Genomic DNA, 114,236 nt, shown 5'->3' with positions numbered 1-114,236 from the left:
CCCAGGTCCCAGCCCAGCGAGGTCGCCGCACAGTAGGCGAGGAAGCGCACCAGGTTCTCGTGCAGCGGGTCGCCCGCGACGAACGAGATCCCCGAACCCAGCCCGGCGATGAGCGGCCAGCCCTGCAGATTCATCACCGTGCCGTACGCGGACGCCGCCACGCAGCCGTACGCCGCCAGCATCGCCGACTCGGCCCGCCCGCGCAGCCGGTCCGCCCCCGGCAGCAGCCCCGCGCCCATGGCGAACCAGCCCATCGACAGCATCTGGAACGGCATCCAGGGCCCGACCCCGCCGGTCAGCAGCGCCGAGGCGAACATGGTCACCGAACCGAGCACGAACCCGAACCCGGGCCCCAGCACCCGGCCGCTCAGCACCATCAGGAAGAACATCGGCTCCAGCCCTGCCGTGCCGGCCCCGAGCGGGCGCAACGCCGCGCCCACCGCGGCCAGCACGCCGAGCATCGCGACGGCCTTCGCGTCCATCCCGGACTCGGAGATCGTCGCCACGACCACCGCGACCAGCAGCGGCAGCAGCGCCGCGAACAGCCAGGGCGCGTCCTTCGCGTGCGCCAGCCCGGACCCGGCGTCCGCCAGCAGCGGCCACCCGAAGGCGACCACGCCGACGGCCCCGGTCAGCAGCAGCACGGCCACCGACTTCGGCCCGAGCCGCACGGGCCGGGGAGCCCGCTCCCGTATCTCCGTCGCCGTCCCCTTCACGCTCCCGCCTCCAGCGCCGCGCGTACCTGGGACACGGTCAGCCACTCCTGCGGGGCCAGGATCTTCGCCGTCTGCGGGGCGAACGCGGGGGAGGAGACCACCACCCGCCCGGTCGGGCCGTCCGCGACGACCTCCCCGTCGGCGAGGATCACCACCCGGTGCGCCAGTTCGGCCGCCAGCTCCACGTCGTGCGTCGCCAGGACGATCGCGTGCCCCTCGGCCGCCAGACCGCGCAGCACGCCGACGAGCCGGGCCTTCGCCGCGTAGTCCAGACCACGCGTCGGCTCGTCCAGCAGCAACAGCGGTGGCCGGCCCGTCAGTACCAGTGCCAGTGCCAGGGCGAGCCGCTGGCCCTCGGAGAGGTCCCGGGGGTGGGTGTCGTCCCCGACGCCCGGCAGCAGCTCCGACACCAGCGCCCGGCAGGTGCCCTCCGCCGCGCCCGCGTCCCGGTCGGCGGCGGCGCACTCGGCGGCCACCGTGTCCGCGTACAGCAGATCGCGCGGCTCCTGCGGTACGAGGCCGACCCGGCGCACCATCGCCCGGGGGTCCGTCCGGGCCGGGGCCAGGCCGCCGACGCGCACGGTGCCCGAGGTGGGCTCGATCATGCCGACGAGCGCGCCGAGCAGCGTGGACTTGCCGGCACCGTTGCGGCCCATCAGGGCCACCGTCTCACCCGGGGCCACGGTGAGCGTCACCCGCCGCAGCGCCTCGACCCGGCCGCGCCGCACCCCGAGCCCGTCGACCCGGGTGACCGGATCGGCGACCGGGGCGGCCGGGGCGCCGGCCCCGCGCCCCAGGAGCCGGGCGAACCGGCCGGTCCGTTGCCGCTCGGCAGCGACCGGAACGGCCGCCCCCGGCATCCCCGGCTTCCCAGGCTCCCCCGGCGCCTCCGGGGGCGCGGGCGGCTCCGGGACCGACGCGGTCTCCGGCGGCGACGCGTCCGCCAGCCGCTCCCGCAGCCCGCCCGCCCCGCGCCGGGCGTCCCGCACCGACAGGGGCAGCGGGTCCCAGCCCGCGAGCAGTCCCAGCTCGGCCACCGGCGGCCGAACCGGCGACACCTTCATGATCTCGGCGGGCGGCCCCATCACGGGGGCGGCGCCCGGGGCGGGCAGCAGGACGACCTGGTCCGCGTACTGCACCACGCGCTCCAGCCGGTGCTCGGCCATCAGCACGGTCGTGCCCAGGTCGTGCACCAGCCGCTGGAGCACCGCGAGGACCTCCTCGGCAGCCGCCGGGTCCAGCGCGGAGGTCGGCTCGTCCAGCACCAGCACCCTCGGGTGCGGGGTGAGCACCGAACCGATCGCCACCCGCTGCTGCTGGCCGCCCGACAGGGTCGCGATCGGCCGGTCGCGCAGCTCGGCCAGCCCCAGCAGATCGAGCGTCTCCTCGACCCGGCGGCGCATCACGTCGGGGGCGAGACCCAGCGACTCCATGCCGTACGCCAGCTCGTCCTCGACGGTGTCCGTGACGAAGTGCGCCAACGGGTCCTGGCCCACCGTGCCGACCAGATCGGCCAGTTCGCGGGGCTTGTGCGTACGGGTGTCGCGGCCGCCCACCGTGACCCGGCCCGAGAGCAGCCCGCCCGTGAAGTGCGGGACGAGCCCGGAGACCGTACCCAGCAGAGTCGACTTGCCGACACCGGAGGGGCCGACGAGCAGGACGAGTTCGCCCTCGGGGACCGTGAGATCGACACCGGACAGCGTGGGGCGCTCCGTGCCCTCGTACCGCACGGAGACCCGCTCGAACCTGATCACGCCTGCTCCTTGCCGATACGAGCCTGTTTCCCGGTCCCGTGCGCGGACGGCTTCCCGGCTCCGTACGAGGACGGCTTCCCGGTCCCGTACGAGGACGGCGGTACGGGGGCGACCAGCGCGGGCAGCAGCCCGACCAGCACCGCAGCGGCGGGCCACAGCGGCAGCACCGGCGCGGTCAGCGGTACGACACCGGGGCGCATCGCGTCCGGATCCACCGCGCCCGCCCAGATCATCGCCGCCGCGACCACCGCACCCGAGCACGCCACCAGCCAGGCCCGCACACCCCACCGGTCGGGCCGGTACCGGGTGCGCACCGAGCGCCGCCCGCCGAGCCGCAGCCCGGCCATTGCCGTGACCAGACCGGCCAGCAGCAACGGCAGCCCGTACACCGCCCCCTGCGCGGCCAGCAGCCCGTACGTGCCGGCGCACACCCCGAGCAGCCCGCCCAGGGTGAGGACGTTCGTGGTGTGCCGGACGGCGGCCGGGACCTGCGCCGTACGCCCGTACCCGCGCGCGTCCATCGATGCGGCCACCGCCACCGACCGCTCCAGCGCACCCTCCAGCACCGGCAGCCCGATCTGCGCCACGGCCCGCACACCGCCGGTCGGCCGCCCCCGCAGCCGGCGCGCGGTGCGCAGCCGGACCACGTCGGCCACCATGTTCGGCGCGAACGTCATCGCGACCACGACGGCGACCCCCGCCTCGTACAGCGCACCCGGCAGCGACTTCAGCAGCCGTGCCGGGTTGGCCAGCGCGTTCGCCGCGCCGACGCAGATCAGCAGAGCGGCCAGCTTCATCCCCTCGTACAGCGAGAAGACCAGTTGCTCGGCGGTGACCCGGCCACCGATCCGCACGCCCTGCGCCCAGTCGGGCAGCGGCAGTTCGGGGAGGACGAACACCGTGTGGGAGCCGGGGATCGACGAACCGAGAAAGACGGAGAACAGCAGCCGCAGCGCCACGACGAACAGCCCGAGTTTGACGAACGCACCGTACGAACGGGCCCACGGCGCGTCCGTCCGCCGCGCCGCCACCACGTACCCCGCCACCCCGACCAACAGCCCGAGCAGCAGTGGGTTCGTCGTCCGGGACGCGGCGGTGGCCAGACCCAGCGCCCACAGCCACCACGCCCCGGCGGGCAGCGCGTTGCCGCGGTCCGCCTCGGGGGCGTGCAGGGCACGGCGCAGCAGCCGGGCCGACGCCGGGGCGGGGGAGGCGGTCACCGGCGGCGGCGGGCCTGGACCACGGCGGCGACACCCAGCAGAAGGACGGCGCCGATACCGACGAGGAGCCCGACGGACGGACCGCCGCCACCGTCTCCACTGTCGTCGTCGGCCTCGTCCGCAGTCCTGCCCGATGCGGTGGTGGAGGGTGTCGGCTTCGCGCTGCCGTCCTCGCCGGACACCTGCTCGCCGCAGCCCGACTTCGGGTAGCCCGAGATCGCGCAGAGCATGGCGCTGCTGTCGTACCGCAGCGGCTTCGCCACCGCCGCGAGCGCCTCCGCGCTGCTGGCGTCCGGCGCGACCTGCGCGCACGCCGTGCGCGGCGCGGGCGGCTTCTCCCCGTCAGGGGCGTCCGCCGCCGTACCGGGGTCGATCACCAGCGCCACCCGCTTCTGCCCGTCCTTCGCCGGGGTGTCCGCGCAGATCGCCCCGAAGTCGGGGGCGCGGCGCGGCTGGGCGGCATCGCCCGAGTCCTCGCTCACGGCGAACCGGAAACCCTGGACCGCACCGTCGTCCGGGCGCAGCAGCGACGGCCCCTGGGTGGCGTACTCCCAGTTCTTGCCGTTGCCGTCCCAGAAGGACCAGTAGCGGTATCCGGCGGCCTCCGCGCTGCCCGCGCCGAGCAGGACGGCCGAGGCGGCGACGAGGGCGGCCAGCAGCGCGACAACGGGATTCCGCAGTCGCGCCGGGACCGGCGTACGGCTCACGGCTGCTGCTTCTTCCGGCGCATGCTGAGCAGGAAGCCGATGCCCGCCCCGGCGGCGAGACCGATGCCGATCAGCCACCCCAGGCTCAGCCCGCTGTCGTCGCTGTCGGTGCCGCTGGAGGGCTGCGGACCGGTCGGCGTGGGCGAGGGGAGGGCGGTGGCGGCCGGGGAGGGTCCCATCGTGTTGAGCTGCTTGACGAGGTCGACCCCGCCGAAGCTGCGGGCGTCCGCGCCGGTGGCGTGTGCCGCGAGGATCAGCTGCGCGGTGGCGGCCGGACCGCCCTGCTTCGCCCAGCCCGTGGCGTTCTTCTGCAGCCAGGCGACGGAGGCCTCGGCCTTGTCCGTGTGCCCGGAGGCGGCGAGCGCGACGACCGCGTCCGCGGTGTTGCCGTAGTCGGGCTGCGGCTCGGTGTCCTCGGCGCCCGGCATCGGTGCCTGCTCCAGGTACGGCGACTTCTTCAGGGTGTCCGCGAGGAAGAAGGAGCCGTTCTGGGCGGTCTGCTCCGGGCTGAGGTCGTCGCCCTTCGTGCAGGAGGGGTCCTTGACCGCGTTGGACGTGCCGGAGGCGATGCCCTTGCCCATCAGGCCGAGCACCGAGGCCGCGGTGGCGTCCAGGTTGGCGGTCAGCTCGCCCTTCTTGCCCGGCTGGTAGGCGAACGCGCCGCCGTCCTCGTCCCCGCAGGGGATGGCCAGGGACTGGAGGGCGGTGTACGGGGTGCTGCCGTCGGCGGTGGTGAGCTCGTTGACCGGGACACCGGTCCGGGCGAGCGCGCCGATGACGATGGACGTGGAGTTCGCGTCGCTCGGGCTGCCGGGGTTGTAGCCCCAGCCGCCGTCCTCGTTCTGCACGGACTTCAGCCAGTCGGCCCCGTTGTTGGCGTCGTCGCGGCGCTGGTTGATCTCGACGAGGGCCTGGACGGCGACGGCGGTGGCGTTGGTGTCCATCACCGTGGACGCGTCGCAGGGCTTGGAGGCGTCGGCCCGGTACGAGGTGAACGCCCCGCTGTCGCACTGCTGGCCCGCCAGCCACTCCACCGCCTGCGTCGACGGCGTGACGTACTCGATCTTCTGCGCGAGGAAGGCCAGCGACTGCCGCCACACCCCGTCGTACGTGGGGTCCGTGGTGCCGTAGAGCCCGGCCGGCAGCTCCGCCGACGGGGAGGGACTCGGCGCGGCGACCGCTACAGGTGCGGCCGCGCCCAGGAGCACGGCGGTGGTCGCGAGCGCGGCTGCGCTGCGGCGTACGGTCATGGCTGGCTGGGCCTCTCCTGCGAGGGCCGGACTCCCCGGGGCGCACGAGAGCCCCGGGCTCCGGCCCCGTATGCCTCGACGGTGCCGGCCACCGGGGTTCCGGTGGCCCGAGCCGGTCACGCTCCGCGGAGGGCGGTCCGGCTGCCGTCGGGCGGACGGTTCACGGCTGGGGCGCTGCGCCGGATTCGCACCGGCTTCCCCCTGTACGGGCATGATGACGACCTGCCCACTCTACCGGTCCGTAGGAGAGGGGCCGGGAGCTGCACGTCGCCAGGTACGTCACTGGGGGCGCGGGCCACGACGGGGCCGGACGTCAGACCGCGATGTACGTCACCGGGGGCCCGCCCGGCACGGCCTCCGCGCGGCCGAGCTTCACGAGCCGCCGCAGATGGGACTCGGCCTCGGAGACGGCGATGGACCGCGAGCCGTGCGGGATCTGCTCCCAGGGCCGGTTCCACTCCATCCGCTCCGCGAGCTGCCACGGGGTGAGGGGCGTGGCGAGCAGCGCGAGGAGCCCGGTCAGCCGCTCCTCGTGGTGGTCCAGCAGCTCCCGCACCCGTCCGCCCGCATCGGTGAACGCGTGCTGGTGGGCGGGCAGTACCTCGGCGACCCCGAGCCGGCCGATCCGCTCCAGCGAGGCGAGGTAGTCGCCGAGGGGATCGGTGACCGTCGTGTCGTCGGGGTCCTCGTACAGCCCGATGTGCGGACTGATCCCCGGCAGCAGATGGTCCCCGGAGAACAGCCGCCCGTACCCCGCCAGGCCCGCCGGGTGCCGCTCCTCCAGGTGGAGGCAGACATGCCCCGGGGTGTGCCCGGGGGTCCAGACGGCCCGCAGCCGTCGCCCGGCGAGGTCGAGCAGCTCGCCGGGGACGATCTCCCGGTCGGGCAGGGCGGCGCGCAGACCCGGCAGGGTCCGCAGCCGGCCTCCGCTGCGGGCGGCGCGCAACGGGGCGAGGTGGTCCTCCGGCGCGCCGACGGCGGCGAGCTTGCGGGTGAGGTAGTCGAGCCAGGTGCCGGGCTCGGACTCCCGGGTGCGCCGGACGATCGCGGTGTCGGCCTCGTGCATCGCGATCCAGGCCCCGGACGCCTCGCGGACCTGGCCGGAGAGCCCGTGGTGGTCGGGGTGGTGGTGGGTGATGACGACGCCGTGGATGTCGGCGACGGCGGTGCCGAGTGCGGTCAGCCCGGCGACCAGGGTGTCCCAGGAGGCCGGGTCGTCCCAGCCGGTGTCGATGAGGACGGGCCCCCGGTCGGTGTCGACAAGGTGGACCAGGGTGTGGCCGAGCGGGTTGTCGGGGATGGGGACCTTGATGCTGTGGACGCCTCCGCCGTGGTCGGTCACCTGCGTCACCTGCGTCATGGGCTCCCCCTCTGCAGTTCGGCCTCCACTGTAACGAGAACTCGTTCCAGTGGTAGCCCAGGTCTACTACATATTCGCGCACCGGGAGCCGTCCACGCCGTGGACTCCTGCAACAGGAACTGGTATCAGTTCTGACGAACAGTCAGTTTCGGGTGCGCGGGTACACGGGTTCGCGGGAGGCAACAGCCATGACGGAACGTACGGAGCTTGTGGAGCACGGACAACTGTTCATCGGCGGGGAGTTCACCGATCCGCTGGGAACCGAGGTCATCGAGGTGATCTCCCCGCACACCGAACAGGTCATCGGCCGCGTGCCGCACGCCTCCGAGGGCGATGTGGACCGGGCGGTCGCCGCCGCCCGCCGCGCCTTCGACGAGGGCCCCTGGCCGAGGATGGGCCTGGACGAGCGGATCGCGGTGATCACCCGGATCAAGGACGCCTTCGCCGTACGCCACGAGGAGTTCGCGCGCCTCATCAGCGCCCAGAACGGCACTCCGTACAGTTCGAGCGTCATGGTGCAGGCGCTCGCCGCGATGATGGTCTGGGACTCGGCGATCACGGTGGCGCGCGACTTCCCGTACGAGGAACGACGCGACGGCGTCCTCGGCCCCCTCCTGGTCCGCCGCGAACCGGTCGGCGTGGTCGCCGCGGTCGTCCCGTGGAACGTCCCGCAGTTCACGGCCGCCGCCAAGCTGGCCCCGGCGCTGCTCGCGGGCTGCACGGCGGTCCTGAAGGTCTCACCGGAAACCCCCCTGGACGCCTACGTACTGGCGGAGATCGCGGAGGAGGCCGGCCTGCCGCCCGGAGTCCTCTCCATCCTCCCGGCCGACCGTGAGGTCAGCGAATACCTGGTGGGCCACCGGGACGTGGACAAGGTCTCCTTCACCGGCTCGGTGGCGGCCGGCCGCCGCGTGATGGAGGTGGCCTCCCGCAACCTGACCCGCGTCACCCTGGAGTTGGGCGGCAAGTCGGCGGCGATCATCCTCCCCGACGCCGACCTGGAGGCGGCGGTGGCGGGCATCGTCCCCTTCGCCTGGATGATCAACGGCCAGGCCTGCGTGGCGCAGACGCGCATCCTGGCCCCGAACTCCCGCTACGACGAGATGGCGGAAGCCTTCGCGGCGGCGGCCGGCGCCCTGCGCGTAGGAGACCCCCTGGACCCCACCACCGAACTGGGCCCCTTGGTGGCCCGACGCCAGCAACAACGCTCCCTGGACTACATAAAATTGGGCCAGGAGGAGGGCGCCAAGATCCTCACCGGCGGCAACCGCCCCCCTTCCCAGGAGCGGGGCTGGTACGTCGAACCCACCCTCTTCGGCTCGGTGGACAACTCCATGCGCATCGCCCGCGAGGAGATCTTCGGCCCGGTGATCTGCCTGATCCCGTACGAGGACGAGGCCGAGGCCGTCCGGATCGCCGACGACTCCCCGTACGGCCTCAGCGGCAGCGTCTGGACGGCCGACACGGAACGCGGCATCGACGTGGCCCGCCGCGTCCGCACGGGCACGTACAGCGTGAACACCTTCAGCCTCGACATGCTCGGCCCCTTCGGCGGCTACAAGAACTCCGGCCTGGGCCGCGAGTTCGGCCCCGAGGGCTACGGCGAGTTCTTCGAGCACAAGATGATCCACCTGCCCGCCGGCTACCGGGAGGCGTGATGGGCGACCGCTGGCACGTGGAGGTCGACCGCTCGGTCTGCATCGGCTCCGGCATGTGCGTCAACCACGCCCCGGACGGCTTCCGCCTGGACTCGGCCCGCCAGTCCCACCCGACGGACGAGGACCACGACGCGAACGAACACCTCCTCGCGGCGGCGGAGGGCTGCCCGGTGGAGGCGATCACGCTGACGCTGGCGGGGTCGGGGGAGATGGTGTTTCCGCCGGAGGAGTGAGGGGCGCCGTCCGGGGCCTTTCGGGCATGCGCCGGCCTTGGAGCCCCGGGCGGAGGTGCGGCGGACGCGGTGGATCCGAGTGCGCCGTACCCCGGAGGAAAGAGTCAGACCGCCGGTTCCCCCTCCACCTTCCGGAGCAGCCCCTCCGGCGCCCGTCGCAGCGCGCGGATCGCCGGGACGCTGAGCATCACGGCCAGCAGGACGAACGACATGACCGACGAGAAGATCAGCACCTCGTTCGCGCCGAACGCGTCCGCCGCCGGGCCCGCCAGGGCGCGGCCGAGCGGGATGACCATGATGGAGCCGGCGACGTCGTACGCGGAGACGCGGCTCAGGACCGTCAGCGGGATGTGCGACTGGACGCTGGTCGCCCACATCACCCCCCAGAACGCGAAGCCGTAGCCCGCGATGACGTGGGCGATCGCCGTGGCCGCGAAGGACCATTCCAGGGCCGGTGCCAGGGGGTTGAGTGCGAAGCAGAGCATGGCCAGGGCGCCCGCCACCAGCGGGCGCCTCGGGCGGACCCGCATGCCGATCAGGCCGCCGATGATCGTGCCCGCGCCGTCCGCCGAGGCGATCCAGCCGTAGCCGCTCGCCCCGTGCTGCTCGATCATCAGCGCCGCGCCCAGCGGCAGCGCGGGGCCGAACACGAACAGGCCGTAGACCGACCAGACCGCGATGACGCCCCACAGCCACTGGCGGGACCGGAACTCCTGCCAGCCCGTCGCCAGCCTGCGCCACATCGGGGCGTCGCCCTCGTCGCGTTCCGTGTGCAGCTTCCGCAGGGGGAGCAGGACCAGCGCGCTGAGCGCGTACGCCGCCGCGATGACCAGGTACGAGCCCGACACCTGCCAGTACGCGACCAGGATGCCCGCCAGGCCGGGGCCCAGCAGGGTGCTCAGGGCCTCGGATATGCGCAGCAGCGCGTTGGCCTTCTGGATGTCCTCGGCGACCCGGGGGACCATGCTCGCCATGCCGGGCTGGAACATCGCCGTCGCGGCCCCGCTGAGCGCCATCAGCCCCATGATCTGCCACAGCGGGACGCTGTCGGAGGAGAAGAGCAGAGCGGCCAGCGTCAGCATGGCCAGCATCCGCACCACGTCGGCGCAGATCATCATCAGCTGCGGGGTGAACCGGTCGGCCAGCACCCCGCCGAACAGCACCAGCAGGACGATCGGGGTCATCCACGCGGCCAGCGCGTAGCCGACGCCGGTCGCCCCGTGGCCCGCTCCCAGTACGGCCGTGGTGAGGGAGACCATCAGCATGCCGTCGGCCAGCAGCGACGCGCTGCGGGCCGTGAAGAACAGCCGGAACCGGCCCGACCGCCAGGGGCTGGGCAGTGATTCCCGCTTCTGCGGGAGGGTCGTGTCGTCAATGCTCATGTCGTACCTGCCGGCTTCTGCCGGTCCCTTCCTCGATGATCTGCAGTCCACGCCATGCGGCACTCCGGTCCGCTTCGGCCGGCGGGCTCTCCACGAGCACGTAGCGGCGGGGGGCGATGACGCCGGTACCGCCGTGGGCGGGGACCTCGGCCATCAGCGCCTCGTGGGCCCCGTCCGGGGTCAGTGAGGTGTCGCCGCCCCGCGCCATGTACGCCGTGAGGCCCGCTTCCCGGTCCGTGTCGATGTGCACCGGCAGGCCGCCCAACGCCCCGGACAGCGCCTCCCGTACGGCCGACGGTGAGACCCAACAGCCGTCCACACGCACCCAGTCGGGGCCGCGCTCGGCCGGCCGGACACCCGTCACCCCGGACAGCGAGTCCAGGGCCACGTCCCCGGCGGCGGCAGCCTCCAGCAGCCGCACCAGACCGGTCAGGAAGCCCTCCGCCTCGCCCGGGGTGAACAGGGCGGGGTCGGCCCACAGCGAGATGTGGAGCTGGGGCGTCGTCTCGTACGTGAAGGCCAGCATGCGGGTCGGCAGCGCCTGCAACGGGCCCCAGGTCAGATCCAGTTCGGCGCCCACGTGTTCCTGCGGAACGGTGGAGAGCAGCGTCGCGGGCAGCACGCTGACGTCGTTGAAGACCACGTCCCGCGCGAAGTGGCTGCCGCGTTCCCCGGTGACTCCGTCGATCATCTCCCACAGACGCACGGAGTCGAACTGGCTGTGCTTGTAGGCGTTGAGCGCCGCGCCCCAGGTCTTGCGGACCAGGGTGTCGAAGGACGGGACCCGGACATCGAGGCAGAGCAGCGCGTCCTGGGACAGGGTGTTCACCGAGCGGGCACTCCGGGCGTGGAACCGGTTGGAGGTCGGCACGGCGGTGACGCAGGAGTCCTGGCCCGCCCGGTGGGCCACCAGCGCGCACCAGGCCGCCAGCAGCACCGTGGCCTCCGGGTTCCCGGTGCGCCCGGCCGCTGCGGCCAGGGCCCGCGCGCCCCGCCCGGAGCGGAGCGTGAGCTGCCGGGCCCGGCCGTCCGCGCCCGCCGCGCGCGGCTCGGCGAACATCTCCTGCGGTTCGGTGCGGATGATCCGCTCCCAGTACCGCAGCGACGCCTCCGACTTCCGCTTCCCGGTGGGGGAGGCCTCCTCGGCGGCCAGGTCGAGCGGGGCGAAGGAGGCCGGTGCGGGCAGTTCCTCCCCTGCCAGCAGAGCGAGGAACTCCTCCCGCAGGACGGCCAGCGCGCTGCCGTCCGTCACCGCGTGGCTGGACGCCAGGGCGGCGTGGACGGGTACGCCCCGAAGGGTGAGCAGGGAGATCCGCAGGGGGAACTCCCGGTCCAGGGCGAAGCGGCCGGCGCGGGCCGCCCGCGCCACCGACTCGGCGTACCGCGCGGGCTCCTCGGGGAACTCCGTGTGGTCGAGGACCGTCACCGTGAACGTGCCCTCCGCCGCCACGACCTGCTCGACGGGCGCGGACCCGGGGGCGTGCGGAAACGTGGTGCGCAGTCCTTCGTGGCGCAGGGCCAGGGCGCGCAGGGCGTCCACGACGTCGTCCGGGCCGACGCCCGGGGGGATGGCCCACACGTCGTGGTTGTTGATGTGCTCGGGGTCGTCCCGCAGGATGCAGCGGACCATGTTGGCCTGGCCCATGGTCAGGGGGCCTCGGCGCTCGTCACCGCCCGCGTAGGCGACGGTGACCGTGGTCGTGGTGGTGTGCGGGAGGTTCGGGCGCATGGTGTCCTTGCCGGCTGCGGAGTTCATCGGGTCCCGGCCAGGCCTGTTTCGGCGCTCGCACGAGTCAACGCCTCCCAGCGGTCGATCAGGAGCGCGAAGTCGGCCATGTCGTCGCGGGCCTCGTCCAAAAGCCGGGAGCGGCGTTCGACGAGGATGTCGGCGACCGTCTTGTAGCGGTCGCCGAGCCGCCGGTAGGCGTCGTCGAGGACGTCCAGGCGGTGGACGCCCGACGCCCGGTCGAGGCCGGTGCTGTCCCGGACGAATCCGGCGATCTCGCCCGCCCGGATGTGGCCTTCGGCGTCGAGCAGCGCGTCACCCGCCGCCGCCGTCCTCGCGTACACGGCGTTGAGATACGCCTTGGACAGCAGGAACTTCACGAAGCGCAGCTGGTAGGCGACGAACCCGTCGTCCGTACGCCGTTCCGCCGTGTGGAAGTTGACGATGTGCCGGTTGTGCTGGACGCCGGGCATCCTGGCGTCGTGGAGGAGGTGGATCAGGAAGTAGTCGCTGCCGATGGTGTCGGTGGCGGGCGGCAGCGGGACCCGGCGGTAGACCTCGTGGTCGAGCGCGATGTTGCACATGTCCACGCGCATCGGGCTGACGGGGGCGAGCGTGGTGCGGTCGCCGTCGAACGCGGTGTCCCCGGCGCCCCGGAAGGACTCGTCGATCAGATGTCCGCGCCAGATCTCCGGGTATCCGTCGGGTATCGACAGGCCGATCAGTTCGCGGTACGTGTCCGGGTCGAGGTCACGGATCTCCGCGACGTCCACCGACATCTCCCCCACGAAGGAGCCGCCGGCCATCGTCACCCGACGTTCCCCGGCCCCCGGCGGCAGCTTGCTCCGGGTCGCCGACTCGCGTACGGCATCGGCGCGTCGGCCGAGGTAGGTGAGCTCCTGGTGGAGGGGGAAGACCGGTTCGCCGTCGAGGTGCTGGTAGCGGCTGTCGGAGTCCCGGCGGTGGACGGACGTGCAGCCGAGGGCCTGGGCGATGAGGAACGCCCGGTTGGTGCAGGCGCCGTAGGAGACGCGGGACGGCAGCATCAGTTCCAGCAGCCGGTCCGGCGGAGCGCCGCCGGACCGGCCGATCACCTCGTGCAGGAAGGCGCGTTGCTCGTCCTCGTCGAGATGGTGGACGGTCACGCCGGGGGACGGGGGCAGCGCGGCCACCGCTCTCCGGTGCTCGGCGAGCACCGGAGCGGGGGAGGAGTCCAGGATCAGGAGGTGCACCTCGACGCCGAACTGCCGTGCTCCGTACGCCGCTTCCTCGCCGGTCGCCGCGATGGTGCCGGTGCAGGCCCGGTGGGTGGGCAGGGTCAGACAGACGCGGCGCACGAGGGCTCCCCGCTCTGCGCGGCGGGTGCGGTGTCCTCGACCGGGTCCTGCCACGAGGCGAGCCCCAGCAGCCGGCTGCCCAGCGGGTTCAGCTCGGCCGTGGCGTAGCGCTGGGACTCGGGCCGTACCGGGTCGCCGACGAGGGTGCGGTTCCAGCGCGGGGTGCGCAGGTGGCGCCAGGACTCCACGCGGGATTTGCGCAGCCGCTCGTGCTCCTCCAGCGCGGGCATCATCGACAGGTACTGCACGGCCCGCACCCCGCTCTCGGAGAGGTTGCGCGCCACTCCGTGGGCGAGCAGACCGTTCCAGATGAGCAGGTCGCCGGGGCGCAGATCCGGTCGTACGACGGGGAGTTCGTCCCGGTCGATGGTGGGACGCAGGGGGTCCCGGTCCCCGGGCTGGCCGGTCTTCCAGGTGTCGAACTGCCGGAACAGCTCCGGGCAGCACTGGAAGCCGCCCGTCTCCGGCCGGGTGTCGTTGAGGGCGATGATGCCCTGCACCCGCTGCGGCGGGACGGCGAGCGTGGTGTCGATGTCCCAGTGGAGCTCGATGTCGAAGCCCCGGTCCGTCGGCTCGATCAGGGCGCGGTCACGGTTGCCCCGGTTGGGCGGGTTGAGGTTGAGCCGGTCGAGGGTGACCCACAGCTCCTCGCAGTCCCATACGTCGACGAAGGCGTCGTACACCCGCTGCGACTGCCGGTTGTCCCAGAGGAGCTGGTGGTGGTACGCCTCCACGAAGCCGTAGATGTGCAGTTGCTGGTCCAGCTCGGAGCGCAGTGGCCGCTCCTCGTACCAGCTCTCCGGCCGTTCGGGGTCCAGGCCCTGGAAGTCCCAGGTGAAGTCCAGCAGTCGACGTGCCACCGGGGCCGGGACAGCTTCCCGGACGATGACGTAGCCGTACGTCTGCCAGTGGGCGAAGTCCTCCTCGGACAGGACGCGCAGCGGACGCGACTTGTCGAGCTCCCGCAGGGCGGTCTGCGCGAGGTAGGCCTCGCCGTCCGCGCTGAAGTACGGGATGTCCGACGCCGCGCGGTGCAGGCGGGGCCGACGGCGAGGGGCGGGTGTCGTCATGAGGTTGATGGCAGGTCCTTCTCCTCGGCCGGCCGTGCGGCGACCCCGGGGGAGCGGGGTCGCCGCGGACGGCGGGACGGATGGCAGTGCCGTGGCGGGAGGAGCCGTGACCACGTCGGTCAGCAGGATTGGTCCAGACCGCCCGGGCTGTCAAGTGTCTGCCACATATGGGGATATGGGATGCCGTCCTGTACTCGGCGGCCACGGAATCGATACCTGCCGTTCGGTATTTTTGGTCTAGACAACAGGTGAGCGACGGGCCTAGTGTCCAAGGGCGCGGTCGGGTTCGTGACGGGGCGTCATCCCGTTTGCCTACCCGTACTCCGGTCGGTCACGGGCCTGTTCGGGCCCGCCGACGCCACGGCGATGTGGTCCGTACGCCCGAGGGGCGTCCCGTTTGCCGGCCCACACCGAGAAGGACGCGGTTTCATGAACACATCCAGCATCACGGCCCTGCCGGGTATCACGCTGAAGAGCCCCGGTGCCGGGCTGATCACGCTGGACCCGGTCCGCACCGCCCTGCTGCGGGGCCTGGACGAACTGCTGACCGGCCTCGCCGCGCGGCTCGCCGCCCCCGAGGTCGTGGGACCGCCCCTGCTGTCCGTCGACGGGCTGGCGCGACTCGACTTCTTCCGCAACTTCCCCCATATCGGCGTCTCCGCAGGGCGGTTCGGCCCGGAGACGCTCGACGGTCTGGCCTCCGGCGGCTCGCCCCGGGACCTGCCGCTGCAGCCGACCGGCCATGTGCTGCCGTCCGCGACCTGCTACGGGCTGCTGCTCTCCCTGGAGGGCGAGGACGTCGGCGAGGACGGACTGCGGCTCTCCGCGGTCGGCCGCTGCTTCCGCAACGAGACCCACTACGACGGCCTGCGCCGCCTCTGGGGGTTCCACATGCGTGAGGTGGTCTATCTCGGCACCAAGGACGGAGCCGCCGAACACCAGGAACGCGGCGGGGAGTTCATCCAGGAGGTGGCCGGACGGCTCGGCCTGACCCTGACCCGGGCCGCGGCCGACGACCCGTTCTACGACAACGGGGGGTCGCGGGCCCGCCTGATGGCGCTGGACCCGGTGAAGTACGAGTACAGCGCCCCCGACGGCACGGCCATCGCCTCCGTCAACCGGCACCGCAACTTCTTCGGCGAGCGGCTCGGCATCCGGGCCGGGTCCCACGGCCCCGCGTACAGCTCCTGCGTCGCCTTCGGGATGGAGCGCTGGGTGCACGCGATGATCCTCGCGCACGGCACCGCCGAGCAGGCCCTGGAGCGGCTCCGCTCCGCCGGTTCCTGAGCGGCCGCGCGCCGCCGGTTCCTGACCCGATCTTCACTCCTGGCCGACCGGCCGACCTGCCGTCATCCGAACGGCAACAGCCGGCCGGCCGCCATCCGAACAGAGACAAGAGGAGCGATTTCTCCCATGGAACGTGTCGTAGCGTGGCTCAACGAGAAGAATCCCGGCCTCGACGGCCCGATCGGCGTCGAGGAGGACCTCATCGAGGCCCGCCTCATCGACTCGATGGACTTCCTGGAGTTCATCGACCTGTTGGAGGAGATCTCGGGCAGCAGCATCGATCTGCAGGAGGTCACCATCGACGACTTCCGCACCCTCGCCCGCGTCAAGGAGCGCTTCCTCGCCTCCGCCGACCTGGCGGAGGCGCCGGCCGGGTGAGCCCTGGCCGGTGACCCCTCTCCCGCCGGCCCCCGGGCAGGGCCCGGCCACCGTGGCGCTGGTGGCCACCACCGCTGAGGTGCTGGCGCACCCGGAGCTCGACGAGCGCCTGCTCGCCCCGTGGGAGCGGCGGCGGCTCGCGGGGATCCGGGTGCCGGGCCGGCGTGACGACGTGGTGGCGGCCCGGCTGCTGCTGCGGCTGTGCGCCTCCCGGGTCACCGGGCTGCCGCCGGACGCGGTGGAGCCGGCCCAGCGCTGCCCCGGATGCGGGCGGGACGGGCACGGCCGGCCGTATCTCCCGGACCACCCCGAGCTGGGCGTCAGCTACAGCCACGCCGACGGCCTCGCCGCGGCGGCGGTCGGGCCGGGCCCGGTCGGTATCGACGTGGAGCCCCTGACGCGCCGGCCCGGTCCCCTGGCCGTGCTGCGGCGGGTGCTGCCGGAGGACGAGGTGGACGCCGCCCGCGCCGGGCCGGACCCCGGCCCGGCGCTGCTGCGGTTGTGGGTCCGGCGGGAGGCGCTGTTCAAGGCCGGGTTCGAGGCCGGGCGGGACGACGTCCGGCTGACCGCGTGGACGGACCACCGCCGTGCGGCCGTGGTGGCACTCGCCGGAGCCGACGGCGCCCCCGCGCCGCTCCTCAGTTCCGGCCCGGCTCCGCCGTCAGGTCGATGAGACGGCAGACCGTCTCGATGTCTATCTTCACCTGGGCGATCGAAGCCCGGCCCGACAGCCAGGTGATCAGTGCCGAGTGCCAGGTGTGCTCGATGACCCGGACCGCGGAGAGCTGCTCCGGGGTCGGGTGTTCCAGGCCCATCGCGTCCAGGATGATCGCCGTGGTGAGCCGGGAGACGGTGTCCACCTCGGGGCTCACGCTGCGGTCCGCGAAGGTGAGGGCGCGGACCATGGCGTCCGCGAGGTGCGGTTCGCGCTGCAGGGCGCGGAAGGCGCGCATCAGCGTCTCGGCCACCCGCTGGGCCGCGTCGTCGCCGGCCGGCGGGCGTTTGCGGAGCGTCGTGTGCATGTGCTGCAGCTGGTCCTGCATGGTCGCGACCAGCAGATGGATCTTGGACGGGAAGTAGCGGTACAGGGTGCCCAGTGCGACCCCGGCGGCCTCGGCCACCTCCCGCATCTGCACCGCCTCGAACCCGCCCCGGCTGGCCAGCTGGGCGCTGGCGTGCAGGATGCGGCGGCGACGGGCCTCCTGGCGTTCGGTCAGCGGAGGCGCTGCCGGTCTGGCGTCCGCGGTCATGCTGTCCCCGATCCACGATCCGTGATCCATGGCTTGATTCCGCACCCGGACGGACGAAGCGGCCCGGCCGGGCGCGCACAGCATGCCAGGGCGTCCGTCGTGGCGCGAATCACCTGTTCCGGCCGTCACGCCGACGCTACCTGCCGGTAGATTCGATGCACGTCGAACGATCAAGTATGAAACTTGTTCTAGCAAGTCTGAAACTTGTTCTAGATTAGCGCGACCGGTTACGCTCCGGCGAACACGCAGTCAGAAGGGGGCCGAGTGTGACCGCTGAGGCCATAGAGACAGGCCCCCGCACGGGCGACGGCACCTCCGCCGGGACCGGCGACCGGCCGTTGCGCATCGCACTCCTCACGTACAAGGGCAATCCGTTCTGCGGCGGCCAGGGCGTGTACGTCCGCCACCTCGGCCGGGAGCTGGCCCGCCTCGGCCACCGCGTCGAGGTGATCGGCGCGCAGCCCTACCCGGTGCTCGACGAGGGCGTTCCGCTCACCGAGCTGCCCAGCCTCGACCTCTACCGCCAGCCCGACCCCTTCCGCACCCCGAAGCGCGGCGAGTACCGCGACTGGATCGACCTGGCCGAGGTCGCCACCATGTGGACCGGCGGATTCCCGGAACCGCTCACCTTCAGCCTGCGCGCCCGCCGCCATCTGCTGGCCCGGCGCGGCGAGTTCGACGTCGTCCACGACAACCAGACCCTCGGATACGGGCTCCTCGGCGACCTCGGGGCCCCGCTCGTGACGACGATCCACCACCCCATCACCGTGGACCGCAGGCTCGACCTGGAGGCCGCCGCCAACCGCCGCCGCCGCGCCTCCGTACGCCGCTGGTACGCCTTCACCCGGATGCAGAAGCGGGTCGCCCGCAAGCTCGACACCGTCCTCACCGTCTCCGGCTCCTCCCGCGACGAGATCGTCGAGGACCTCGGAGTGAACGCGGACCGGATCAGCGTCGTCCACATCGGCGCCGACACCGACCTGTGGTCCCCCGACCCCTCGGTCCCCGAGGTGCCCGGCCGCATCGTCACCACCTCCAGCGCCGACGTCCCGCTCAAGGGCCTCGTCCACCTCGTCGACGCCCTCGCCAAGCTCCGCACCGAGAACCCGGCCGCCCACCTCGTCGTCGTCGGCAAGCGCGCCGAGAACGGCCCGGTCGCCCGCGCGATCGAGCGGCACGGGCTCGCGGACGCCGTCGAGTTCGTCAAGGGCATAAGCGACGCCGAGCTGGTCGACCTCGTGCGCAGCGCCCAGGTCTCCTGCGTGCCCTCGCTGTACGAGGGGTTCTCGCTGCCCGCCGCCGAGGCCATGGCCACCGGCACCCCGCTGGTCGCGACCACCGGCGGCGCGATCCCCGAGGTCTCCGGCCGCGACGGGGAGACCTGCCTCGCCGTGCCGCCCGGCGACGCGGACGCGCTGGCCGGGGCGCTGGCCCGGCTGCTGGACAGCCCCGAGCTGCGCGCCCGGCTCGGCGCGGCAGGCCGCGAGCGGGTGCTGGCCAATTTCACCTGGGCCAGGGCGGCAGCCGGAACGGCCGAGCTGTACCGTCAGGCGATCATCGCCCGCGGAGTCCGCAGGTGACCGCGCGCCCCCGGGCGACCGCGGACCCGATCGTCGCAACCCGTACCTCCGACCTCGAAGGCAGGCCCTCGTGCTGACCGTCGACTTCACCCGCTTCCCGCTCGCCGCCGGCGACCGAGTGCTCGACCTGGGCTGCGGTGCCGGCCGGCATGCCTTCGAGTGCTACCGGCGCGGCGCACAGGTCGTCGCGCTCGACCGGAACGGCGAGGAGATCCGCGAGGTCGCCAAGTGGTTCGCCGCGATGAAGGAGGCCGGGGAGGCCCCCGAGGGCGCCACCGCCACCGCGATGGAGGGCGACGCCCTCAACCTGCCCTTCCCCGACGACTCCTTCGACGTCGTGATCATCTCCGAGGTCATGGAGCACATCCCGGACGACAAGGGCGTCCTCGCCGAGATGGTCCGGGTGCTCAGGCCGGGCGGCCGGATAGCCATCACCGTTCCGCGTTACGGCCCCGAGAAGGTCTGCTGGACCCTCTCCGACGCCTATCACGAGGTCGAGGGCGGTCACATCCGCATCTACAAGGCCGACCAGCTCCTCGCCCGGATCCGCGAGGCCGGCCTCAAGCCGTACGGCACCCACCACGCGCATGCCCTGCACTCGCCGTACTGGTGGCTCAAGTGCGCCTTCGGCGTGGACAACGACAAGGCGCTGCCGGTGCGGGCGTACCACAAGCTGCTGGTCTGGGACATCATGAAGAAGCCCCTCGCCACCCGGGTCGCCGAGCAGCTCCTCAACCCGGTCGTCGGCAAGAGCTTCGTCGCCTACGCCACCAAGCCGCACCTTCCGAAGGCCGAGGCGTGAGCACCCCCGAACGGACCGAACACCTTGTCCTGCCGGGCGTCCTGACGGCGGCTCAGGCCACCGAGACGGTCGCCGCGCTCGCCGCCGTACAGCGGGAGGACGGGGCGCTGCCCTGGTTCCGGGGCCATCACCTCGACCCGTGGGACCACACCGAGGCCGCGATGGCCCTGGACGCGGCCGGCGAGCACGAGGCGGCGGCCCGCGCCTACGACTGGCTCGCCCGCAACCAGAACGGCGACGGCTCCTGGTACGCCGCCTACCACGACGGCGATCCGCAGCAGCCGACCGACCTGGGTCTGGAGAGCAACTTCTGCGCGTACGTGGCCGTCGGCGTCTGGCACCACTACCTGGCCACCGGCGACGACGCGTTCGTCGACCGGATGTGGCCCACGGTCTTCGCGGCCGTCGAATTCGTCCTCGGGCTCCAGCAGCCCGGCGGGCAGATCGGCTGGAAGCGGGAGCCCGACGGGACGCCCGTGAACGACGCGCTGCTGACCGGATCCTCCTCGATCCACCAGGCGCTGCGCTGTGCGCTGGCCATCGCCGAACGCCGTGAGGAGCCGCAGCCCGACTGGGAGTTGGCGACCGGGGCGCTGGCCCACGCGATCCGCAGCCACCCCGAGCGCTTCCTCGACAAGAACCGCTACTCGATGGACTGGTACTACCCGGTCCTCGGCGGCGCGGTCACCGGGGCCGAGGCCACCGCCCGCATCCAGGAGGGCTGGGACCGCTTCGTCGTCCCCGGCCTCGGGGTGCGCTGCGTACTGCCCAACCCCTGGGTGACCGGCGGCGAGAGCTGCGAACTCGCCCTGGCCCTCTGGGTGACGGGGGAGTCGGACCGGGCGCTGGAGATCCTCCAGTCCGTCCAGCACCTGCGCACCGAGGGCGGGCTGTACTGGACGGGCTACGTCTTCGAGGGCAACCGGGCCTTCTGGCCCGAGGAGCTCACCACCTGGACGGCGGGCTCCCTGCTGCTCGCGGTGGCCGCGCTCGGAGGGGACGAGGCGACCACCGCTGTCTTCGGCGGCGAGCGGCTGCCGGTCGGCCTGGAGCCGGACTGCTGCCGCTGAACGCGCCCTGGGGCGGGCCCTGTTCAGCCGCGGCGGAGCCGGCCCGCCACCGCGTGCCCGATGAAGAGGTAGACCACGGCCGCGAGGCCGTATCCGGTGACGACGTTCGCCCACGCCTTGTCGAACGTGAACAGGTCGTACGACCAGCCCGCCAGCCAGCGGGCCGAGTCGTGCACCCACTGCACGAAGTCGTTGCCGCGGTTGGCGTCCAGCAGGTACATCAGAATCCAGAGGATGATGACGAAGGCCAGAATGTCGGCCACGACGGCTATGACACGAGCCGCTGAACTGCTTCCTGAACGGGTTCTGGGAGACATGGAACTCTGGTTGCCGCTTTACGCAGGGTGAAACCCGTACGGCCCGCACCGGGTGGCGGCCGTCGGGGGAGCGGGCGAGGCTGAGGGGGAGTGCCGAGATGCGTCACTCGCTGTGACATGCCCGGATGGTCCGGCCCGGTTCGGCCGGTCCGGCCGGTCCGGTCAGGAGGCCCCGCCGTGCCCCGTTCCGTACCGCTCCGCCGAACCCTGGCGGCGCTGCTGCTGTCCTGCGCCCTGCTGGCGGGCACGACGGCGTGCGGCGACTCCGGCGACGCCGCCAGCGGCAACACGACGAGCGCGTCGCCCGCGGCGGACCGCTCGGCGGCCTCCCCTTCGGCCTCCGCCGAGAGGCAGCGGCTCGCCAAGGCCCGGTTCGTCGCCAACGCGGGGCTCGCGGCGGGGGCGACGTACCAGTGGATCGTGAAGCCGTACCGCGCAGGGACGTTCAAGAAGGGCGCGGAGGGGCGGCGCTTCGCCCTCGTCAAGGCGGGTCTGGCGGGCGGGTTCGCCTACAACCGGCTCAAGGCCGCGGCGGAGAACGCCAAGGGCGACCCGCTGCTGTCGAAGGCCGTCGCCCCGCTCACCGCCGGGATCGCATCGCTCAAGGGGCTGGGGACGAAGCTCCGCGAGGGCGAGGCGGGGGAGGGCGAGGTGGGCGCGTTCGAGAGCGTCATCGACAGCATCAAGAACGCCGGCAAGGACGCGGGCGCCGAGGTGAAGGACAAGGTTCCCTCCACCTCCCAGCTGACCGGATAGGCGACCGGATGGGCGACCGGGAAAGGGCCGCCGCCCCACGTGGGACGGCGGCCCCTTCGCGCGTCGTGCGGGGTCAGAGCAGGTCTTCACCCGTGTCGTCGTAGTCCGCCTGCTCGCCCTCGGGGTTCAGAGGGTCCGCGCCGGTCAGGGCGAGGACCAGGTAGGCGCCGTAGGGCGAGCCGTCCTGCTCGTCCTTGACGTCCAGCGCTCCGCCGAGGCCGTCCTCGTCCACCTCGAACGCCGCCGGGTCCAGGCCCAGCCGCCGGGCGAGCCCGCCCACCGGGGTGAGCAGCCGGTCGCGCGCGGTCCCGGCCACCGCGGTCCCGTCCTCCGCGGTCCCGCCCTCCTGCGGAGGGAACACCACGAGGAGATCGGCGAGGTAGCCCCGGCGCAGTCCGTCGGGACCGGCCTCCTCGAACTGCGCCGAGACCGGCCGGAGCTCGGAGACCAGCGGCAGCCAGGCACGCAGCGCCTCCTCCGCGGTGCGCACCCACCCCAGGTTCAGTGCGACGCGGCAGACCACGTCGTCGGGGGAGAACCGCATCAGTGGGTCACGTATCCCTTCTTGGAGATGTTGGCGTGGGAGTAGTCCTTCCCCTGATTCTTGCTGCCCGCGAACGTCTCGAAGCCCTTGCCCTTCGGGATCTGGACGTCCCACTCGTCCTTGCCGTCCTTGGCCCGGGTCCAGATGTTGCCGTACTTGTCCGGGAAACCACCGCCCCGCACCTGGGGCCGCTTGGGATCCCAGCCCTTCGGCGGGACGTACGGGATCGGGCCGTCGGTGGGCAGGTCGTACTTCTTGGCGGTGGCGAGCCAGTTCTTGTTCTTGTAGGCCTTGCCCGAGTCGCCGGCCAGCTTGTTCATCTTCGCGAGCGCCTCGCCGTACTGACTGGGCGAGAGGTGCTTCACGCTCTTGATCGCGTTGCCGACCCAGTCCAGGTCGTCGACGTACTTGGCGAGGTGCTCGAACTCGTCGAGGTACTTCGCGAACTTCGCCGGCTTGGCGAGCGCGTCGCCCACGTAGGGGATGAACGCGGCCAGCGAGAGGCCCGCACCGGCGAAGTCGCCCTGGAAGAGGCTGATCAGCCCGGACGACCCGTCGCTGACGGGTGTCGGGTCGAACATGCCGGTGATGTCGAGGACCAGCTTGGCCTTGTCGGCGGCCGACAGACCGCCCTCGCCCTCCAGATCCTCGTCCGGCGCCGGATAGTCCTTCTGGCCGTCGCCCTCGACGGGGCTCGGCTCCTCGCCCTGCTCCTTCAGCTCCTCGATGAGCTTGTCCAGGGCGGACTTCAGGGCCTCGCCCGCCGCCTTGGCGGCCTCGGCCGCGCTCTTGCCCGCCGCGACCGCCGAGGCCGCGGCTGCGGCGGCCTGACCGTAGGCGTAGTCGGCGGAAGCCGCGGCGCGGGACGCCGAGGCGGCGGCCTGGTGTGCGGACTCGCCCGCCGCTGCCGCCGCCTGGTTCGCGGTCGCCGCGGCGGACTTGGCCCGGTCGGCGGAGGCGCGGGCCCGCTGGGCCGAGGCCTCCGCGTCGTCGGCCGACTTGGCGGCGTCCGAGGCGAAACCGGCGGCCTTGGCGGCGGAGTCCTTGGCGTCCTGGGCGTGACCGGCGGCTTCGACGGCCGCGTTACGGGCCTTGGCCGCGGCCTCGGCCGCCCTGGAGGCGTCCTGGTTGGCGAGGGCCGCCGCCCGGGCGCCCTCGGCGATCAGCTTGCGCACCCCGGCCACGTGGGCGGCCTGCTCGGAGTCCTGCTGCGCCGTCCGGTACTGGACGGCGCCCACGAAGTCGCGCAGCATCCGGGCCGGACCGGCGAGGGCCACCTGAGCGGCCGCCCTGGTCTGCGGTCCGCCGGTCTGGAGGATCTTCAGGGCCTCCACCCGGTCGTCCTCCTCCCGGGCGGTGTACTGGCCCTTCTCCAGGAACGCCAGCAGGGCGGCGGTGGTGCCCGCGTCGATGGCGTCGCCGGCGGCCCGCTTGACCCCGGTGCCGCCGGTCCTGGACATCTCCAGGACCTTGACCCGGTAGTCGTCGGCCTGGACGGTGTGCTGCCCCGTCTCCAGGAACGCCACGACCTCGGCGTGCGTCCCGGCCAGCGCCTGTTCGGCAGCGGCCTTGAGCGCGGCCGAGCCGTTCTCCTTCAGGTGCTGGACCCGGGCCCGGTCGTCCTGTTCGACGGCGGTGGCGTATCCGGTGCGGATCCACTCCTGGACGTCGGCGTCGGTGCCGGTCAGCGCCGCCTCGGCGGCCTGCTGGGACCAGGGGCCCCCGTCGGTCACGATGTGGAACGCGGCGACCCGGCCCTTGGCCGCGACGACCGCGGGCTCGGCGCCCTCGGCTCCGGCGGCGGCGAGCAGTTCCTTGGTCTCGGTGGTGCGGCGGTCGGCCTCGGCCACCGCGTCCGATTCCTTGGCCGCGGCGGCGTCCTCGCGCTTCTTGATCTCCCCGGCGACCTGGACGGAGTTGTCGAGGTCGTTCCGCAGCCGGACGGCCTCCGCCTCGCGGGCGGTCTCTTCCACCGTGCGGGCCTTGGCGACCGCGTCGGTGGCCACCTTGGCGGCGGCGATCGCCGCGTTCGCGTGCTTGGTGGACTGGTTGGCGTAATCCTTCGACTGGCCCGCGTACTTCACGGCCTCGTCGGCCGCCTTGGCCGCCGCGTCCGCGTGGGCGGCCGCGTCATTGGCAGCCGTACGGGACTCGCGCGCGGCGGCGGCAGCCTTGTTGGCCAGGGCTTCCGCGTTGTTGGCCGCGCTCGTCGAGATCGCCGCCGCCCGCCGGGCGCGGGCCGCGGCGTCGGCCGCGCGCCGGGACTCGGCCGCCGCGACGTTCGACTGGGCCCCGGCCTCGGCGGCCGCGGTGGCCGCGGCCGCGGCGTTCCGTCCGGCGCTGGCGGCGGCCTGCGCGGAGTTGATCGACTCGACCACGGCGGTCAGCGCCTGGAGCACGGCGTCGGCGGCGGTACGGGCGTCGGCCGCCGCGTTGCGGGCGGTCTTGGCCGCGGCGCTCGCGGCCGCCGCCTGCCCGGCGTCCTTGGACGCGGCTGTGGCGGAGTGGTAGGCGTTCGCGGCGGCCCGGCCGGCTGCCGCTGCCGCCGCGGCAGCGGCGGACGCGGCGTTGGAGGCGGTGCGGGCGGCACTGGTGGCCTCGTTGGAGGCGCGGATCGCGGTGCTCGCCGCCGATGCCGCGGCGTCGGCGGCGTCGGCGGCACGGCCGGCGGCCTTGGACGCGCGGGCGGCGTCCGCCTGAGCGGCGGCCGTCTCCCTGGCGGCCTTCTCGGCCGCTTCCTTGGCGTGCGCGGCGGCGGCGACGGCCTTCGCCGAGGTCTCCTTGGCCTTCGCCGTCTCCGCCCTGGATTTCTGACCGGCACGCTTGGCCAGTTCGGCCAGCGCCTTGACGGTCATCGTCTCCTGGTCGCGGGCGCGGGCGGTGTGCTGGCCGTTCTCGATGAACTCGTGGACATCGAGGGCCGATCCGTTCATCGCGCTCTGGCCGGCGGCCTTCACCTGCGGTCCGCCGAGCTGTACGACGGTGAGGAGCTGGACCCGCTCGTCCTCTTCCCGGGCGGTGTACCGGCCCTCGGTGAGGAAATCGGTCAGGGCCTGTTCGGTATCGGCGTTGAGCGCGTTCTGGCCGGCGGTTCGGACCGCGCGGTCACCTTCGTTCATCACCCGCAGTACTTCGACGCGCTGATCGTCCGTATAGGGCGCTTTCCAGCCATTGGCAAGAAACATGCTGAGATCGTCGGGCGTTCCGGACAGCGCCTGCTGCGCCGCTCCACGGACTCCCGGGCCGGCATTCCCGAGCATTTTGAGAACGGCGACCCGGCCGTCCTCTTCGACCAAGGGACCCAGTTCGGATGTGAGGAAGGTGTGGATCTGCGCGTCCGTGCCGATGAGCGCCTTCGCCGCGGCTTCCTTGGTCGAATCGCCGCCCGACTTCCAGGCGTTCAGTACCTGGACGCGTTCGTTCCGCGCAGCCTCCGCACTGCGCGGAGCGACGCCCGCGGCGGCCGCGGCGGTGCCGAAGGCGCCGGCCACCAGGGCCAGGGCGGTGGCGCCCACCACCGCGGCCCGCGTGATCGGACCGTCGGGGGACAGGGCCCGTCTCGCCCGGCCCGCCCATGTGTCCACATACATGTCGTCTCCTGATCGCATGGCCGGGCATTTCGCCGGCGTAGGGGTGCGGTGCGTCCTGAGTTTGTGCGAGAACGGATGGAAACAACACATCCGCCATCTCGCACCGGATGTGACGCCCCGCCTCGAACCGGGCCTTCTGTCCTGCCTTCGGGCGGGATGGGGTAATAGCCCGATGATTCACGGGTGCTGTCACTCGGTCTCGGTTCGTGGAAGTCGGCCACCTCTTGAGCGGTGGTGTCGGACGCCATACGTCCGAAGATCAATCGGCCCGGTAAAGACCCGCGGCCTTGAGCGTGGGGATGATATGAATATTCGGCTCGACATGTGAAGTTGACGTGCCGAGTGGACGCTGCGTACCGAGGGGGGCCTCGATTCAGTCGAGCGGTGCACCAACGCTCCTTCTCGTACGTGCCGTGTCTGTGGTCCGACTACGAGAGGCTGATGAAACAGTGCGAGCCCGTTCTTTCCTTTCCTGCGCACTTGCGGCGAGCGCCGTCACCGGGGTCTTCCTGATGGGCGCTCCGTCCGCCGGGGCCGAGCCCGTCGCTCAGGTCGTCCCGGCCGCCGCGGCCGACGAGTTGCCGCCCGTGGCCGTGGAGGACTTCGCCTACCCGAACGCGGACAAGATCTTCGCCGAGCAGGGCATCCGCCTCAAGCGCGGCGATGGGCACATCGTGCTCGCGGACTGCGCGTCCGCCACCGGACTGGTCGAGGTCTGGTCCCGTGACAAGGGCAAGTTCTGCTTCAAGGTCACCGGCGCCAGCGGCTTCCTGTCGCTCGAACTCCCGCAGGTCTACGGGGTCAAGGGCAACGACTACACGCTCCGCGTCGACATGGAGGTCGCGGGCACGGGCACGGAGGCGTCCTTCGACGTCGCCAAGAACGCCTGGACCCCGGTCGGTGAGAGCGCCGACCCCGAGAACCGCGACCACACGCTTCTTGAGCTCCACGCCACCAAGTAGCAGTCGGCCCGACTCATCCGGAACGAGCAAGGGATCCTTGTGTCTTTGAGATCTTCCCGCCGTGTGCGGGGTACGGCACTGTTCGCGGTGGTCGCCGCGGCCGGTGCGCTGACGGTCACCTCCCCGGCGCAGGCCGTGGTCGGTGACGCGGTCGCCGACGGTTCGTACGCCTTCACCGCGAAGCTCGACATCGGTGAGGGTGAAGCCAAGCGTGCCTGCACCGGTTCGCTGGTCGACGCCCAGTGGATCCTCACCGCGAGCAGTTGCTTCGCGGCGGCGGGACAGCCGGCCTTCCCGCTTCCCGCCGGGGCCCCGGCGCTGAAGACCACGGCGACGATCGGGCGCACGGACCTGACCGGGACCGGCGGGAAGGTCGTCGAGGTGACCGAGCTGGTCTCCCGCACCGACCGCGATCTGGTGATGGCCAAGTTGGCCCAGCCGGTCACGGACATCGCCCCGCTGCTGCTCGCGGACTCCGCCCCGGTGGCGGGCGAGAGCCTGCGGGCGCTCGGCTACGGGCGTACCGCGACGTCCTGGGTGCCCGACCGGCTGCACGCCGGCACGGTCGCCGTGACCGCGTCCGATGCGACCACGGTGGCCGTCACCCGGGACGGCGGTGCGATCTGCAAGGGCGACGCGGGCGGTCCCGCGCTGCGCGAGCAGGACGGCAAGGTCCTGCTCGCCGCCGTCCACAGCGCCTCCTGGCAGGCCGGCTGCTTCGGCTCCGACGAGACCCGTCCCGGTGCGGTGGAGACCCGCACCGACGACCTCGTCGACTGGGTCACCCAGGTCCGCGGACTGCCCGGGGAGTCCCAGGCCGCCTCCGGCGACTTCAACGGCGACGGCAAGGAGGACATCGCCGCGTTCTACGACAACGGCCCCTCCACGACGGGCAGTAACAGGTCCTCGCTCTTCGCCTTCTACAGCAACGGCACCGGCTTCGCCGAGCCCAAGAGGGTCTGGAGCACCCCGGGCGGCTTCACCTGGAGCAAGAGCCAGCTGACCGCCGGCGACTTCACCGGCGACGGCAAGGACGACCTCGCGGTCCTCTACGACTCCGGCGCCTCCGAAACCGGCGCCATCACCTCGCTGTACACCTTCACCAGCACCGGCACCGGCTTCAGCTCGCCCAAGCAGACCTGGACCACCCCCGGTGGCTTCACCTGGAGCAAGAGCAAGGTCACCTCGGGCGACTACAACGGGGACGGCAAGGACGACGTCGCCGTCTTCTACGACTCCGGCTCCTCCGACACGGGCCAGGTGTCCTCCCTCTACACGTTCAACAGCACCGGGACCGGCTTCGCCAACCCGCGCAAGACCTGGACCACCACCGGAGGCTTCACCTGGTCGGCCGGCCAGGTGACCTCGGGCGACTACGACAAGGACGGCAAGGACGACATCGCCGTCTTCTACAACGGCGGCAAGTCCGCCGACGGCAAGTTCGTCTCGTCGCTGTACACCTTCAGCAGCAACGGAACGGCCTTCGACAACCCGCGCAAGACCTGGACCAGCAGCGGCTCCTTCAACTGGAACGCCTCCAAGCTGACTTCCGGGGACTACAGCGGCGACGGCCGGGACGACATCGCCGTCCTCTACAACCGCGGCACCACGGAGGCGGGCGTGCACCAGTCCGCGCTCTTCACTTTCGCGAGCACCGGCACGGACTTCGCCGCACCCCGCGAGGTATGGGCCAGCACGGGATCCTTCTCCTGGGCCGCGAGCCAGCCCGTGTCCGGTGACTTCAACAACGACGGCAAGGCCGACGTCGGTGTCCTCTACCGGTCCGGGACGTCCGCCGACGGCCGGCGCATCGACAGCCTGTTCTCGTTCACGAGCACCGGAACCGGCGTCAAGGCCCCGGTCAAGAACTGGACCGGCAGCGTCGTCTGACCCTCTGGATCGGCCGGTGGGCGAGACGGCCGGCCGATCCTCCTCGCACCGACCACGACCGGCGGATATCCGGGTGATCAACCCGGGTTCCGCCGGTTAGGGTGCGCCGCATGACCCTTCTCTCCCACGACCGTTACTGCGACGAGATCCTGGCCCAGACCGACGCCCTGCGCGCGGTGCTGACCGGCGCGGACCTCACCGCGACCGTCCCCACCTGCCCCGACTGGACCCTGCGCGAACTCGCCGTCCACGTCGGCGGCGCGCACCGCTGGGTCGGCGAGATCGTTCGCACCCGCGCCGCCGAGGAGGTCCCGGAGGACAAGGTGCCCGGCTTCGAAGGCCCGGTCGGCGACGACCCGGCCGCGCTGGACGCCTGGCTCGCCGAAGGTGCGGCCGCCACCGTCGAGGCCCTGCGGGAAGCCGGGCCGGACGCCGAGGTGTGGACCTGGGTGACGGAGCAGCGAACGGCCTTCTGGGCGCGGCGCATGACGCACGAGACAGCGGTGCACCGGGCCGACGCGGCACTCGCCGCCCGCGCCCCGTACGAGGTCGACGCCGAGGTGGCCGCCGACACCATCGAGGAATGGCTGCGCATCGTCTCCCTGGCCCAGGAAGAGGGCGATCCGGAGGCGGCGGAACTGCGGGGCGGCGGGCGCTCGTTGCACCTGCACGCCACCGATGTTCCCGGTGCGGAGTGGCTGATCGAGTTCGGCGACGACCGCTTCACCTGGCGGCACGCGCACGAGAAGGCCACCGTCGCGCTGCGCGGAACGCTCACCGATCTGATGCTCGTCTTCAACCGCCGCCTGGAGCCGACGAGTCCGCGGGTCGAGGTGCTCGGTGACGCCGCGCTGCTGGACTTCTGGCTGGACCGGTCGTCGTTCGGCTGAGCCGCCGGGAAGCGCGGGACGTCCCCTAGCCGTTCAGCTCCGCCAGGACCCGCAGCGTGTGCGGGTCCGGGGCGGTGACCAGCAGATCCGTCACCGGGCCCGTGCGCCACAGCTCCAGCCGCTCCGCGATGCGGGCGCGCGGCCCGATCAGGGAGATCTCGTCGGCGAACGCGTCGGGCACCGCCCGTACCGCCTCCTCCTTGCGGCCCTGGAGGAACAGCTCCTGGATCCGCCGGGCCTCCTCCTCGAACCCCATACGGGCCATCAGATCGGCGTGGAAGTTGCGGGCCGCGTGCCCCATCCCGCCGATGTAGAAGCCGAGCATCGCCTTCACCGGCCACAGGCCCTCGGCCACGTCGTCGCAGACGTGCGCGCGGGCCATCGGCGCGATCATGAAGCCGTCCCGGAGCCCGGCGAGCGAGGCCCCGTAGACGTCCGTGCGCAGCGGCGACCAGTACAGCGGCAGCCAGCCGTCCGCGATCTCCACCGTCTGCGCGATGTTCTTCGGGCCCTCCGCGCCCAGCAGGACGGGGAGCGAGGCCCGCAGTGGATGCGTGATCGGCTTCAGCGGCTTGCCGAGCCCGGTGGCGTCCGGGCCGTCGTACGGATGGGAGTGGAAGCGGCCCGCCAGCTCGACCGGAGCCTGCCGCGCCAGCACCTGCCGGATCACCTCGACGTACTCGCGGGTCGCGGTCAGCGGGCTCCTGGGGAACGGCCGCCCGTACCACCCCTCCACCACCTGCGGTCCGGACAGGCCGAGTCCGAGCAGCATCCGGCCGCCGGAGAGATGATCCAGGGTCAGCGCGTGCATGGCCGTCGCGGTGGGTGTGCGGGCCGCCATCTGGACGATGCCGGTGCCCAGCCGGATCCGTGAGGTGTGGGCGGCGATCCAGGTCAGCGGCGTGAAGGCGTCCGACCCCCAGGCCTCGGCCGTCCACACCGAGTCGTAGCCGAGCCGCTCGGCCTCCTGGACCAGGGCGAGTTGGCCGGGGTCCGGGCCGCGGCCCCAGTATCCGAGCGCGAGTCCGAGCCGCATTCCGCTCCCTCCCAACGTAACTGACGAAGTGTCAGACCGAGGTGACCGGGTTGGACTGTACGACAACGGCCCCCCGCCCGGAAGGGCGAGGGGCCGTGACGTGTGCTGTGGCGTACGGATCAGCCGCGCTGGATGCCCGTGGTGTCCTGGAGGACGCCACGACGGCCGTCCTGCGTCTGGGCGATGAGGCTCTGGCCGCGCTGCTCCACCGCGAGGTACCAGGTGCCCGGCGCCAGCTCGGCGATCGGGTTCGGCGAACCGTCCTCGCCGTACAGCGGACGGGCCACCGGAACGGCGAACCAGAACGCGGTGAACTCGCCCGCCGGGGCCGCGCCGCCCTGCGCGGGCTGCTGGGCCTGGGCCTGCTGCGCCTGCGCCGGGTCGCCCTGGGCGGGCTGACCCTGCTGGGGGGCTCCGGGGTAGCCGTAACCCTGGCTCGGCTGGGCGCCGTACGGCTGCTGCTGGCCGGCCGGGAAGCCGTAGCCCTGGCCGGGGCCGGCGCCGTACGGGGCCTGCCCGGCCCCGACGCCCTGCGCCGGGGAGGCCGGGCTGAGGAGCGGGGCCTTGAACGCGGGGATCAGCGGACCGGCGACCGTGCCGGCGACGAGCACGATGGCGGCCAGCAGGCCCAGGATCAGCCCGGCGCCCGCGTTGTTGACGTCGAGGATCGTCCAGAAGGCGGTCCACAGCGCGAAGACGGTGAGTGCGGTCCCGAACTGGCCGAGGTCGAGCCCGACGACCTTGCGGCCCGGCATGGCCCGGCTGACGATGACCAGCGCCGCGCCGATGACCCCGGCGAGGAAGACGCTCATCAGGAGCCCGAGCGAGTCCCAGGCGTTCGGGCTGTCGTACCGGGAGCAGTCGACGCCCTGCGGGCAGTCGTAGCTGGAGAAGTCGAGGAAAGAGGCGATGAACAGCACGACCGCTGCTCCGATCACCACGCCGTCGCCTCGAGTGAGGGATCGGATATTCACGTGAAGGTCCTTAGTCGGTCGTCTCGTCGGGGCGGTCGTCGCTGCCGCCGGTGCGGCTCGAAGCTCGGGAGCGGCTCCCCATCGTACGGATGAATCTATCGTCTGCCCGGGCGGGTTGCGTCCGTGCCCGGATCATGAGCGGCTATCCCCCCAATATCACCGCAGAACTACCCCTTCAGGTAGCTGGTAATGCCGTCGGCCAGTCCCTGGGCCGCCTTCTGCCGCCAACTCGCGCTGGTGAGCAGGGCCGCGTCCTTCGGGTCACGCATATTGCCGCATTCGACGAACACCTTGGGCACGGTCGACAGATTCAGTCCGCCGAGATCATTACGCGTGTCCAGACCGGTATTTCCGCCGACGTAATTGGAAGGCGCGCTTCCGGTCGTACGGACGAAGTGTCCGGCGATCCTCGCGCCGAGATCGGCCGAACTCTTCACGATCTTCGAGGTGTCGGCCCCGCCGCCCTTCACCCCGGCGGGCAGGATCACGTGGAAGCCCCGGTTGCCCACGGCGGATCCGTCGGCGTGCACCGAGACCACCGCGTCGGCCTTCGCCTCGTTCCCGATCCGGGCCCGCTCGTCGATGCACGGCCCGAACGGCCGGTCCGCGTCGTGCGTCAGCCGGACCCGGGCGCCCTCGGCCTCCAGCAGCGTGCGCAGCCGGTGGGACACGTCGAGGGTGAACCGGGCCTCCGCGTAGCCGTCATCGGTGGACGTACCGGTGGTGTCGCACTCCTTGCGGCCGGTGCCGATGTCGACCTTCTCGTTGATCTCCCGGGTGTGGTCGCGGTTGCGCGGATTGTGTCCCGGGTCGATCACCACGGTCCGGCCGGTCAGCGGGCCCTTCGGCAGCGGCTTCGCGGACCCGGACCCGGAGTCGGAGGGGGAAGCCGTTCCGGACGGCTCCGGCTGCTGCCCGGTCGGCGTCGGAGCCGTCGAGGAGGCGGCGTCCGCGCCGGGCCTGGGCGAGGCCGCACCGGCCCCGTCGGCTTCCGGACCGCCACCGCATCCGGCGGCGGTCAGGCATACGGCGGCCAGCGCGGCGGCCACGGAGAGGGGCCGGGCGCGGCGGGTGGGGGGAGGGCTGTCGTCGTACGGCACGCGGCGATGCTACCCACCCGTGCCGTCCGGGCGGCTCAGATCCCGGCCCCCGTGCGGCGCAGCACCCGCAGCGAGTCCGTCGCCGACACCTCGGTGAACGCCCCGGAGGCCAGCGCCCGGAGGTAGATCCGGTAGGGGGCCTGCCCGCCGTCGGCCGGGTCGGGGAACACGTCGTGGATCACCAGCAGCCCGTCCATGACGATGTGCGGGGCCCAGCCCTCGTAGTCGGCGTTCGCGTGCTCGTCGGTGTGCCCGCCGTCGATGAAGACGAGCCCGAGCGGTCCGGCCCACACGGCGGCGACCTGCGGGGAGCGCCCGACGAGCGCCACCACGTGGTCCTCCAGGCCGGCCCGGCGCAGGGTGCGGCGGAACGTCGGCAGGGTGTCCATCAGCCCGACCTCCGGGTCCACCACGCTCGGGTCGTGGTACTCCCAGCCGGGCTGCTGCTCCTCGCTGCCCCGGTGGTGGTCGACGGTGAGCGCGCTCACCCCGGCGCCCCGCGCCGCGTCCGCGAGCAGGATGGCGGACCGTCCGCAGTACGTGCCCACTTCCAGCAGCGGCAGCCCGAGCGCACCGGCCCCGGTGGCGGCGGCGTACAGGGCGAGGCCCTCGTGGACCGGCATGAAGCCCTTGGCGGCCTCGAACGCGGCGAGGATCTCCGGCTCGGGCCCTGCTGCGGACGCGACGGTCACGGGGTTCCTCCAGGTGGGGCGGGGTGAGTGCGGAACGGCGCCCCATCGTGCCGTACGCCCCCGCCGAAGGGATCGGCGGGGGCGTACGTGGGGTGAGCCCGGGTCGGGCGGCCCCCGGCGGAACCGTGCGCTCGTGTCAGCAGCTCTGCCAGAGTCGGGTCATGACGCGGACGCCGAAGCGCAGGCCCTCCAGCGGGACGCGCTCGTCCACACCGTGGAAGAGGCGGCCGTAGTCCAGGTCGTGCGGGAGCTTCAGGCCCTTGAAGCCGAAGCAGCGGATGCCCAGGTGGGTGAAGGCCTTGGCGTCGGTGCCACCCGGGTTGCAGTACGGGACGGGGTGGCCGTCCGGGTCCTCGGCGCGGACGGCGTCGCACATCGCGTCGACGAGCGGGCCGTCGAACGTCGTCTCCATCGCGATGTCGTGGTTGACCCACTCACGGCTGACGGAGGGGAGCAGGAGCCGGTCGATCGTGTCGATCAGTTCCTGCTCGTGCCCGGGGAGGAAACGTCCGTCGACGCGGGCGGTGGCCTTCCCGGGGATGACGTTGGTCTGGTAGCCGGCGGTGAACATGGTGGGGTTCGCCGAGTTGCGGAGCACCACCTGCATGAAGTCCGCGACCGGGCCGAGACGGGCGAGGCTCGACTCGATGTCGTTCTCGTCGAATTCGACGCCGTAGAGCCGGGCGGCCTCCTCCAGCAGGGCGCGGACCGGTTCGATCAGCCGGATCGGGAAGGTCTCGCGGCCGATCCGGGTGAGGGACTCGGCGAGGTCGGTGACCGCGTTCTCGTCGTTGGGCGACGAGCCGTGGCCGGCCCGGCCGTTCGCGGTGAGCTCCATCCAGGCCATGCCGCGCTGGGCGTTCTCGATCGGGTACAGCCGGCGCGTGTCGTCGAGGGCGAAGGAGAAGCCGCCGCCCTCGCCGATCGCCTCGGTGACCCCGGAGAAGAGGTCCGGCCGGTGCTCGACCAGCCAGTGGGCGCCGAACTTGCCGCCCGCCTCCTCGTCGGCGAGGAAGGCGAGCACCACGTCGCGGGCCGGCTTCGTGCCGGTGCGGGCGAAGTGCCGGGCGGTGGCGAGCATGACCGCCACCGTGTCCTTCATGTCGATCGCGCCCCGGCCCCAGAGGTAGCCGTCGCGGATCTCGCCCGAGAACGGCGGCACCTGCCACTCGGCGGCGTCGGCGGGTACGACGTCCAGGTGGCCGTGGACCAGCAGGGCGCCGCGCTCGGTGTCGTCCCCGGCGATCCGGGCGATGACGCTGGCCCGGCCCGGGGCGGACTCGACCAGTTCGGAGGCGATGCCCACCTCGGCGAGGCGGTCCACCACCCAGTCGGCGGCGGCGCGCTCGTCGCTGGTCGGGTTGGAGGTGTCGAACCGGATCAGCTCGGCGCAGAGGTCCACGACCTCGGTCTGGGCCTGCTCGGAGGCGGCGGTGAGGGTCATGCTGCTCCTGCCGGAGTGGTCGCGCGGGCGGCGGGGGCGGGGCTGCTGCCGTCCTCGTCGTCCAGGGTGGAGGTGCCGTACGGCTTGACCCAGCCCAGCAGGCCGAGGGCGCAGTACAGCAGGAAGGCGGTGGCCAGTGAGTTGAGGGCCGGGATGCCGCCGTCGTAGAACTTGCCGACGCAGAACGCCACGACCCAGATGACCAGGGACATCGGCACCCAGGTGGGCGAGGTCAGCGGCAGGGTCTCCGCCTCCCGGGTGTCGTCCAGCGGCTTGCGCATCTTCTTCACGACCCAGTACTCGGCGACGATGATGCCGCCGATCGGCGGGATCATCACGCCCAGCAGGGAGAGGAACTCCGTGAAGTGGGTCATGATGCCGACCGCGGACAGGAGCGTGCCGGCGATGCCGAGGACGACGGTGACCACACCGCGGTGCAGCCGCTTGCGGAAGACGACCTGGAAGAAGTTGACGACGCCGAGCGAGGAGCCGTACAGGTTCCAGTCGTTGATCTTCGCGGTGGACATCAGGACCACCATCACACCGAACGCGCCCGAGGTGGAGAGCACGATGTGGGAGACGTCGCTCGACTTCACCAGGTGGCCGAGCAGTACGCCGACCATGCCGACGATGTACTCGGAGAGGATCATCGAGGAGGCGCTCTGCACGAAGACGTGCGAGCCCTTCTTGTTGTAGCGGGTCATCTCCGGGGAGACGATCGCGCCGGTCATGTAACCGCCCGCGATGGCGGTGGCGGCGACGGCCAGCGGGATCGCCTCGCCGGGCGGCGGCGAGCTGATCAGCTCACTGATCGAGTGGTCGTTGAGCGTCGTGATGATCGACCAGGCGACCATGCCGAAGAACAGCGGGGTGACGATCTTGGCGAACAGGGCCATGTACTTGAAGCCGAAGATCACCAGGCCCGTGATGGCGATGCCCGCGATCACGCACCACATCCAGGACGGTCCGCCGACCAGCGCCGAGACGCTGTTGCCGAAGATCGTGTTCTGGACGCCGAACCAGCCGACCAGGCTGACCGCGATGACGAAGCTGACCAGTGCCGAACCGTTGCGGCCGAAGCCCGTCCAGCGGGTGAGCATCGGGGTCGCCAGACCCTCGCGCATACCGGCCAGACCGATCGCGAAGATCACGATCTCCAGGATCACCGCACCGAGCGTGAAGGCGAGGAAGGCGTCCCCGAAGGTCATGCCGACGCCGATGGTGGCGCCCAGCGTGAACTGGGAGATCGAGCCGGACTGGGCCAGCCACTGCAGGAGCATGGACCAGAAGCCGAAGCGCTTGTCGCGCGGGACCCGCGAGAGCGAGTAGTCGTCGCTGCCGATGCTCTTGGCTTCGGGGGCCGTGGCGTCGGCCTGGGGGGCGGATGCCATCAGGACTCCTGGGTGGTGCGGCCGAGGGTCTGCAGGTGAGCCAGCGACCCGTAGCGGTTGACGAGGTTGTCGAACTCCACCGCGTCGTGGAAGTCCAGGTTCCCGGCGCCGAAGGCCTTGGCGACCTCCACGGCGTAGCGGGCGGCGGACGCGATGTCGCTCTCGTGGCTCGCGCCCGTCTGGCAGCCCGGTACCGCGGCGGCCGAGGTGACCGCGAGACCGACGACCGGAGCGGCGGTCGCGGTGGCGGGCTGGAGGATCGAATTGATGTGGTGTGCACCGTTACCGTACGGCGTGATGTCCTGGGTGGTCACCGGGTATGTGACCAACGGCTCACCGGTCACCACGGCCAGCAGCTCGCCGAGCTGTTCGCCGACCCGGAGCACCCAGCCCTCCTTGACGGTGGGCGACAGGGCCAGGCCCTTGTGGTTGATGATCCGGTTGCCCTTGGTGGTGTCGATGGAGAGCACGGCCTCCATGTCGGCGGTCACCTCGTGCCGGTTCATCGTGGCGATGTCCACGGGCGAGCCCATGAACGGCACCGGGTCGTGCGGCTCGGTCGGCGCGTTCGGGCAGATGTGCGTGGCGACGACGACGTCACCGGGCAGCACATCGCCGCGACGGTGCATGTCGAGCAGCTTGGCCGCCGTGGCGATGGCGGCGGCCGCGCCGTCGGCGTCGGAGACCAGACCGGTCACCTCGGGCCGGGCGCCGATACCGCCGAGCCGGCCCACCACACCGAGGGTGCGGGCGCTGCCGCCCGACGTCCGGCCGCGGGATCCGGGGATGCGGACGAGCACGAAGTCCGTCGAGCCCTGATCACCCGTGACGGTGGTGACCTGCGCGGACGAGCCCTCGGCCCCCGCTGCGGCGTCGAGGTACTCGACGACCGTCTTGCCATTGACCTGGGGATCGTCCAGAAGCTCGACGATGTCCAGTACGTACTTCAACATGGGGGCTTTTCTCCTGATCCTGACACCCGCCCGGCGCTCGACGGGGAGAGCGCGGGGCGGGGTGCTGAGGCAACATTCGGGATCGGATAGCGTTGAGCGCAACTGTTTCCCGCTATTAGCAATTCTGGTCTGAATGGTGAGATGACGATGGCCGAGTTCGATCTGGACCGACGTACGCCCGCCGGGGCGCTGCAGACCGTCGACCGGGCACTCCTGGTGCTGCTCGCCTTCGAGCGCACCCGGCCCGACTGGGGCGTCACCGAGGTCGCCGAGGAGTTCGGCTGGGACACCTCCGTCGCCCAGCGGCTGCTCGCCACCCTGGCCGGCCGGGGCTTCCTGGTCTCCGACCCGGCCACCCGCCGCTACCGCATCGGCCCCGCCGTGCTGCGCCTCGGCCGGCTCTGGGAGCGCTCGGGCTCACTGGAGCTGCTGGCCGGTCCGGTCCTGGAGGAGCTGCGCCGGACCACCGGCGACACGGTCCTGTTCTGCCTTCCGGACAGCTTCCACATGCGCTGCGTGGCCGCCGAGGAGGGCGAGACCGGACCGCTGCGCTACTACCCGCTGGTCGGTGAGCTCTACCCGGCGCACGCGGGCGCGACCAGTAAGTCGTACTACGCCTATCTGCCCGACGAGCAGCGCCACCGGCTCTTCCGGGGCCGCCCCATGGCGCGCTTCACGGATCGCACCGTCACCGAACCGGACCTGCTGGAACAGGAGTTCATGAAGATCCGGGCCCAGGGCTACGCCTGGACGGTCGGCGAGTACGACACCGGGATCGCCACCGTCGCCGTACCGGTGTTCCTGGGGCGCGAGCCGTACGGAAGTCTCAGCCTCGGTGGCGGGGAGGACCGGTTCCAGGGGGCGCCCGAGGACCGGCTCGACGCGCTGCGCCACGCGGCCCAGTTGCTGGAGCAGCGCCTCACCCACCCGCCGCAGCGGCCGAAGTCCCGCGCCCGGCGGCCCCGCACCACTTGACCGACCCGATCCGCCCGACGTACCCGAGGAACCCCGTGAATCTGCTTCTTCTCTCCAACTCCACCCAGTACGGATGCGGTTACCTGGAACACGCCCTGGACATCGTCACCGCGTTCCTCCCCACGAACGCCCGACTGGCCTTCGTCCCGTACGCGCTCGCCGATCACACCGCGTACACCGCCCGGGTCCGCGAGGCCCTGGAGCCGTCCGGCGTCACCGTGCGCGGCGTCCACGAGAACGCCGACCCGGTCGCCGAACTCGCCGCGTCCGACGCCGTGTTCATCGGCGGCGGCAACTCCTTCCGGCTGCTCGACGCCCTCTACAGCACCGGTCTGCGCGAGGCCGTGCGCGACGCGGTACGGGGCGGGCTGCCCTACATGGGGGCGAGCGCGGGGACCAACATGGCCGCCCCGACCCTGCGCACGTCCAACGACATGCCCATCGTGCAGCCGCCGTCCTTCGAGACGCTGGGCCTCGTCCCGTTCCAGATCAACCCGCACTATCTGGACCCGGACCCGGCCAGCACCCACAAGGGCGAGACCCGCGAGGAGCGGCTCACCGAGTTCCTGGAGGAGAACGACGTACCGGTGCTCGGGCTGCGCGAAGGCTCCTGGCTCCGTGTCGACGGGGACCGGGCCCATGTCCAGGGCGCCCGCCCCGCCCGGCTGTTCTCCCGCGCGGCCGGGCCTCAGGAGCTCCTGCCGGGGTCCGACGTGTCCCGGCTGCTCACGACCGTGCCCCGGTTCGACGCTCCGGTGCGCTGACCGCGCTCAGCCGCCCGCACCGGTGACGTGCACCGGGGCCGGGCCGGGAGTCGGGGCCGGCCCGGGGGCCGGAGCCTGTCCGGCTCCCGCTCCGGCCCGGGCGGCCCGCGCGTCGTCCGCGCTGCTCGCCAGGAGCACCGGGTGCGCGGAGGGCCGCCGGGAGGGCAGGAACGCCGCCAGCACCAGGCCGACCAGCACCGCGCCCATGGCGATCAGGAACGAGATCCGGAAGCCCTCCATGGACGGCACCTGGGCCGAGCCCGTCGTCACGGAGGTGTTGGCCAGCACCATGCCGATGACGGCGCTCGACACCGAGGTGCCGATGGACCGCATCAGGGTGTTGAGGCCGTTGGCCGCGCCGGTCTCCGACGGGTCGACGGCCCCGATGATCAGGGCGGGCAGCGAGGAGTAGGCGAGGCCGATCCCGGCGCCGAGCACCACCGCGATCAGCACGGTCTGCCAGGCGGCGCTGAGCAGCCCGAGCCCGGCCCCGTAACCGATCGCGATGACCAGCATGCCGAGCATCAGCGTGACCTTGGGGCCTCGGCGGGCCGAGATCCGGGCGTAGAGCGGGGCGACGAACATCATCGTCACGCCGAGCGGGGCCACGCAGAGCCCGGCGACCACCATGGACTGCCCGAGGCCGTAGCCGGTGGACGTGGGCAGCTGGAGCAGTTGCGGCAGGACCAGGGAGACCGCGTAGAAGGCGACCCCGACCATGATCGAGGCGAGGTTGGTGAGCAGCACCTCGCGGCGGGCGGTGGTGCGCAGATCGACGAGCGGCGCCGGGGTGCGCAGTTCGAACAGGCCCCACAGCACCAGGGTGGCGACGGACGCGGCGAGCAGCCCGAGGGTCGGGGCCGAGGTCCAGCCCCAGTCGCTGCCCTTGGTGACCGGCAGCAGAAGAAGGACCAGGCCGAGCGAGAGTCCGAGGGCGCCGACGACGTCGAAGGTGCCGGGCGCGCGCAGCGGCGGCTCGGGGACGAGTGCGTACGTGAGCGCCATCGCGAGCAGTCCGAGCCCGGCCGAGCCGAGGAACAGCGCGTGCCAGTCGGCGTGCTGGGCGACCAGTGCGGCGGCGGGCAGCGCGAGACCGCCGCCCACCCCGATCGACGAGCTCATCAGGGCCATCGCCGAGCCGAGCTTCTCGCGCGGCAGCTCGTCGCGCATGATGCCGATGCCGAGCGGGATGGCGCCCATGGCGAAGCCCTGGAGCGCGCGGCCGGTGATCATCACGACCAGGTCGTCGGTGGACGCGCAGATCAGCGAGCCGACCACCATGACGGCGAGGGAGAGGAGCAGCATCCGCCGCTTGCCGTACAGGTCGCCGAGCCGCCCCATGATCGGGGTCGAGACGGCGCCCGCGAGCAGGGTGGCGGTCATCACCCAGGTGGCGTTGGCCGGGTCGGTGCTCAGCAGGACCGGCAGGTCCTTGATGACCGGGACGAGCAGGGTCTGCATGACCGCGACGGTGATGCCCGCGAAGGCGAGGACGGGCACGATGGGGCCGGAGCGCGCTTGTCGCGGCTCGGAGAGCTCCCCGGTGTGCCGTATCTGTTTCGTCCGTCGCATACGTGGGGCCTCCGGGCAGCGTCGATCACCCGGGCTCCCCCCAAGTGCGTGCATGGTGAACGCTTCCCGGCGGCGCTCTATTCCGGTCCGGATCCGACAGCCCCCTGACCTTCCGTCAGATTGAAACGTGTTCTACTCTTGCGCCGTTCCAGTGGCCCCGACCGGCGAGGACTCGCATGGGCATCGGCACAGGTATCGGTACCGGCATCGGGATCACCGAGGAGCACCGCGCGCTGGCGCACTCCGTACGGGCCTGGCTGGCCCGCGCCGTACCCCCCGGCGACGTGCGCAAGCTCCTCGACGCGGAGAGCCCGGCCGTCCCCGGCGTACGCCCGGCCCATTGGGAGGCGCTCGCGGCGCAGGGGCTCACCGGCATCCATCTGCCCGAGGCGTACGGCGGTGGCGGCGGGGGCCTCCTCGACCTCGCCGTCGTCCTGGAGGAGGCCGCTTACGCCTCGCTCCCCGGCCCCTACCTCGCGACCGCGCTCACCTCCGCCGTGCTGCGCCACGCGGCGGCCGCCGGGGCCGGGGCGCTGGGCGGCCCGCTCCGGGAGCTCGCCGGGGGAGAGCGCACCGCCGCCCTCGCCCTCGCGCCCGGCACCCTCACCGCGACCCCGGCCGATGGCGGTCACCGGCTCGACGGCACTGCCCCGCCCGCCCTGACCGCCGGGGCGGCCGACCTGCTCCTGCTGCCCGCCGCCACGGCCGACGGCGAGCGCTGGTTCCTCGTGGACGCCGGGGCCGAGGGGATCGCCGTGCGCCCGCACCGCAGCGTCGACCCGACCCGGCCCACCGCCGAGGTGCGCGCCGACGCCGTCCACGTACCGGCACACCGGGTGCTGCCCCTGGACTCCGCGCTCGTCGCCGACCTGGCCGCCGTCCTCCTCGCCGCCGACGCCTGCGGGAGCGCCGCCCGGAGCCTGGACACCGCCGTCGAACACGCCACCGTCCGCGAGCAGTTCGGGCGGCCCATCGGGGCATTCCAGGCCGTCAAGCACCTCTGCGCCGACATGCTCGTCCGCCTCGAACAGGCCCGCGCCCTCACCTGGGACGCGGCGCGCGCCGCCGACGAGGCCGCCCGCGCCGCCGACGAGGCCGGGGCTGCGGGTTCCGGCGGCGGACCCGCCCGGCCCGACGTCGCGGGACCCGGCGTGCGCGGGCTCGCCGCCGCGCTCGCCGCCGCCACCGCACCCGAGGCCGCGTACACCTGCGCCAAGGACGCCATCCAGATCCTCGGCGGCATCGGCTTCACCTGGGAGCACGACGCCCACCTCCAGCTGCGCCGGGCCGTCCTCGCCCGCCAGCTCCTCGGCACCGCCGACACGCACCGGCTGCGCGCCGCCCGCCTGGCCGAGGCCGGAGCCCGCCGCGAACTCGCCCTGGAACTCCCCGCCGAGGCCGCCGGCCACCGCGCCGAAGCCCGCCCCCACCTCGCCGCCGCCCGGGGCCTCACACCGGCCGGGGCCCGCCGCGCCCTCGCCGGCACCGGCTACGCGGCCCCGCACCTCCCCGCCCCGTACGGCCTGGACGCCGGGCCCGTACGACAACTGGCGATCCAGCAGGAGTCGCGGGAACAGGGCATCCGCCTCAGCGACCTGTCCATCGCCACCTGGGTGGTGCCGTCCCTCATCGCGTACGGAACCGAGGAGCAGCGGGAGCGCTATCTGCCGGCCACCCTGCGCGGCGACCTCCAGTGGTGCCAGCTCTTCTCGGAACCCGACGCCGGATCCGACCTCGCCGCGCTGCGCACCCGCGCGGTACGGACCGACGAGGGGTGGCGGATCACCGGGCAGAAGGTCTGGACGAGCGCCGCCCGCACCGCCGACCACGGCATCCTGCTGGCCCGCACCGACCCGGACGCCCCCAAGCACCGCGGACTCACCTACTTCCTGGTCGACATGAAGAACACCGAAGGCATCGACATCCGCCCGCTCAAGGAGATCACCGGCGAGGCCCTCTTCAACGAGGTGTACTTCGACGACGTCCTGCTCCCCGCCGACGCCGTCGTCGGCGAGGTCGGCGGCGGCTGGCGGGTCGCCCGCAACACCCTGGGCAACGAACGCGTCCACATGGCCGACCAGATGACCTTCGACAGCGGGCTCGAAGCCCTGATCGCCCGTTCGGCCGGGCTGGACGAGGCGACCCGCACCCGGATCGGCGCGCTCGCCGCCGAGGCCCACGCGCTCGCCTGCGTCGGACTGCGCACCACCCTCCAGCAGGTCTCCGGCCGTGAACCGGGCGCCGGGGCCTCGGTCCGCAAACTCGTCCAGACCCTCCACCAGCAGAAGGTCGCCGAACTCACCCTCGAACTCCTCGGCCCCGACGGCGCGGTGGACGAACCGGCGGCGGGTCAGCGGGCCCTCCACGGCTTCCTGATGTCCCGCTGCCTGACCATCGCGGGCGGCACCACCCAGATCCAGCTCAACGTCGTCGCCGAACGGATCCTCGGCCTCCCCAGGGACTGACCGCACCGGACAAGAAGGAGTCGCACCATGAAGGCCTACATCGTCGGCGTCGGCATGACGAAGTTCGAGAAGCCCGAGACCCGCGACTGGCAGTACTGGGACATGGTCCGCGAGGCGGGCGCCGCCGCCCTGGAGGACGCGGGCGTCCGCTACGACCAGGTCGAACAGGTCCCCGTCGGCTACTGCTTCCAGGCCTCCACCGCCGGACAACGGGCCGTCTACGAACTGGGGCTGACCGGTGTCCCCGTCTACAACGTCAACAACAACTGCGCCACCGGCTCCACCGCCCTGATGCTGGCCCGGCAGTTCGTCGAGGGCGGCGGCAGCGAGTGCGTCCTCGCCGTCGGCTTCGAGAAGATGGCCCGCGGCTCGCTGGGCAGCGGCGCGGACGGCGGCGGCGACTTCGCGACCTCGCCCGTCGCCCGGCACTACGGGATCATGGTAGCCGCCCACGGCTTCGAGATGTCCCCGCCCACCGCCCAGATCTTCGGCAACGCGGCCCGCGAACACATGGAGCGGTACGGGACGACGCCCGCACAGCTCGCCGCGGTCGGGGCCAAGAACCACCGGCACTCGGTGAACAACCCCTACGCCCAGTTCCAGGACCCGTACACGGTCGAGGAGATCCTCGCCGCCCGCACCGTCCACCGGCCCCTCACCAAACTCCAGTGCTCGCCCACCTCCGACGGGGCGGCGGCGGCCGTCGTCGTCTCCGAGCGCTTCGTCGAGCGGCACGACCTGGGGGAGCGGGCGGTGGAGATCGCCGCCCAGGCCATGACCACCGACACCGAGGCCTCCTTCGCCTCCGGCAGCTGCATCGACGCGGTCGGGGCCCCGATGTCCCGGGCCGCCGCCCAGCAGGTCTACACGGCCACCGGCCTGGGCCCGGACGATCTCGACGTCATCGAGCTGCACGACTGCTTCTCCGTCAACGAACTCCTCACCTACGAGGCGCTGGGCCTGTGCGGCGAGGGGGAGTCCGGCAAGCTCGTCGAGTCCGGGGCGACCACCTACGGCGGGCGGTGGGTGGTGAACCCGTCCGGCGGGCTGATCTCCAAGGGCCATCCGCTGGGCGCCACCGGCATCGCCCAGGCCGCCGAGCTGACCTGGCACCTGCGCGGCGAGGCCGGCGCCCGTCAGGTCCCCGGCGCACGGACCGCCCTCGCCCACAACATCGGCCTCGGCGGAGCGGCGGTGGTCACGCTGCTGCGGCGCGGCTGAGCCTTCGGGGGTGCGTCGCGCGGGCCGTCAGCCCTCCGCGTCCCGGTCGTCCTCGGTGGTCTTGCGGGCCGCGGCCGCCCGGCGCAGATGGCGGTGGCGGGCCCCCGGTTGGTTGTCCAGCTCCTCGCCGACCATGACGCGCACCGCGTCGCGCATCCCGTGGAGGCCCTCGCTGCGCCCCGGGCCGGCCCCGGGATCCGTGCGCAGCTCCCGCAGCAGGGACCAGCAGAGGAAGAGCATCACCACGACGAAGGGCAGGGCCACCAGGATCGTCGCGCTCTGGAGGGACTCCAGGCCGCCGGCGACCAGCAGGGCCGCCGCGACCGCCGCCATGAGGAGGCCCCAGGTGACGACGAGCCAGCGCCGCGGGTGCAGGGCGCCCCGGCTGGTCAGCGACCCCATGACCAGCGAGGCGGAGTCCGCGCTCGTGACGAAGTACATCATGATCAGGATCATCGCGACCCAGGCCGTCACCGCGCTGACCGGCAGGGCGTCGAGCATGGCGAACAGGGTCGCCTCCGTCCCCTCCTTCGCCTTCTCGGCCATGTCCACGACGCCTGTCTCGGCGAGGCGGATGCCGGTTCCGCCGAGCACCACGAACCACAGCGCGGTCGCCCCGCTCGGCACCAGCAGCACGGCGAGGAGGAACTCGCGGATCGTGCGGCCCTTGGAGATGCGGGCGATGAAGGTCCCGACGAAGGGGGCCCAGGAGAGCCACCAGGCCCAGTAGAAGATCGTCCAGGCGCCCAGCCAGCTCTCGTCACCGAAGGCGCCGGTGCGGGAGGCCATGGGGATGAGCTGGTCCAGGTAGCCGCCGACCGACGAGGGCAGCACGTCCAGGAGGTAGACGGTCGGGCCCGCGGCGAAGACGAAGACCATGAGGGCCGCGGCGACGACGAGGTTGATCGAGCTCAGCCATTTCACCCCGCCGTGCAGGCCGGTGAAGGCGGAGACCACGAAAGCCGCGCTGAGCACGGCGATGACCACCAGTTCGACTCCGGTGCTCTGGTCGAGGCCCGCCGTCAGATCGAGCCCGATGGCGATCTGCAGCGCGCCGAGCCCCAGGCTCGTCGCGGTGCCGAAGACCGTGGCGAAGACGGCGAGCAGGTCCAGCACCTTGCCGAAGACGCCGTTCGCCTGGCGGTCGCCGATGAGGGGGACGAACACGGCGCTCAACCGGTTGCCCCGCCCCTTGCGGAAGCTCGCGTAGCCCAGCGCCAGGCCGACGATCCCGTAGATCGCCCACGGCGTCAGCGTCCAGTGGAAGAAGGAGTACTCCATGGCGGCGCTCGCGGCGGCGTGCGACTGCGGCTCGGCCCCGCTGGAGGGCGGCGGGCTCAGATAGTGCGAGACGGGCTCCCCGACACCGTAGAAGATCAGGCCGATGCCCATGACGGCGCTGAACATCATCGCGATCCACGAGAAGTTCGAGAACTCCGGCGGGGAATCGTCCCTGCTGAGCCGGATACGGCCGTAGCGGCTGAAGGCGATCATGAGGCACAGGACCAGGAAGACGTCGGCGGCGATGACGAACAGCCACGCGAAGTTGCCGAGCACCCAGGGCAGGGCCGCGTCCGACGCGCTCTCGAAGGTGTCCTTCCCGAAGGCCGCCCACAGGACGACCCCGATGACGCCCACCGCCCCGACGGTCACCACCACCCGGTCGGGCGAGCTGTCCGCGGGGGGACCCGAACCGGAATCCTCGGGGCCGGAGGGGGGCCGGCCGGGGGGCGCCTGGGCGTTCTCCGTACTCATAGCGCCTCACTATGGTGGCGTAAGAGGCGATATGAGGCATGTGCCACGCCGGTGACCGGCGCTCCGGACACGCATCCCGATACCCGATGTACGGGCCGCTCGCCGCCTGGGACCATGACCTTCATGCCTGATGTCTCCGCGCCCGTCTCCACCCCGCCGACCACGTCCCGAATACGGCCCAGCACCTGGGCGGTCGTGCTCGCCGCCTGCACCGGCCAGTTCCTCGTCGTCCTCGACGTCTCCGTCGTCAACGTGGCCCTGCCCTCCATGCGGGCCGACCTGGGGCTGAGCGCGGGCGGCCTCCAGTGGGTCGTCAACGCCTACTCGATCGCGTTCGCCGGCTTCATGCTCCTGGGCGGACGGGCCGCCGACATCTACGGGCGCAAGCTGATGTTCCTCGTCGGGCTCGGCGTCTTCACCGCCGCCTCCCTCGCCGGCGGCCTCGCCCAGGAGGGCTGGCAGCTCCTCGCCGCCCGCGCCGCACAGGGTCTCGGGGCCGCCGTCCTGGCTCCCGCCACCCTCACCATCCTCACGGCGGCGGTGCCCGAAGGGCCGGCCCGGACGAAGGCGATCGGCACCTGGATGGCGGTCGGCGCGGGCGGCGGCGCGGCCGGCGGGCTCATCGGCGGGGTCCTCACCGACACCCTCTCCTGGCGCTGGGTCCTCCTGATCAACGTGCCCATCGGCGCACTCGTCCTGGTCGCCGCCGCCCTGCGGATCACCGAGGGCCGCGCGGGCGACCGCCGCCGCATCGACTTCCTGGGCGCGGTCCTCGTCACCGCGGGCCTCGCCGCCGTCGCGTACGGCATCGTCCAGACCGAGGCCGAGGGGTGGGCGGCCGCCGCCACCCTCGTGCCGCTGCTCTCCGGAGTCGTGCTGCTGGCCGCCTTCGTGCTGGTCGAGGCGCGGACCGCCGTCCCGCTGATCCCGCTGCGCGTGTTCTCCGTACGGGCCGTGTCCTCGGCCAACGTGTCGATGATGCTCATGGGGTCGGCGACCTTCTCCATGTGGTACTTCATGACCGTGTACGCCCAGAACGTCCTGGGCTACACGCCGTTGCAGGCCGGTCTCGCGCTGATGCCGACCTCGGCCGCCGTCATCATCGGCTCCAAGCTGGCCCCCCGCCTCATGGTCCGCGCCGGGGCGAAGAGCCTCGCCGTCGCCGGGGTCCTGATCACCGCCGCGGGCTTCGGCTGGCAGTCCACGATGGGCGTGGGGGGCTCGTATCTCACCGCGATCTGTCTGCCCGGCGTCCTGATGATGGCCGGGGCCGGTCTCGCCTCCACGCCGCTCGCCACCCTCGCCACCTCCGGGGCGGACCCGGGCGACGCCGGACTCGTCTCCGGCCTGATCAACACCTCCCGCACCATGGGCGGCGCGCTGGGTCTCTCGGTGCTCTCCACCGTCGCCGCGGCGCGCACCGCGGGTTCCGGCGACGCGGCCGAGGTCACCGCCGGATACGCGCTGGCCTTCCGCACGGCGACCGGGGTCCTGCTGACCGGGGTGGTCGTGATGCTGATCTGGCTGCCGAACCACCGCAGGCCCCGCCCTCCGGCGGACCTCCCGGTCGAGGCCCCGACCGCGGGGTGACACCCGGGCCCCACGCAATGATCTGACGACACGTCAGCAGTCTTCCCAACTTCCGTGGCCTGCGTTATACATGGGCCATCGGCTAGAACGCGTTCTAGAAGGGGCGTGCCCTGCCGGTCACCGCACGACCTCGGTGCGGCCGGCGGTGCGGACGGCCGTGCCGAGGTCTTCCCACCATCGAGGACCATCGAGCAAGGACCATCAAGGAGCTGCTCCGTCATGCCCATTGATGCCCGGGCGGCACTCGCCGCCGAACCCCGCCGAGCCGAGATCGGCTGGGGCCACAAGGACGTTCAGCTCTATCACCTGGGTCTCGGCGCGGGCAGCCCCGCCACCGACCCCGACGAACTGCGCTACACCCTGGAGTCCCGGCTCCAGGTCCTGCCGAGCTTTGCCACCGTCGCGGGCGCGGGCACGGCCGCCTTCGGCGGTATGGGGGCGCAGGGCATCGACGTGGACCTCGCCGCTGTCCTGCACGGCGGACAGTCCGTACGCGTCCACCGCCCGATCCCGGTGACCGGCAGCGCCGTGCAGACCTCGAAGGTCGCGGCGGTGTACGACAAGGGCAAGGCCGCCGTCATCGTGCTGCGTACCGAGGCGAGCGACGGCGACGGCCCGCTGTGGACCAACGACGCCCAGATCTTCGTCCGGGGGGAGGGCGGCTTCGGCGGCGAGCGCGGCCCCTCCGACCGGCTCGCCCCGCCGGAGCGGGCCCCCGACCGCACCGTCGAGCGGTCCGTCCGCGAGGACCAGGCGCTGCTCTACCGGCTCTCGGGGGACTGGAACCCGCTCCACGCCGACCCCGCCTTCGCGAAGCTGGCCGGCTTCGACCGGCCGATCCTGCACGGGCTGTGCACGTACGGCATGACGCTGAAGGCCGTCGCCGACACCCTGCTGGACGGCGACGTCTCCCGGATCACCGCCTACCGCACCCGTTTCGCCGGAGTGGTCTTCCCCGGCGAGACCCTCCGTATCCGGATGTGGACCGGGGACGGCCGCGTCCAGGTGACGGTCGCCGCCGCCGAGCGGGACGACGCGCCGGTCCTCGCCGACACGCTCGTCGAACACTCCTGAGCACAGCAGAACCCTGATGTAGATGACGATGTGAGGGGAGCCGTACCCATGCGCGCAGCCGTACTGCACGAGATAGGCCAGGAGAAGCTCGAAGTCCTCGACGACGTGGAGGCGGTGGGCTTCGGCCCCGGAAAGGTCAAGCTCCGCATCCGCGCCACCGGCCTCTGCCACTCCGACGTCTCCGCGATGAGCGGCGTCCTTCCGCAGCCCGCCCCCTTCATCCCCGGGCACGAGGGCGCGGGCGAGGTCGTCGACGTCGGGGACGGGGTGACCGGGCTGAACGCAGGCGACCGGGTCCTCGTCTGCTGGCTGCCCGCCTGCGGGGACTGTCCGTCCTGCAAGCGCGGCCAGACCCAGCTGTGCCTCGCCGGTTTCATGAACGCGGGCACCCCGAACTTCAAGCGCCCCGGCGGCGATGTCTTCGGCTTCGCGGGCACCGGAACCTTCACCGAGGAGGTCGTCGTCGGCGCGGGCTGCGCGGTGCCGATCCCCGACGACGTACCGTTCGAGATCGCCGCCCTGATCGGCTGCGGGGTCACCACCGGCCTCGGCGCGGCCATCAACACGGCGAAGGTGGAAGCCGGTTCGTCGGTCGCGGTGATCGGCTGCGGCGGCGTCGGCATCTCCACGATCCAGGGCGCGCGGGTCCAGGGCGCGGCGCAGATCATCGCCGTCGACCCGGTCGCCTCCCGCCGCGAGGCCGCCCTCGGCTTCGGCGCCACGGAGGCCGTCGCCCCCGACGGGCTGGCCGACGCCAAGCAGCGGATCACCGGCGGCGAGGGCTTCGACTACGTCTTCGAGGTCGTCGGCAAGTCCGCCACCGCCCGCACCGCCTACGAGAACACCCGCCGGGGCGGCACCCTGTGCGTCGTCGGGGCCGGAGCCATGGACGACAACTTCCAGGTCAACATGTTCGAGCTGTTCTTCGACGAGAAGCGCATCCTGCCCTCCATGTACGGCGGCGGGGACGTCCTGCGCTCCTACGAACGGGCCATCGCGCTCTGGCGGGCGGGCCGCATCGACCTGGAGTCGATGATCACCCACCGGGTCCGGCTGGACGGGATCAACGACGCCCTGGACCAGATGCGTACGGGCGAGTCGCTGCGTACCTGCATCGAGCTGTGAACCCGGCACCCGACCAACGACGTTGAGGAATCCGATGTCACTTCCCCTCCCGCTGGACGGACTGTCCGCGATCGTCACCGGCGCGGGCCGCGGCCTCGGCCGGGCCGAGGCACTCGAACTGGCCCGCCTCGGCGCGGCCGTCGTCGTCAACGACTACGGGCAGCCCGGCCGCGACGGCTCCGGCGAGGCGTCCGCCGCCCCCGCCGAGGAGGTCGCCGCCGAGATCCGCGCGGCCGGCGGACAGGCCGTCGCCCACCTCGGTGACGTCTCCGACCACGAACAGGCCCGCGCGCTGGTCGACCTGGCCGTCAGCACCTACGGCAGGCTCGACGTCCTGGTCAACAACGCGGGCATCCTGCGCGACCGGATGGTCTTCTCGATGACCGAGGAGGAATGGGACTCGGTCGTCCGCGTCCACCTCAAGGGCCACTTCAACACCACGCACTTCGCCGCCGCCCACTGGCGCGCCCGCTCCAAGGAGACCGGCGGACCGGTCTACGGGCGGATCGTCAACACCTCGTCGGAGGCGTTCCTCGCGGGCTCGGCGGGCCAGCCCAACTACGCGGCGGCCAAGGGCGGCATCGTCGGCCTCACCACCTCCACCGCACTTGCCCTCGCCAAGTACGGCGTCACCGCCAACGCCATCTGCCCGCGCGCCCGGACCCGGATGACCGAGGACGTGTTCGCGGGCTTCCAGGAACCGGCGGACGGCACCCTCGACCCGCTGGCGCCCGAGCATGTGTCCCCGCTCGTCGGCTATCTCGCCTCACCGGCGGCGGCCGGGGTCAACGGGCAACTGCTCGTCGTCCACGGAGGCATGGTCGCCGTCGTCGAACGGCCGCGGGTGGCCGCCCAGTTCGACGCGGTGAAGGAGACCTTTACCTTCGCGGAGCTGGACGGGCTGCTCACCCCGTACTACGCGGACCGGCCGCCGAACGAGACCTTCGCCGCCGCCGAAGTCCTCGGACTGAAGCGGCAGTAGCGGGGGAGCGCCGCACGCCGAAGGGCCCGGCCGGCTGTCCGCCGGTCCGGGCCCTCCTTCGCACATCTGCCGAGCGGCTCTCAGGCCGCCCTGGATTCCTCCTCGGCGGGCCGGCGGTGGCGACCGTGCGGCTGCACCGACGTGTTCTCCGCCGACGCACCCCCTCGGTGCTTTCCGGAACCTCCGGTTCCGCCCCCCTCGTCCGCCCCCGTCGGGCGCTGCTGGGTCGTGTCGGTCCGTGCTTCGGACATGTGGGAAGTCACCCCGTTGTGATCGCTTGATTGTGTCGCGCCTACATGTGTCGCAAGCCCCGCCGCCATCCGACGTGGTCACCGTCGGTCCCCGCCCGATACGGCCGCGCAGCCCAGGGTCCCGATCCTAGGCCCACCGGCGATCGGGGGGCGGCGTCGCGGGGCTGGGGGCGCACATCTGCGGCGTTGTCGTCAATCACCATGGCTCCGCCATGCCTCAATCCTCCGCCTTGCAGCTGCACGCCCCCAGCCCCGCTCCTTCTCCCACCCCCCGATCGCCGGTGGGCCTCAGTCAGATCGAGCGGCCCGGTGCAGAGGCGCCTGCCCCAACGGAACGGGCCTACACACGACAGGAGCGGAGACGGCGGCGGACGGTTGCGTTCCGCCCTCCGCGTCACCCGGACGGCCGGTCACGGAAGAGGGTTCCACGTCCTGCGGCGCGGCCAGCAGCGCCACGCCGCAGGAGGTCGCCCCGTTCGTGTACGGGAGACGCAGCACCCCGTCCCGGCTCCAGTACCCGGTCCCTGGCGCCCAGCCCAGCGGGGCCGCGAACTGGTGCAGCCGGCGGCCCGCCGGACGCCAGACCCCCACCCAGCTGCCCGCCGCCCCGTCGATCCGCAGCGCCACCGCGCAGCTCTCCGGCATCAGCATCTGGCCCGGCTGCACCGCGAACGGCGTCACCGTCGCGTCCGCGAGGCGCAGGCACTCCGGGAACCTGACCGGCAGACAGCTCCCCAGCACGCCCCAGCCGAGCCGGTCGTGGCCCGGGGCGTCCGAGCGGATCAGCAGCAGCCCGCTGTCGGCGTCCGCGAGCAGCAGCCGGTCGTCGCTGCCCGGCGCGATCTGGAGCAGCGGCGTCACCTCGGCCCCCCGCCCCAGGTCGACGGCGACCGCCTTGACCGGGCCGCCGCCCGGCGCCCGCCGGTCCAGCGCCAGCATCCGGCCCGCCCGGTCCAGCCAGGCCCCGCCCGAACAGCGCCCGGGAATCCGCGCGACCTCCTCGGGCCCGAACGCTCCGCCCGCCACCAGCCAGAGCGACGAGCTGTGCTCGCCGGCCGACAGGGCGTAGATGCACCGGCCGTCCGGCGACGGTGGCAACAGGGTCATCTCCGCGCACTCGACCGCGCCCAGCAGGAGTTCGCCGGTCCCGGGTCCTGTCGGATAGAGCAGCGAGAACATCTGCCGGTCCGCCACCCGCCGCCGGATCAGCACCCGCCCGTCGGCGAGCGGCGCCACCTGGGCGTCCGGCTCCTCCGGCTGACCGAGGGGGAGGGGCACCGCATACGGCTCGGGCCCGTCCAGCGTCCACCGCTCCGGATACCAGGCGCGCTCGCCCGGCGGGCCGGGGGCCGCGGTGAGCCGGGCGGCATAGGCCCCGTCCGCGGTGAGCGTGAAGCCGCCGGGAAGCGGCCCGCCGCCGGCCGGCGCCGCAGGGCCGCCCACAGCGGACGACGCCTCCGGACCGTCCTCGTCCGCGGCGGATCCGGGCAGGCCGGGAGCGTCCGCCCCGGCGGGCTTCCCGGGGTCGCCGGACCCCTCCGGTTCCGGTTCCGCTCCGTAGTCTTCCGGGCCGGATACCGCTCCGGGCTCCTTCGGGTCGGGTTCCGTTCTGGATTCCGCTTCGGGTTCCGCCGTCGCGGCGGCCCCGGCGGATCCACCCTCGATGGCACAGGCAGTCATGGACTCGTCACCTCCGGCTACGAAAGCTAGTTTTCGCACTTCCAGCCGAACAACACGAGCCACCTCACTTCACACATAAGGGTGGTGATGCCCGGATTCTCCTGAGGTGGAGGGGGTGGGTGTGCTGTCGAAGGTGGGCGTGTCTATGGTGAGGCAGCCCTTACCAAGGGCCCGTGCCCCATGCACGTACACGGACCATCTGGAGCAAGTGATGTCCCTTCGACCCCGCGGTACCGCCGCAGTCGCCCTGGCCGTGGCGGCCGCCCTTTCCCTGTCGGCCTGCGGGGGCGGTGGCGGCGAGGACGGCGACGCGGCGAAGTCCGAGGCGGGCGGCGGCAAGAAGGCCGCCGTCGCCACCGGAGGCAAGGACTTCGCGGACGCGGCGAAGAAGACCGCGGCGTACGGCACCGACGCCGGGGCCAGCGAGTTCCCCCGCACGGTCACCCACGCCATGGGGAAGACCGAGATCAAGGCCGCTCCCGAGCGCGTGGTCGTGCTGGACGTCGGCGAGTTCGACAACGTGGTGTCCCTGGGCCTGAAGCCGGTCGGCTACGCCCCCAGCGAGGGCGACGCGGCCATCCCCTCCTACCTGGAGAAGGGCGCGGGCGCGCCGAAGAGCGTCGGCACGATCAACAGCCTCAACCTCGAAGCCATCGCGGGCCTCCAGCCCGACCTGATCCTCGGCAGCCAGCTCCGCGCCGCGGACAAGTACGACGAGCTGTCCAAGATCGCCCCCACCGTGTTCTCCATCCGTCCGGGCTTCACCTGGAAGGAGAACTACCTCCTCAACGCCCAGGCACTGGACCGCACGAAGCAGGCCGAGTCCGCGCTCGCCGCGTACGAGGACAAGGCGAAGAAGCTCGGCGACGACATCGGCGCCGACAAGCCGACCGTCTCGATGGTCCGCTACATGCCCGACCGTCTCCGGCTCTACGCCAAGGCCTCGTTCATCGGCACGATCCTCGAGGACGTCGGCCTGCCGCGTCCGAAGAACCAGCAGATCAACGACCTCGCCGCCGAGATCAGCCCGGAGCGGATCGACGAGGCGGACGCCGACTGGATCTTCACCGGCGTCTACGGCGACCCGAAGGCCACCCAGCGCGACACCGCCCGGTCCAACCCGCTGTGGAAGAACCTGAAGGCCGTCAAGGAGGGCCGGGCCAAGGACGTCTCCGACGAGACCTGGTACCTGGGCCTCGGCGTCACCTCGGCCGGCCTGGTCCTCGACGACCTCCGCGCCGACCTGGTGAAGTGACCGCCTCCTCGGTACGGGAGCGTCGCGGCGCCCCGGTGAAGTAACGATTCGTGTCCGGCCGCCGGTCCTGGTGCACAGGTCCGGCGGCCAGGGGCGACGGACCACCCCGGACAGGTAGCCTTTCCCCCGTGCCCCGTCTGTCTGAAGTCATCGCCGCCCTCGACGCCCTCTGGCCCCCCGAGCGGGCCGAGGGATGGGACGCGGTCGGGACGGTCTGCGGCGATCCGGACACGGAGGTCGACCGGGTGCTGTTCGCCGTCGATCCGGTCCGCGAGATCGCCGACGAGGCCCTGGAGCTCGGCGCCCAGCTGATCGTCACCCACCACCCGCTCTATCTGCGCGGGACGACGACGGTCGCCGCCGACACCTTCAAGGGCCGGGTCGTCCACACCCTCATCAAGCACGACATCGCGCTCCACGTCGCGCACACCAACGCCGACACCGCGGACCCCGGCGTCTCCGACGCCCTGGCCGGCGCCCTCGACCTGCGGATCACCGGGCCCCTGGTCCCCGACCCCACCGACCCCGAGGGCCGGCGCGGACTCGGCCGGATCTGCGAACTGGACCACCCCGAGACCCTGGCCGCCTTCGCCGCCCGGGCCGCCGCCCGGCTCCCCGCCACCGCGCAGGGCATCCGGCTGGCCGGCGACCCGGAGGCGCTCGTGCGCACCGTCGCCGTCAGCGGCGGCTCCGGCGACAGCCTCTTCGACGCCGTGCGCGCCGCGGGCGTCGACGCCTTCCTCACCGCCGACCTGCGCCACCACCCGGCGTCCGAGGCCGTGCAGCACTCGCCGCTCGGCCTTGTCGACGCCGCCCACTGGGCCACCGAATGGCCCTGGTGCGAGCAGGCGGCCGCCCAGCTCGACGCGCTTTCCGACCGCCACGGATGGGACCTGCGGGTCCATGTCTCGAAGCAGGTCACCGACCCCTGGACCACCCACCATTCCTCTGGAGCCCCCAACTGAACGCCGCGCCCGCCGACCAGATCCGACTTCTCGACGTCCAGGCCCTCGACCTCCGTCTCGCCCAGCTCTCCCACAAGCGCACCTCGCTGCCGGAACACGCCGAGATCGAGCAGCTCAGCAGCGACCTCGCCCAGCTGCGTGACCTGCTGGTCGCCTCCACCACCGAGGAGAGCGACACCACCCGCGAGCAGACCAAGGCCGAGCAGGACGTCGACCAGGTGCGCCAGCGTGCCGTCCGCGACCAGCAGCGCCTCGACTCCGGCGCGGTCTCCTCGCCCAAGGACCTGGAGAGCCTCCAGCGCGAGATCGTCTCGCTCGCCAAGCGCCAGGGAGACCTGGAGGACGTGGTCCTGGAGATCATGGAGCGCCGTGAGGGCGCCCAGGAGCGGGTCGCCGAGCTGACCGAGCGGGTCGCCGCCGTCCAGGCGAAGGTCGACGACGCCACCGCCCGCCGCGACGCCGCGACCGCCGAGCTGGACGCCGAGGCCGCCACGGTGACCAAGGACCGCCAGGTCGTCGCCGAGGTCATCCCCGCCGACCTGCTGAAGCTGTACGACAAGCTCCGCGCCCAGCAGGGCGGGGTCGGCGCCGCCCGGCTCTACCAGCGCCGCTGCGAGGGCTGCCGGCTGGAGCTGAACATGGCCGAGGTGGGCGACGTGCGCGCCGCGTCCCCCGACACGGTCCTGCGCTGCGAGAACTGCCACCGGATCCTGGTCCGCACCTCGGAGTCGGGCCTGTAATGAGCGCCGCGCGCCAGGTGGTGGTCGAGGCCGACGGCGGATCCCGGGGCAACCCGGGGCCCGCCGGTTACGGTGCGGTCGTCATCGACCCGGCCACCGGCGAACCCCTCGCCGAGACCGCCGAGTACATCGGCGTCGCGACGAACAACGTCGCCGAGTACCGGGGCCTGATCGCCGGTCTGACCGCCGCGAAGGCGCTGTTCCCGGACGCGGGGGACGCGCTGCGGGTCCACGTCCGGATGGACTCCAAGCTGGTCGTCGAGCAGATGTCGGGGCGCTGGAAGATCAAGCACCCCGACATGAAGCCGCTGGCGGCCCGCGCCGCCGCGGTCCTGCCGCCGTCCTCGGTGACGTACGAGTGGATCCCGCGCGCGCAGAACAAGCACGCGGACCGGCTCGCCAACGAGGCGATGGACGCGGGCCGCGACGGCAGGCAGTGGGAGGCGTCCGCCTCGACGGCTGTCCTGGACGCCCCGGCACGCACCCCGAGCACCCTGCCGCCCGTCCAGGGCCCGCCCGGCGACCAGGTCGCGGGCGCGGCCAAGGCCCGTGCGGCCCTCGCCGCCGCACGCGGCGCAGCCGACACCCTCTTCCCGGTGCCGGAGCCCGGGGTGCCGGACACCGCGGTCCCCGCGGCGCCGGTCTCCGCACCGGCCCCCGGGCAGCCTGCCGGAACCGCGTCGGAGAAGGCCGGAGCCCCGCAGCAGAAGGCCGGAGTCCCGCAGACCGGCTGGGGTTCGGCCCCCGACCTGGGCGCGCCCGCCACGCTCGTCCTGCTCCGGCACGGCGAGACCGCCCTCACGCCCGAGAAGCGGTTCTCCGGCAGCGGCGGCACCGACCCCGAACTCTCCGCCACCGGCCGGGGCCAGGCCGAGCGGGCCGCCGGGCACTTCGCCGCCCTGGGCACCGTCCAGGAGATCGTCAGCTCCCCGCTGCGCCGTTGCCGCGAGACCGCCGCGGCCGTCGCCGACCGCCTCGGCCTCGACGTACGGATCGACGAGGGCCTGCGCGAGACGGACTTCGGCGCGTGGGAGGGCCTGACCTTCGGGGAGGTACGGGAGCGGTACGCCGACGACCTGACCGCCTGGCTGGCCTCCCCGGACACCGCCCCGACCGGCGGCGGCGAGAGCTTCGCGGAGGTCGCCGAGCGGGTCGCGGCCGCCCGGGACCGGATCGTCGCCCGCTCCGCGGGCCGCACGGTCCTGCTCGTCACCCATGTGACCCCGATCAAGACGCTCGTCCGGCTCGCCCTGGGAGCCCCGCCCGAGGCGCTGTTCAGGATGGAGCTGTCGGCCGCCTCGATCTCCACGGTCGCCTACTACGCGGACGGCAACGCCTCCGTACGCCTGCTCAACGACACGTCCCACCTGCGCTAGCGGGAGCACGGGCCCCATGACTTGGTCGACCGGGCTGCTCGGGTTCGCCGCCGGGATGCTGATCTCCGTGGCCACCGCGCCGGTGGGCGTCTCCGGCGCGGTGTTCCTGCTGCCGGTCCAGATCAGCGTGCTCGGGGTGCCCAGCCCGGCGGTCACCCCCACCAACCTGCTCTACAACGTGGTGGCGGGCCCCGGGGCCCTGCTGCGGCACCACAGGGCCGGCACCCTGCGGGGACCGCTGACCAGGCTGCTCGTCCTGGGCACCGTTCCCGGCGTCGTCGTCGGCGCGGTGATCCGGGTGTTCGCGGTGCCGGGCCCGACGGTGTTCCGGCTGCTCATCGCCGTCCTGCTGCTGCCGCTGGGAAGCTGGCTCTGCCTGCGCACCCTGCGCCGCGCCACCCGCACGGCCCCCGAGCGGGAGCCCTCGGCCCGCGCCGTCACCCGGCTGGCCATGGCGGTCGGTGTGGCCGGAGGGATCTACGGGATCGGCGGCGGATCGCTCCTCGGCCCGATCCTGGTGGGGCGCGGCATGCCGGTGGCGAAGGTCGCCCCGGCCGCGCTCGCCGCCACCTTCGTGACCTCGGCCGTCGGCGCGGGGACGTACGCGCTGCTGTCCCTGACCGCCACCGGTGACATCGCGCCGTACTGGTCCCTCGGCCTGGCCTGCGGACTCGGCGGGCTGTGCGGGGGCTACCTCGGGGCCCGCCTCCAGCCCCGCCTCCCCGAGACGGCGCTGCGGCTGCTGCTGGGGGTGCTGGCCCTCGGTGTCGGCGGGCTCTACGCCGTACAGATCCTGCGCTGAGGGCCTCGCCCGCGCGGGACTGCTGAGGGCCCCGCCCGCGCAGGGCCACGGGGCGAGCGCCGCCCGCGGGGGCGGCGAGGGCGCCTTCGCGGCTACGCGCCGAGCGCCGCCGCCTCGGCCGCCAGGCGGGCCACCCGGTCCCAGTCCTTCGCCGCCACCGCATCGCCCGGCACCATCCAACTGCCGCCCACGCAGCCGACGTTGGGCAGCGCGAGATACGACGGCGCGGAGGCGAGCGAGATGCCGCCGGTCGGGCAGAACCGGGCCTGGGGGAGCGGTGCGGACAGGGCCTTGAGGTAGGCCGTGCCACCCGCCGCCTCGGCCGGGAAGAACTTCATCTCCCGTACCCCGCGCTCCAGCAGGGCCACCACCTCGGAGGTGGTCGAGACACCGGGGAGGAACGGCACCCCGGACGCCTTCATCGCCTCCAGCAGCGCGTCCGTCCACCCCGGGCTGACCAGGAACCGGGCCCCGGCGTCGACGGTGTCGCGTACGTGCTCCGGCGAGATCACCGTGCCCGCGCCGACCACCGCGCCCGGGACCTCGGCGGCCATGGCCCGGATCGACTCCAGCGCGGCGGGCGTCCGCAGGGTCACCTCGATCGCCGGGAGCCCGCCCGCCACCAGCGCCCGCGCCAACGGCACCGCGTCGGCCGCGTCGTGCAGGACGACGACGGGGACGACGGGCGCGAGATCCAGCACGGAGGCGTCGGACGGGGCGGAGGGCGCGGCAGAGGAGGTCATGGGGTCATCCTGCCGCGCCCAAGGCACTATCTGCAACGAGCGTTGCGCAGTGCGCAACGGTGCTCGTCGGGGGTGGTCAGTGGATGTCCGTCACCACCACGTCCAGCGACCACGGACGCCCGGCCCGCGCGGGGGCCTCGGCCTCCACCACGTACCCGAGGTCCCGCAGCACCTCCACCAACTGCGCCGGGCCCTTGGGCCGCGCACCCGCCACCAGCAGATCGCGCACCAGCCGGCCCTTGGTCGCCTTGTTGAAGTGGCTCACCACGGACCGCTTCTCCACCCCGCCCACCAGCTGGGAGTGCAGCACCCGCACGCTCGCCGTGCGCGAGGCCACCTCGCCCGCCGGCTTCCACGCCGCCGCGTACGCCGAGGACCGCAGGTCCAGGACGAGCCCGTTCCCGGCGGCGTCGGGCAGCACGGTCTCCATCGGGGTGCGCCAGTGCGCGCCGAGCGCACCGAGACCGGGCAGCTTCACCCCCATCGAGCAGCGGTACGGCGGAATCCGGTCGCCGATCCGGACCGCGCCCCACAGCCCCGAGAAGACCAGCAGCGACTTCGCCGCCCGCCGCCGCGCGTCCGCCTCCAGCGAGGCCAGGTCGAGGGCGTCGTACAGCACGCCGGTGTACAGCTCCCCGGCCGGACGGGTCCCGGCGGTGCGCAGCTCGGTGTTCTTGCCGACCTCGCCCCGCAGCCCCACGCTCAGGCCCAGCACCTCACGGGCCTTCTCCTCGTCCGCCTGGCACAGCTCGACCAGCTCGTCCAGCACCGCCGCACGGGCCGGGGCGAGCCCCGGCAGCGACAGCGACTCCGGCTTCAGCGAAGCCCCGCGCCCCGAGGCGGCCTTTCCTTCGGAGGGCGGCAACAGCACGAGCACGGCGGTTCTCCTTCGTACGTACGGCGCAAGCGCGGACCCGGTCGGCGTGCGGGCTCTCCGGGTCCCCGGCAAGGGTACGGGGACGGGGCGCCGGCCCCCGTACGGCGAGGACCGCGCCCCCGGTCCGCGCTCCACCGCGAGCGCCCCGGATGCCGCCCGTCCCCGCTCGGCCTACGCTCGGGCCATGCCCCGCCGCCACCTGCGTATGACCGGTGCAGCCGACTGCTCGCTCGGGGCCGCCCTGCGGGCGCTGCGCACCGAGCTCGACCTGCCCGGAGCCTTCCCGCCCGAGGTGCTCGCGGAAGCGGCGGAAGCGGCGCGCGCCCCGGACCTGTCGGCCCACGAGGACGCCACGGACCTGCCCTTCCTCACCATCGACCCGCCCGGCTCCACGGACCTCGACCAGGCGATGCACCTGGAGCGCCGCCGGGACGGGCGCGGCTACCGGGTGCACTACGCCATCGCGGACGTCGCCGCGTTTCTCCGGCCGGGCGGCGCGCTCGACGCCGAGGCCCACCGCCGGGTCACCACCCTCTACTTCCCCGACGACCGGATCCCCCTCCACCCACCGGTCCTCTCCGAGGGCGCCGCCAGCCTCCTCCCCGGCGAGACCCGCCCGGCCGCGCTGTGGCGGATCGACCTGGACGGCGACGGGCGGGCCGTCCACGCCGACGTGACCCGGGCCCTGGTCCGCAGCCGCGCGAAGCTCGACTACGCGGGCGTCCAGCGGCAGCTCGACACGGGCGCCGCCGAGGAACCCCTCGCCCTGCTGCGGGACATCGGACGGCTGCGCGAGGAACAGGAGGTGGCCCGGGGCGGCATCTCGCTGAACGTCCCCGAACAGGAGATCGTCCAACGGGGCGGCTCCTACGGCCTGGCCTACCGCGCCGCACTCCCCGCCGAGGGATGGAACGCCCAGATCTCCCTGCTCACCGGCATGGCCGCCGCCCGCCTCATGGCCGACACGGGCACCGGCATCCTGCGTACCCTGCCGATCGCCCCGGACGGAGCCGTCGCCCGGCTGCGGCGCTCCGCCCACGCCCTGCGCGTCGACTGGCCGCACCACGTCCCGTACGCCGAGGTCGTCCGCTCCCTCGACCCGACGAGGAGCAACCACGCGGCGTTCCTCCAGGAGTGCACCACCCTGCTGCGCGGCGCGGGCTACACCGCCTTCGACGACGGCGAACTCCCCGACCCCGCCGTGCACGCGGCGGTCGCCGACCTCTACACGCACTGCACCGCGCCGCTGCGCCGCCTCGTCGACCGGTACGCCTCCGAACTCTGCCTCGCCGCGACTGCGGGGAAAGAACCTCCCGCGTGGGTACGGGAGGCCCTCCCCGCCCTCCCGAAGGAGATGGCCGAGGGGACGCGCCGTGCCAACACCGTGGAGCGGGCCTGCGTCGACCTGGTCGAGGCGGCGTTGCTGGAGGGGCGCGTGGGCGAGCTCTTCGACGCGTACGTCGTCGACGTCCAGGAACGCGACCCCGCCGCCGGCACGGTCCACCTCCGGGACCCGGCGATCGTCGGCCGGATCGAGGGCGGCACGGCCCCGCTCCCGCTGGGGGAGCGGCTGCGGGTCCGGCTCACGCAGGCGGGTCCGGCGTCGAGGACGGTGCTGTTCGCTCCGGCGTGAGCGGGGGAGTGGGCGCGGGCATGGGCGGGGCCGTGGGCGTGGGCTTCACGAGAGCCGCGGCGGCTGCCCGGGGATCATCCGCGTTGAACCGGAGCGTCCGGGCGCTGCCGCGCCGGCCGAGCGGCCGCACGAACTCCACCGGCTCCGTCAGCTCCACGGTCACCGTCGTCTGGCTCCCCACCGCCAGATCGAGCGTCCCGTCCCCGTCCACCCGGACCAGCCCGCCGCCCGGGAAGCGCCGGTCCACCCGGGCGGCGGCGATCACGGCGGCGGGCACCCGGAGGTCGAACAGGGCGCCGTAGCGCAGCCGCAGCGAACCGTCCGCCTCCACGAGATGCGGCCGGGTCACGCAGGCCGCCTGCAGGGCGAGGACGATGACGATCCCGTACACGTCCACCACGAGCAGGATCGCGTGGACCAGCGGCCAGGGGATCACCAGGGCCAGCACCACGGTCTCCACGACGGAGACGAAGACGAACGTCCACATGATCCCGGTCTGCGGTTCGGTGTACGAGAACGGCCGGGCCCCCTCCGGAATCCGGTGGCGGCGGCGCAGGACCCACAGCCCGAGACTGTGCAGCGCCCGGAACTCGTGCACCAGCAGCCGCCGCACGGCCACCGGCACCACGGCACGCACCGCGGAGAGTGCGGCCTCCCGGCGCCGGTCCCCGGCCCGCCGCCGTGCCGCGTACAGCGGCCACATGACGCACACCTCCAGCGCGAGCACCCCCACGACCAGCGCCTCGGCCCCCAGCAGAACGGCATCGGGTATCCGGACCCCGGCCACCAGACATACCGCCAGCGCGAGCTCCCCGGGCAGCACCGCCCACATCGCGACCCGCGCGGCCCGCAGGCCCGCCGCCTTCCCGGTACTCACGCGTTCCTCCCCCGCACCCGCTCGGCCAGCGCCTCCATCACCCGGCTCACCACCGCGCGCTGCGCGGGCGGGTAGTCGTCGAGCAGCACCCGCCCGAGCCCCGTCGTCGACGGCTCACCCTCAGGGATCATCGCCAGGACCTCGTCCGGCACGGCGGCGACCAGCTCGGCCGCCAGCGGCGCGATGCGCGGGTCGTCCACCCCGGCCCCGGCCAGCTCGTCGAGCCGCTCGTACAGCACGAGCACCCCCGGGGCCTCGGCCAACGGCCGCAGCGCGGCGAGCAACTCGGCCCCGGCGCCGTCGCCCGCCGCGTCCAGCAACGACAGATGCTCGCGGTCCTTCGCGGCGGCCGGGGACGTGGTGGCGGGCGCGTGCTCCAACAGCGCGGCGAGGGCGGGGGAGAGCGGCCCGTCCGAGGTGAGCGGCGCCTCCAGGAGCACGGCCAGCACCTGCCGCCGCTCGTGGATCTCCCGCTCCTGCCGCGCCAGATCGGCGTCCAGCTCCCCGAGCACCTCGGCCAGCTCCCGCCCCGCGTCGTCGGCGAGCACGTCCCGCACCTCGTCCAGGGAGAGCCCGATCTCCGACAGCCGCCTGATCCTGGCCAGCAGCACGGCGTCGCGGACGGTGTACGCCCGATAGCCGTTGGCCTGCCGGGCGGGCTCGGGCAGGAGGCCGATGTGGTGGTAGTGCCGGACGGCCCGGGAAGTGACTCCCACGAGCGCGGCGATCTCTCCGATACGCATACGGCCAGTAGAAACGTTGACGCTGCGACAAGGTCAAGCACCGGCCCTTCCCACAGTGGGCCCTGCCACGATCGGGCGAAGAGGACCCGATCTCGCGGACCACCAGCCTTCCTCTGTCACATGCTGGTGGGCGACCGAGGAAGGGGAGTGGCATGGCTGCCGGGACATACGACCAGGCCACGCAGGCAGGGATCCTGCTGGAGGGGTTCCTGCTTTTGGGGATGCCGGAAGGCTTCCGGGCGGAACTGATCGAGGGGAAGATCGTGGTAAGGCCGCTGCCGGACGGGGACCACGAGGACTGCATCAACGTGGTCCTGAAACAGGTGCTGAGGAAGTCCCGCACCGACATGGACTTCTCCGGAAACAAAGGACTGGAGCTCCCGACGAGCCAAGGCCGCCCCAGCAACCACGCCGTCCCCGACGGCACGTTCGCTCCCACGGGACTTCGCATCTTCCGCGGCGCCGACCCCTGGATGCCCTGTGAAGGCGTAGCCCTGGTGGTGGAGGTGACCTCCACCAAGCCGCAGGCCGACCGTGAGGCCAAGCGTCGCTGCTACGCCCGCGGTGGCATCCCGCTCTACCTGCTGATCGACCGGGACGACAGCTCGGTGACGCTGTTCAGCGATCCGGAGAACGACGACTACCGCCAGCTCCTCACGATCCCGTACGGGAAACCGCTCCCGCTGCCCGAGCCCTTCGCCTTCGACCTGGAGACCGGTGACTTCGGCTGAGGGACGTCGTCGGGGCCACCTCCAACAGCCCGGTAGGATGGCGATCACGGCAGACGAGCCGGGCGGACGGCCGCGTGAGGCTCCTTCGGGACCTCCCGAGGAACGTCCGGGCTCCACAGGGCAGGGTGGTGGCTAACGGCCACCCGGGGTGACCCGCGGGACAGTGCCACAGAAAACAGACCGCCCGGGACCTCGGTCCCGGGTAAGGGTGAAACGGTGGTGTAAGAGACCACCAGCGCCTGAGGTGACTCAGGCGGCTAGGTAAACCCCACCCGGAGCAAGGTCAAGAGGGGGCGCCCCGGAAACGGGACGGCCCTGCGTGAACGTTCGAGGGCTGCTCGCCCGAGTTCACGGGTAGACCGCACGAGGCCGGCAGCAATGCCGGCCCTAGATGGATGGCCGTCTCCCCGGCCGCCGCGAGGCGACCGGGAGACAGAACCCGGCGTACAGCCCGACTCGTCTGCCGCCTCACCCGGCCCCGGCCGCCGCGCGCCCCACCGGGCGGCTCGGCCCCCGTGCACGGCTTCGGCGCGTTGTTCCCCCGGTCAGATGACCGGCGGCCGGCCCAGCCGTGTCATCTGCCACACCGTGGACCAGCGCATCGGGCGCCGCTCGCCGCACGGGGTGCGGACGCCCTCGGCGAAGCCGCCCGCCCAGGCGCGCAGGCCCTTCGGGTCGCGGGTGCGGGCGAGGGTGAGCAGGGTCCAGGTGCCGAGGTAGGCGGGGACCAGGGGGAGGGGGAGGTTGCGGCGGGCCAGCCAGACGCGGTTGCGGGCCGTCATGCGGTAGTAGACCGCGTGCCGGGCCGGGGACGTCTTGGGGTGCTGGAGCAGCAGCTCGGGCTCGTACAGCACCTTCCAGCCCGCGTCGAGCGCACGCCAGGCGAGGTCGGTCTCCTCGTGGGTGAAGAAGAACTCGGCGGGCCACGGGCCGGTCTGCTCCAGCATCTTCATGGAGAACGCGTGGCCGCCCCCGAGGAAGGCCGTGACCGGGCCGCCGCGCATCGGGTCGCCCGCCCGCAGCCGGGGCACGTGGCGCCGCTGGGTCTCGCCGTGCTCGTCGGCGATCCGGAAGCCGACGATGCCGAGCCGGTCGTCGGCCGCGAAGTGGTCCTGAACCCGGCGGAAGACGTCCTTCTCGACCAGCAGCCCGTCGTCGTCCAGCTCGATCACCACGTCCACGTCGCCGATCTCGGCGAGCCGGCGCAGTCCGGCGTTCCGGCCGCCCGGGCAGCCGAGGTTCTCCGGCAGCTCGATGGTGGTCACCCCGCCGTCGAGGTCCTCCAGGCCGGGGAACGCGGTGAAGTCCGGGAGGGCCGTCCCGTTGCCGATGATCACGAGCCGGGTGGGCCGGACGTCCTGCATGGCGACCGACGCCAGCAGCGCCTCGACCGCCTGCGGGCGGTCCCCCATGGTCACGATGGATACGCCGATGCGTGGTGCGGACAAGTTCGGTACTCCTGGGCTCGGCTGCCGTGCGGCTGCTGGTCGGCTGCGGTGCCCGCGATCGTAACGCCTCGGTGTTCAGTGTGCGGTTACCGCCCGGCCATCCACGGGCTTGTCGGTGTTCAGCAGGGCGTACACGGCCATGTCCCGCCGCCGGTCGCCCACCTGCTGCCAGCCGCGCAGCAGCCCCTCCCGCCGGAAGCCGACGTCCTCGGCGATCCGGGCGGACGCGGTGTTCCACGGCTCGATGAAGAGCTGGAGGCGGTGGACGCCGACGTCGCGCAGGGCCCACCCCGTCACCGTACGCAGCGCGGCGCGGGCGACGCCCTGGCCGCGGGCCGGTGCGGTGAGCCAGTAGCCGAGCGAGGCGCGGCCCTCGGGCAGGTCGCGGAGCCAGAGCCCGATCGCGCCGACCGGGCGCCGGTCCCGGGAGCGGACGATGGCGAACGGGTACCCGGCGCCCGTGGCCGCGCGCTCCCACTGCCTGCGCACGAACGCCTCGGCGGCCGCGTCCGAGTAGCGGGACGGGATCGTGGTGATGAGCGGGATGTACGGGTCGAGCGAGGCCTCGCGTACCAGGGGGAGGTCGCTCATCTCCCAGGGGCGCAGGACGAAGTCCGGTCCCGCGGACATGCTCGGAACGGTCAGCGGCTCGGGCTCGGGCATGTCCGTATCCTCCCGCTGCCGATGCTGTTCCGCCCCCGGGGGCCGGTGCCGGCCCCCGGGGGCGGGACTGTGGGGCCTCTGGGGTGGGACGGTGCGGCCCTGGGGCGGTCCCGCTCCGGTCACCCCTCCGCCGCTGCCGTCCGGTTCCTCTCGGTCAGGAAGTACCCGGCGAGCAGGGCGCCGACGAGGACCAGCGCGGAGTTCACGAGGATGGCGGTGGAGACGCCGGACAGCACGGCCTCCGGCCCCGTCGAGGCCCCCGTCCGGGCGGTGACGATCGCGCTCATCACCGGGATGCCGAGGGTGATGCCGACCTGCTGGGTCATCGTCGCCAGTCCGGTGGCCCGCCCCTGCTCCTCGTCGGGCAGGCCCGAGGTGGCCGTGACCATGAAGCCGACGATCATCAGCATGTTGCCCACACCGCCGACGAAGGTGGCCGCCAGCAGGAGCCAGATCCAGGCGCCGGAGGTGCCGAGCGCGACGAGCGAGAGCGTGGCGACGGCCTGGACGGCCCCGCCCAGCACGATGGCGCGCCGGTTGCCGAACCGGCCCACCGCCCGTCCGCCGAGCATTCCGCCGACGACCGTGCCGACGCCCAGCACACCGAACGCGAGGCCGGTGGCCAGCGCGGAGTAGCCGAGGACCTCCTGGAGGTACAGGGTGAGCAGGAACACCAGCGAGGTCTCGGTGACGAAGGCGATCAGCCCGGCGGCGTTGCCCCAGACGACGCTCCGCCGCTTCAGGATGTGCATCGGGACGAGCGGTGCGGTGGCCCGCTGCTCGATGCGGACGAACGCGATCAGGAGGGCGACGCCGGCGGCCAGGGAGGCCAGTGTGGTGGGGGCGGTCCAGCCGGTCTCGCCGGCCTGGGTGAGGCCGAGGACGAGCAGCAGCAGCCCGCCGGTGACGGTGACCGCGCCGGGCACGTCCAGCCGGGGCCGCCGCTCCGGCCGGGAGTCGGTGATCACGGACGGGGCCAGGATCACGACGAGGGCCGCGACCGGTACGTTGATGAAGAAGGCCCAGCGCCAGGAGAGCAGGTCGGTCAGGAGGCCGCCGAGGATCGCTCCGGCGGTGAATCCGGCCGACATCAGGGCGCCGTTGAGCCCCAGCGCCCGTTCGCGCAGCGGCCCCTCCTTGAACGCGGTGGTCAGCAGCGCGAGTCCGGCGGGGGTGACGGCCGCGGTGGCCAGCCCCTGGAGCACGCGGGCGACGATGAGGACCTCGGGCGAGGTGGCGAGGCCGCCGAGCGCGGAGGAGAGGCCGAGGACGACCATGCCGCCGATGAACAGGTTCTTGCGGCCGACGAGGTCGGCGACGCGTCCGAAGAGCAGCGTGAATCCGGCGGCGGCGAGCGCGAAGGACGTGGCGATCCACTGGAGGTGGGCGAGGGAGAAGCCGAGTCCTTCCCCGACGACGGGCAGCGCCACGTTCAGGATCGAGAAGTCCACCGCGATCATGAACTGGGAGCCGAGCAGCAGGGCCAGCACGAGCTTCTGGCGTCTCGTCATGCGTGGACCGGCGGCGCGGGGGACGCTCGCCGGTCCGGTGGGTGCGGGAGAGGGAGCGGGTGCGGTACGGGACATGGCGGGCGCCTTCCTGAGCACGGAATCCTGAGCACGGAATGGCTTAACGGTCCTGTGGTTCCGTTAAGGTGGTGTCACCGTAACAGGGGAAGCGTTATTAATGGAACTGGAGACCCGTTATGACTTCTGAAGGTTCTGCGGGCGTCGACGCCGACGGTGGGGAGCCGGGCACCGTGCGCCCCGGTGGCCGCACCGCCCGGGTGCGGGAGGCGGTGCTGCGGGCCGCCGGGGACGCGCTGGTCGAGCACGGCTTCGACGGGCTCGACCTGGCCGATGTCGCCCGGCGGGCCGAGGTCGGCAAGACGACCGTCTACCGGCGCTGGTCCGCGCCCGCCGGTCTGGTGGCCGATCTGCTCTCGGACATGGCGGAGCAGTCGCTGCCGCGCGCGGACACCGGATCGCTGGCCGGGGACCTCAGGGCCAACGCCCGACTCGTCGTCCGCACCCTGACCGACCCCCGGCAGGGGCCCCTCTTCGTGGCCGTCATCGCCGCCGCCACCTGCGACCCGCGGGCCGCCGACGCCCTGCACCGCTTCTACGCGGTGCGGATCGGGGAGTGGTCCGGCTGCGTCGAGGCGGCGGTCGGCCGCGGCGAACTGCCCGCCGGTACGGACCCGGGCGAGGTGATCGCGGCGGTGTCGGCGCCCCTGTACTACCGGCTGCTGGCCAGCGGGGCGCCGCTGGACGAGGAGGCGGCGGACCGGGCCGCCGCCGCCGCGGTCGCCGCCGCGCGGGACGGGGTGTACGTACGGTGAGAGGCGGGGGGCGCCCTTGACGGCGACCGGCCTCACGGCTCTCGGACGCATGTCGATAAAGTGCCGGAATGATATTCGGTAAAGCCGGTTTCGGGGGAGCGGTCGCCGACTTCGAGGCGGCGGTGACCGCGCAGGACGCCAAGCGCTCCGGCAAGGCGTTCGTCCGGCTGCAGGAGACCTTCGGGCAGGCCAGGGAGCCGGAGCTGCTGGACGGCGGGCCGCGGCTCGCCGCCGTGCTGGAGCAGGTGCCGCCCGGCCCCCGTGCCGTCGTCGCCGTGCTCGTCGGGGCCTGCGTCGAGCGCGGTGCGGACGCCGAGCGCTGCGCACCGGGGGTGCTGGCCGGGCTGCGGTGGGCCCTGGAGCAGGCCCTGGTGTTCTCCGACGCCTGGGTCGCGACCGGTGGCGGCGCGTTTCCCGTCCCGGACGGCGGCGAGCCGGGCCCGGAGCCCGTGGAGCGGGCCGGCTTCGACGCGGCCGTCGGCTGGTGGACCCTTCCCCAGTGGGAGATGGCCGCCGTCGCGATGCTGAACCACCCCGGCGTGCGGCGGGCGGCCGGCTTCCGGGGCGAGGCCCTGCGGCTGCTCGGGGCGGTGGAGCGGGCCTCCGGCACGGAGTTGAAGTCCCTCGCCTACGCCCTCCTCGTGCTGGACGACGAACCGCTCGTCGCCCTCCACCGGGCGAGCGGCACCGGCTACCTCCTGCGGTTCTCCGGCATCGGGGACAACTTCCAGCTGCACACCCTGCTCGCCGACGCGCTCATCGGCGGCGGTCATGTGGAGGGCCACGCGCCGTCGTCGCAGGAGGCGGCCGTCTGCCGGGAGACCCCCGGTCAGGTGGACACCGTGGGCTCCTTCGACCTGGTGGCCCCGGACGGCGGAATCATCTGGAACGAGGGCGCCCCCGCCGACATCCCCGTCGTCGACGGCGTCCGGCTGCTGGTCCTGGACGAGCCGTCCTACCGGCGGTCCTGGCCCGCGGGCCGCTTCTTCCCCGGTATGCGCGGCGACGCCCTGCTGGAGCGCCCCCTCGACCCGGAGGAGACGGAACGCTGGTACGCCCACGTCTCCCCGGCCAAGGACGCCACCGGCTGAACCGACGCCCCGGGAGGCGGGTCAGCCGATCCGGGCGCCCGTCCCGCTGACCCGGATCCGGGCGTCGCCCGTGCGCAGTTCGACGGTGAGCGTGCCGGGGCGGCCCATGTCCGTCCCCTGGTGCAGCGTCAGCACGGCCGCGTCCGGCACGAGCCCCAGCTCCCGGGCGTACGCGCCGAAGGCCGCCGCCGCGGCGCCCGTCGCCGGGTCCTCGACGACCCCGCCCACCGGGAACGGGTTCCGGACGTGGAAGACCTCGGGCCCCTCGCGCCACACCAGTTGCAGCGTGGTCAGGTCGAGCCGGTGCATCAGCGCTTCGAGGCGCGCGAAGTCGTAGTCCAGGTCCGCCAGCCGCTGCCGGGTGGCGGCGGCCAGCACCAGGTGCCGGGCCCCCGCGTAGGCGATCCGGGGCGGCAGGGCCGGGTCGAGATCGGCGGCCGCCCAGTCCAGGGCCGCCAGCGCCTCCGTCAGGTCGGCCGCGGCGATCTCCTCGACGCGCGGGGTCACGCTGGTGAGGGTGGCACGGAGTTCGCCGCCCTCCCGTACGACGGTCACCGGCACCGGCCCCGCGGCCGTGGCGAACGCCAGCTCGCCCGGCCCGTCCCGTTCGGCCAGGGCGAGCGCCGTGGCGACCGTGGCGTGGCCGCAGAAGGGCACCTCGGCCTTCGGGCTGAAGTAGCGGATCGTGTACGCGCCTTCGCCGGTCCGCTCCGTCAGGAACGCCGACTCGCTGTATCCCAGCTCCGCCGCCACGGCGAGCATCGCTTCCTCGTCCAGCCCGGAGGCGTCCAGGACGACACCGGCGGGGTTCCCGCCCCCGGGGTCGGCGGAGAAGGCGGTGTAGCGCAGGACTTCGGGCGCGGGATCAGGTGTCATGCAGGGGTCCAACCGTGCCGCCGCTCCCGGCATTCCCGATTCCCGGTGCGGCGACAGAGCGGCAGGGCGACAGGGCGGTGCGGCGTGCGGGAGGGGCGGCGTGCGGGAGGGGCGGTCGCGGCCCCCCGTACCGCGACCGGCCCTCCCGGGGCGTGTCAGTGGCAGTTCTTGGCGCCCTTGTTCGCCTTGGTGGACTTCTTCCAGGAGCAGGAGTCCTGGAGCTTTCCGTTCGGCTTGATCAGCCGCGCCGTGTCGCCGGTGTTGTTCCAGACGTACGAGCCCCGGTTCCAGTGCACGGTGCCCGAGACGTTCTTGCCCTTGCCGGTGCGGAGCTTGACGGTCTTGCCCGCGCCGATCGTGTAGCTGCCGAAGGTGTAGGTGTAGCCGGTCTTGTCCTTCACCTTGAAGCCCTTGAGCTGGACCTTCTTCTTGCCGTTGTTGTGGATGTTCACCCACTCGGCGTTCAGCGACTTCGTCGACCGGTTGTCCTTGCCGGGGCCGTCGTACTGCACGAACCCGAAGTGCAGCCCGCCCTGGTGGGCGGCCGCCGAGGCCGGTGCCGCCGTGGCGAGGAGCGAGCCGGCCAGTGCGGTGGCGGCGGCCAGGGCGATCGGCGTAGCGGTGCGTATGCGCATGCGGTGTTCCTTCTGTGTCGTTCTGGTGAAGGCGTAACAGGATGCGATCATACGGACAGCACGCGCTTGCTCGGCCGAGTGCGGAGAAATCGGCAAATTCGGTCACCCAATGGCTAGTTCGTGCACATTCGATCGTGTGCGATCACGCGTGGGCTCGGGGTGGGGCTCAGCCTCGTCCGATGTACGGCATGTTCGTCGCCAGGACCGTGGCGAACTGGACGTTCGCCTCCAGCGGCAGCTCCGCCATGTGCACCACCGTCCGCGCCACGTCGGACGCCGCCATCACCGGCTCCGCCGCCAGTTCCCCGTTGGCCTGGAGGATCCCGGTCGACATCCGCTCGGTCATCTCCGTCGCCGCGTTGCCGATGTCGATCTGCCCGCAGGCGATCCGGTACGGGCGGCCGTCCAGCGACAGGGACTTCGTCAGCCCGGTCATCGCGTGCTTGGTCGCGGTGTACGCGACCGACTGCGGGCGCGGCGCGTGGGCGGAGATCGAGCCGTTGTTGATGATCCGGCCGCCCTGCGGGTCCTGTTCCTTCATCAGCCGGTACGCCGCCTGCGCGCACAGGAACGCGCCCGTCAGGTTCACCTCGACGACCGCCCGCCAGTCCTCGACGGCGAGGTCCTCCAGCGGTACGCCGCCGGGGCCGAACGTGCCCGCGTTGTTGAACAGGAGGTCCAGCCGGCCGAACCGCTCCCGAACGGCGGTGAAGAGTGCGGCGACCTCGTCGGCGTCGGTCACGTCCGTGGTGACGCACAGCGCCTCGGTGTCCCCGGCGGCGGCCGCCGTCTCCGCCAGCGGCTCGGCCCGCCGGCCGGCGAGCGCGAGCGACCAGCCCGCGCTCGCGAGGGCGAGCGCGACGGCCCGCCCGATCCCTGATCCCGCACCCGTGACGACGGCGACTTTCCGGCCGGTCTGCTCAGTGTTCATGGCCCGGCAGCGTACGGGACGGATCGGTGCACGGGGCACGCGGTGCTCATCGACCCGCCATGCGGATGTTGTGCACGCGACAACGGTGCGTCGTCGCGTGCGGCTGCCATGAAGCCCGACAGCATCCGGGCTGAGGAGGGGCATATGACAGCCGCACAGACCATCATGACGCCCGATCAGAGCACACGGGCAACCGAACTCCGCGCCGCCGCACGGCTGCTCGAACCGGGCGTTGGGCGCCGGCGCTTCCTGACCGCCACCGGAGCCGCCGCCGCGCTCGCCTTCGCCGTGAACCTGCCCGCCGCCGGCACGGCGAGCGCCGCCGAACTCGACGCCCGCCGGATCACCGAGGACCCCTTCGCCCTCGGCGTCGCCTCCGGCGACCCGCACCCGGCGTCCGTCCTCATCTGGACCCGGCTCGCCCCCCGCCCCTACGAGCCGGGCGGCGGACTGCCTCGCGGCCGGGTCGAGGTGCGCTGGGAGGTGGCCCGCGACGAGAGCTTCCGCCGCGTCGAGCGGCGAGGCTCCGTCACCGCCCACCCCGAGTTCGCCCACAGCGTCCGCGCCGAGGTCCGGGGCCTCGACTCCGGGCGGGTCTACTACTACCGCTTCCGCACCGGCAGCTGGACCAGCCCGGTCGGCCGCACCCGCACCGCCCCGGCCCCCGGAGCCCGCAACAGCTCCCTGGCCCTGGCCGCCATCTCCTGCCAGGCATACCACGACGGGTACTTCACCGCCCACCGCCACCTCGCCGCCGAGGACGTCGACGTGGTCTTCCACCTCGGCGACTACCTCTACGAGTACGCCGTCACCGCCACCGGCGGCGCCCGCAACTACACCGACCGCAGACTTCCCGCGCACTTCAACCGCGAGACGGTCACCCTGGAGGACTACCGGCTGCGCTACGCCCTCTACAAGTCCGACCCGGACCTGCGCGCCGCCCACGCCGCCCACCCCTTCGTCGTCACCTGGGACGACCACGAGACCGAGAACAACTACGCGGGCGGCACCCCCGAGAACGACGTACCGCCCGAGGAGTTCCTGCTGCGCCGGGCCGCCGCGTACCGCGCGTACTGGGAGAACCAGCCGCTGCGCACCCCGCAGCGCCCCACCGGACCCGACATGCGGCTCTACCGCCGCCTGAAGTTCGGGCGGCTCGCCCAGTTCGACATCCTCGACACCCGCCAGTACCGCAGCGACCAGGCGTACGGCGACGGCTGGCGCACCCCGGGGCCCGAGTCCGAGGACCCCGCGCGCACCATGACCGGGGCCGCCCAGGAACGCTGGCTGACCGACGGCTGGCGGGCCTCGAACGCCACCTGGAACGTCGTCCCGCAGCAGGTGACCTTCGCGCAGCGCCGCGACGTGCCCACCGACGCCTTCAAGCTGTCCATGGACTCCTGGGACGGCTACCCGGCCTCCCGGCAGCGGGTGCTCGCCGGGGCCGAGGCCGCCGGGGTGGAGAACCTGATGGTCCTCACCGGCGACGTCCACGTCTCCTACGCCTTCGACCTGAAGAAGGACTTCGACGACCCCGCGTCGCGCACCGTCGGCACGGAGATCGTCACCACATCCATCAGCAGCGGCAAGGACGGCGCGGACCGGCCCGCCAACTGGGAGAACCAGACCCGCGCCAACCCGCACCTGAAGCACTACAACGGGCGGCGCGGCTACGCGCTCGTCACCCTGGGGACGAAGGAAGCCCGCGCCGACTTCCGTACGGTGGCGGCGGTCACGACCCCCGGCGCACCCGTCGCCACAGCGGCCTCCTTCGTCACCGAGGCCGGGAACCCGGGGCTCACCCCCGCGTAACGGCACGCGCCCGCGCAACCGGGCTCAGCGGTCCGCCGGGTAGCGGACGCCGATACGGTCCCGTACCGCGTCGAGCGTCCGCATCACCGCCAGCGAACCCTCCAGCGGAACGAGCGGGGACTCGCTCTCGCCCGCCCGCACCGCCCGTGCCACCTCGACGGCCTCGTACTGCATGCCCGAGAGCCCCTGCGGCCCAGGACCCGAGGTGATCGTCTCCGGCTCCGCGCCCGCCCGCCGCAGGACGAAGTGGTCCGGGTGGAAGAAGTCGCGCGGGATGTCGATCCGCCCGGCCGTGCCGATGACGGTCGCCGCCGTCGGGTGGTGGCCGACGATCGAGCACGAGAGCAGCGCGTTCGCGCCGGAGTCCCAGCCGAGCAGCATCCCGGTGTTCAGGTCGACGCCCTCCGGGGACAGCAGCGCGTCGGCCGCCACCCGGTCCGGCTCGCCCAGCAGCAGATGCGCGAACGACACCGGGTAGACCCCGAGGTCCAGCAGCGCCCCGCCGCCCAGGCCCGGATCGCGCAGCCGGTGCCCGGCGGCGAAGTCGCCCGCGAAGCCGAAGTCCGCCTGTACGGTGCGGATCTCGCCGATCGCCCCGTCCCGGACCAGCTCGGTGAGCCGGCGGACCACCGGGTTGAGATAGGTCCACATGGCCTCCATCAGGAAGAGGCCGCGGTCCCGCGCGAGCGCCACCAGCTCCTTGGCCTCCCGGCTGTTGAGCGTGAACGCCTTCTCGCACAGCACATGCTTCCCGGCCCGCAGCGCGAGCGAGGCCGCCGCGTGGTGCGCCGAGTGCGGGGTGGCCACGTACACCACGTCCACCTCGTCGTCGGCGACCAGCTCCGCCCAGCTGCCGTAGGCCCGGGCGATCCCGTGCCGCTCGGCGAATCCCCGCGCCGAGGCCTCCGTGCGCGAGGCCACCGCCACCACCTCGGCGTCGGGGAGCCCCTGCACGTCCGCCGTGAACCTCGCGGCTATGCCGCCCGTCGCCAGAACACCCCAGCGCACCGTCCCACCCATGCCCACCACCCCAGCCCGCCCGAAAAAGGTATCGACCACTCCGGCCGAGCTGAGAGCATAGATGCGGATTCAACGATGTGGAGATGAGAATGCCGGACAGCGGCGGTAGCCGGGCCCAGCGAGCGCACATACCCACCACCGGGACCGGGGCCGACGACCGGCCGGTCCCGCACGGGGACGCCGGAGCGCTCTCCGTCGACCCGGCCGCCCCGCAGGTCACCGCCCCGGCCGGACTCCCGGAAACCGCCGGCCTTTCCGGCCCGGCGGCGAGGACCGCCCGGCGCACCGGCCTCCTGGTCACCATGGTCCTCGGCGGACTCACCGCACTGCCGCCGCTGTCCATGGACATGTACCTCCCGGCGCTCCCCGCGGTCACCGACTCCCTGAGCGCCCCCGCCGCCACCATCCAGCTCACCCTGACCGCGTGCCTGGCCGGAATGGCACTCGGCCAGCTCGTCGTCGGACCGATGAGTGACCGCTGGGGCCGCCGGAAGCCGCTGCTCCTCGGCATGGTCGTCTACGTCCTCGCCACCGCGATCTGCGCCCTGGCACCCACCGCCGAACTCCTCATCGGCTTCCGCCTCCTCCAGGGGCTCGCGGGCGCGGCCGGCATCGTCATCGCGCGGGCCGTGGTGCGCGACCTCTACGACGGCGTGGAGATGGCCCGGTTCTTCTCCACCCTGATGCTGATCTCCGGCGTCGCCCCGGTCATCGCCCCGGTGATCGGCGGGCAGGTCCTGCGGATCACCGACTGGCGGGGCATCTTCGTCGTGCTGACCGTCGTCGGCATCGTGCTCACCCTGGTCGTCTGGAAGTGGCTGCACGAGACGCTGCCGCCCGCCGACCGCCACACCGGCGGGGTCGCCGACGCCCTGCGCACCATGCGCGGGCTGCTCGCCGACCGGGTCTTCACCGGCTACATGGTCGCGGGCGGGCTCGCCTTCGCCGTCCTGTTCGCGTACATCGCCGCCTCCCCGTTCGTCGTGCAGGAGATCTACGGTGCCTCGCCGCAGACCTTCAGCCTGCTCTTCGGGCTCAACTCGATCGGCCTGATCACCGTCGGCCAGATCAACGGCAAGCTGCTCGTGGGCCGGATCAGCCTCGACAAGGTGCTCGGCTTCGGCCTCGCGGTGATCGTGCTGGCCGCCGTCGCGCTGCTCCTCATGACGACCGGCGTCTTCGGCGAGGTCGGCCTCGTACCGGTCGCGGCCGGGCTCTTCGTGCTGATGTCGGCGATGGGGCTCGCGATGCCGAACACCAACGCCCAGGCCCTGATGCGCACCAAGCACGCGGCGGGCTCCGCCTCCGCGCTGCTCGGCACGTCCTCGTTCCTCATCGGCGCCGTCGCCTCCCCGCTGGTCGGCATCGCGGGGGAGGACACGGCCGTCCCGATGGCCCTCGTCCAGGTCGTGTGCGCGGTGGCGGCGGTGGCCTGCTTCCTGCTCCTGTGCCGACCCTGGCAGCGCGCGGGCCGCGAGGCCGGCGGTCTCTGACACAGGCCCCGCCGGCCGCCGCGACACGGGCCCGCCGGCCGTCCCGGCTTCAGCCGGTGCGGGGGTAGCCGATCAGATGCGTGCGGTCCTGCCGGTCGGTCCAGCGGAACACCCCGACCCCCGTCGTCTCCGTCCCCGGCAGCCGCGCGTTGCGCGACAGCCGGTCGGTGCTCCAGGTGGCGAAGTCCATCGCGACCGGGAGCCCGCCGCCGGACAGGGCCTCCGAGGCGTCGCGCGCGTTCTCGGCCCCGTACGCGATGCCGTCGTCCGTCACCGTGGCCAGCGTCAGATGGGCGGCGCCGCCCTCGTCCTCGAAGCAGCGGCCCTGCTTCGCCTTCAGGTCGAAGGCCAGGTTCCCGGCGATCAGGTAGTCGCCCGAGGGGGAGAGGACCGCCTGCGGGAAGCGCCCCGGCTTTATGGCGGGCTTGTGGCACTCCACCGAGGTGAGGACCTCGCCGGTCGCCGCGTCGTGCACCGCCCACAGCTCGTGGGTCGCCGCCCGCTTGGTCTTCTTCGCGGGCGCCCACTTCGCCAGCACCTGGTCCGGGGTCACCGACGTCACCACACCGCTGCCCTTGTCGGTGCCCTTGGGCGCGACCTTCCGGCTGAACCAGCCGCCGCGCACCCAGAACTCCCGGGCGCCGCCCAGCAGCAGGCCCCCGGCGGTCTGACCGTGCACCTCGGTGAGCTGCTTGCACGCCGTGCAGCCCTTGGGGTACTTCAGCTCGTCCGCGCTCAGTTCGGACACCTCACCGGTGACCGGGTCGACCAGGGTGCTGTTCGCCTTCCCGTCGCTGACCACGATGTCCGGTCCGGTCGTGCTGACGTTCGGGGCCCCGGACCAGGGCACCTCGACACGCTGCCGGTTCCCGTTCGTGACGTCGTACAGATCGAGCGCGAGGAACGTGCTCGCGGGTGACAGCCCGTCGCCGACCTTCCCGTAGGACCAGGTCACGAAGAACTGCCGGTCACCCTTGGCCACCGTGGCGAGCTTGGGGAAGTGCAGCGGGTCCGGCTGCCGCCAGGCCTTGCCGCGCCAGCCCAGCTCACCGGTGGCCGTGTCGACGGTGCGCAGCCGGTAGCGGTTGTCCTTCGACCGCTCCAGATAGGCCAGCAGCCCCGTCGCGTGGGAGACGGTGACGTCGGGGGAGGAGCCGATGATCTCCCAGCCCCGGTCCGTCGTGTACTGCGGCGGAACGGTCAGCCGGGTCACCGGACCCGCGCTCGGCAGCACCGGCTTCGCCGTCGCGGCAGCCGCGCCGTCCTTCTCGTCCTTGTCGCCGGCGCTGCCGCCGCAGGTGGCCAGCAGCAGGAGCAGGGCGAGGAAGACCACCCCGCCGACCAGGACCAGCCGCACGATCTTCTGTCTCATGGATCCCTCGCTGGACCTTGGTGATCTGGTGCCGCTCACGCGCGGGCCAGCGTAGCAACAGGCTTCCGGCGGCGTGGAGTTCGCAGGATTCCTGTTCCGTACCGATTACGTGGAGCCCTTGTGTGGGGTCCGCCCGCCCGCGCAGTACCCCCGTACCCCTTCCGGCCGGGGCGAAGCGGAATGCGTCCGCCGGGCCTCCTCCGCCTACAATTCGGCGGTGAACGTCACCCTCCCCACCGCACAGTCCCTGCGCGCGGCGCTGGCCGGGCTGCTCGACGGGCTGCCGCCCAAGCAGGCCGCGCAGGCCGTCGACCGGCTGATCGCCAGCTACCGGGGGGAGACCCCGACGAACGCCCCGATCCTGCGGGACCGCTCCGACGTCGCCGCGTACGCCGCGTACCGGATGCCCGCCACCTTCGAAGCCGTACGGTCCGCCCTCGACGCCCTGGCCGAGGCCGCGCCCGACTGGACGCCCGCCACCCACACCGACGTCGGGGGCGGCACGGGCGCGGCGACCTGGGCGGTGGCCGGGGTCTGGGAGGGCCCGGCCACGACCGTCCTGGACTGGGCCGAACCGGCCCTCGCGCTCGGCCGTGAACTGGCCGAGGCGTCCGGGGTCCCGGGGCTCCGCGACGCGCGCTGGGAGAAGGCCCGGATCGGAGCGGCGCTGGAGCTGGCCCCGGTGGACCTGGTCACCGTCAGCTATGTGCTCAAGGAGCTGACCGCCGGGGCCAGGACCGAACTGGTCGACGCGGCGGCGGCGGCCGGGCAGGCGGTGGTGATCGTGGAGCCCGGCACCCCCGACGGATACGCCCGGATCATCGAGGCCCGCGACCGGCTGATCGCCGCCGGGCTGAGTGTCGCGGCCCCCTGCCCGCACAGCGACGCGTGCCCGATCACCCCCGGGGCCGACTGGTGCCACTTCTCGGCCCGGGTCAGCCGCTCCTCGCTGCACCGGCAGGTCAAGGGCGGCTCGCTGAGCCACGAGGACGAGAAGTTCAGCTACGTCGTCGCCACCCGCTTCCCCACCGCCCCGGCGCCCGCCCGAATCACCCGCAGGCCGCAGATCCGCAAGGGCCAGGTGCTGCTGGAGCTGTGCACCCGCGACGACGGCCTGGCCCGCACCACGGTGACCAAGCGCCACGGCGAGCTGTACCGGGCGGCCAGGGACGTCGCCTGGGGCGCGCCCTGGCCGCCGGAGAGCACGGACTGACGACCGTCTCTAGACCCGCAGCTCCTGGGTGCAGCACTTCACGCTGCCGCCGCCCTTGAGCAGCTCGCCCAGGTCCATCGGAATCGGCTCGAACCCCCGGTCCCGCAGCGGGTCCAGGAGCCCCGTCGCCGCCTGCGGCAGCAGGACGTGACGCCCGTCGCCGACCGAGTTGAGGCCGAACGCCGCCGCGTCCGCCTCCCGGGCGAGCAGCGCGTCCGGGAACAGCCGGCGCAGCACCGCCCGGCTGCCGGGGGAGAAGGCGTCCGGGTAGTACATGATCTCGTCGGCCGCCGCGTCCAGCACGCACAGCGCGGTGTCCAGGTGGTAGTAGCGCGGATCCACCAGATCGAGCCCGATGACCGGCAGCCCGAAGAACTCCTGGGCCTCCATGTGCGAGAGCGGACTGGAGCGGAAGCCGCGCCCGGCCAGCAGGTACGAGGCGGTGACGGCGAAGTCCCCCTCGCCCTCGTTGACGTGCTCCGGCTCGTGGACCTCGGTGAAGCCGTGCTCCCGGAACCAGTCCCGGTGGGCCCCGGCCTCCTCGTACCGCTCCCGGTACGCGAACAGCGCGCCGAGCACCCGGCCGCCGATCACCGTGGCGCCGTTGGCGGCGAAGACCATGTCGGGCAGGTCGGGACGGGGGGTGAGCAGTTCGACGGTGTGGCCGAGGGCGCGGTAGCGGTCGCGCAGGTCCTCCCACTGGGTCTGGGCCAGCGGCAGGTCGACGGGTTTGGACGGGTCCATCCACGGGTTGATGGAGTAGGTGACCCGGAAGTGCGCCGGGGCGCACATCAGGTAGCGACGAGGGGTGGCGTCACGGTTCAACTCTGGCTCCTCGCGAACGGCGGCCGGGGCCGCGGAACGGTGGGATGCGCACGGTCTGTGCGTGAGCCCATGGTGCGCCGTGCGCGCCGGATCCGCAGTGATCCGATCGGGTGGTTCACCGGACCGCCCCGTCCCGGCCACCGTCCGGATGCCCCGCCCCCTTGATAGCGCTGCAAGACGATACGTATCGGCTTGTCCGGCGTAGATTGGGCGTATGGCATCCACCAAGGCACCCGACTCCAGCCGCCGCAGCGACCGCTCCCGCCGCGCGATCCACGACGCCGCCCTCGCCCTCGTCGGAGAGGTGGGCTACCGGCGCACGACGATCGAGGGTATCGCCGCCCGCGCCGGGGTCGGCAAGCAGACCATCTACCGCTGGTGGCCCTCCAAGGCCGCCGTGCTGATGGAGGCCTTCCTCGACCTGGCGGGCCGGGCCGCCGAGGAGGCCGGACCGCAGTCCGGCGACACCGCGCAGGGCATCCCTGACACCGGCGACCTGACCGCCGACCTCAAGCTCGTCCTGCGGGCCACCGTCGACGAGCTGAACGACCCGGCGCTGGCGGTCCCCACCCGCGCGCTGACCGCCGAGGGCATCGTCGACGCGAAGCTGGGCGCCGAATTCGTCACGAAGCTGCTCGAACCGCAGCTCGCGTTGTACGTCACACGCCTGCGGGCCGCCCAGGAGGCCGGGGACCTGCGCGCCGACGCCGACCCCCGGATCGCCCTGGAGCTGCTCATCGGCCCGCTGATGCACCGCTGGCTGCTGCGGACCCTGCCGCTCACCCATGCGTACGCCGACGCGATCGTCGACTACGCCCTCGGCGGGCTCACCCCGCGACCCTGACCCGAGAGCCCGGCGGCGGACCTCGGGTCCCCACCGGCAATGGGCTGAGACGTCCGGTATGGGGTGACATCGGGCGTGATGGTGCTCACTCGGTGCAGTGGTACACGGCCCCGCTGGTGAACTCTGGCCACCCGAACCGCAGGATGGTGCGACGATGGACAGGCAACGCTGAGGTGAACTGCTGAGGTGAGGGGATAGATGGGCGCCGATTCCGGCCGTTTCCGCGGCACAGAGAGCAGGATCTCCCAGTGGCTGCGGCGACGTCCCAAAGCACCGGGGGCCGAGGCCGACGAGTCGGCCAGGGTCGCGCTGCTCCTGGCGGTCGCCGACGCGGGCATGCCCATCGCCCCCGCCGCCCACCCCCTCGGATACCGATGTTCGTGCGAACGCATCGGCTGTCCCACCCCCGCCCGGCATCCCATCTCCTTCGCCTGGCAGACGCAGTCGACCACGGACCGCGCCCAGATCGAGCGCTGGGCCGGCAGCCAGCCGCTGGCCAACTTCATCACCGCGACCGGCATGATCCACGACGTGCTGGACGTCCCGCTCACCGCGGGCCGCAGCGCCCTGGAGCGTCTTCTCGACGCGGGTATCGACGTCGGCCCGGTCGCCCAGTCCGGCGAGGACCGGATGCTCTTCTTCACCGCCACCCGCGGCACCCCCGAGGACGAGGACGAGTGGTGGCCCTGCGAGCTGGACTGCCACCCCGAGACCATGGACGCCCACCCGGGCCTGCGCTGGCACTGCCGGGGCAGCTACGTCCTCCTGCCGCCCGCCCGGCTCCCCGGTGAGCTCGACGTCCACTGGGTACGCGGCCCCGAGCACGAGCTGCCCGACCCGCTGACCCTGCTGGAGACGCTCACCGACGCCTGCGCCCGGTACGCGGGCAGTGCCGAGCAGAGCGAACTGGATCACGACTCGATCGCCTGGCCGCTGAGCCGCTGAGCCGTCGTCCGGTTGTCCGACGACGCCCGGCCGGGCGTCGTCGGACAACCGGTGGCGCGGCGCCCCGCGCCGCTACTCGCCCTTCGCCGCGACCAGGCCGGGCAGCCGGTTCAGCATCCGCACCTTGCCGCCGGATCCGGAGCCCGACTCGGAGCCGGCCGCCGCCTCGCGCGGCGGAACGTGCACCAGCTGGCTGGAGACCCGCTCCTTGGTGAGGCTGCTGTTCACCTCGCCGGTGAGCAGCGCCTTCACGTCCGCGTTGACCTCGGGCCGCAGCCCCTTCGCCGCGGTCTGCCGCTCGAAGTGCTTGCTGCTGAAGAAGACCAGCGCCCCGCCGTCCTCGGTGCGCAGTCCGAGCGGTGCGAACGCCGCACTCGTCAGCGGCTGGTCGACGTACTGGTACGAGAACCCCGCCCGCCGGGTGGTGCGGCGCGTCTCGCGCCAGCCCGAAGTCGCCGTGGAGGGCGTGAACACATCCGGGGCGCCGCTCTGCAGATAGCCGGCGTACGAGGCGCTCAGCTCCGCGGGCGCCACGGCCAGGCTGTCGTCCCCGGGCTTCACCGGGGTGGCGAACCCGTCCTCGTCCAGGGTGAACTCCGGTACCTGGGACGGCGGGACGACCGCGAGATACGACGCCTTCCACAGGGCGTCGGGGCCCGACCGTACGAACACCACCAGCCAGCGGGTGTCCAGCTTCCCGCCGTCCTGGTCACGGTTGGAGTCGGTGTCCGCGAGGAACCAGCGCGGCCAGCCCGCCTTCTTGGGGATGATGTACGTCGCGTCGTCCAGCACCAGCGGCTTGTGCGCCTTGTTGCCTTCGGGGTTGTACGTCTGCCGCGCCTTCAGCCCGGCCTGGTTGATCGCGCCGAGCGAACCCGTCACCCGGTCCGCGTCCAGCGCCGGATCGAACGCCTTGTCCGCCGCGTTGTAGGCGTCGGTGAAGTCCTTGAGCGCCTGCGCGGCCTCCGGCTTCTTCGCCCCGGGCAGCACTTCCAGCTCCCCGTGCACCGTCACACAGCCGCTCGCCGTCACGCACAGCACCGTCGCCGTCGCGAGCCCCGCCGTCAGCCGGCCCAGCCCAGGGTGTCTCGTCATCCGTTGCTTCTGCGCCTTCTGAATCCGTCGCCCGCACTGACCGTCGAAACCCTACCGGGGCGGCGGACGGCGTGCGGGCGGGGACCGGATACAGCGTCCACACCGTGACCTGGCGGCGGAAGCCGCCTCAGGCCCGGCGCACCGGCACGATCAGCGGCCTGCCCGTACGGGGATGGGGGAAGACCTCCACCGGCTGCCGGTAGACCTCACCGAGCAGCTCGCCGCTGAACACCTCGTCCGGCGGACCCAGTTCCGCGATCCGCCCCTCGTGCAGGACGGCCGCCCGGTCCGCGTACGCCGCGGCGAGGCCGAGGTCGTGCAGCACGACCACCACCGCGTCCCCGGCGGCGGCACGGTCCCGGCAGATCCGCAGCACCAGCTCCTGGTGGCGCAGGTCCAGCGCGGCGGTCGGCTCGTCGAGCAGCATCAGCGGCGCCCGCTGCGCCAGTACCCGGGCCAGCGCCACCCGGGCCTTCTCGCCGCCCGACAACGCCGAGAACGGCCGGCCCGCGAACCGGGTCACCTCGGTCGCCGCCATCGCCGCGGCCACCGCCGCGTCGTCCTCGTCCTCCCGCTCCGTACCGGCCCAGGGCGCCCGCCCCATCCGTACGACGTCCTCCACCGGGAACGGGAAGGACAGCGCGGCGGACTGCGGCAGCACCGAGCGGCGCAGCGCCAGTTCGGGCGCGGACCACGCGGCGGCCGGACGCCCGTCGATCCGCACCTCGCCGCTCCCGGCGGGCAGATCGGCGGCCAGCGCCGCCAGCAGCGTCGACTTGCCCGCGCCGTTCGGCCCGACCAGCGCGACCACCTCGCCCGCGTGCGCGGTCAGACCGACGGAGTCCAGAACCTGCCGCTGCCCGAGCCGGACCGAAAGGCCGACCGCCTCGACGGCGGGGGACCCGGGGGCGACGGGCGACGGCAGCTCCCGGGTGCGTACCGCGAACAGGTCTCTCAGCGTCCTCATGCCCAACCACCTTGCTTACGACGGGTCCTGCGCAGCAGCCAGAAGAAGAACGGGCTGCCGAAGAGCGCGGTCAGCACCCCGAGCGGCAGCTCGGCGGGGGCCGCCACCGTACGGGCCGCGAGGTCGCCCGCCACCAGGACCAGGGCGCCGCCGAGCGCGGAGCCCGGGACGAGGAAACGGTGGCCGGGGCCGTTCGCCATCCGCAGCAGATGCGGCACGAGCAGCCCGACGAAGGAGATGATCCCGGCGACGGCGACCGCGGCGGCCGTCAGCAGCGCCACCACCAGCACCAGCACGATCCGCAGCCGCTCCACGTCCACGCCCAGGTGCCGGGCGGGCCGCTCGCCGAGGGCCAGCAGGTCCAGCTTGCGGGCGTAGAACGGGGCGATGAGGAGACCCGCGAGCGCGCACGGCAGCACGGCGAGCACCTTGGGCCAGGTCGCCTGGGAGAGCGAACCGAGCTGCCAGAAGGTGATCTGGGTGATCTGAGCGTTGTCCGCGAAGAAGATGAAGAGTCCGATCAGCGCGCCCGCGAACGCGTTGACGGCGATACCGGTGAGGATCAGCGTCACCACTTCGGTCCGGCCGCCGGACCGCGAGAGCGTGTAGACGAGCAGCACCGTGACCAGGCCCGCGACGAACGCGCAGACGGTGATGGTCCAGTTGCCGAAGAAGCTCAGGCCGAGCGCGATCGAGGCGACCGCGCCCACGGCCGCGCCCGCCGAGATGCCGATCACGCCGGGCTCGGCGAGCGGGTTCCCGAACACGCCCTGCATCAGGGCGCCCGCACAGCCGAGGGAGGCCCCGACGAGCAGGGCGAGGACGACCCGGGGGAGCCGCACGTTCCACAGGACGCTCTCACCCACCCGGTCCAACTCCTGGCCGCCGAGCCCGATCCGGTGCTGCACGGAGGACAGGACGTCGCCGAGCGGGATGGAGTACGCGCCGATCGCCGCGGACAGCAGACAGCCGACGAGCAGAGCGAGGGAGAGCGCCGCGGTGAGCACGAACGCCCTGCTCCGGGGGGACCGGGGAGCGACCGCGTCCGCTTCTTCGCCCGGGGACTTCTCCACGGTCCCGGTGCGTTCCTCGTACGAGGTGGTCACTGGCCCGTGCCGCCCTTCGCGTACAGCTGCTCGACGATCTCGGTGAGCACCCGGTCGGTGCGCGGCCCGTAGTTGAGCAGCACCCCGTCGTCGATCGAGACGACCCGGCGGTCCATCCCGGCCGGGGTCTCCGCGATGCCGGGGATCTTCACCAGGCCGTCCATGCCGTCCACCGACGCGAGCCCCTTGCTCATCACGAGGATCGCGTCCGGCGCGGCCTTGGCGAGGGCCTCGCTGGTGATGGCGGTGAAGTCCTTGTCCAGGCCCGACTCCTTGCCCGCGTCGACCGCGCCCGCCGCCTCCAGCAGCGAACTGGCCCCGGACTCCGCGCCGCCCAGCAGATAGACGGAGGCCGAGCCGCGCAGGTAGAGGAAGGCGACCCGGGGCTTCTCGCCGTCCGCGTGGTCCGGGATCGACTTCTGGACGGCGGCGATCCGGGACTCCGTGCGCTCCTTGAGCTCCGTTCCGGCGGACGGTACGCCGAGGGCCTCGGCGACGGTGTCGATACGGCGGCCGACGTCGGCGAGCTCCTTGGCGGGCTCGACGACGAGCAGCGGGATGCCCGCGTCGCGGATCTGGTCGATCGCCTCGGCCGGCCCGGTGGTGGTGTCGGCGAGGACGATCGTCGGCTTCAGCGAGAGCACGCTCTCCGCCGATACGTCGTGGGCACGGGTCACCACCGGGAGCTTCTCGGCCTGTTCGAAGGTGGCGGTGATGTCCCGGGCGACCACCTGCTTCCCGAAGCCGAGGGTGAAGACGATCTCGCTCAGCGACCCGGTCAGCGGCACGATCCGGTCGGTGGAGTCGATGGTGACCTTCGCGCCGTCCGCCGAGTCGACCGTCACCGGCAGCTTCGGCGCGGGCGGGGCGGCCAGCGGCTCGACCCGGTCGGCGTCGGCGGCGCTCCCGGCGGACTTCGGCGCGGAGCCGCCGCCTCCGCCCCCGCCGCAGCCGGTCAGGACCAGGGCGAAGGCCACGGCGGCGGTGAGGGCGGCGGCCGCCCTGCCCCTGGCCGGACGGCGGGCACGCATCCGTCCGGCGTCCGGGCCCTCGAAGCCCTCGGGGCTCCTCGTGGCGAAGGCCTGCGAGATGTGCACGGGGCACCGTCCTGTCGTTCTGCGGCGTGCGGTCGGCCGTTCGCCGGTAGCGGCGTGACCGGAGGGGGTTCCGGCCAGGGCTGGGAATACCTTAGGTTAGCCTTACCTGAGTATCCAGTCCTCGGAGGGGCCCCATGCTGTCGTCCAGATCCGCCCGCGCGCTCGCCGTCGCGCTCCTCGCGGTACTGCTGGGGGCCCTGCTCCCCGCCGCCACCGCGCAAGCGGCAAGCCGTACGGTGCAGGGCGGCCGACTGGACTGGGGCATCAAGTCCTCCTTCCAGAGCTACGTCACCGGCCCCATCGCGAGCGGCAGTTGGAGCCTCACCGGCGGCGCGGCCACGGTCGGCGGCAGCCAGTTCCGCTTCCACTCGGCGACCGGCTCCTACGACCCGGACACCGGAGCGTTCAACTCCGGCTTCTCCGGCGGCGTGCACTTCACCGGCCATCGGAAGCCCGACGGCAGCAACGAACTGGACCTCACGATCAGCCGCCCCACCGTCCGGATCAGCGGCGGCAGCGGCACGCTCTACGCGGACATGGTCAGCAAGGAGCGGGGGACCGGGAAGGTCTCCAACCGCTCCCAGGTGCCGCTGGCCTCGCTCGGCCTCGGCGGGATCGACATGAAGGGCGGTTCCACCCCCATCGCCCTCACCGACGTCCCCGCGACGCTGACCTCCCAGGGCGCCTCCGCCTTCGCCGGCTACTACACCGCGGGCACCCCGCTCGACCCGATCAGCCTCTCCGTCGACACCCGGGGCGCGGCCGCCGAGCCGAAGCCGTCCGCCCCGGACGAGAAGAAGGACGAGGGCGGGAAGAAGGACGAGGAGAAGGCGGCGAAGAAGGAGAAGGCGGGCCGCTTCGAGGACGCCGCCGTCGACTGGGGCGTACGCCGCACCTTCCGCGAGTACGTCACCGGCTCCATCGGCCAGGGCAAGTGGACGCTCGCCGACGGCGCCCAGGACGGCGGAGCGCTGTTCCGCTTCCCGCAGGGCAAGGGGACGTACGACGCGAAGAAGCAGACGCTGGACGCGGACTTCAGCGGCAGCATCCGCTTCACCGGCGCCCACGACCTCGACCTGAAGTTCGCCGGCGTCACCGTCGCCGTCGCCAAGGGCGAGGGCACCCTGTCGGCGGACGTCACGAGCGAGGGCGCCACCCGCGAGGACGTGCCCCTCATCACCTTCCCCGCGAAGGACCTCGCGCCGAAGGAGGGTCTCGCCGTCCTCACCGAGGTCCCCGCCACCCTCACCGCCGACGGCGCCAAGGCGTTCGGCTCCATGTACAAGGCGGGTACCGCGATGGACCCGGTCTCGCTCGCCGTGGCCGTCGACGAGAAGGCCCGACTGCCCGCGCTGCCGGACCTCGGCAGCGAGCCGACAGCGGCCGCCGAGCCCACGAAGAAGGCAGTCGAGGAGCCCTCCGCCGCACCGGCGGCCGCCTCCTCCGACTCCGGCCCGGGCGCCGGCACCTGGGCGGCCGTCGGCGGCGGAGTGCTGCTGCTCGTCGCGGCCGGGGCCTTCTTCGGTCTGCGCCGTCGCGGGGCCCCACAGGGTGCCGACGCCACCACGGGCTCCGACGCCCCCAAGACCTCCTGACCCGGCACCCATGAGCGCCTTATGGGTCGTCACCCCCTCCCCCCGCGCCTCTCTTCCCCCTCCCCCCGTTCCGCAAGGAGACCCACCGACATGGCAGCAAACCGCCGCCCCATAACTCTCGCCGCGGCCGTCGCCACGGCCGCCGTCCTGGGCGCGACCTTCGCCCTTCCAGCCCTCGCCGCCGACGACTCCTCCGAGGCCGCGCCCGCCGCGGCCCCGAAGCTGGAACTGGTGGACGGCACGTTGGACTGGGGCATTCACGCGAACTTCCGCAAGTACGTGATCGGTCCCATCGCCCACGGCAAGATCACGGTCACGGACGGCGCCCAGCAGGCCGCCGGCAACGGTGTGTTCACCTTCACCGGCGGCACGGGCACCTACGACACCGGGACGCACGAATCACGGACCGCCTTCAAGGGCGGCGTCCGGTTCGAGGGCCACGAGGGCGTCCTCGACGTCAAGCTGAGCGACATCAAGACCGGCACGGGCCGTCAGACCGGCACCATCACCGCCGACTTCACCAGCAAGAAGATGGACGGCACCGTCGTCACCAAGAACGACGCCCCGATCGCCGATCTGGACATGACCAAGGCCGAGCGGGGCGGCGGCGCGGGCGGCGCGATGGTCTTCTCCGACATCCCCGCCAAGCTGACCGCCGACGGCGTGGACGCCTTCGGCGGCTTCTACGCGGAGGGCTCCGCGCTCGACGCGGCGACCCTGACGGTCAAGACCGCCGCGCCCGACCCGGACCCGTCGAAGGACCCGAGCAAGGACCCGAGCGACGACCCGTCCAAGGAGCCCTCCAAGGACCCGAGCAAGGAGCCTTCCAAGGACCCGAGCAAGGAGCCCTCCGAGGAGCCGACGACCGGCCCGACGCCGTCCGCCTCCGAGACCGCCGCGCCCGTCAGCGGCCCGGTCGTCGACGGCACCCTGAACTGGGGCGTCAAGGAGAAGTTCCGCTCCTACGTCGTCGGTCCGATCGCGCGCGGAAAGGTCGAGACGAGCGGCGGCGCGACCACCGCAGGCGACGTCTACCGCTTCAGCAGGGCCACCGGTCATCTCGACGCCGACAAGAACACGCTGAACGCCGCGTTCCAGGGCCAGGTGCGCTTCCTCGGCCACGAGAAGGACGGCGCGTACGAGCTCGACCTCTCCCTCAGCAACCTGAAGGTCGACGTCAAGGGCACCTCCGGCAAGCTCGTCGCCGACGTCTCCACCAAGGCGCTCCCGACCGGGACGAACCCGAACCCGAAGGTCGACAAGTTGACCGGCGTGGACCTCGCCGACCTGAAGGTGCCCGCGGGCGCGCTCGCCGCCAAGGGCGGCATCGTGAACCTCAAGGACATCCCGGTGACGCTCACCGAGGGCGGCGCCAAGGCGTTCGGCGGCTTCTACAAGAAGGGCGAGCAGCTCGACGCCCTCAACGCCGTGGTCTCCCTCGACAAGGACGCCCAGCTTCCGGGCGGCTCCACCGGTGGCTCCGGTTCCACCGGCGGTTCGGGCTCCACCGGCGGTTCCACGGCGGGCGGTTCGACCACCGGCGGCGGTGGCACGGTCGGCGGCGGCTCCACCGGCGGCACGGTCGGCGGCTCCGGCGCCCTGGCCGCCACCGGCTCCGACGTCCCGACCGGCGCCCTGATCGCCGCCTCCGGTGTCGTCGTCGCGGCCGGCGCGGGCGTCGTGATCGCGGCGCGCCGCCGTCGCGACGCCACCGCCTGATCCACCCCGCACCACCCGCACTGCCCGGGGCCGTACCGGAAGCTCACCACTTCCCGGTACGGCCCCGCTGCCGTACCCCGCCGGTTCCCGTCCCGCCGCCCGGCAGTGCTTGAATGCCCACGTGAGCGACTACGACGTACCCCGGGGCATCGACGTCCTGCGGGTGTTCTGCGGACCCGACGGCCGGCACGGCAACGCGCTGGGCGTCGTACGCGACGGAAGCAGCCACCCCGACGAGGCCTCCCGGCAACTGCTGGCCCGGCGTCTCGGCTTCAGCGAGACCGTGTTCGTCGACGATCCGGAGCGCGGGCGGGTGGACATCCACACCCCGGGGCTCCGGCTGCCGTTCGCCGGACACCCGCTCGTGGGCACCGCCTGGCTGCTGGACCTGGAGGTCCTGGAACTGGCGGTCGGGGACGTGTTCGCGCGCCAGGACGGGGAGTTCACCTGGATCACCGCCCGCCCCGAGTGGGTCCCGCCGCGCACGCTCCAGCAGTACGCGAGCGCCGCCGAGGTCGAGGCGCTGGAGGGCCCACCGCCCGGTGAGGGGTGGCTCTACGTCTGGGCCTGGGAGGACGAGGCGGCCGGGCGGGTGCGCGCACGGGCCTTCCCGAGGCGCGGGGACGCGATCGTCGAGGACGAGGCGACGGGCGCGGCGGCCCTGCTGCTCAGCGCGCGGCTCGGCCGGGCCCTGAACATCACGCAGGGACGCGGCTCCCAGATCCTCACCGCACCCGCGCCGGACGGCACGGTGGAGGTCGGGGGCCGCGTCCTGATGGCCGTCCGGGGCTGACCCCGGACGGCCCGTCCGCATCTCCTGGGCTACTGGATCGCGGCGCCGAACGCCTTGCCGACGGCCGGGAGGCCGTCCTTGCCCGGCTCATAGCTGGTCACGGGCGCGACCGCGCCGCCGGTGACGTTGGACCACGGCATCAGGTGCGCGGCGCCACGGGCGCCGGGACCGTTGGGCGTGCCGATGTACAGGTGCGTGGCGGTGGCGGTGATGCTGGTGCCGAGCAGCTGGTTGGCGCCCGGGACACCCGGCAGGCCGGGAGCGGCGCCGGGAACGATCCAGCGGTCGGTGAGACCCGGAGCACCGAGCAGCGAGAACGTCTGGACGGCGCCGGAGTCCACGACCGTGCCCTCGTTCTCCCCCGGGATACCGACGGCCAGCAGCATGGACGTGGTCGAACCGACGTTCCGGGGGGAGGTGTTGACGACGGTGACCTGCTCGCCGAACCGGTCGCCCGCCTCGGCTGCCCCGGTGACGTCGGTCTTCTCCTGCTGGATGTCCTGGAGTTCGCTGACCGCACCGCCCGCGGTGACGCGCAGGGTGACCACGCGGCCCGCGGCCGTCTTGTCGACGCCCTCGACCTCGATGCCCTCGCCCGGCGAACCGACGGCGATGATCGAGTCGCCGTCCGTTGCGGCGCCCGCGGGCCGGTAGGAGGCCATGGACAGCGCCTTGCCGAAGAGGTCGCCCGCCTCGGACCCACCGCTGATGCCGTCGGTGTCCTGGTGGAGCGACTTCACCGGCGTCGGGACCTTGTTGGCGTTCAGGTCGTGCTTGAGGATCTGCATGCCGCCGGTGTCCGCGACGGTTCCGATGGCCTCGTTCGGGATGCCGATCGCGAGGTGGTTCGGCGAACCCGCGACGGAGTAGCCGAACTGGTCACCGGCCTCCGCCTCGCCGCCGATGTCGTCCTTGCCCTGGTTGACCGAGACGCTGGTGGTGCCCCGTACGTAGAACGCGTTGCCCGCGTCCACGATGGGTTCCAGGTCCTCGCCGGGCGCACCGATCAGGATGTACGGGTCACCGGCGGCGGTGTTCCCGGCAGCGAGCGAGAAGCCCAGGTAGTCCTTGGCCTCGGAGGCCGAGGAGGCGAACGCACCGGTGCCGGCGCCCTGCTCGAACGTCGTTCCGCCGCGGCCCTTGCCCAGGCCCGCGGGGGAGCCGTACACGACCTGGACCAGGCCCGCGTCGGCGACGTTGCCGATGTCCTCGTTGGGCGTGCCGACCACCAGGTCGGTGTAGCCGTCGGCGTTGAAGTCGACCGGAGCCAGCGCGGCGCCGAAGCCGTCCTTGGCCTCCGGCCCGCCGCCGACGCCCGGTCCGCCCTGGATCACCTCGGACGGGGCGACCCCGTTGCCGTATACGACACGGACGAGACCGGCCTCGGCCGCGGTGCCCACCGCCGCCTTCGGGTCGGCGACGGCGACGTCGCGGTGGCCGTCGCCGTTGTAGTCGACGAACTCCGGCGCGGTCACGGTCTCCGTGAGCCACCCCTGGAGGTCGTCCACACGGCTCTCCACCGCGCCGGTACGGGTCTCCGCGGCGTCGGTGCCGAAGCAACCACCCTGCCAGGAGCGGCTGTTCACACCGACGAGGGCGACGGAGCCGCCCTGCTCGCGGAAGACGGAGCCGCCGGTGTCGCCGGCGCACACGGCCGCGCCGTCCACCCCGGTGATGTTCACGGTGGTGGCGTCCGACCCGTCGACCGTGAAGCGGCCCTGGTGCATCTTGATCGGGGCCCACTCGTCGGCGGTCCGGCCGAAGCCGGTGCCGGTGAGGGTCTCGCCCGGGGCGGGCGCGGTCGTGGCGAGGGCGGCCGGGGCGATGGTGGTGACCGGCTTGGACAGCCGGGCCAGCACCAGGTCACGGTCGGCGCGGGGCACGAGCCGGACCACCGTGCGGACCTGTCCCGCGGTGGTGGTGCTGTCGGTACGGCCGATGACGGCCGTGGTGGCGTCCTTCGGCGCGCCCGGCAGGAGCTGCTGGGGGGCGGCCGGGTTGTCCGCGAAGCAACTGGCCGCCGTCAGCAGCCAGTCACGGTCGACGAGCGTGGCGGAGCACGCGCGCTTTCCGTCGCCTATGTCGAGCCGCGCGGTGAACGCGTAGGCGTTGTCGGCGGAGGGGGTTCCCACCACGGCGTGTGCCGCGGGAGCCAGAAAGGTGCCTGAGACGAGGGCGGCTGCCAGCAGCCCGCTCGTCACAGCCGCACGGGGGCGGAGGTGAAGCACGGTGGATTTCCTGTCGGTAGACGGATATGAACCGGCGGAGGGAAATCCCTTTCAGGCATGACATCCGTACATATCCGGGCCCCCCGCCCGAATGTCATGTGAATATGCGGTGAAGACGCCTCCGGAATCTACCCGCAGGTTGTTGGAGCGTCAAACACCTTGTGTCGAACCGGCATTCCTCATTTCGTGCGCGAAGAAGAGGAAGAGGAAAAAGCGTGCGGCTCCACCGGAATCCGGTGGAGCCGCACGCTTACGGGCGCATTCGCCCGCGCTCGGTCACGCGCTGAGCGGGAAGACCTCGCCCAGTTCGCGGAAGACCGCGGTATTCAGTGCGAAGGCCCGCTTGCACTCCTCGATGATGCGCTGCTTCTCCAGGTCGTCCGCGTTCACCGCGTCCAGCAGCTCGCGGTAACCCCGCTTGAACGCGGCCGGGTTGGTGATCTCCTCGAAGACGTAGAAGCGCACGCCGTCGCCCTTGCGCTCGAAGCCCCAGGTCTTCTCCGCCTTGTCGCGGATGATCTGACCGCCCGAGAGGTCGCCGAGGTAGCGCGTGTAGTGGTGGGCGATGTAGCCGGCGGGCCAGGTGCGTGCGCACTCCGCGACCCGGGCCGCGTACGCGGCGGTGGCGGGCAGCGGCTCGACGCCCTCGCGCCAGTCGGCCCCGCGCAGGTGCGCCAGGTCGCGCTCCAGCTCGGTGGAGCGCATCAGCTCCGGCTGTATGAACGGGCCGGCGACCGGGTCGTCGCGCAGGGCCTCCGCGCCCTCCTCCAGCGCCCGGTACACGAACCACAGTTGCTCGGTGTAGCGCGTGTAGGCGTCCACTCCCAGCCGCCCGCCGAGCAGGTCACTCATGAAGGTCGAGGTCTCGGCCTCGGTGTGCTGCTCGTGCGACGCGGTGCGGATGAGCGTCGAGAAGGGAGTGACGGTGGCGGTTGCGTCCAAGGCGGGCCTCCGGGGACCGAGGGGACGGGAAGTCCAGAAAGAGACGGATATATCGGCAGTGACCGCCGCAACGGTGCGGCGGCGCGTGCCGATACGCCCGATCCTCCTACTTAGGTTTACCTAAGTCAACTGGTTCCCGACTGCCTGTCGGTAAAAGACTACGCTCAGGGGGAGTGAAGGGTGCTGTTATGTGAGCTTTGGGGTGATTTACGGGAGGGTGAGGATCTCCGCTCCGGTCTCCGTGACCACCAGCGTGTGCTCGAACTGGGCCGTCCGCTTCCGGTCCTTCGTCACCACGGTCCAGCCGTCCTCCCACAGGTCGTACTCGTGGGTGCCCAGCGTCAGCATCGGCTCGATGGTGAACGTCATCCCCGGCTGCATCACCGTGGTGGCGTGCGGGCTGTCGTAGTGCGGGATGATCAGGCCGGAGTGGAACGAGGAGTTGATCCCGTGCCCGGTGAAGTCGCGGACGACCCCGTAGCCGAACCGCTTCGCGTACGACTCGATGACCCGGCCGATCACATTGATCTGGCGCCCGGGCCTGACCGCCTTGATGGCGCGGTTCAGCGACTCCCGGGTGCGCTCGACCAGCAGCCGCGACTCCTCGTCCACGTCGCCGCAGAGGTAGGTGGCGTTGTTGTCGCCGTGCACCCCGTTGATGTACGCGGTGACGTCCAGGTTCACGATGTCGCCGTCGCGCAGCACGGTGGAGTCGGGGATGCCGTGGCAGATGACCTCGTTGAGCGAGGTGCACAGCGATTTCGGGAAGCCCCGGTAGCCGAGCGTGGAGGGGTACGCGCCGTGATCGACCATGAAGTCGTGGGCGACCCGGTCGAGCTCGTCCGTGGTGACCCCCGGGGCGATGTGCTTGGCGGCCTCCTCCATCGCCTGCGCGGCGATGCGGCCCGCGATGCGCATCCGCTCCACGGTGTCGGAGTCCTGGACCTCCGGGCCGGTGTACGGCGTCGGGGCCGGCTTCCCCACGTACTCGGGACGCCGGATGTTTCCGGGTACGGAACGGACGGGAGTGATCTCCCCTGGTACGAGAAGCGACTGGCCAGACATGCCAGCGAGTCTAACCAGCGGCCCCGGGGCACCATGGCGATAAGGAAAGGAGCCGTCGATGGCCCTGTTCAAGAAGCGCACGGTAGGCAAACCGGGCGAATGGTACTACTGCCTGGAGCACAAGAAGGTCGAGGAGGGCCCGGAGTGCCCGGCGCAGAACCGGTTCGGCCCCTACACCTCCCGCGAGGCGGCACAGCACGCGATGGACACGGCGCGCGACCGGAACCTGGAGTGGGACACCGACCCCAAATGGCACGACGAGGACAAGGGCAAGGGCAACCCCGGCCCGTCCGGGGGCAACCCGAGCCCGTCCGGCGATTGAGGACGGTCTTTCCCCGCGGGACCCGCCCGGGGGCACATCAAGCCCGTCCGGCGATTGAGGACATCTTTTCCAGCCCCTCCGGCGCTTGAGGAGCGGGGACGGGGGCGGAGCCCCGGGAGCCCGGCACCGGCCGGGCGCACGGCTCACGCCTCCGCCCGCGCCTCCCGCCTCCGCACCGCGTCCTCATCCGTCTCGGAGTCGTACCGCACCAGCTTCGGCAGCGCGGCGGTCAACAGCACCACCGACGCCACGCACGCCACCCCGCCCGTCCAGATCGCCGACCGGGTCCCCGTCCAGCCCGCCATCGCCCCGGCCCGCACCTGGCCCAGCTGCGGACCGACGCTGTACGAGAGCACCTCGATGCCCGCCAGCCGGCCCCGCAGCTCCTCCGGGATCGTCTGGTTCCAGATGGTCGCGCGCCCCAGCCCGCTCAGCATGTCGCCCGCCCCCGCCACGGCCAGACAGACCAGCACCACCCACACGCTGGAGAACCAGCCCGCCGCGGCGATGGCAAGCCCCCACGCCGCCGCGCCGAACACCACGAACAGCCCGTGTCTGCGCACCCGGCTCGTCCAGCCGCTGGTCAGCCCCAGTGCCAGCGAGCCGACCGAGCCCGCCGCGTACATCAGGCCCAGCGACCACTCCGCGTCCAGGTCGTCCGCCAGGAACGGGAAGATCGTGTTCGGGAAGGCGAAGAACATCGCCGCCAGGTCGATCGCGTACGTCCCCAACAGCACCGGCCGGCTCCAGGCGTACCGCGCCCCCTCGACGATCCCGCGCAGCGACGGCTTCTGCGCGTCCCGCGCCGGCGGTGCGGGGGAGAGCCGCAGACAGAGCACGACGGAGGCGGCGAACGTGCACACCGTCACCCCGTACGCCGTGCCGTGACCGGCGTACGCCACCACCAGACCGGCCAGCGCCGGGCCCGCGATGGCCCCGATCTGCCAGCGCAGCGAGTTCAGCGCGGCCGCCGCCGTCTGCTGGGCGTGCGGCACGATCCGGGCCATCAGGGAGTCCAGCGCGGGCCGCTGGAGCCCGGCGAGCGCGGACACCCCGCCGGCCACCACGTACAGCGGCCACAGCAGCGGCTCCGGGAGCAGGGCGTTCACCAGCAGGATCGCGGCGAGCACCCCGAGCCCCGCCTCGGTGAGCAGGATGACCCGGCGGCGGTCCACCGAGTCCGCGAGCGCCCCGCCGTACAGCCCGAAGACCACCAGCGGCACCAGCTCCACCGCGCCCATCGCCCCGACCGCGAGCGGGGAGCCCGTGAGGTCCTTGATCTGGAGCGGCAGCGCGATGAGCGCCATGAAGCTGCCGAAGTACGTGATCAGGCCCTGGACCCACAGCAGCCGGAAGTCCGCCGAGGAACGCCACGGCGAGAGGTCCGGCAGCAGGGCGCGGAACCGGGCCGACAGCGGTGAGGAGGGTGCGGGGGAGGGCGGGGGCGAGGGAGGCGCTGAGGTCACGAAGGGCCATGATCCGTACTGCCGGGCGTTTCGGGCAAGCCGATATTCCGTGACGCCCGCCGGGCCGGGCGAACGGGTCCGCCGACGTCCGCCGGCCGCCCCCTCCTCACTCGAACGGCGGGCCGAGCGGTGACCGTGTGACGGCTGCTCGGCGAGCGGGACCGGAGGCCCGCCGGGGCGGGTTCCCGAGGGCTACCTGGCAGTAGGGTCGGGCCCATGACTACACAGGACAGCGGCAGCGCGCCCAAGCCCCCCGCCAAGGACCCCTGGGACCTTCCCGACGTCTCCGGCCTGAGCGTCGGCGTGCTCGGCGGGACCGGCCCGCAGGGGCGCGGCCTCGCCTACCGGCTCGCCCGCGCCGGACAGAAGGTCACCCTCGGCTCCCGGGACGCGGCCCGCGCCGAGCAGGCCGCGGCCGAGCTGGGCCTCGGCGTCGAGGGCGCGGACAACGCGGAGTGCGCCCGGCGCAGCGACATCGTGATCGTCGCCGTGCCGTGGGACGGCCACGCCAGGACGCTTCAGTCCCTGCGCGAGGAACTCGCGGGCAAGCTCGTGATCGACTGCGTCAACCCCCTCGGCTTCGACAAGAAGGGCGCCTACGCCCTCAAGCCGGAGGAGGGCAGCGCCGCCGAACAGGCCGCCGCCCTGCTGCCGGACGCCCGGGTCACCGCGGCCTTCCACCACCTCTCGGCCGTACTGCTCCAGGACGAGTCCATCGAGGAGATCGACACCGACGTGCTGGTCCTGGGCGAGGCGCGGGCCGACACGGACCTCGTGCAGGCGCTGGCCGGCCGGATCCCCGGCATGCGGGGCATCTTCGCCGGCCGGCTGCGCAACGCCCACCAGGTCGAGTCGCTGGTCGCCAACCTGATCTCGGTCAACCGCCGCTACAAGGCCCACGCCGGACTGCGCACCACCGACGTCTGACCGGCCCCGCCGGGCCCGGTCAGGGCACAACGGGGCATGGGGGACACTGGACGGGACCGCGACCCGTTCCCGACAGGAGTCGACCCCCATGCCCCGCATCGCTCTCTACGCCCTCGTCGTCTGCGTCCTCGCCGTCGTGGCCGCCGTGGTCTCCTTCGCGCAGGGCAGCCTGCTCGGGATCGTCTGGGTGCTCGTCGCGGGGCTCTCGTCGAACATGACCTGGTTCTACATCCGCAGGCACCGGCTGGCCGTCGCCGCCGACGCGGGCTGACCTGGGGCCTTTCGTCTGGATCAGGCCGGGCTCGCGACCTGATCCAGACGAAAGGCCCGAACCGCCGCGCGGTCAGCCCACCGCGCAGCCCGGGTCCTGCTCGTCGAAGAGGCCCCGCCAGAAGCGGTACAGGTCGTAGCCGCAGTACCGCTGGAACTCCTCGACGCCCAGCCCGCGCAGCAGCGCGTGGATCGCGTCGAAGAACGCGATGTTCACCTCGGGGATCCACAGGATCGCGAACACCGCGATCAGCCCGAACGGTGCGATCGGCTCGACCTGGCGGCGGATCCGGTACGAGAGCCACGGCTCGATCACCCCGTACCCGTCCAGCCCCGGGATCGGCAGGGAGTTCAGGATCGCCGCCGTCACCTGGAGCATCGCCAGGAACGCCAGCGCGTACCGGAAGGCGAGCGGCACCCCGTCGAGCGCGTCCAGCCAGAACGGGGCCGTGCACACCACCGCGAACGCCACGTTCGTCAGCGGGCCCGCCGCCGAGATCAGGCTGTGCTTCCAGCGGCCGTGGATCCGGCCGCGCTCGATGTACACCGCGCCGCCGGGCAGCCCGATCCCGCCCATGATCACGAAGAGCACCGGCAGCACGATGCTGAGCAGCGCGTGCGTGTACTTCAGCGGATTGAGCGTCAGATAGCCCTTCGACCCGACCGAGAGGTCCCCGCTGTGCAGGGCGGTACGGGCGTGCGCGTACTCGTGCAGACAGAGCGAGACGATCCACGCCCCGGTGACGAACAGGAACACCGCGAAGCCGGTGGCGTCCGCGAAACCCGTCCACACCGCCCAGCCCGCGACCGCGGTGACGGCGGCGATGCCGAGGAAGACCGGGCTGATGCGCCGGTCGCCGCGGGTGGCTGCGGTGGTCATCGGCACTCGGCTCCTGGGGTGAGGGGGTGGGGAGGGTGAGGAATGGTACGGCGTGGAGCGCGGCCGGGGGACAGGGGGGCGCGCGAGGAGGGATGCGGGAAGGGGGGAAGGGGGATCCGGGAAAGGGGGGATCGTACGGTCCGACAGGGCTGGAACGTCGGAGACCGCTTGTGGAGTTCCACCCGGTCAACGCCGCGCCCCCCTCCGTCACGGACAATGGGCCCGTGCGCTACTGCATCCTCGGTACCACCCGGGCACTCCGCGACGACGGCACGGCCGTCCCCCTCGGCGGGGCGCGGCTGCGCGCCCTGCTCACCGTGCTCGCGCTGCGCCCCGGCCGGACCGTCCCGGCCGGGGTCCTCGTCGACGAGGTGTGGGACGGCGACCCGCCCGCCGACGCGGCCGGCGCCCTCCAGGCCCTGGTCGGGAGGGCACGGCGGGCCCTGGGCCGGAGCGCCGTCGAGTCCGTGGAGGGCGGCTACCGGCTCGCCGCCCCGCCGGACGCCGTGGACCTGCACCGTTTCGAACGCCTCGCGGGGGAGGGGAACCGGGCCCTGGAGGAGGGCGACGCGGCGCATGCCCTCGCCCTCCTGGAGGATGCCCTCGCCCTGTGGCACGGGCCCGCCCTCGCCGATCTGCCCGACCGCGCGGCGACGGCGTCCCGCTGGGAGGCCCGCAGACTCGACGCGCGGCGCGCCGGGCTCGGGGCCCTCCTCGCCCTGGGGAGAGCGGGGGAGGCACTGCCGGAGCTGGCCGTTCTCTGCGACGCCCACCCGCTCGACGAACCGCTCCAGGTCCTGCGCATCACGGCCCTGCGGGACGCCGGACGCCCCGCCGAGGCGCTGGCCGCGTACGAGGAGGTCCGCACCCTGCTCGACGACCGCCTGGGCACCGCCCCGGGACCGGCCCTGCGCGCCCTGCACACCGAACTGCTCCACCAGGAACCGGCCACACCGCCCGCACCGGGGTCCGAGCACCGCCCCGCCCCGGGCCGTCCGCCCGCCGTGGGCGCGGGCCTCCCCCCGGCGGCCCCCACCCCGGCCCCGCCGGGGAACCTCCGGGCCCGGCTCACCAGCTTCGTCGGGCGCGACAGCGACATAGCCGCGCTCCGCGACGACCTCGGCCGGAGCCGGCTGGTCACCCTGCTCGGCCCCGGCGGCGCGGGCAAGACCCGGCTGTCCCAGGAGACCGCGGAGGCCGCCGCCGAGGGCTGGCCCGACGGTGTCTGGCTCGCCGAGCTGGCGCCCGTCGACGACCCGGACAGCGTCCCCGAAGCCGTCCTGTCCGCGCTCGGAGCCCGCGAGACGGTGCTGCGCGGGGCCGGGGCCGAGGAGCTGCGGGCCACCGACCGCACCGGCGCCGACCCCCTCGTACGCCTCACCGAGTACTGCGCCCCGCGCCGGATGCTGCTCCTCCTGGACAACTGCGAGCACGTCATCGGGGCGGCCGCCGCCCTCGCCGACCGGCTGCTGGCCCACTGCCCGCAGCTCACCGTCCTCGCCACCAGCCGCGAACCCCTCGGCGTGCCGGGCGAGTTCGTCCGCCCCGTCGACCCGCTGCCGGACCCGATGGCGCTGCGTCTGCTCGCCGAGCGCGGGGCGGCGGCCCGCCCCGGCTTCCGTACCGACGCGGACGAGGCGACGGCGGCCGCCTGCGCCGAGATCTGCCGCCGCCTGGACGGGCTGCCGCTCGCCATCGAACTGGCCGCCGCCCGGCTGCGGATGCTCACCCCGCGCCAGATCGCCGACCGGCTCGACGACCGCTTCCGCCTCCTCACCAGCGGCAGCCGGACCGTACTGCCCCGCCAGCAGACCCTGCGCGCCGTCGTCGACTGGTCCTGGGACCTGCTCGACGCCGCCGAACGGGCCGTGCTGCGACGCCTCTCCGTCTTCGCCGGAGGCTGCTCCCTCGCCGCCGCCGAGGAGGTCTGCGCACTCCCCGCCCCCGACGACGGCGTCGCCGTCGACCCCCTGGACGTCGCCGCCCTGCTCGGGTCCCTGGTCGACAAGTCCCTCGTCGTCGCCGCGCCCGGTGACGACGAGGAGATGCGCTACCGGCTGCTGGAGACCGTCGGCGAGTACGCCGCCGAACGCCTGGACGAGGCGGGCGAGCGGGACGCCGTCGAGCGGCGCCACCTGGTCCACTACCGGGAACTGGCCCGGATCACCGGACCGCGGATGCGCGGCGTCGGACAGCGGGAGGCCATCGCGGTCTTCCAGCGCGAGTACGAGAACATCCGCACGGCGCTCCGCCACGCCGTCGCCGCCCGGGAGGAGCACGAGGCCCTCTGCATCGTGCTGTCGATGGCCTGGTACTGGATGTTGCGGGACCTGCGCTCGGACGCCCGCCAGTGGAGCGAGCTCGCCGCCTCGCTCGGCCCCGACCCCTTCGCCCCGCCCGGTGTCCGGGCTCCGGTGCTCGTGGAAGGGGCCACCGACCGGCCGCCGCCGATGGACGACGAACAGCTCGCGGAGGCGCGGCGCGGGGTGGCGCTGATCCAGCTGTCCGGTGTGGACAACGCGATCAGCGAATGGTCGACTCCCGAAGGCAAGGCGCGCCTGAGGATCATCACGGACACCTACCGGCCGGGCATGCCGCAGACCTGCCGCATGCCCGGAACGTTCTGGCTGTTCGCGGTCATGCTCACCAGCGACATGGACCGGCTGTTCGCGGTGCTCGACGAGACGGTCCGGGCCTCCCGCGTCCATGGCGGCGAGTGGGAGCTGGGCTCCGCGCTCCACACCCGCGCCAACCTCCTGTCCAACAGGCCCGAGCGGGTGGCGGACGCGCGCGCCGACGCCGAGGAGAGCCTGGAGATCTACACCCGGCTGGGCGACGACTGGGGCGCTGCCGAGGCTCTTTCCGCGCGGGGGGAGGCCAACGAGCGCGCCGGGGATTTCCTGGCGGCCCTGGACGACTACCGGGCCGCCGTGGAGTACGCGCAGAAGATCGGCGCCCAGAGCCAGGCGGCGCTGCTGCGTGCCCGGTACGCCGGAGTCCTCATCGAGCTCGAACGCCTCCCGGAGGCCGAGGCGATCCTGCGTGACGTGACCGAGAACGGCCGGCAGTCCGGTCACGAGGCGACGCCGATGGCCCGCATGCACCTGGGGTTCGTCCTCGGGCTCCAGGGGCGGGTCGACGAGGCCCGTCGGGAGGCGCATCTGGTCCGCGAGGACTTCAAGTCCCGTGATGTCGCCATCTTCGGTGGATTCGTCCATGGCGTACTGGCCTGGCTCGACAACCTCGACGGCGCCCACGTCTCCGCCCTCGACAACGCGCTGATCGCGCTGAAGGGCGCGCTGGAGCCGCTGTCGATGATGGTGGCACCGCAGATGCCTTCGTCCCATCTGACGGCCATGGCCCACGCGCTCGCCGGATTCGGCGACGCCGGGGCGGCGATGGACGCCGCCCGGCTGCTGGCGTTCCAGGCGACTCTCCTGCCCAAGGGGCACGTGCCGAGCGTGATGGAGCACCGCAGCCTGGTCCTCGCCGAGCAGGCCGCCCGCGCGCGGGTCGACGACGACGCGGTGTACGCGGCGGCGTACGCGGAGGGCGGTGGCCTCACTCTCGATGAGGCCACCGCCCTGGCGGAGGCGTACCGGCAGACTCCTCCGGCCTGACTCAGGCCTTCTTGCGGAACTTGGCCACCGCCAGCGGAGCCATCACCAGCGTGATCCCGGCGGCCCAGGCGAGCGTCCACCAGACCGAGTTGCCGACCGGGTCGCCCTGCATGAGTGCCCGTGCCGCGTCCGCGAGGTTGGAGAGCGGGTTGTAGTCGGTGAAGGTCTGGAGCCAGCCCGGCATGGTCTGGGTCGGCACGAAGATCGAGGAACCGAACTGCAGCGGCATCAGCACGATCATCGCCATCCCCTGGACAGCCTGGGCCGTCTTCATGGACAGCCCGAGCAGAATGAAGATCCACATGATGGAGGCGCCGAACACCGCCGACAGCGCGACCGCCCCGAGGAGCCCGAACACCGAGCCGTGCAGCTCCATGCCGACGACGAACCCCATGCCGAGCAGGATGAGCATGGCGACCATCAGCCGGCCCAGCTCGACCACGATCTTGGCGATGAGCACCGAGGACCGGGCGATCGGCATCGTCCGGAACCGGTCCATGACCCCCTTGCGGAAGTCGTCGTTGACGCCGGTCCCGACGGCCATGGCGATGTTCAGCCCCATCATCGCCATCAGCCCCGGCACCAGGTAGTTCACGTACTCCTGGCGGTTCCCGCCGAGGCTGGCGCCGACCGAGCCGCCGAAGACGTACACGAACAGCAGGATGAAGATGATCGGCATCAGAAGGACGTCGAACATCGACTCCGGGTCCTTCTTGATCTGGAGCAGATTGCGCCGCGCCAGGGCCCCGATGTGCCGCAGATTGGCCCGCAGGCCGATGCCGCCCTCGTCGGCCACCGCCGGCTTCGACGGTGCGGTGCCCGCGGACCCGGCGGGGGCGGGGGTCAGAGTCGTGGTGCTCATGCGGCGACCTCCTGGGGAGCCTGGTCGGAGAGGGGCGCGGCCTTGTCGCCGGTGATCGCGAGGAACACCTCGTCGAGGCTGGGCAGAGCGGTGGAGACATGGGCGAGGGAGAACCCCCGGACGCCCAGCAGCCCGATGACGGCGGTCAGCTGCTCGTCGCTGAGGATCGGCACGTACAGCAGGCCCTCGTCCGGTACCGCCTGCGCACCGGCGACGCCGTCGAGCCCCGCCTCCCGGATCGCCTGCGCCATCGCGGCCAGCTCCGCCGGGTCCGAGGGCCGGATCTGGAGGGTGCGTCCGCCGACCTTCGCCTTTAGCTCGTCGACCCCGCCCCGGGCGATGATCTTCCCCTTGTCGATCACGGTCAGCTCCTTGGCGAGCTGCTCCGCCTCCTCCATGTACTGCGTGGTCAGCAGGACGGTCGCGCCCTCGGCGACCATCCGCTGCACCTCGTCCCAGACCTCGTTACGGGTCCGGGGGTCGAGCCCCGTCGTCGGCTCGTCCAGGTAGAGCACGGACGGACTGCCGATCATCGAGGCGGCCAGGTCGAGCCGGCGGCGCATCCCGCCGGAGTACTCCATGCAGGCCCGCTTGCCGGCCTCGGTGAGCGAGAACCGCTCCAGCAGCTCGTCGGCGCGGGCCCGTGCCCGCTTGCGGGGCAGATCGAGCAGCCGCCCGATCATGTAGAGGTTCTCCCAGCCGGAGAGCTTCTCGTCGACCGAGGCGTACTGCCCGGTGAGGCCGATGGTGCGGCGGAGCTGCCGGGGCTGCTTGACCACGTCGTAGCCCGCGACGACCGCGTGGCCGGCGTCGGGGGTGATCAGGGTGGAGAGGCAGCGTACGAGGGTGGTCTTGCCCGCGCCGTTGGGGCCGAGCACACCGAGGACGGTTCCTTCGCGGACGTCGAGGTCCACGCCGTCCAGTGCTTTGGTCTCGCCGTAGTGCTTGACCAGCCCCCGCACCTCGACGGCGTTCCGGCCGTTGCCGGGGTTCTTGTCGATTCGTTCCATGTCCACCAGCAGACCAGCGCCCACCGACAGCTCGCCGACAGGCCGCCGACACGGCCCGGCGCCGGGCCCCGGACGGGCGACAGCCCGCCGATGGGGGATGTCGGCGGGCTGTCGGTGGTGCGGGAAATGGCTGGCGGCGCGCGCCGAAGGCACCTCGGAAGGGGCCGTACGGTCAGTGCGCGGGCATCAGTGGAAGGTGTGCTCCGGCGCCGGGAACGTGGAGCTGACGACCTCGTCCGCGAACTCCTTCGCCGCGTCGCCGAGCACCTGACGCAGGTTCGCGTACTGCTTGGTGAAGCGCGGCACCTTGCCGCCGGTCAGCCCGACCATGTCCGTGTAGACGAGCACCTGGGCGTCGGTCGCGGAACCGGCGCCGATGCCTACGGTCGGGATGTGCAGCGTACGGGTGACCTCGGCGGCCAGCTCGGCGGGCACCAGCTCCAGCACGACGGCGAACGCGCCCGCGTCCTGCACGGCCTTGGCATCGCGCAGCAACTGCTGGGCGGCCTCCTCGCCGCGCCCCTGGACCCGGTAGCCCATCGCGTTGACGGACTGCGGGGTCAGGCCGATGTGGCCCATGACCGGGATGCCGGCCTCGACCAGCAGCCGGATCTGCTCGTGGGACCGCTCGCCGCCCTCCAGCTTGACCGCGCCGACGCCCGACTCCTTGACCAGCCGGGTGGCGTTGCGCAGCGCCTGGACGGGACCCTCCTGGTACGAGCCGAAGGGCAGGTCCCCGACGATGAGGGCGCGCTTGGTGCCCCGGACGACGGCGGCGGACAGCATGGCGATCTCGTCCATCGTGACGGGCACGGTGGTCTCGTAGCCGAGGTGGCAGTTGCCCATGGAGTCCCCGACGAGCATGACCGGGATCCCGGCCTCGTCGAAGACGGACGCGGTCATCGCGTCGTAGGCGGTGAGCATCGGCCACTTCTCGCCGCGCTCCGTGGCGGCGGCGATGTCGTGGACGGTGATGCGGCGGGTGGACTTCCCTCCGTACAGCGCTTTGCTGCTGTCGGCGGACGCACCTGCGGGGGAGGACTGATTCTGTGCAGCCTGAAGCGACATGGCCGGTGGCTCCTTCGTCATCTCGAGGCGCCCTGACGGCGTCCCCGGATCCCTTCCATGGTGGCATCCCGCCCCACCACTCGGGAAGTGGGCCCGCACGCGTGTCCGAACGGTGGCCGGTGGGGAAACTTTTAACAATACGAGACGGTCTCGTATCGAAATGGGGCTAGGATCGCCCCCATGCCCATACCGTCCGGCGCTCCCGCCGCCGTGCCCCGTGTTCCCGAGGCGATCCACCGCCGCCGCTGGTGGATTCTCTCCGTCCTCATGTTCAGCCTGCTCATCGTGGTGCTGGACAACTCGATCCTGAACGTCGCGGTCAAGACGATCGCGAGCCCCGCACCCACCGGCATCGGCGCCACCCAGAGCGAGCTGGAGTGGGCGATCAACTCCTACACGCTCGTCTTCGCCGGGCTGCTGTTCACCGCGGGCCTCCTCGGCGACCGGATCGGCCGCAAGAAGGTCCTCCTCGCCGGCATCCTGGTCTTCGGCATCGGCTCCGCGCTGGCCGCCTTCTCCGCCTCGCCCGGTGAGCTCATCAGCTGGCGGGCGCTGATGGGCTTCGGCGCGGCCTTCGTGATGCCCGCCACCCTCGCCGTCCTGATGAACGTCTTCGAGCGCGACGAGCAGCCCAAGGCCATCGGCATCTGGGCGGGCAGCGTCGGGCTCGGCATCGCCATCGGCCCGATCACCGGCGGTCTGCTCCTGGAGCACTTCTGGTGGGGCTCGATCTTCCTGGTGAACGTCCCGGTGGTCGTGATCGCCCTCGTCGCCATGGCCGTCCTGGTCCCCGACTCCCGCGACCCGAAGCCCGGCAAGGTCGACCCCGTGGGCGTCGCGCTGTCCATCGTCGGCCTGGTCCTGCTCGTGTACGGGATCATCCGGGGCGGTGAACTGGCCGACTTCACCGACACCACCGTCCTTCTCGCCATCGTCGGCGGACTGCTGGTGCTGGCCGGATTCGTCTGGCACGAGAAGCGCAGCAGCCACCCGGCCATCGACATCACGTACTTCCGCAAGCCCGCCTTCTCCGCCGCCGTCGCCGCCATCGCGCTGGTCTTCTTCGCGCTCATGGGCGTGACCTTCTTCTCCGCCTTCTACCTCCAGAGCGTGCGCGGCTACACCGCCCTGGAGTCGGGCCTGCTGATCGTTCCGCTCGCCGCCGCCCAGATGATCTTCGCGCCCCGGGCCCGGCTGGTCGTCGACCGCTTCGGGGCCCGCGCGGTCTGCACGGTCGGCATGCTGCTCGTCGCCGCAGGACTCGCGTCGTTCGCCCTGTTCGACACCGGTACGCCGGTCTGGGTGATGTGCCTCGTCTTCTTCGTCCAGGGCACCGGGATGGCGCACATCATGCCGCCCGTCACCGTCGCCGTGATGCAGGCGCTGCCCCGTGAGAAGGCCGGTTCCGGATCCGCCATCAACAACACCTTCCGCCAGGTCGGCGGGGCGCTCGGCATCGCGGTCCTCGGCTCGGTGCTCTCCACCGTCTACCGGGGGGACATCGAGGGGCACCTCGGCGCCGTCCCGGCCGACGTCAGGGACGTGGCGGGCGAGTCCATCGAAGCCACGCTCGGCGTCGCCGAGAAGCTCGGCCCGGTGGCCGGAAAGCCGCTGGTCGCCGCCGCCAACGACGCGTTCGTCAGCGCCATGCACGTGACCGCGCTCGGCTCGGCGGCCGTCGCCCTGATCGGCGCCGTCGTCGTCGGCCTGTTCCTGCCCGGCCGGACCCCGGCGGCGACCGGGGCCCCCGCGGAAGCCGCGCCCGAGAAGGAGAAGCTGGCCCGGTGAACCGGGGCGGCCCCGGTTCACCGGTGCGCGCCCGGTGAACCGCGGCCGGCCCGGTGAGGCCCGTCGCTCCGTGCCTCCCGGGTCGGCGAGAATCGGGGCGACGTGCGTACCGGTGCGACAGGCGGACGTACGAGGGACGACAGCGCGGCGAGAGGCGGCTTCAGGTGCAAGGCCAGGACGGCGAGCGGGACCGGTGCGCGGCACGTGACGGGGGCGAGCCGCCGGCCGGGGCGGCGGATCCGGAGCCCCGCCGCGGGCGTCCCCGCTCCGCCGCGGCGGAGCGGGCGATCCTGGACGCCGTCATCGCCCTCCTGGAGGCGGGCGAGCCGCTGGCGGGCCTCTCCATTGAGCGCATCGCGCGCACGGCGGGCGTCGGCAAGGCCACCATCTACCGGCGCTGGAGCGGAAAGGAGGAGCTCTTCGTCGACGTCGTACGCGACATGGAGCCCACCGACCCGCCCGTCTCCGGCACCGCCGGACTCGCCGACCTGCGCGTGATGCTGGAATCGATGCGCACCCGGGGCCTCGCCCAGCGTTCCTCGGTGCTCCTGGTCAACATCTTCGCCCAGATGAAGAGCCACCCGAAGCTGTGGCAGGAGTACTCCGGCACGGTGATCGCCCCCCGGCGCGTCGCCATGCTGGAGGCGGTGCGGCGCGCCGTCGCCGCCGGGGAACTGCGCGACGACCTCGACGTGGAGCTGATCGACGACCTCTTCGTCGGCCCCATGCTCGTCCGCACGGTGCACCGCCCCGACGCGCCGCTCCCCGACGACCTCGTGGACCGGGTCATCGCCGCCCTGCTGGGAGGGCTCGCCCCCGTACGAGTGTGAGCGTTCTGTCACAAGGCCCCCGGCCTGCCCCCGCACCGGAACCCGTCGTCCCGCCTCCGTCGTCCTGCTTCCGTACGGGCACTCCGTACGGTCGTGGGACGTCGGGCGGGTCTTCGGGCCGACGGCCGGAAAGACGCCGCTCATCGCCTAGGGTCGAGGGCGCGGCGATGTGCAGGGCAAGGCAGTGAGGACACGCGATGGTGCAGGCGTACGGAGCGGACACGGACAACGGCAGCGCGGAGCGGCCGGAGGCCGGCGTGTCCCGCTTCCGGGGCCTGTGGGACACGCTGAGGTCCGACCGGGGCGTCTGGCGGCGCGGGATCGTGCTGGCCCTCTGCTCGGTGCTGCTGACCCTGCTGATGGTCGTCCACGCGCAGATCCCCAACCGGCTCGGCAACCTCGGCAGTCTCGTCGAGACGTTCCTGCCGTGGGTCGCGCTCTTCATCCCGGTGCTGCTGATCCTGGGTCTGGTGCGGCGCTCCGCGACCGCCGTGATCGCGCTGCTGCTGCCCGCCGTGGTCTGGCTGAACGTCTTCGGGGGCCTGCTCACCGACAAGTCCGGCGGCGGCGGCGACCTCACCGTCGCCACCCACAACGTCAACGCGGGCAACCCCGACCCCGACGGCACCGCCCAGCAGGTCGCCGGTTCCGGGGCGGACGTCGTGGCCCTCCAGGAACTCCCGGGCAGGCAGGTCTCCACGTACGAGAAGTCGCTGGCCGACCGCTACCCGTACCACTCGGTCCAGGGCACCGTGGGCCTGTGGAGCAAGTACCCGCTGGCCGACACCAGGCCCGTCGACATCAAGATGGGCTGGACCCGGGCGATGCGCTCGACGGTGAGGACCCCGCAGGGCGAGGTCGCGGTGTACGTGGCCCACCTGCCGTCCGTCCGCGTGAAGCTGCACGCCGGGTTCACCGCCAACCAGCGCGACAACAGCGCCGACGCGCTCGGCGAGGCCATCGCCGACGAACGGGTGGAGCGCGTCGTCCTGCTCGGCGACCTGAACGGCACGATGAACGACCGCTCGCTGAACGCGGTCACCGCGCAGATGCGCTCCACCCAGGGTGCGGCGGGCGACGGCTTCGGATTCAGCTGGCCCGCCTCGTTCCCGATGGCCCGGATCGACCAGATCATGGTCAAGGGCGTCGAGCCGATGGCCTCCTGGACCCTCGCGGCGACCGACAGCGACCACCTCCCGATCGCGGCCCGCGTGGAGCTGTGACGTGTCCGGCGGGCGCAACGAGCCGTTCACCTGCCGGTAGGCGTCCCGGCACAAACATCTGCGAGAATTTGTTCCGGTAACTTACATATGGCGTGAGCCGTTGTCCGGCACCCCGTGTGCCCCGGCAACGGCTTCCTGCTGTTTCCGGCTGAGCGTTTCCATGAAAGGTCCCCTCCCATGCCCCTGGCTCTCCTCGCCCTGGCCGTGAGCGCCTTCGGCATAGGCACGACGGAGTTCGTCATGATGGGGCTGCTGCCCAACGTGGCGGACGACCTCGGCACGTCCGTGCCCACCGCCGGATACCTCGTGTCGGCGTACGCGATCGGCGTCGTCCTGGGTGCGCCCCTGCTCACCGGCCTCGGCTCGCGGGTCCCGCGCAAGCGGATGCTCCTGCTGCTGATGGCGCTGTTCACCGTCGGCAACCTCGCCTCCGCGCTCGCCCCGGACTTCGGCTGGCTGATCGCGGGCCGCTTCCTCGCCGGTCTCCCGCACGGCGCGTTCTTCGGCGTCGGCGCGGTCGTCGCCACCCGGCTGGTCTCCGAGGGCCGCCAGGCGCGCGCCGTCGCGACGATGTTCCTCGGCCTGACCGTCGCCAACATCGTCGGCGTCCCCGCGGCGACCCTGCTCGGCCAGCACCTCGGCTGGCGGGCCACCTTCCTCGTGGTCGCGGCGATCGGCCTCGCCGCGATGGCGGCCCTCGCCCGTCTGGTGCCCCGCATCCCCGTCGAGGCGCACCAGGACGTCCGCCGCGAGCTGCGCGCCCTCGGCAACCGTCAGGTGATCCTCGGCCTGCTCACCGCCGTCTTCGGCTTCGCCGGGGTCTTCGCGGTGTACTCGTACCTCTCGGCCATGACCACGAAGGCGATGGGCTTCGGCGAATCCTCGGTCACCCTGGTCCTGGCCCTCTTCGGCATCGGGATGACCCTGGGCGCCCTGGCCGCCGGCCCCCTCACGGACCGGGCGCTGCGCCCGACCCTGTACGGATCGCTCGGCGCGCTCGCGGTGGTCCTGGTGGTCTTCCCGTTCACGGTGCACGTCCCGTGGGCGGCGCTGGTGATGGTGGTGCTGCTGGGCGGCGTGGGGTTCATGACGACGACGCCGCTCCAGATGCTGGTGATGAACAAGGCGAAGGACGCCCCGACGCTGGCCTCCGCCTCCAACCACTCCGCGTTCAACCTGGCCAACGCGGGCGGCGCGTGGCTGGGCGGCGTGGCCATCGCGGCGGGCTGGGGCTGGACGTCCCCGGCCCTGGTCGGCGCGGTCCTCGCGGTGGCGGGCCTGGCAGTGGCGGTGACAGCGGGCTACCTGGACCGGGACCCGTCACCGAAATCCCGCGTGGTGGCAGGAGGCCCCCGCACCTCGCCCCGCGCACCGACGGCAACAAGCCCGTCGAGCCCCCACTCCGACACCCACTCCAGCCCGTCCGGCGCTTGAGGACGGAACCGTTGCGCGGGGCGCCCCGGCAGCCACGTCGGGCCTGCACACTTCAGCCCGTCCGGCGTTTGAGGACGGAACCGTTGCGCGGGGCGCCCCGGCAGCCACGTCGGGCCGGCATCTCCAGCCCGTCCGGCGCTTGAGGACAGAACGAAGCGCCGGACGGCCCGGCACACTCAGCCCGTCCGGCGCTTGAGGACGAAGGCGGCCACCGGACGCCCCCGGTAACCGCCCACCCGCTACGACGACTCGCGCCAGCGGTTCGTGATCGGCAGCCGCCGGTCCTTCCCGAACCCCTTGGGCGAGATCTTCGTCCCCGGCGGATACTGCCGCCGCTTGTACTCGGCCGCGTCCACCATCCGCAGCGTCTTCGCCACCAGCTCCGCGTCGAACCCGGCCGCCACGATGGCGTCAAGACCCTGGTCCCGGTCGACGTACATCTCCAGGATCGCGTCCAGGACGTCGTAGTCCGGCAGCGAGTCCGTGTCGACCTGCCCCGGCCGCAGCTCCGCGCTCGGCGGCTTCGTGATCGAGGCCTCCGGGATCGGCGGAGTCTGCCCCCGCTCCTCGGCGGCCCGGTTGCGCCACTTCGCCAGCCGGAAGACCGACGACTTGTAGACGTCCTTGATCGGCCCGTACGCCCCGACCGCGTCCCCGTACAGCGTGGAGTAGCCGACCGCCAGCTCGGACTTGTTGCCCGGCGCCAGCACGATCTGCCCCTCCTGGTTGGACAGGGCCATCAGCATCGTGCCGCGCAGCCGCGCCTGGAGGTTCTCCTCGGCGAGGCCGGTGAGCTGGAGCGACCCCATATAGGCGTCGAACATCGGCTCGATCGGCACGGTGCGGAAGTTCAGCCCGGTCCGCCGCGCCAGCTCGGCGGCGTCGCCCTTGGAGTGGTCCGAGGAGTACTTCGACGGCATCGAGACGCCGTACACCTGCTGAGCGCCGAGCGCGTCGCAGGCGATGGCCGCGCAGATCGCCGAGTCGATGCCGCCGGAGAGCCCGATCAGCACACTGCTGAAACCGTTCTTCGCGGCGTACGCGCGCAGCCCGACGACCAGCGCGGAGTAGATCTCCTCCTCGTCCCCCAGCCGCTCCGCGTACCCGCCCGCCAGCTCCGGCTCGTACGCGTCCAGGGGCCGGTCGGACAGCACCACATGGTCGATGCGCAGCCCGTCGTCCACCACACCGGAGGGCGCCACGGCCCCGGCGGCGGGCAGCTCCAGATCGAGGATGACGCTGCCCTCGGAGAACTGCGGGGCACGGGCGATGACCTCGCCCTCCTTGTCGACGACGATCGAGTCGCCGTCGAAGACCAGCTCGTCCTGACCGCCGATCATCGCCAGGTAGGCCGTCGTGCAGCCGGCCTCCTGGGCCCGCTTGCGGACCAGCTCCAGCCGGGTGTCGTCCTTGTCCCGCTCGTACGGCGAGGCGTTGATCGACAGCAGCAGCCCGGCGCCGGCGGACCGGGCGGCCGGGACACGCCCACCGTCCTGCCACAGGTCCTCGCAGATCGCGAGGGCCACGTCGATGCCGTGGATCCGGACGACGGGCATCGAGTCGCCCGGCACGAAGTACCGGAACTCGTCGAACACCCCGTAGTTCGGCAGGTGGTGCTTGGCGAAGTTGAGCGCGATCCCGCCGCGGTGCAGCACGGCGGCGGCGTTGCGCGGGGAGCCGGCCGGCTGCCCGTAGCGTGCCGCGGCGTGCTCGGAGCGGTCCAGATAGCCGACGACGACCGGCAGTTCGCCGAAGCCCTCCGCGTCGAGCCGGGCGGCCAGCGCACGCAGCGCCTGACGCGAGGCCTCGACGAAGGACGACCGCAGGGCCAGGTCCTCGACGGGGTATCCGGTCAGCACCATCTCGGGGAACGCCACCAGGTGGGCGCCCTGCTCGGCGGCGTGCCGGGTCCAGTGGACGATCGCCTCCGCGTTGCCGGCGAGGTCGCCGACGGTGGAGTCGATCTGATTCAGTGCGAGGCGTAGTTGAGGCACGGAGCCCAGTGTAATCGTCTTTCTGACGCGATGTCCCGGCGGGCCGGGCAAAATCTGCTCCGGCCCACCGAAACCGCAGGTCGAAGCGGCTGTCCGCACCGACCTACCGGGGATCGCGGGGTCAGCCCCGGTAGCCGAGGACCGTCATCATCCCCGCCTCCGCGTGGTAGACGTTGTGGCAGTGGACCATCCACAGCCCCGGGTTGTCCGCGTCGAACTCCACGGTCAGCGACCGGTGCGGCAGCACGATCGCGGTGTCCTTACGGGCCCCGGCGGCGTTCCCGCCGAGCGCGAAGGTGTGCCCGTGCAGATGCAGCGGGTGCCACATGGCCGTCCCGTTGTCGAAGACCAGCCGCACCCGCTCGCCCGCCTCCACCGGCCGCCGGTGCTTCGCGCTGTACGGCTTCCCGTCGAAGGCCCAGTCGTACTTCGCCATCCCCCCGGTGAGCCGCATCCGGATCGTCCGGTCCGGCGCGCGGGCGGGCAGCGCCACCGACGGGTCCGGCGCCAGCCGCCCCGCCTCCACCAGCTTCCCGTCCAGCTCCTTCGGCCGTACGGAGGCGGCGGGCGCGGCCCCGCTCCCGGTCCGCAGCACGGCCAGCGCGGACTCCTTCTTCCCCTCGGCCAGCGCGGTCAGCGGGAAGACCCCGTCGCCCGCGGTGACGAGCACGTCGTACCGCTCGCCCATCCCCAGCAGCAGCGCGTCACCCGTGGTGTGCCGGACCGGGAACCCGTCGGTGTGCGTCACGGTCATCCGGTGCCCGCCGAGCGCGACCCGGAAGGCGGTGTCGCCACCGGCGTTGATGATCCGCAGCCGGATACGGTCGCCGGGCCGCGCGGAGAAGGAGGCCGGGTCCTGCGGCACCCGCCCGTTGACCAGGTAGTGCGGGTAGGCCACATCGCCGGCGTCCCCGCCGAGCAGCTCGCTGGTGGCCCCCATCATCATCCGCGAGGGCCCCTCGCCCTCCGCGTCCTTCTCGCCCGACATGGTGTGCGCGCCGTGGTCCATCCCGCCGCCCATGCCCCCGGACAGCTCCTTGAGGACGGCGTCCGGAGTGGACCCGTCCACCCCGTCGACCCAGTCGTCGAGGACGACGACCCACTCCTTGTCGTACGCCAACGGCTCCTTCGGGTCCTCGACGATCAGCGGCGCGTACAGCCCCCGGTCCTGCTGGACGCCGGAGTGCGGGTGGAACCAGTACGTCCCCGGGTGCGGCACGGCGAACCGGTAGGCGAAGTCGGCGCCCGGTGCGATGTCCCGCTGGGTCAGGCCGGGGACCCCGTCCATGTCGTTGCGCAGCGCGAGGCCGTGCCAGTGCAGGGAGGTGGGCTCCGGCAGATGGTTGGCGAGGGTGAGGGCGAGCGTGTCGCCCGCCGTCACCCGCACCTCGCGCCCGGGCAGCCGGTCCCCGTACGCCCAGGAGGCGACGGTCCGTCCGCCGCCGAGGTCGAGCCGGGCACGGGTCGCGGTGAGGGAGACCTTGCGCACGGGTCCGGAACCGCGCGCCGCCTCGGCCGCCTCGACCTCCTTGCCGCCGGGCGAGACGTACGTGTCGGAGTTCTGCGCTCCGCCGGGGGAGTGGCCCCCGCCATGATCGCCGCCGCCACCGTCGGAACAGGCGGCGAGGGCTCCCGTGCCGGCGACGGCGAGAGCGGCGCCGAGCACGGCGCGTCGTGTGGGTTGCGTGGGCATGCCGAATACACCTCTGAAGAACTGAAGAACTGAAGGGCTGTTGTTGCCCGGAGTGAGGGCGGAGGTGAAACGCCCACTCCTAAATACGCAGCACCGAAACGCTGGCGAGCACCGATATCCGGGGCGGCGGAATCGGCCGCAGCACCCGCAGCAGCCCCGCACCCACCGGCGTACCGAGGGGCCGCCCGTCGGCGCGCAGCCCGAGCAGCCAGGAGCCGACGAGAGCGAGGCCCCAGACGCCGAGCACGGCGAGGCAGACGGAGAGCGGATCCATACCGCTCATGGGGGCGCCGGAACCGGGGGAGTCGTGCGGCGGCGACTGCTGGGCGTCGACGACGCCCGGAGCCGGGACGGGACCCGGGGCCTGATCCTGGCCGGGGGCCTGGGCCATGTGCCCGGTCACGGCGGGGGGCGACACCGACGAACCGCCGTGCTCCGCCGGATGCCCGACCGTATGCATGGTGACGATGCCGAACAGCAGAGCGGCGAACAGCATCAGCTGCCCGTACGTCACGCTCCTGCTCCGCGTCCTGCCCGCCATGCGGGCCACCCTACCCCTGGCGGGTATACGACCGGGGCGGGGGGCGGCCCGGCGCTTCCAGCACTCCGCCGGAGCGGGGACGGGCGCCGGGCCACCGTCGTACAGGCGCTCAGCTGCGGGAGTAGACCTTCTCCGCCCAGCCCGCGATCTGCTCCTCGGTGAGGTGCTGCGCCAGGTCGGCCTCGCTGATCATGCCGACCAGCTTCTTGTTCTCGACGACGGGCAGCCGGCGGATGCGGTGGGTCTGCATCTCCTCCAGGACCGCGTTCACATCGGCCTCCGCCTCGATCCAGCGGGGCGTGCCCTGGGCGAGATCGCCCGCCGTGACCTTCGCCGGGTCGTGCCCCTTGGCCACACAGCCGACGACGATGTCGCGGTCGGTGATGATGCCGACCATCCGGTCGGAGTCACCGTTGGCGGATACCGGCAGCGCGCCCACGTTGTGCTCGCGCATCAACTGCGCCGCACGGTCGAGCGTCTCGTGGGCCGGGATCCAGCGGGCCCCGCTGTGCATGATGTCTTTGGCGGTCGTCATGGGGGATTTCCTCCTGCGTGCCGATGGCACTGCCGTACGGCCCCGAGCGCAACCCATCGTCACCGGCCCTCCGGGGCCGCGCGACCGCAATCACCCGTTCGGGTGCGCCGGCACAAGGACGAAAGCTGACGCACCCGTCGTC

General features: G+C 72.6%; 98 protein-coding genes and 1 other RNA gene (1 of these 99 cut by a window edge). 46 read left to right on the top strand and 53 right to left on the bottom strand.

Annotation, left to right across the window (positions count from 1 at the left end):
* The 6 genes from IE272_RS02770 to IE272_RS02745 form a co-directional block, all read right to left on the bottom strand.
* Window positions 1-716, bottom strand: the 5' portion of a protein-coding gene (locus tag IE272_RS02770) for an ECF transporter S component (protein ID WP_190006176.1). Its footprint begins 163 nt before the window's first position; only the first 716 of its 879 coding nucleotides appear in the window; it begins with the start codon at window positions 714-716; its stop codon lies beyond the left edge, outside the window.
* Entirely contained in the window at window positions 713-2,470 is a 1,758-nt protein-coding gene (locus tag IE272_RS02765) for an ABC transporter ATP-binding protein (protein ID WP_190006175.1), read from the bottom strand. Before IE272_RS02765 ends, IE272_RS02770 begins: the two co-directional genes overlap by 4 nt.
* The gene (locus tag IE272_RS02760) at window positions 2,467-3,690 is read right to left on the bottom strand and encodes an energy-coupling factor transporter transmembrane component T (protein WP_050357856.1); all 1,224 of its coding nucleotides are present in this window, start codon (window positions 3,688-3,690) and stop codon (window positions 2,467-2,469) included. The genes IE272_RS02765 and IE272_RS02760 overlap by 4 nt, the downstream gene beginning before the upstream one ends.
* The gene (locus IE272_RS02755) at window positions 3,687-4,397 is read right to left on the bottom strand and encodes an SCO2322 family protein (RefSeq protein WP_050357857.1); all 711 of its coding nucleotides are present in this window, start codon (window positions 4,395-4,397) and stop codon (window positions 3,687-3,689) included. Before IE272_RS02755 ends, IE272_RS02760 begins: the two co-directional genes overlap by 4 nt.
* A complete protein-coding gene (locus tag IE272_RS02750) occupies window positions 4,394-5,647 on the bottom strand; it encodes an SCO2321 family membrane protein (RefSeq protein WP_098893024.1) in 1,254 nt (417 codons plus the stop codon). Before IE272_RS02750 ends, IE272_RS02755 begins: the two co-directional genes overlap by 4 nt.
* 313 nt (window positions 5,648-5,960) lie before the next feature.
* Window positions 5,961-7,007: a Strvi_7410 family MBL fold metallo-hydrolase gene (locus tag IE272_RS02745; protein ID WP_190006174.1), complete on the bottom strand. Its 1,047-nt coding sequence runs from the start codon at window positions 7,005-7,007 to the stop codon at window positions 5,961-5,963.
* 188 nt (window positions 7,008-7,195) lie between these two features.
* On the opposite strand from IE272_RS02745, the gene IE272_RS02740 reads away from it, so the two are divergent.
* Entirely contained in the window at window positions 7,196-8,665 is a 1,470-nt protein-coding gene (locus IE272_RS02740) for an aldehyde dehydrogenase (RefSeq protein ID WP_050357860.1), read from the top strand.
* Complete coding sequence (locus IE272_RS02735) at window positions 8,665-8,898, top strand: ferredoxin (RefSeq protein WP_190006173.1); 234 nt, start codon at window positions 8,665-8,667, stop codon at window positions 8,896-8,898. The genes IE272_RS02740 and IE272_RS02735 overlap by 1 nt, the downstream gene beginning before the upstream one ends.
* A gap of 104 nt (window positions 8,899-9,002) precedes the next feature.
* Here the strand turns inward: IE272_RS02735 and IE272_RS02730 are convergent, their stop codons facing one another.
* From IE272_RS02730 to IE272_RS02715, 4 genes are read right to left on the bottom strand one after another with little or no spacing between them, the layout of a single operon-like run.
* Window positions 9,003-10,280, bottom strand: coding sequence for an MFS transporter (locus IE272_RS02730; RefSeq protein WP_190006172.1), 1,278 nt, complete (start codon window positions 10,278-10,280; stop codon window positions 9,003-9,005).
* On the bottom strand, window positions 10,270-12,036 hold the full coding sequence (locus IE272_RS02725) for a condensation domain-containing protein (RefSeq protein ID WP_190006171.1): 1,767 nt from the start codon (window positions 12,034-12,036) through the stop codon (window positions 10,270-10,272). The genes IE272_RS02730 and IE272_RS02725 overlap by 11 nt, the downstream gene beginning before the upstream one ends.
* Window positions 12,033-13,343 (bottom strand): DUF6271 family protein, encoded by a 1,311-nt coding sequence (locus IE272_RS02720; RefSeq protein WP_190006170.1) that lies wholly within the window; start codon window positions 13,341-13,343, stop codon window positions 12,033-12,035. Before IE272_RS02720 ends, IE272_RS02725 begins: the two co-directional genes overlap by 4 nt.
* Window positions 13,325-14,413, bottom strand: coding sequence for a phytanoyl-CoA dioxygenase family protein (locus IE272_RS02715; RefSeq protein ID WP_190006169.1), 1,089 nt, complete (start codon window positions 14,411-14,413; stop codon window positions 13,325-13,327). The genes IE272_RS02720 and IE272_RS02715 overlap by 19 nt, the downstream gene beginning before the upstream one ends.
* A gap of 429 nt (window positions 14,414-14,842) precedes the next feature.
* Between IE272_RS02715 and IE272_RS02710 the strand changes: the two genes are divergently transcribed.
* The 3 genes from IE272_RS02710 to IE272_RS02700 all read left to right on the top strand — a co-directional run bounded on the left by IE272_RS02710 (window position 14,843) and on the right by IE272_RS02700 (window position 16,751).
* A complete protein-coding gene (locus IE272_RS02710) occupies window positions 14,843-15,700 on the top strand; it encodes a class-II aminoacyl-tRNA synthetase family protein (protein WP_190006168.1) in 858 nt (285 codons plus the stop codon).
* 126 nt (window positions 15,701-15,826) lie between these two features.
* The gene (locus tag IE272_RS02705) at window positions 15,827-16,078 is read left to right on the top strand and encodes an acetyl xylan esterase (protein WP_073741796.1); all 252 of its coding nucleotides are present in this window, start codon (window positions 15,827-15,829) and stop codon (window positions 16,076-16,078) included.
* Window positions 16,079-16,088: 10 nt separating this feature from the next.
* Window positions 16,089-16,751, top strand: coding sequence for a 4'-phosphopantetheinyl transferase family protein (locus IE272_RS02700; RefSeq protein ID WP_190006167.1), 663 nt, complete (start codon window positions 16,089-16,091; stop codon window positions 16,749-16,751).
* Here IE272_RS02700 and IE272_RS02695 read toward each other — a convergent pair.
* Window positions 16,717-17,328, bottom strand: coding sequence for a TetR family transcriptional regulator (locus IE272_RS02695; RefSeq protein WP_057668200.1), 612 nt, complete (start codon window positions 17,326-17,328; stop codon window positions 16,717-16,719). The genes IE272_RS02700 and IE272_RS02695 overlap by 35 nt on opposite strands.
* 266 nt (window positions 17,329-17,594) lie before the next feature.
* Here IE272_RS02695 and IE272_RS02690 point away from each other — a divergent pair, with 266 nt between their 5' ends.
* The 3 genes from IE272_RS02690 to IE272_RS02680 all read left to right on the top strand — a co-directional run bounded on the left by IE272_RS02690 (window position 17,595) and on the right by IE272_RS02680 (window position 20,780).
* Window positions 17,595-18,908, top strand: coding sequence for a glycosyltransferase family 4 protein (locus IE272_RS02690; RefSeq protein ID WP_057662348.1), 1,314 nt, complete (start codon window positions 17,595-17,597; stop codon window positions 18,906-18,908).
* 70 nt (window positions 18,909-18,978) lie between these two features.
* Window positions 18,979-19,710 (top strand): class I SAM-dependent methyltransferase, encoded by a 732-nt coding sequence (locus IE272_RS02685; RefSeq protein WP_050357876.1) that lies wholly within the window; start codon window positions 18,979-18,981, stop codon window positions 19,708-19,710.
* Window positions 19,707-20,780: a glycoside hydrolase family 15 protein gene (locus IE272_RS02680; protein ID WP_050357877.1), complete on the top strand. Its 1,074-nt coding sequence runs from the start codon at window positions 19,707-19,709 to the stop codon at window positions 20,778-20,780. The genes IE272_RS02685 and IE272_RS02680 overlap by 4 nt, the downstream gene beginning before the upstream one ends.
* Window positions 20,781-20,803: 23 nt before the next feature.
* Here IE272_RS02680 and IE272_RS02675 read toward each other — a convergent pair whose 3' ends face one another.
* The gene (locus tag IE272_RS02675; RefSeq protein WP_073741800.1) at window positions 20,804-21,097 is read right to left on the bottom strand and encodes a hypothetical protein; all 294 of its coding nucleotides are present in this window, start codon (window positions 21,095-21,097) and stop codon (window positions 20,804-20,806) included.
* 177 nt (window positions 21,098-21,274) lie between these two features.
* Between IE272_RS02675 and IE272_RS02670 the strand changes: the two genes are divergently transcribed.
* On the top strand, window positions 21,275-21,853 hold the full coding sequence (locus tag IE272_RS02670; RefSeq protein ID WP_190006166.1) for a hypothetical protein: 579 nt from the start codon (window positions 21,275-21,277) through the stop codon (window positions 21,851-21,853).
* A gap of 73 nt (window positions 21,854-21,926) precedes the next feature.
* Here the strand turns inward: IE272_RS02670 and IE272_RS02665 are convergent, their stop codons facing one another.
* Window positions 21,927-22,397, bottom strand: a complete 471-nt coding sequence (locus tag IE272_RS02665; protein ID WP_190006165.1) for a hypothetical protein — start codon at window positions 22,395-22,397, stop codon at window positions 21,927-21,929.
* Window positions 22,397-25,987, bottom strand: coding sequence for a polymorphic toxin type 17 domain-containing protein (locus IE272_RS02660; protein ID WP_190006164.1), 3,591 nt, complete (start codon window positions 25,985-25,987; stop codon window positions 22,397-22,399). Before IE272_RS02660 ends, IE272_RS02665 begins: the two co-directional genes overlap by 1 nt.
* Window positions 25,988-26,499: 512 nt before the next feature.
* Between IE272_RS02660 and IE272_RS02655 the strand changes: the two genes are divergently transcribed.
* The 3 genes from IE272_RS02655 (at window position 26,500) to IE272_RS02645 (ending at window position 29,729) form a co-directional block, all read left to right on the top strand.
* Window positions 26,500-26,949, top strand: coding sequence for a hypothetical protein (locus IE272_RS02655; protein WP_050357882.1), 450 nt, complete (start codon window positions 26,500-26,502; stop codon window positions 26,947-26,949).
* A 45-nt stretch (window positions 26,950-26,994) separates the two neighbouring features.
* Entirely contained in the window at window positions 26,995-28,839 is a 1,845-nt protein-coding gene (locus IE272_RS02650; RefSeq protein WP_157875706.1) for an FG-GAP-like repeat-containing protein, read from the top strand.
* Window positions 28,840-28,949: 110 nt separating this feature from the next.
* Window positions 28,950-29,729: a maleylpyruvate isomerase family mycothiol-dependent enzyme gene (locus IE272_RS02645; protein ID WP_190006163.1), complete on the top strand. Its 780-nt coding sequence runs from the start codon at window positions 28,950-28,952 to the stop codon at window positions 29,727-29,729.
* Window positions 29,730-29,754: 25 nt separating this feature from the next.
* Here the strand turns inward: IE272_RS02645 and IE272_RS02640 are convergent, their stop codons facing one another.
* The 7 genes from IE272_RS02640 to IE272_RS02610 all read right to left on the bottom strand — a co-directional run bounded on the left by IE272_RS02640 (window position 29,755) and on the right by IE272_RS02610 (window position 37,319).
* Entirely contained in the window at window positions 29,755-30,765 is a 1,011-nt protein-coding gene (locus tag IE272_RS02640) for an LLM class F420-dependent oxidoreductase (RefSeq protein ID WP_069756612.1), read from the bottom strand.
* A gap of 119 nt (window positions 30,766-30,884) precedes the next feature.
* Window positions 30,885-31,739 (bottom strand): hypothetical protein, encoded by an 855-nt coding sequence (locus IE272_RS02635; RefSeq protein ID WP_190006162.1) that lies wholly within the window; start codon window positions 31,737-31,739, stop codon window positions 30,885-30,887.
* A gap of 167 nt (window positions 31,740-31,906) precedes the next feature.
* Window positions 31,907-32,839, bottom strand: coding sequence for an N-acetylmuramoyl-L-alanine amidase (locus tag IE272_RS02630; RefSeq protein ID WP_190006161.1), 933 nt, complete (start codon window positions 32,837-32,839; stop codon window positions 31,907-31,909).
* Between the two features lie 35 nt (window positions 32,840-32,874).
* Window positions 32,875-33,531, bottom strand: coding sequence for a class I SAM-dependent methyltransferase (locus IE272_RS02625; protein WP_050357888.1), 657 nt, complete (start codon window positions 33,529-33,531; stop codon window positions 32,875-32,877).
* Window positions 33,532-33,667: 136 nt separating this feature from the next.
* Window positions 33,668-34,975, bottom strand: coding sequence for a M20/M25/M40 family metallo-hydrolase (locus IE272_RS02620; RefSeq protein ID WP_050357889.1), 1,308 nt, complete (start codon window positions 34,973-34,975; stop codon window positions 33,668-33,670).
* Complete coding sequence (locus tag IE272_RS02615) at window positions 34,972-36,366, bottom strand: cytosine permease (RefSeq protein WP_050357890.1); 1,395 nt, start codon at window positions 36,364-36,366, stop codon at window positions 34,972-34,974. The genes IE272_RS02620 and IE272_RS02615 overlap by 4 nt, the downstream gene beginning before the upstream one ends.
* A complete protein-coding gene (locus tag IE272_RS02610) occupies window positions 36,366-37,319 on the bottom strand; it encodes a DUF1177 domain-containing protein (RefSeq protein WP_190006160.1) in 954 nt (317 codons plus the stop codon). The genes IE272_RS02615 and IE272_RS02610 overlap by 1 nt, the downstream gene beginning before the upstream one ends.
* Before the next feature lie 147 nt (window positions 37,320-37,466).
* Here IE272_RS02610 and IE272_RS02605 point away from each other — a divergent pair, with 147 nt between their 5' ends.
* Window positions 37,467-38,294, top strand: a complete 828-nt coding sequence (locus IE272_RS02605; protein ID WP_050358269.1) for an IclR family transcriptional regulator — start codon at window positions 37,467-37,469, stop codon at window positions 38,292-38,294.
* A gap of 35 nt (window positions 38,295-38,329) precedes the next feature.
* The gene (pepE, locus tag IE272_RS02600; protein WP_190006159.1) at window positions 38,330-39,058 is read left to right on the top strand and encodes a dipeptidase PepE; all 729 of its coding nucleotides are present in this window, start codon (window positions 38,330-38,332) and stop codon (window positions 39,056-39,058) included.
* 6 nt (window positions 39,059-39,064) lie between these two features.
* Here the strand turns inward: pepE and IE272_RS02595 are convergent, their stop codons facing one another.
* Window positions 39,065-40,630: an MFS transporter gene (locus tag IE272_RS02595; RefSeq protein WP_229897186.1), complete on the bottom strand. Its 1,566-nt coding sequence runs from the start codon at window positions 40,628-40,630 to the stop codon at window positions 39,065-39,067.
* Between the two features lie 176 nt (window positions 40,631-40,806).
* Here IE272_RS02595 and IE272_RS02590 point away from each other — a divergent pair, with 176 nt between their 5' ends.
* Both IE272_RS02590 and IE272_RS02585 read left to right on the top strand, forming a co-directional pair.
* Window positions 40,807-43,095: an acyl-CoA dehydrogenase family protein gene (locus tag IE272_RS02590; protein WP_190006158.1), complete on the top strand. Its 2,289-nt coding sequence runs from the start codon at window positions 40,807-40,809 to the stop codon at window positions 43,093-43,095.
* A 27-nt stretch (window positions 43,096-43,122) separates the two neighbouring features.
* On the top strand, window positions 43,123-44,316 hold the full coding sequence (locus tag IE272_RS02585) for a lipid-transfer protein (RefSeq protein ID WP_190006157.1): 1,194 nt from the start codon (window positions 43,123-43,125) through the stop codon (window positions 44,314-44,316).
* A gap of 27 nt (window positions 44,317-44,343) precedes the next feature.
* Here IE272_RS02585 and IE272_RS02580 read toward each other — a convergent pair whose 3' ends face one another.
* Window positions 44,344-46,071, bottom strand: a complete 1,728-nt coding sequence (locus IE272_RS02580; protein ID WP_190006156.1) for a BCCT family transporter — start codon at window positions 46,069-46,071, stop codon at window positions 44,344-44,346.
* 114 nt (window positions 46,072-46,185) lie between these two features.
* Here IE272_RS02580 and IE272_RS02575 point away from each other — a divergent pair, with 114 nt between their 5' ends.
* The 4 genes from IE272_RS02575 (at window position 46,186) to IE272_RS02560 (ending at window position 50,842) form a co-directional block, all read left to right on the top strand.
* Window positions 46,186-47,661, top strand: coding sequence for an MFS transporter (locus IE272_RS02575; RefSeq protein WP_050357897.1), 1,476 nt, complete (start codon window positions 46,186-46,188; stop codon window positions 47,659-47,661).
* Window positions 47,662-47,880: 219 nt separating this feature from the next.
* Window positions 47,881-48,735, top strand: coding sequence for an enoyl-CoA hydratase ChsH3 (gene chsH3, locus IE272_RS02570; RefSeq protein ID WP_057662312.1), 855 nt, complete (start codon window positions 47,881-47,883; stop codon window positions 48,733-48,735).
* A 48-nt stretch (window positions 48,736-48,783) separates the two neighbouring features.
* Window positions 48,784-49,860 (top strand): Zn-dependent alcohol dehydrogenase, encoded by a 1,077-nt coding sequence (locus IE272_RS02565; protein ID WP_190006155.1) that lies wholly within the window; start codon window positions 48,784-48,786, stop codon window positions 49,858-49,860.
* Window positions 49,861-49,894: 34 nt separating this feature from the next.
* Window positions 49,895-50,842 carry a 3-oxoacyl-ACP reductase gene (locus IE272_RS02560; protein ID WP_190006154.1) on the top strand — a complete coding sequence of 316 codons (948 nt, stop codon included), beginning with the start codon at window positions 49,895-49,897 and terminating at the stop codon, window positions 50,840-50,842.
* 539 nt (window positions 50,843-51,381) lie between these two features.
* Here IE272_RS02560 and IE272_RS02555 read toward each other — a convergent pair.
* Window positions 51,382-52,773, bottom strand: coding sequence for a hypothetical protein (locus IE272_RS02555; protein ID WP_190006153.1), 1,392 nt, complete (start codon window positions 52,771-52,773; stop codon window positions 51,382-51,384).
* A 211-nt stretch (window positions 52,774-52,984) separates the two neighbouring features.
* On the opposite strand from IE272_RS02555, the gene IE272_RS02550 reads away from it, so the two are divergent.
* The 5 genes from IE272_RS02550 to IE272_RS02530 all read left to right on the top strand — a co-directional run bounded on the left by IE272_RS02550 (window position 52,985) and on the right by IE272_RS02530 (window position 57,911).
* The gene (locus tag IE272_RS02550) at window positions 52,985-54,028 is read left to right on the top strand and encodes an ABC transporter substrate-binding protein (protein WP_190006152.1); all 1,044 of its coding nucleotides are present in this window, start codon (window positions 52,985-52,987) and stop codon (window positions 54,026-54,028) included.
* Between the two features lie 128 nt (window positions 54,029-54,156).
* Complete coding sequence (locus IE272_RS02545) at window positions 54,157-54,993, top strand: Nif3-like dinuclear metal center hexameric protein (protein WP_056706612.1); 837 nt, start codon at window positions 54,157-54,159, stop codon at window positions 54,991-54,993.
* Entirely contained in the window at window positions 54,990-55,733 is a 744-nt protein-coding gene (locus tag IE272_RS02540; RefSeq protein ID WP_179889976.1) for a zinc ribbon domain-containing protein, read from the top strand. The genes IE272_RS02545 and IE272_RS02540 overlap by 4 nt, the downstream gene beginning before the upstream one ends.
* A complete protein-coding gene (locus tag IE272_RS02535) occupies window positions 55,733-57,109 on the top strand; it encodes a bifunctional RNase H/acid phosphatase (protein ID WP_190006151.1) in 1,377 nt (458 codons plus the stop codon). Before IE272_RS02540 ends, IE272_RS02535 begins: the two co-directional genes overlap by 1 nt.
* Window positions 57,110-57,125: 16 nt before the next feature.
* Window positions 57,126-57,911 (top strand): sulfite exporter TauE/SafE family protein, encoded by a 786-nt coding sequence (locus IE272_RS02530; RefSeq protein ID WP_190006150.1) that lies wholly within the window; start codon window positions 57,126-57,128, stop codon window positions 57,909-57,911.
* Between the two features lie 92 nt (window positions 57,912-58,003).
* On the opposite strand, the gene eda is transcribed toward IE272_RS02530, so the two are convergent.
* Complete coding sequence (gene eda, locus IE272_RS02525) at window positions 58,004-58,654, bottom strand: bifunctional 4-hydroxy-2-oxoglutarate aldolase/2-dehydro-3-deoxy-phosphogluconate aldolase (RefSeq protein WP_047176337.1); 651 nt, start codon at window positions 58,652-58,654, stop codon at window positions 58,004-58,006.
* A 76-nt stretch (window positions 58,655-58,730) separates the two neighbouring features.
* A complete protein-coding gene (yaaA, locus tag IE272_RS02520; protein WP_190006149.1) occupies window positions 58,731-59,531 on the bottom strand; it encodes a peroxide stress protein YaaA in 801 nt (266 codons plus the stop codon).
* Window positions 59,532-59,715: 184 nt separating this feature from the next.
* Here yaaA and IE272_RS02515 point away from each other — a divergent pair, with 184 nt between their 5' ends.
* Window positions 59,716-61,164 (top strand): RNB domain-containing ribonuclease, encoded by a 1,449-nt coding sequence (locus tag IE272_RS02515; protein WP_056706604.1) that lies wholly within the window; start codon window positions 59,716-59,718, stop codon window positions 61,162-61,164.
* Here IE272_RS02515 and IE272_RS02510 read toward each other — a convergent pair.
* On the bottom strand, window positions 61,115-61,996 hold the full coding sequence (locus IE272_RS02510) for a hypothetical protein (RefSeq protein ID WP_190006317.1): 882 nt from the start codon (window positions 61,994-61,996) through the stop codon (window positions 61,115-61,117). The genes IE272_RS02515 and IE272_RS02510 overlap by 50 nt on opposite strands.
* Window positions 61,997-62,037: 41 nt before the next feature.
* A complete protein-coding gene (locus IE272_RS02505) occupies window positions 62,038-62,784 on the bottom strand; it encodes a MerR family transcriptional regulator (RefSeq protein ID WP_190006148.1) in 747 nt (248 codons plus the stop codon).
* A 152-nt stretch (window positions 62,785-62,936) separates the two neighbouring features.
* On the opposite strand from IE272_RS02505, the gene IE272_RS02500 reads away from it, so the two are divergent.
* Together IE272_RS02500 and rnpB are read left to right on the top strand one after the other, a co-directional pair.
* Entirely contained in the window at window positions 62,937-63,515 is a 579-nt protein-coding gene (locus IE272_RS02500) for a Uma2 family endonuclease (RefSeq protein WP_190006147.1), read from the top strand.
* Between the two features lie 54 nt (window positions 63,516-63,569).
* An RNA gene (gene rnpB, locus IE272_RS02495) (RNase P RNA component class A) lies at window positions 63,570-63,978 on the top strand.
* A gap of 82 nt (window positions 63,979-64,060) precedes the next feature.
* Here the strand turns inward: rnpB and IE272_RS02490 are convergent.
* From IE272_RS02490 to IE272_RS02480, 3 genes are all read right to left on the bottom strand, one after another.
* Window positions 64,061-64,963: a glycosyltransferase family 2 protein gene (locus tag IE272_RS02490; protein ID WP_050357912.1), complete on the bottom strand. Its 903-nt coding sequence runs from the start codon at window positions 64,961-64,963 to the stop codon at window positions 64,061-64,063.
* A gap of 75 nt (window positions 64,964-65,038) precedes the next feature.
* Window positions 65,039-65,626 (bottom strand): GNAT family N-acetyltransferase, encoded by a 588-nt coding sequence (locus tag IE272_RS02485; RefSeq protein WP_056706600.1) that lies wholly within the window; start codon window positions 65,624-65,626, stop codon window positions 65,039-65,041.
* 119 nt (window positions 65,627-65,745) lie between these two features.
* A complete protein-coding gene (locus IE272_RS02480; RefSeq protein WP_190006146.1) occupies window positions 65,746-67,137 on the bottom strand; it encodes an MFS transporter in 1,392 nt (463 codons plus the stop codon).
* 194 nt (window positions 67,138-67,331) lie between these two features.
* Between IE272_RS02480 and IE272_RS02475 the strand changes: the two genes are divergently transcribed.
* Complete coding sequence (locus IE272_RS02475; RefSeq protein WP_073741829.1) at window positions 67,332-67,967, top strand: TetR/AcrR family transcriptional regulator; 636 nt, start codon at window positions 67,332-67,334, stop codon at window positions 67,965-67,967.
* Between the two features lie 68 nt (window positions 67,968-68,035).
* Window positions 68,036-69,058, top strand: coding sequence for a hypothetical protein (locus IE272_RS02470; protein ID WP_190006145.1), 1,023 nt, complete (start codon window positions 68,036-68,038; stop codon window positions 69,056-69,058).
* A 21-nt stretch (window positions 69,059-69,079) separates the two neighbouring features.
* Here the strand turns inward: IE272_RS02470 and IE272_RS02465 are convergent, their stop codons facing one another.
* The 3 genes from IE272_RS02465 to IE272_RS02455 form a co-directional block, all read right to left on the bottom strand.
* Window positions 69,080-69,934: a PhzF family phenazine biosynthesis protein gene (locus tag IE272_RS02465; RefSeq protein WP_190006144.1), complete on the bottom strand. Its 855-nt coding sequence runs from the start codon at window positions 69,932-69,934 to the stop codon at window positions 69,080-69,082.
* A 155-nt stretch (window positions 69,935-70,089) separates the two neighbouring features.
* Window positions 70,090-70,569: a lamin tail domain-containing protein gene (locus IE272_RS02460; RefSeq protein WP_050357918.1), complete on the bottom strand. Its 480-nt coding sequence runs from the start codon at window positions 70,567-70,569 to the stop codon at window positions 70,090-70,092.
* Window positions 70,570-70,735: 166 nt separating this feature from the next.
* Entirely contained in the window at window positions 70,736-71,500 is a 765-nt protein-coding gene (locus tag IE272_RS02455; RefSeq protein ID WP_056711819.1) for an SDR family oxidoreductase, read from the bottom strand.
* 144 nt (window positions 71,501-71,644) lie between these two features.
* Here IE272_RS02455 and IE272_RS02450 point away from each other — a divergent pair, with 144 nt between their 5' ends.
* Window positions 71,645-73,312, top strand: a complete 1,668-nt coding sequence (locus IE272_RS02450; RefSeq protein ID WP_190006143.1) for an alkaline phosphatase D family protein — start codon at window positions 71,645-71,647, stop codon at window positions 73,310-73,312.
* A 24-nt stretch (window positions 73,313-73,336) separates the two neighbouring features.
* Here IE272_RS02450 and IE272_RS02445 read toward each other — a convergent pair whose 3' ends face one another.
* Window positions 73,337-74,332, bottom strand: coding sequence for a Gfo/Idh/MocA family protein (locus tag IE272_RS02445; protein WP_190006142.1), 996 nt, complete (start codon window positions 74,330-74,332; stop codon window positions 73,337-73,339).
* A gap of 89 nt (window positions 74,333-74,421) precedes the next feature.
* Here IE272_RS02445 and IE272_RS02440 point away from each other — a divergent pair, with 89 nt between their 5' ends.
* Window positions 74,422-75,825, top strand: coding sequence for a multidrug effflux MFS transporter (locus IE272_RS02440; RefSeq protein ID WP_050357920.1), 1,404 nt, complete (start codon window positions 74,422-74,424; stop codon window positions 75,823-75,825).
* Window positions 75,826-75,874: 49 nt separating this feature from the next.
* Here the strand turns inward: IE272_RS02440 and IE272_RS02435 are convergent, their stop codons facing one another.
* The gene (locus IE272_RS02435; protein WP_050357921.1) at window positions 75,875-77,197 is read right to left on the bottom strand and encodes a hypothetical protein; all 1,323 of its coding nucleotides are present in this window, start codon (window positions 77,195-77,197) and stop codon (window positions 75,875-75,877) included.
* Between the two features lie 217 nt (window positions 77,198-77,414).
* Here IE272_RS02435 and IE272_RS02430 point away from each other — a divergent pair, with 217 nt between their 5' ends.
* Window positions 77,415-78,410, top strand: coding sequence for a small ribosomal subunit Rsm22 family protein (locus tag IE272_RS02430; protein ID WP_057662289.1), 996 nt, complete (start codon window positions 77,415-77,417; stop codon window positions 78,408-78,410).
* Between the two features lie 9 nt (window positions 78,411-78,419).
* Here the strand turns inward: IE272_RS02430 and ddaH are convergent, their stop codons facing one another.
* Window positions 78,420-79,337, bottom strand: coding sequence for a dimethylargininase (gene ddaH / locus IE272_RS02425; protein WP_373304156.1), 918 nt, complete (start codon window positions 79,335-79,337; stop codon window positions 78,420-78,422).
* A gap of 112 nt (window positions 79,338-79,449) precedes the next feature.
* Between ddaH and IE272_RS02420 the strand changes: the two genes are divergently transcribed.
* The gene (locus IE272_RS02420; RefSeq protein WP_050357924.1) at window positions 79,450-80,079 is read left to right on the top strand and encodes a TetR/AcrR family transcriptional regulator; all 630 of its coding nucleotides are present in this window, start codon (window positions 79,450-79,452) and stop codon (window positions 80,077-80,079) included.
* Between the two features lie 198 nt (window positions 80,080-80,277).
* The gene (locus IE272_RS02415) at window positions 80,278-81,024 is read left to right on the top strand and encodes a bifunctional DNA primase/polymerase (protein ID WP_050357925.1); all 747 of its coding nucleotides are present in this window, start codon (window positions 80,278-80,280) and stop codon (window positions 81,022-81,024) included.
* 72 nt (window positions 81,025-81,096) lie between these two features.
* On the opposite strand, the gene IE272_RS02410 is transcribed toward IE272_RS02415, so the two are convergent.
* The 4 genes from IE272_RS02410 to IE272_RS02395 all read right to left on the bottom strand — a co-directional run bounded on the left by IE272_RS02410 (window position 81,097) and on the right by IE272_RS02395 (window position 85,289).
* The gene (locus IE272_RS02410) at window positions 81,097-82,119 is read right to left on the bottom strand and encodes an SCO2278 family lipoprotein (RefSeq protein WP_190006141.1); all 1,023 of its coding nucleotides are present in this window, start codon (window positions 82,117-82,119) and stop codon (window positions 81,097-81,099) included.
* A 127-nt stretch (window positions 82,120-82,246) separates the two neighbouring features.
* On the bottom strand, window positions 82,247-83,086 hold the full coding sequence (locus tag IE272_RS02405) for a heme ABC transporter ATP-binding protein (RefSeq protein WP_056706580.1): 840 nt from the start codon (window positions 83,084-83,086) through the stop codon (window positions 82,247-82,249).
* A complete protein-coding gene (locus IE272_RS02400) occupies window positions 83,083-84,192 on the bottom strand; it encodes a FecCD family ABC transporter permease (RefSeq protein WP_056706578.1) in 1,110 nt (369 codons plus the stop codon). The genes IE272_RS02405 and IE272_RS02400 overlap by 4 nt, the downstream gene beginning before the upstream one ends.
* Window positions 84,189-85,289 (bottom strand): heme/hemin ABC transporter substrate-binding protein, encoded by a 1,101-nt coding sequence (locus IE272_RS02395; RefSeq protein ID WP_190006140.1) that lies wholly within the window; start codon window positions 85,287-85,289, stop codon window positions 84,189-84,191. Before IE272_RS02395 ends, IE272_RS02400 begins: the two co-directional genes overlap by 4 nt.
* Before the next feature lie 134 nt (window positions 85,290-85,423).
* Between IE272_RS02395 and IE272_RS02390 the strand changes: the two genes are divergently transcribed.
* From IE272_RS02390 to IE272_RS02380, 3 genes are all read left to right on the top strand, one after another.
* Window positions 85,424-86,884 carry an HtaA domain-containing protein gene (locus IE272_RS02390; protein WP_190006139.1) on the top strand — a complete coding sequence of 487 codons (1,461 nt, stop codon included), beginning with the start codon at window positions 85,424-85,426 and terminating at the stop codon, window positions 86,882-86,884.
* Window positions 86,885-86,974: 90 nt separating this feature from the next.
* Entirely contained in the window at window positions 86,975-88,603 is a 1,629-nt protein-coding gene (locus tag IE272_RS02385) for an HtaA domain-containing protein (protein ID WP_190006138.1), read from the top strand.
* Between the two features lie 121 nt (window positions 88,604-88,724).
* On the top strand, window positions 88,725-89,396 hold the full coding sequence (locus IE272_RS02380) for a PhzF family phenazine biosynthesis protein (protein ID WP_056706569.1): 672 nt from the start codon (window positions 88,725-88,727) through the stop codon (window positions 89,394-89,396).
* Between the two features lie 29 nt (window positions 89,397-89,425).
* Here the strand turns inward: IE272_RS02380 and IE272_RS02375 are convergent, their stop codons facing one another.
* The 3 genes from IE272_RS02375 to map all read right to left on the bottom strand — a co-directional run bounded on the left by IE272_RS02375 (window position 89,426) and on the right by map (window position 93,631).
* The gene (locus IE272_RS02375) at window positions 89,426-91,624 is read right to left on the bottom strand and encodes a trypsin-like serine protease (RefSeq protein WP_229897185.1); all 2,199 of its coding nucleotides are present in this window, start codon (window positions 91,622-91,624) and stop codon (window positions 89,426-89,428) included.
* Between the two features lie 276 nt (window positions 91,625-91,900).
* A complete protein-coding gene (locus IE272_RS02370; RefSeq protein WP_050357933.1) occupies window positions 91,901-92,566 on the bottom strand; it encodes a biliverdin-producing heme oxygenase in 666 nt (221 codons plus the stop codon).
* Between the two features lie 207 nt (window positions 92,567-92,773).
* Window positions 92,774-93,631, bottom strand: coding sequence for a type I methionyl aminopeptidase (gene map, locus IE272_RS02365; RefSeq protein WP_032794249.1), 858 nt, complete (start codon window positions 93,629-93,631; stop codon window positions 92,774-92,776).
* A 58-nt stretch (window positions 93,632-93,689) separates the two neighbouring features.
* Between map and IE272_RS02360 the strand changes: the two genes are divergently transcribed.
* Window positions 93,690-93,953, top strand: a complete 264-nt coding sequence (locus IE272_RS02360; protein WP_050357934.1) for a hypothetical protein — start codon at window positions 93,690-93,692, stop codon at window positions 93,951-93,953.
* Between the two features lie 143 nt (window positions 93,954-94,096).
* Here IE272_RS02360 and IE272_RS02355 read toward each other — a convergent pair whose 3' ends face one another.
* Window positions 94,097-95,419, bottom strand: coding sequence for an MFS transporter (locus IE272_RS02355; protein WP_229897184.1), 1,323 nt, complete (start codon window positions 95,417-95,419; stop codon window positions 94,097-94,099).
* 216 nt (window positions 95,420-95,635) lie between these two features.
* Between IE272_RS02355 and npdG the strand changes: the two genes are divergently transcribed.
* Together npdG and IE272_RS02345 are read left to right on the top strand one after the other, a co-directional pair.
* Entirely contained in the window at window positions 95,636-96,346 is a 711-nt protein-coding gene (gene npdG / locus IE272_RS02350; protein ID WP_190006137.1) for an NADPH-dependent F420 reductase, read from the top strand.
* A gap of 88 nt (window positions 96,347-96,434) precedes the next feature.
* Window positions 96,435-96,617 (top strand): hypothetical protein, encoded by a 183-nt coding sequence (locus IE272_RS02345; protein ID WP_007458712.1) that lies wholly within the window; start codon window positions 96,435-96,437, stop codon window positions 96,615-96,617.
* A 72-nt stretch (window positions 96,618-96,689) separates the two neighbouring features.
* Here the strand turns inward: IE272_RS02345 and IE272_RS02340 are convergent, their stop codons facing one another.
* Window positions 96,690-97,496, bottom strand: coding sequence for a site-2 protease family protein (locus IE272_RS02340; RefSeq protein ID WP_050357936.1), 807 nt, complete (start codon window positions 97,494-97,496; stop codon window positions 96,690-96,692).
* Window positions 97,497-97,720: 224 nt separating this feature from the next.
* Here IE272_RS02340 and IE272_RS02335 point away from each other — a divergent pair, with 224 nt between their 5' ends.
* Window positions 97,721-101,116, top strand: coding sequence for an AfsR/SARP family transcriptional regulator (locus IE272_RS02335; RefSeq protein WP_229897183.1), 3,396 nt, complete (start codon window positions 97,721-97,723; stop codon window positions 101,114-101,116).
* Between the two features lies 1 nt (window position 101,117).
* On the opposite strand, the gene IE272_RS02330 is transcribed toward IE272_RS02335, so the two are convergent.
* The 3 genes from IE272_RS02330 to panB form a co-directional block, all read right to left on the bottom strand.
* Entirely contained in the window at window positions 101,118-101,978 is an 861-nt protein-coding gene (locus IE272_RS02330; RefSeq protein ID WP_050357937.1) for an ABC transporter permease, read from the bottom strand.
* A complete protein-coding gene (locus IE272_RS02325; protein WP_050358275.1) occupies window positions 101,975-102,988 on the bottom strand; it encodes an ATP-binding cassette domain-containing protein in 1,014 nt (337 codons plus the stop codon). The genes IE272_RS02330 and IE272_RS02325 overlap by 4 nt, the downstream gene beginning before the upstream one ends.
* Window positions 102,989-103,174: 186 nt before the next feature.
* Window positions 103,175-104,056 carry a 3-methyl-2-oxobutanoate hydroxymethyltransferase gene (panB, locus tag IE272_RS02320; protein ID WP_056706564.1) on the bottom strand — a complete coding sequence of 294 codons (882 nt, stop codon included), beginning with the start codon at window positions 104,054-104,056 and terminating at the stop codon, window positions 103,175-103,177.
* A 180-nt stretch (window positions 104,057-104,236) separates the two neighbouring features.
* On the opposite strand from panB, the gene IE272_RS02315 reads away from it, so the two are divergent.
* From IE272_RS02315 to IE272_RS02300, 4 genes are all read left to right on the top strand, one after another.
* On the top strand, window positions 104,237-105,844 hold the full coding sequence (locus IE272_RS02315; RefSeq protein ID WP_190006135.1) for a DHA2 family efflux MFS transporter permease subunit: 1,608 nt from the start codon (window positions 104,237-104,239) through the stop codon (window positions 105,842-105,844).
* A gap of 164 nt (window positions 105,845-106,008) precedes the next feature.
* Window positions 106,009-106,674, top strand: a complete 666-nt coding sequence (locus tag IE272_RS02310; RefSeq protein ID WP_050357940.1) for a TetR/AcrR family transcriptional regulator — start codon at window positions 106,009-106,011, stop codon at window positions 106,672-106,674.
* Window positions 106,675-106,871: 197 nt separating this feature from the next.
* Entirely contained in the window at window positions 106,872-107,897 is a 1,026-nt protein-coding gene (locus IE272_RS02305) for an endonuclease/exonuclease/phosphatase family protein (protein ID WP_190006134.1), read from the top strand.
* Window positions 107,898-108,074: 177 nt separating this feature from the next.
* The gene (locus IE272_RS02300; protein ID WP_190006133.1) at window positions 108,075-109,331 is read left to right on the top strand and encodes an MFS transporter; all 1,257 of its coding nucleotides are present in this window, start codon (window positions 108,075-108,077) and stop codon (window positions 109,329-109,331) included.
* 239 nt (window positions 109,332-109,570) lie between these two features.
* On the opposite strand, the gene IE272_RS02295 is transcribed toward IE272_RS02300, so the two are convergent.
* From IE272_RS02295 to IE272_RS02280, 4 genes are all read right to left on the bottom strand, one after another.
* Window positions 109,571-111,325, bottom strand: a complete 1,755-nt coding sequence (locus tag IE272_RS02295; protein ID WP_050357943.1) for an NAD+ synthase — start codon at window positions 111,323-111,325, stop codon at window positions 109,571-109,573.
* Window positions 111,326-111,446: 121 nt separating this feature from the next.
* On the bottom strand, window positions 111,447-113,018 hold the full coding sequence (locus IE272_RS02290; protein WP_057662258.1) for a multicopper oxidase family protein: 1,572 nt from the start codon (window positions 113,016-113,018) through the stop codon (window positions 111,447-111,449).
* A 79-nt stretch (window positions 113,019-113,097) separates the two neighbouring features.
* Entirely contained in the window at window positions 113,098-113,559 is a 462-nt protein-coding gene (locus tag IE272_RS02285) for a hypothetical protein (RefSeq protein ID WP_050357945.1), read from the bottom strand.
* Between the two features lie 109 nt (window positions 113,560-113,668).
* Window positions 113,669-114,094 carry a CBS domain-containing protein gene (locus tag IE272_RS02280; RefSeq protein WP_050357946.1) on the bottom strand — a complete coding sequence of 142 codons (426 nt, stop codon included), beginning with the start codon at window positions 114,092-114,094 and terminating at the stop codon, window positions 113,669-113,671.
* Window positions 114,095-114,236: the final 142 nt, after the last annotated feature.

Source organism: Streptomyces anulatus (assembly GCF_014650675.1).
In the GTDB taxonomy this organism is placed as follows: domain Bacteria; phylum Actinomycetota; class Actinomycetes; order Streptomycetales; family Streptomycetaceae; genus Streptomyces; species Streptomyces anulatus.
This window is presented reverse-complemented; position numbering and strand designations above follow the sequence as displayed.

What these genes read in the sequence shown, in the direction of transcription:
- IE272_RS02750 (WP_098893024.1), bottom strand. Translation starts at nt 5,647, where the DNA reads ATGACCGTACGCCGCAGCGCAGCCGCGCTCGCGACCACCGCCGTGCTC.
- IE272_RS02745 (WP_190006174.1), bottom strand. Translation starts at nt 7,007, where the DNA reads ATGACGCAGGTGACGCAGGTGACCGACCACGGCGGAGGCGTCCACAGC.
- IE272_RS02740 (WP_050357860.1), top strand. Translation starts at nt 7,196, where the DNA reads ATGACGGAACGTACGGAGCTTGTGGAGCACGGACAACTGTTCATCGGC.
- IE272_RS02735 (WP_190006173.1), top strand. Translation starts at nt 8,665, where the DNA reads ATGGGCGACCGCTGGCACGTGGAGGTCGACCGCTCGGTCTGCATCGGC.
- IE272_RS02730 (WP_190006172.1), bottom strand. Translation starts at nt 10,280, where the DNA reads ATGAGCATTGACGACACGACCCTCCCGCAGAAGCGGGAATCACTGCCC.
- IE272_RS02725 (WP_190006171.1), bottom strand. Translation starts at nt 12,036, where the DNA reads ATGAACTCCGCAGCCGGCAAGGACACCATGCGCCCGAACCTCCCGCAC.
- IE272_RS02715 (WP_190006169.1), bottom strand. Translation starts at nt 14,413, where the DNA reads ATGACGACACCCGCCCCTCGCCGTCGGCCCCGCCTGCACCGCGCGGCG.
- IE272_RS02710 (WP_190006168.1), top strand. Translation starts at nt 14,843, where the DNA reads ATGAACACATCCAGCATCACGGCCCTGCCGGGTATCACGCTGAAGAGC.
- IE272_RS02705 (WP_073741796.1), top strand. Translation starts at nt 15,827, where the DNA reads ATGGAACGTGTCGTAGCGTGGCTCAACGAGAAGAATCCCGGCCTCGAC.
- IE272_RS02695 (WP_057668200.1), bottom strand. Translation starts at nt 17,328, where the DNA reads ATGACCGCGGACGCCAGACCGGCAGCGCCTCCGCTGACCGAACGCCAG.
- IE272_RS02675 (WP_073741800.1), bottom strand. Translation starts at nt 21,097, where the DNA reads ATGTCTCCCAGAACCCGTTCAGGAAGCAGTTCAGCGGCTCGTGTCATA.
- IE272_RS02665 (WP_190006165.1), bottom strand. Translation starts at nt 22,397, where the DNA reads ATGCGGTTCTCCCCCGACGACGTGGTCTGCCGCGTCGCACTGAACCTG.
- IE272_RS02660 (WP_190006164.1), bottom strand. Translation starts at nt 25,987, where the DNA reads ATGTATGTGGACACATGGGCGGGCCGGGCGAGACGGGCCCTGTCCCCC.
- IE272_RS02655 (WP_050357882.1), top strand. Translation starts at nt 26,500, where the DNA reads ATGGGCGCTCCGTCCGCCGGGGCCGAGCCCGTCGCTCAGGTCGTCCCG.
- IE272_RS02645 (WP_190006163.1), top strand. Translation starts at nt 28,950, where the DNA reads ATGACCCTTCTCTCCCACGACCGTTACTGCGACGAGATCCTGGCCCAG.
- IE272_RS02640 (WP_069756612.1), bottom strand. Translation starts at nt 30,765, where the DNA reads ATGCGGCTCGGACTCGCGCTCGGATACTGGGGCCGCGGCCCGGACCCC.
- IE272_RS02620 (WP_050357889.1), bottom strand. Translation starts at nt 34,975, where the DNA reads ATGACCCTCACCGCCGCCTCCGAGCAGGCCCAGACCGAGGTCGTGGAC.
- IE272_RS02615 (WP_050357890.1), bottom strand. Translation starts at nt 36,366, where the DNA reads ATGGCATCCGCCCCCCAGGCCGACGCCACGGCCCCCGAAGCCAAGAGC.
- IE272_RS02610 (WP_190006160.1), bottom strand. Translation starts at nt 37,319, where the DNA reads ATGTTGAAGTACGTACTGGACATCGTCGAGCTTCTGGACGATCCCCAG.
- IE272_RS02605 (WP_050358269.1), top strand. Translation starts at nt 37,467, where the DNA reads ATGGCCGAGTTCGATCTGGACCGACGTACGCCCGCCGGGGCGCTGCAG.
- IE272_RS02595 (WP_229897186.1), bottom strand. Translation starts at nt 40,630, where the DNA reads ATGCGACGGACGAAACAGATACGGCACACCGGGGAGCTCTCCGAGCCG.
- IE272_RS02590 (WP_190006158.1), top strand. Translation starts at nt 40,807, where the DNA reads ATGGGCATCGGCACAGGTATCGGTACCGGCATCGGGATCACCGAGGAG.
- IE272_RS02585 (WP_190006157.1), top strand. Translation starts at nt 43,123, where the DNA reads ATGAAGGCCTACATCGTCGGCGTCGGCATGACGAAGTTCGAGAAGCCC.
- IE272_RS02580 (WP_190006156.1), bottom strand. Translation starts at nt 46,071, where the DNA reads ATGAGTACGGAGAACGCCCAGGCGCCCCCCGGCCGGCCCCCCTCCGGC.
- IE272_RS02575 (WP_050357897.1), top strand. Translation starts at nt 46,186, where the DNA reads ATGACCTTCATGCCTGATGTCTCCGCGCCCGTCTCCACCCCGCCGACC.
- chsH3 (WP_057662312.1), top strand. Translation starts at nt 47,881, where the DNA reads ATGCCCATTGATGCCCGGGCGGCACTCGCCGCCGAACCCCGCCGAGCC.
- IE272_RS02565 (WP_190006155.1), top strand. Translation starts at nt 48,784, where the DNA reads ATGCGCGCAGCCGTACTGCACGAGATAGGCCAGGAGAAGCTCGAAGTC.
- IE272_RS02560 (WP_190006154.1), top strand. Translation starts at nt 49,895, where the DNA reads ATGTCACTTCCCCTCCCGCTGGACGGACTGTCCGCGATCGTCACCGGC.
- IE272_RS02555 (WP_190006153.1), bottom strand. Translation starts at nt 52,773, where the DNA reads ATGACTGCCTGTGCCATCGAGGGTGGATCCGCCGGGGCCGCCGCGACG.
- IE272_RS02550 (WP_190006152.1), top strand. Translation starts at nt 52,985, where the DNA reads ATGTCCCTTCGACCCCGCGGTACCGCCGCAGTCGCCCTGGCCGTGGCG.
- IE272_RS02535 (WP_190006151.1), top strand. Translation starts at nt 55,733, where the DNA reads ATGAGCGCCGCGCGCCAGGTGGTGGTCGAGGCCGACGGCGGATCCCGG.
- IE272_RS02530 (WP_190006150.1), top strand. Translation starts at nt 57,126, where the DNA reads ATGACTTGGTCGACCGGGCTGCTCGGGTTCGCCGCCGGGATGCTGATC.
- eda (WP_047176337.1), bottom strand. Translation starts at nt 58,654, where the DNA reads ATGACCTCCTCTGCCGCGCCCTCCGCCCCGTCCGACGCCTCCGTGCTG.
- IE272_RS02515 (WP_056706604.1), top strand. Translation starts at nt 59,716, where the DNA reads ATGCCCCGCCGCCACCTGCGTATGACCGGTGCAGCCGACTGCTCGCTC.
- IE272_RS02510 (WP_190006317.1), bottom strand. Translation starts at nt 61,996, where the DNA reads ATGTGGGCGGTGCTGCCCGGGGAGCTCGCGCTGGCGGTATGTCTGGTG.
- IE272_RS02505 (WP_190006148.1), bottom strand. Translation starts at nt 62,784, where the DNA reads ATGCGTATCGGAGAGATCGCCGCGCTCGTGGGAGTCACTTCCCGGGCC.
- IE272_RS02500 (WP_190006147.1), top strand. Translation starts at nt 62,937, where the DNA reads ATGGCTGCCGGGACATACGACCAGGCCACGCAGGCAGGGATCCTGCTG.
- IE272_RS02485 (WP_056706600.1), bottom strand. Translation starts at nt 65,626, where the DNA reads ATGCCCGAGCCCGAGCCGCTGACCGTTCCGAGCATGTCCGCGGGACCG.
- IE272_RS02480 (WP_190006146.1), bottom strand. Translation starts at nt 67,137, where the DNA reads ATGACGAGACGCCAGAAGCTCGTGCTGGCCCTGCTGCTCGGCTCCCAG.
- IE272_RS02475 (WP_073741829.1), top strand. Translation starts at nt 67,332, where the DNA reads ATGACTTCTGAAGGTTCTGCGGGCGTCGACGCCGACGGTGGGGAGCCG.
- IE272_RS02470 (WP_190006145.1), top strand. Translation starts at nt 68,036, where the DNA reads ATGATATTCGGTAAAGCCGGTTTCGGGGGAGCGGTCGCCGACTTCGAG.
- IE272_RS02465 (WP_190006144.1), bottom strand. Translation starts at nt 69,934, where the DNA reads ATGACACCTGATCCCGCGCCCGAAGTCCTGCGCTACACCGCCTTCTCC.
- IE272_RS02460 (WP_050357918.1), bottom strand. Translation starts at nt 70,569, where the DNA reads ATGCGCATACGCACCGCTACGCCGATCGCCCTGGCCGCCGCCACCGCA.
- IE272_RS02455 (WP_056711819.1), bottom strand. Translation starts at nt 71,500, where the DNA reads ATGAACACTGAGCAGACCGGCCGGAAAGTCGCCGTCGTCACGGGTGCG.
- IE272_RS02450 (WP_190006143.1), top strand. Translation starts at nt 71,645, where the DNA reads ATGACAGCCGCACAGACCATCATGACGCCCGATCAGAGCACACGGGCA.
- IE272_RS02445 (WP_190006142.1), bottom strand. Translation starts at nt 74,332, where the DNA reads ATGGGTGGGACGGTGCGCTGGGGTGTTCTGGCGACGGGCGGCATAGCC.
- IE272_RS02440 (WP_050357920.1), top strand. Translation starts at nt 74,422, where the DNA reads ATGCCGGACAGCGGCGGTAGCCGGGCCCAGCGAGCGCACATACCCACC.
- IE272_RS02435 (WP_050357921.1), bottom strand. Translation starts at nt 77,197, where the DNA reads ATGAGACAGAAGATCGTGCGGCTGGTCCTGGTCGGCGGGGTGGTCTTC.
- IE272_RS02420 (WP_050357924.1), top strand. Translation starts at nt 79,450, where the DNA reads ATGGCATCCACCAAGGCACCCGACTCCAGCCGCCGCAGCGACCGCTCC.
- IE272_RS02415 (WP_050357925.1), top strand. Translation starts at nt 80,278, where the DNA reads ATGGGCGCCGATTCCGGCCGTTTCCGCGGCACAGAGAGCAGGATCTCC.
- IE272_RS02410 (WP_190006141.1), bottom strand. Translation starts at nt 82,119, where the DNA reads ATGACGAGACACCCTGGGCTGGGCCGGCTGACGGCGGGGCTCGCGACG.
- IE272_RS02405 (WP_056706580.1), bottom strand. Translation starts at nt 83,086, where the DNA reads ATGAGGACGCTGAGAGACCTGTTCGCGGTACGCACCCGGGAGCTGCCG.
- IE272_RS02390 (WP_190006139.1), top strand. Translation starts at nt 85,424, where the DNA reads ATGCTGTCGTCCAGATCCGCCCGCGCGCTCGCCGTCGCGCTCCTCGCG.
- IE272_RS02385 (WP_190006138.1), top strand. Translation starts at nt 86,975, where the DNA reads ATGGCAGCAAACCGCCGCCCCATAACTCTCGCCGCGGCCGTCGCCACG.
- map (WP_032794249.1), bottom strand. Translation starts at nt 93,631, where the DNA reads ATGTCTGGCCAGTCGCTTCTCGTACCAGGGGAGATCACTCCCGTCCGT.
- IE272_RS02360 (WP_050357934.1), top strand. Translation starts at nt 93,690, where the DNA reads ATGGCCCTGTTCAAGAAGCGCACGGTAGGCAAACCGGGCGAATGGTAC.
- npdG (WP_190006137.1), top strand. Translation starts at nt 95,636, where the DNA reads ATGACTACACAGGACAGCGGCAGCGCGCCCAAGCCCCCCGCCAAGGAC.
- IE272_RS02345 (WP_007458712.1), top strand. Translation starts at nt 96,435, where the DNA reads ATGCCCCGCATCGCTCTCTACGCCCTCGTCGTCTGCGTCCTCGCCGTC.
- IE272_RS02340 (WP_050357936.1), bottom strand. Translation starts at nt 97,496, where the DNA reads ATGACCACCGCAGCCACCCGCGGCGACCGGCGCATCAGCCCGGTCTTC.
- IE272_RS02330 (WP_050357937.1), bottom strand. Translation starts at nt 101,978, where the DNA reads ATGAGCACCACGACTCTGACCCCCGCCCCCGCCGGGTCCGCGGGCACC.
- IE272_RS02325 (WP_050358275.1), bottom strand. Translation starts at nt 102,988, where the DNA reads ATGGAACGAATCGACAAGAACCCCGGCAACGGCCGGAACGCCGTCGAG.
- panB (WP_056706564.1), bottom strand. Translation starts at nt 104,056, where the DNA reads ATGTCGCTTCAGGCTGCACAGAATCAGTCCTCCCCCGCAGGTGCGTCC.
- IE272_RS02315 (WP_190006135.1), top strand. Translation starts at nt 104,237, where the DNA reads ATGCCCATACCGTCCGGCGCTCCCGCCGCCGTGCCCCGTGTTCCCGAG.
- IE272_RS02305 (WP_190006134.1), top strand. Translation starts at nt 106,872, where the DNA reads ATGGTGCAGGCGTACGGAGCGGACACGGACAACGGCAGCGCGGAGCGG.
- IE272_RS02300 (WP_190006133.1), top strand. Translation starts at nt 108,075, where the DNA reads ATGCCCCTGGCTCTCCTCGCCCTGGCCGTGAGCGCCTTCGGCATAGGC.
- IE272_RS02290 (WP_057662258.1), bottom strand. Translation starts at nt 113,018, where the DNA reads ATGCCCACGCAACCCACACGACGCGCCGTGCTCGGCGCCGCTCTCGCC.
- IE272_RS02285 (WP_050357945.1), bottom strand. Translation starts at nt 113,559, where the DNA reads ATGGCGGGCAGGACGCGGAGCAGGAGCGTGACGTACGGGCAGCTGATG.
- IE272_RS02280 (WP_050357946.1), bottom strand. Translation starts at nt 114,094, where the DNA reads ATGACGACCGCCAAAGACATCATGCACAGCGGGGCCCGCTGGATCCCG.